The 113,734-nt window shown below is 51.2% G+C and carries 109 protein-coding genes and 2 riboswitches (1 of these 111 cut by a window edge); of the genes, 56 read left to right on the forward strand and 53 right to left on the reverse strand.

Annotated elements, in window-relative coordinates; genetic code table 11:
• Nucleotides 1–113: 113 nt before the first annotated feature.
• Both NV375_RS09315 and NV375_RS09320 read left to right on the forward strand, forming a co-directional pair.
• A complete protein-coding gene (locus tag NV375_RS09315) occupies nt 114–656 on the forward strand; it encodes a cytochrome b (protein ID WP_258807970.1) in 543 nt (180 codons plus the stop codon).
• Between the two features lie 15 nt (nt 657–671).
• Nucleotides 672–1,250, forward strand: coding sequence for a YceI family protein (locus NV375_RS09320; protein ID WP_258807971.1), 579 nt, complete (start codon nt 672–674; stop codon nt 1,248–1,250).
• A gap of 2 nt (nt 1,251–1,252) precedes the next feature.
• Here NV375_RS09320 and NV375_RS09325 read toward each other — a convergent pair whose 3' ends face one another.
• Genes NV375_RS09325 through cyaY form a run of 5 tightly spaced genes read right to left on the reverse strand, consistent with a single transcriptional unit; the run spans nt 1,253 to nt 5,615 of the window.
• The gene (locus tag NV375_RS09325) at nt 1,253–2,413 is read right to left on the reverse strand and encodes a heme biosynthesis HemY N-terminal domain-containing protein (protein ID WP_258807972.1); all 1,161 of its coding nucleotides are present in this window, start codon (nt 2,411–2,413) and stop codon (nt 1,253–1,255) included.
• Nucleotides 2,410–3,561: a uroporphyrinogen-III C-methyltransferase gene (locus NV375_RS09330; protein WP_258807973.1), complete on the reverse strand. Its 1,152-nt coding sequence runs from the start codon at nt 3,559–3,561 to the stop codon at nt 2,410–2,412. The genes NV375_RS09325 and NV375_RS09330 overlap by 4 nt, the downstream gene beginning before the upstream one ends.
• On the reverse strand, nt 3,558–4,340 hold the full coding sequence (locus NV375_RS09335; RefSeq protein ID WP_258807974.1) for a uroporphyrinogen-III synthase: 783 nt from the start codon (nt 4,338–4,340) through the stop codon (nt 3,558–3,560). Before NV375_RS09335 ends, NV375_RS09330 begins: the two co-directional genes overlap by 4 nt.
• Nucleotides 4,337–5,278, reverse strand: coding sequence for a hydroxymethylbilane synthase (gene hemC, locus NV375_RS09340; protein WP_258807975.1), 942 nt, complete (start codon nt 5,276–5,278; stop codon nt 4,337–4,339). The genes NV375_RS09335 and hemC overlap by 4 nt, the downstream gene beginning before the upstream one ends.
• Nucleotide 5,279: 1 nt before the next feature.
• Nucleotides 5,280–5,615 (reverse strand): iron donor protein CyaY, encoded by a 336-nt coding sequence (gene cyaY, locus NV375_RS09345; protein WP_126772896.1) that lies wholly within the window; start codon nt 5,613–5,615, stop codon nt 5,280–5,282.
• A 104-nt stretch (nt 5,616–5,719) separates the two neighbouring features.
• On the opposite strand from cyaY, the gene NV375_RS09350 reads away from it, so the two are divergent.
• From NV375_RS09350 to uvrD, 7 genes are all read left to right on the forward strand, one after another.
• On the forward strand, nt 5,720–5,866 hold the full coding sequence (locus NV375_RS09350; protein ID WP_258807976.1) for an LPS translocon maturation chaperone LptM: 147 nt from the start codon (nt 5,720–5,722) through the stop codon (nt 5,864–5,866).
• Nucleotides 5,863–7,116, forward strand: coding sequence for a diaminopimelate decarboxylase (gene lysA / locus NV375_RS09355; protein WP_126772901.1), 1,254 nt, complete (start codon nt 5,863–5,865; stop codon nt 7,114–7,116). The genes NV375_RS09350 and lysA overlap by 4 nt, the downstream gene beginning before the upstream one ends.
• Before the next feature lie 11 nt (nt 7,117–7,127).
• A complete protein-coding gene (gene dapF, locus NV375_RS09360) occupies nt 7,128–7,934 on the forward strand; it encodes a diaminopimelate epimerase (RefSeq protein WP_126773681.1) in 807 nt (268 codons plus the stop codon).
• Nucleotides 7,931–8,629 (forward strand): DUF484 family protein, encoded by a 699-nt coding sequence (locus tag NV375_RS09365; protein ID WP_126772903.1) that lies wholly within the window; start codon nt 7,931–7,933, stop codon nt 8,627–8,629. The genes dapF and NV375_RS09365 overlap by 4 nt, the downstream gene beginning before the upstream one ends.
• Nucleotides 8,616–9,515 carry a tyrosine recombinase XerC gene (locus NV375_RS09370; RefSeq protein ID WP_258807977.1) on the forward strand — a complete coding sequence of 300 codons (900 nt, stop codon included), beginning with the start codon at nt 8,616–8,618 and terminating at the stop codon, nt 9,513–9,515. Before NV375_RS09365 ends, NV375_RS09370 begins: the two co-directional genes overlap by 14 nt.
• A gap of 17 nt (nt 9,516–9,532) precedes the next feature.
• Nucleotides 9,533–10,249 carry an HAD-IA family hydrolase gene (locus NV375_RS09375; RefSeq protein ID WP_126772909.1) on the forward strand — a complete coding sequence of 239 codons (717 nt, stop codon included), beginning with the start codon at nt 9,533–9,535 and terminating at the stop codon, nt 10,247–10,249.
• Nucleotides 10,250–10,310: 61 nt separating this feature from the next.
• Nucleotides 10,311–12,524 carry a DNA helicase II gene (uvrD, locus tag NV375_RS09380; RefSeq protein ID WP_258807978.1) on the forward strand — a complete coding sequence of 738 codons (2,214 nt, stop codon included), beginning with the start codon at nt 10,311–10,313 and terminating at the stop codon, nt 12,522–12,524.
• Here uvrD and rarD read toward each other — a convergent pair.
• Nucleotides 12,500–13,399: an EamA family transporter RarD gene (gene rarD / locus NV375_RS09385; RefSeq protein WP_258807979.1), complete on the reverse strand. Its 900-nt coding sequence runs from the start codon at nt 13,397–13,399 to the stop codon at nt 12,500–12,502. The genes uvrD and rarD overlap by 25 nt on opposite strands.
• Before the next feature lie 159 nt (nt 13,400–13,558).
• On the opposite strand from rarD, the gene recQ reads away from it, so the two are divergent.
• Nucleotides 13,559–15,376, forward strand: a complete 1,818-nt coding sequence (recQ, locus tag NV375_RS09390; RefSeq protein WP_258807980.1) for a DNA helicase RecQ — start codon at nt 13,559–13,561, stop codon at nt 15,374–15,376.
• On the opposite strand, the gene NV375_RS09395 is transcribed toward recQ, so the two are convergent.
• Nucleotides 15,373–15,993 (reverse strand): LysE family translocator, encoded by a 621-nt coding sequence (locus NV375_RS09395; RefSeq protein WP_126772921.1) that lies wholly within the window; start codon nt 15,991–15,993, stop codon nt 15,373–15,375. The two genes, recQ and NV375_RS09395, sit on opposite strands and share 4 nt — an antisense overlap.
• 78 nt (nt 15,994–16,071) lie before the next feature.
• Here NV375_RS09395 and NV375_RS09400 point away from each other — a divergent pair, with 78 nt between their 5' ends.
• Together NV375_RS09400 and NV375_RS09405 are read left to right on the forward strand one after the other, a co-directional pair.
• Nucleotides 16,072–17,169, forward strand: coding sequence for a transporter substrate-binding domain-containing protein (locus tag NV375_RS09400; RefSeq protein ID WP_258807981.1), 1,098 nt, complete (start codon nt 16,072–16,074; stop codon nt 17,167–17,169).
• A 40-nt stretch (nt 17,170–17,209) separates the two neighbouring features.
• Nucleotides 17,210–18,175, forward strand: coding sequence for a lyase (locus NV375_RS09405; protein ID WP_258807982.1), 966 nt, complete (start codon nt 17,210–17,212; stop codon nt 18,173–18,175).
• Between the two features lie 5 nt (nt 18,176–18,180).
• Here the strand turns inward: NV375_RS09405 and NV375_RS09410 are convergent, their stop codons facing one another.
• Complete coding sequence (locus NV375_RS09410; RefSeq protein ID WP_258807983.1) at nt 18,181–18,552, reverse strand: diacylglycerol kinase; 372 nt, start codon at nt 18,550–18,552, stop codon at nt 18,181–18,183.
• A 72-nt stretch (nt 18,553–18,624) separates the two neighbouring features.
• Here NV375_RS09410 and NV375_RS09415 point away from each other — a divergent pair, with 72 nt between their 5' ends.
• On the forward strand, nt 18,625–19,605 hold the full coding sequence (locus NV375_RS09415) for a hypothetical protein (protein WP_258807984.1): 981 nt from the start codon (nt 18,625–18,627) through the stop codon (nt 19,603–19,605).
• 14 nt (nt 19,606–19,619) lie between these two features.
• Nucleotides 19,620–20,438, forward strand: coding sequence for a mechanosensitive ion channel family protein (locus NV375_RS09420; RefSeq protein ID WP_258807985.1), 819 nt, complete (start codon nt 19,620–19,622; stop codon nt 20,436–20,438).
• Here the strand turns inward: NV375_RS09420 and NV375_RS09425 are convergent.
• The 3 genes from NV375_RS09425 to NV375_RS09435 are packed head-to-tail and all read right to left on the reverse strand — an operon-like array spanning nt 20,386 to nt 24,857.
• Nucleotides 20,386–21,444 carry a malonyl CoA-ACP transacylase gene (locus tag NV375_RS09425; RefSeq protein ID WP_258807986.1) on the reverse strand — a complete coding sequence of 353 codons (1,059 nt, stop codon included), beginning with the start codon at nt 21,442–21,444 and terminating at the stop codon, nt 20,386–20,388. The genes NV375_RS09420 and NV375_RS09425 overlap by 53 nt on opposite strands.
• Nucleotides 21,441–23,645 carry a thiamine pyrophosphate-dependent enzyme gene (locus NV375_RS09430; protein WP_258807987.1) on the reverse strand — a complete coding sequence of 735 codons (2,205 nt, stop codon included), beginning with the start codon at nt 23,643–23,645 and terminating at the stop codon, nt 21,441–21,443. Before NV375_RS09430 ends, NV375_RS09425 begins: the two co-directional genes overlap by 4 nt.
• Before the next feature lie 36 nt (nt 23,646–23,681).
• Entirely contained in the window at nt 23,682–24,857 is a 1,176-nt protein-coding gene (locus tag NV375_RS09435) for an acyl-CoA dehydrogenase (protein WP_258807988.1), read from the reverse strand.
• Nucleotides 24,858–25,076: 219 nt separating this feature from the next.
• Between NV375_RS09435 and NV375_RS09440 the strand changes: the two genes are divergently transcribed.
• The gene (locus NV375_RS09440; RefSeq protein WP_258807989.1) at nt 25,077–25,925 is read left to right on the forward strand and encodes a LysR family transcriptional regulator; all 849 of its coding nucleotides are present in this window, start codon (nt 25,077–25,079) and stop codon (nt 25,923–25,925) included.
• On the opposite strand, the gene NV375_RS09445 is transcribed toward NV375_RS09440, so the two are convergent.
• Both NV375_RS09445 and yegQ read right to left on the reverse strand, forming a co-directional pair.
• Nucleotides 25,922–26,116, reverse strand: a complete 195-nt coding sequence (locus NV375_RS09445; protein ID WP_258807990.1) for a YfhL family 4Fe-4S dicluster ferredoxin — start codon at nt 26,114–26,116, stop codon at nt 25,922–25,924. The two genes, NV375_RS09440 and NV375_RS09445, sit on opposite strands and share 4 nt — an antisense overlap.
• Before the next feature lies 1 nt (nt 26,117).
• Nucleotides 26,118–27,428 carry a tRNA 5-hydroxyuridine modification protein YegQ gene (yegQ, locus tag NV375_RS09450; protein ID WP_258808298.1) on the reverse strand — a complete coding sequence of 437 codons (1,311 nt, stop codon included), beginning with the start codon at nt 27,426–27,428 and terminating at the stop codon, nt 26,118–26,120.
• Between the two features lie 186 nt (nt 27,429–27,614).
• A riboswitch (molybdenum cofactor riboswitch) is annotated at nt 27,615–27,757 on the forward strand.
• On the opposite strand from yegQ, the gene moaA reads away from it, so the two are divergent.
• The 9 genes from moaA (at nt 27,747) to NV375_RS09495 (ending at nt 33,372) form a co-directional block, all read left to right on the forward strand.
• Complete coding sequence (gene moaA / locus NV375_RS09455; protein ID WP_258807991.1) at nt 27,747–28,718, forward strand: GTP 3',8-cyclase MoaA; 972 nt, start codon at nt 27,747–27,749, stop codon at nt 28,716–28,718. Its footprint overlaps the riboswitch before it by 11 nt.
• A gap of 1 nt (nt 28,719) precedes the next feature.
• A complete protein-coding gene (locus NV375_RS09460) occupies nt 28,720–29,268 on the forward strand; it encodes a molybdenum cofactor guanylyltransferase (RefSeq protein ID WP_258807992.1) in 549 nt (182 codons plus the stop codon).
• Nucleotides 29,265–29,777, forward strand: coding sequence for a molybdenum cofactor synthesis domain-containing protein (locus NV375_RS09465; protein WP_258807993.1), 513 nt, complete (start codon nt 29,265–29,267; stop codon nt 29,775–29,777). The genes NV375_RS09460 and NV375_RS09465 overlap by 4 nt, the downstream gene beginning before the upstream one ends.
• Nucleotides 29,778–29,792: 15 nt before the next feature.
• Nucleotides 29,793–30,290 (forward strand): cyclic pyranopterin monophosphate synthase MoaC, encoded by a 498-nt coding sequence (moaC, locus tag NV375_RS09470; RefSeq protein WP_258807994.1) that lies wholly within the window; start codon nt 29,793–29,795, stop codon nt 30,288–30,290.
• Nucleotides 30,283–30,531, forward strand: coding sequence for a MoaD/ThiS family protein (locus NV375_RS09475; protein ID WP_258807995.1), 249 nt, complete (start codon nt 30,283–30,285; stop codon nt 30,529–30,531). The genes moaC and NV375_RS09475 overlap by 8 nt, the downstream gene beginning before the upstream one ends.
• Before the next feature lie 2 nt (nt 30,532–30,533).
• A complete protein-coding gene (moaE, locus tag NV375_RS09480) occupies nt 30,534–31,001 on the forward strand; it encodes a molybdopterin synthase catalytic subunit MoaE (RefSeq protein ID WP_258807996.1) in 468 nt (155 codons plus the stop codon).
• Nucleotides 31,002–31,032: 31 nt separating this feature from the next.
• Nucleotides 31,033–31,734, forward strand: a complete 702-nt coding sequence (gene modA, locus NV375_RS09485) for a molybdate ABC transporter substrate-binding protein (RefSeq protein ID WP_258807997.1) — start codon at nt 31,033–31,035, stop codon at nt 31,732–31,734.
• Nucleotides 31,712–32,383: a molybdate ABC transporter permease subunit gene (modB, locus tag NV375_RS09490; protein ID WP_258807998.1), complete on the forward strand. Its 672-nt coding sequence runs from the start codon at nt 31,712–31,714 to the stop codon at nt 32,381–32,383. The genes modA and modB overlap by 23 nt, the downstream gene beginning before the upstream one ends.
• Complete coding sequence (locus tag NV375_RS09495) at nt 32,380–33,372, forward strand: ATP-binding cassette domain-containing protein (RefSeq protein WP_258807999.1); 993 nt, start codon at nt 32,380–32,382, stop codon at nt 33,370–33,372. The genes modB and NV375_RS09495 overlap by 4 nt, the downstream gene beginning before the upstream one ends.
• Here the strand turns inward: NV375_RS09495 and NV375_RS09500 are convergent.
• The 3 genes from NV375_RS09500 to narL all read right to left on the reverse strand — a co-directional run bounded on the left by NV375_RS09500 (nt 33,360) and on the right by narL (nt 36,910).
• Nucleotides 33,360–34,973: a thiamine pyrophosphate-binding protein gene (locus tag NV375_RS09500; protein ID WP_258808000.1), complete on the reverse strand. Its 1,614-nt coding sequence runs from the start codon at nt 34,971–34,973 to the stop codon at nt 33,360–33,362. The genes NV375_RS09495 and NV375_RS09500 overlap by 13 nt on opposite strands.
• 73 nt (nt 34,974–35,046) lie before the next feature.
• Nucleotides 35,047–36,261, reverse strand: a complete 1,215-nt coding sequence (gene moeA / locus NV375_RS09505) for a molybdopterin molybdotransferase MoeA (RefSeq protein ID WP_258808001.1) — start codon at nt 36,259–36,261, stop codon at nt 35,047–35,049.
• Nucleotides 36,251–36,910, reverse strand: a complete 660-nt coding sequence (gene narL / locus NV375_RS09510) for a two-component system response regulator NarL (RefSeq protein WP_126772972.1) — start codon at nt 36,908–36,910, stop codon at nt 36,251–36,253. The genes moeA and narL overlap by 11 nt, the downstream gene beginning before the upstream one ends.
• Nucleotides 36,911–37,185: 275 nt before the next feature.
• Between narL and NV375_RS09515 the strand changes: the two genes are divergently transcribed.
• Entirely contained in the window at nt 37,186–38,529 is a 1,344-nt protein-coding gene (locus NV375_RS09515; RefSeq protein WP_258808002.1) for a nitrate/nitrite transporter, read from the forward strand.
• On the opposite strand, the gene NV375_RS09520 is transcribed toward NV375_RS09515, so the two are convergent.
• Nucleotides 38,526–40,331: an ATP-binding protein gene (locus NV375_RS09520; protein ID WP_258808003.1), complete on the reverse strand. Its 1,806-nt coding sequence runs from the start codon at nt 40,329–40,331 to the stop codon at nt 38,526–38,528. The two genes, NV375_RS09515 and NV375_RS09520, sit on opposite strands and share 4 nt — an antisense overlap.
• 296 nt (nt 40,332–40,627) lie before the next feature.
• Here NV375_RS09520 and NV375_RS09525 point away from each other — a divergent pair, with 296 nt between their 5' ends.
• The 8 genes from NV375_RS09525 to NV375_RS09560 all read left to right on the forward strand — a co-directional run bounded on the left by NV375_RS09525 (nt 40,628) and on the right by NV375_RS09560 (nt 50,541).
• Nucleotides 40,628–44,347, forward strand: coding sequence for a nitrate reductase subunit alpha (locus NV375_RS09525; protein ID WP_258808004.1), 3,720 nt, complete (start codon nt 40,628–40,630; stop codon nt 44,345–44,347).
• Between the two features lie 21 nt (nt 44,348–44,368).
• Entirely contained in the window at nt 44,369–45,904 is a 1,536-nt protein-coding gene (gene narH, locus NV375_RS09530) for a nitrate reductase subunit beta (RefSeq protein ID WP_258808005.1), read from the forward strand.
• 4 nt (nt 45,905–45,908) lie between these two features.
• A complete protein-coding gene (gene narJ / locus NV375_RS09535; RefSeq protein WP_258808006.1) occupies nt 45,909–46,637 on the forward strand; it encodes a nitrate reductase molybdenum cofactor assembly chaperone in 729 nt (242 codons plus the stop codon).
• A gap of 10 nt (nt 46,638–46,647) precedes the next feature.
• On the forward strand, nt 46,648–47,337 hold the full coding sequence (gene narI / locus NV375_RS09540; protein WP_258808007.1) for a respiratory nitrate reductase subunit gamma: 690 nt from the start codon (nt 46,648–46,650) through the stop codon (nt 47,335–47,337).
• 10 nt (nt 47,338–47,347) lie between these two features.
• Nucleotides 47,348–48,115 carry a peptidylprolyl isomerase gene (locus NV375_RS09545; protein ID WP_258808008.1) on the forward strand — a complete coding sequence of 256 codons (768 nt, stop codon included), beginning with the start codon at nt 47,348–47,350 and terminating at the stop codon, nt 48,113–48,115.
• Between the two features lie 72 nt (nt 48,116–48,187).
• Nucleotides 48,188–48,826 carry a thiopurine S-methyltransferase gene (locus NV375_RS09550; RefSeq protein ID WP_258808009.1) on the forward strand — a complete coding sequence of 213 codons (639 nt, stop codon included), beginning with the start codon at nt 48,188–48,190 and terminating at the stop codon, nt 48,824–48,826.
• Between the two features lie 109 nt (nt 48,827–48,935).
• Complete coding sequence (locus NV375_RS09555) at nt 48,936–50,267, forward strand: HipA domain-containing protein (RefSeq protein WP_258808010.1); 1,332 nt, start codon at nt 48,936–48,938, stop codon at nt 50,265–50,267.
• Nucleotides 50,260–50,541, forward strand: coding sequence for a helix-turn-helix domain-containing protein (locus NV375_RS09560; protein WP_258808011.1), 282 nt, complete (start codon nt 50,260–50,262; stop codon nt 50,539–50,541). Before NV375_RS09555 ends, NV375_RS09560 begins: the two co-directional genes overlap by 8 nt.
• Here NV375_RS09560 and NV375_RS09565 read toward each other — a convergent pair.
• Nucleotides 50,538–50,840, reverse strand: coding sequence for a hypothetical protein (locus NV375_RS09565; RefSeq protein WP_258808012.1), 303 nt, complete (start codon nt 50,838–50,840; stop codon nt 50,538–50,540). The two genes, NV375_RS09560 and NV375_RS09565, sit on opposite strands and share 4 nt — an antisense overlap.
• Before the next feature lie 65 nt (nt 50,841–50,905).
• Entirely contained in the window at nt 50,906–53,188 is a 2,283-nt protein-coding gene (locus NV375_RS09570) for a nitric-oxide reductase large subunit (RefSeq protein ID WP_258808013.1), read from the reverse strand.
• A gap of 244 nt (nt 53,189–53,432) precedes the next feature.
• On the opposite strand from NV375_RS09570, the gene nrdG reads away from it, so the two are divergent.
• The 3 genes from nrdG (at nt 53,433) to NV375_RS09585 (ending at nt 56,271) form a co-directional block, all read left to right on the forward strand.
• Nucleotides 53,433–53,933 carry an anaerobic ribonucleoside-triphosphate reductase activating protein gene (gene nrdG / locus NV375_RS09575; protein WP_258808014.1) on the forward strand — a complete coding sequence of 167 codons (501 nt, stop codon included), beginning with the start codon at nt 53,433–53,435 and terminating at the stop codon, nt 53,931–53,933.
• A complete protein-coding gene (gene nrdD, locus NV375_RS09580) occupies nt 53,914–55,749 on the forward strand; it encodes an anaerobic ribonucleoside-triphosphate reductase (RefSeq protein ID WP_258808015.1) in 1,836 nt (611 codons plus the stop codon). Before nrdG ends, nrdD begins: the two co-directional genes overlap by 20 nt.
• 114 nt (nt 55,750–55,863) lie before the next feature.
• Nucleotides 55,864–56,271 carry a ribonucleotide reductase subunit alpha gene (locus NV375_RS09585; protein ID WP_258808016.1) on the forward strand — a complete coding sequence of 136 codons (408 nt, stop codon included), beginning with the start codon at nt 55,864–55,866 and terminating at the stop codon, nt 56,269–56,271.
• A 4-nt stretch (nt 56,272–56,275) separates the two neighbouring features.
• Here the strand turns inward: NV375_RS09585 and hemN are convergent, their stop codons facing one another.
• Both hemN and NV375_RS09595 read right to left on the reverse strand, forming a co-directional pair.
• Nucleotides 56,276–57,643, reverse strand: a complete 1,368-nt coding sequence (gene hemN / locus NV375_RS09590; RefSeq protein ID WP_258808017.1) for an oxygen-independent coproporphyrinogen III oxidase — start codon at nt 57,641–57,643, stop codon at nt 56,276–56,278.
• An 89-nt stretch (nt 57,644–57,732) separates the two neighbouring features.
• Nucleotides 57,733–58,227 carry an SCP2 domain-containing protein gene (locus NV375_RS09595; protein WP_258808018.1) on the reverse strand — a complete coding sequence of 165 codons (495 nt, stop codon included), beginning with the start codon at nt 58,225–58,227 and terminating at the stop codon, nt 57,733–57,735.
• Nucleotides 58,228–58,348: 121 nt separating this feature from the next.
• Here NV375_RS09595 and NV375_RS09600 point away from each other — a divergent pair, with 121 nt between their 5' ends.
• The 3 genes from NV375_RS09600 to mog are packed head-to-tail and all read left to right on the forward strand — an operon-like array spanning nt 58,349 to nt 60,787.
• Nucleotides 58,349–59,344: a peptidase U32 family protein gene (locus tag NV375_RS09600; RefSeq protein WP_258808019.1), complete on the forward strand. Its 996-nt coding sequence runs from the start codon at nt 58,349–58,351 to the stop codon at nt 59,342–59,344.
• A 2-nt stretch (nt 59,345–59,346) separates the two neighbouring features.
• Nucleotides 59,347–60,258 carry a U32 family peptidase gene (locus tag NV375_RS09605; RefSeq protein WP_258808020.1) on the forward strand — a complete coding sequence of 304 codons (912 nt, stop codon included), beginning with the start codon at nt 59,347–59,349 and terminating at the stop codon, nt 60,256–60,258.
• Nucleotides 60,248–60,787 carry a molybdopterin adenylyltransferase gene (gene mog, locus NV375_RS09610; RefSeq protein WP_258808021.1) on the forward strand — a complete coding sequence of 180 codons (540 nt, stop codon included), beginning with the start codon at nt 60,248–60,250 and terminating at the stop codon, nt 60,785–60,787. Before NV375_RS09605 ends, mog begins: the two co-directional genes overlap by 11 nt.
• A gap of 57 nt (nt 60,788–60,844) precedes the next feature.
• On the opposite strand, the gene NV375_RS09615 is transcribed toward mog, so the two are convergent.
• On the reverse strand, nt 60,845–63,511 hold the full coding sequence (locus NV375_RS09615; RefSeq protein WP_258808022.1) for an MFS transporter: 2,667 nt from the start codon (nt 63,509–63,511) through the stop codon (nt 60,845–60,847).
• Nucleotides 63,512–63,813: 302 nt separating this feature from the next.
• Between NV375_RS09615 and NV375_RS09620 the strand changes: the two genes are divergently transcribed.
• Nucleotides 63,814–65,019 (forward strand): NnrS family protein, encoded by a 1,206-nt coding sequence (locus tag NV375_RS09620; RefSeq protein ID WP_258808023.1) that lies wholly within the window; start codon nt 63,814–63,816, stop codon nt 65,017–65,019.
• Here NV375_RS09620 and NV375_RS09625 read toward each other — a convergent pair whose 3' ends face one another.
• Genes NV375_RS09625 through norR form a run of 3 tightly spaced genes read right to left on the reverse strand, consistent with a single transcriptional unit; the run spans nt 65,020 to nt 67,708 of the window.
• The gene (locus tag NV375_RS09625) at nt 65,020–65,775 is read right to left on the reverse strand and encodes a molybdopterin-synthase adenylyltransferase MoeB (protein WP_258808024.1); all 756 of its coding nucleotides are present in this window, start codon (nt 65,773–65,775) and stop codon (nt 65,020–65,022) included. It abuts the gene before it with no gap.
• The gene (locus NV375_RS09630; protein ID WP_258808025.1) at nt 65,762–66,151 is read right to left on the reverse strand and encodes a YbaN family protein; all 390 of its coding nucleotides are present in this window, start codon (nt 66,149–66,151) and stop codon (nt 65,762–65,764) included. Before NV375_RS09630 ends, NV375_RS09625 begins: the two co-directional genes overlap by 14 nt.
• Before the next feature lie 21 nt (nt 66,152–66,172).
• Nucleotides 66,173–67,708, reverse strand: coding sequence for a nitric oxide reductase transcriptional regulator NorR (gene norR, locus NV375_RS09635; RefSeq protein WP_258808026.1), 1,536 nt, complete (start codon nt 67,706–67,708; stop codon nt 66,173–66,175).
• A gap of 157 nt (nt 67,709–67,865) precedes the next feature.
• Between norR and NV375_RS09640 the strand changes: the two genes are divergently transcribed.
• Nucleotides 67,866–68,384, forward strand: coding sequence for a hemerythrin domain-containing protein (locus NV375_RS09640; protein WP_258808027.1), 519 nt, complete (start codon nt 67,866–67,868; stop codon nt 68,382–68,384).
• Between the two features lie 2 nt (nt 68,385–68,386).
• On the opposite strand, the gene fnr is transcribed toward NV375_RS09640, so the two are convergent.
• Complete coding sequence (fnr, locus tag NV375_RS09645; RefSeq protein ID WP_258808028.1) at nt 68,387–69,085, reverse strand: fumarate/nitrate reduction transcriptional regulator Fnr; 699 nt, start codon at nt 69,083–69,085, stop codon at nt 68,387–68,389.
• A 189-nt stretch (nt 69,086–69,274) separates the two neighbouring features.
• On the opposite strand from fnr, the gene NV375_RS09650 reads away from it, so the two are divergent.
• Nucleotides 69,275–69,682 (forward strand): DUF1761 domain-containing protein, encoded by a 408-nt coding sequence (locus NV375_RS09650; RefSeq protein WP_258240813.1) that lies wholly within the window; start codon nt 69,275–69,277, stop codon nt 69,680–69,682.
• A 42-nt stretch (nt 69,683–69,724) separates the two neighbouring features.
• Here NV375_RS09650 and NV375_RS09655 read toward each other — a convergent pair whose 3' ends face one another.
• Together NV375_RS09655 and NV375_RS09660 are read right to left on the reverse strand one after the other, a co-directional pair.
• The gene (locus NV375_RS09655) at nt 69,725–70,246 is read right to left on the reverse strand and encodes a CC0125/CC1285 family lipoprotein (protein WP_258808029.1); all 522 of its coding nucleotides are present in this window, start codon (nt 70,244–70,246) and stop codon (nt 69,725–69,727) included.
• 71 nt (nt 70,247–70,317) lie between these two features.
• Complete coding sequence (locus NV375_RS09660; RefSeq protein ID WP_258808030.1) at nt 70,318–70,833, reverse strand: CC0125/CC1285 family lipoprotein; 516 nt, start codon at nt 70,831–70,833, stop codon at nt 70,318–70,320.
• Nucleotides 70,834–70,929: 96 nt separating this feature from the next.
• A riboswitch (yybP-ykoY riboswitch) is annotated at nt 70,930–71,122 on the forward strand.
• 5 nt (nt 71,123–71,127) lie between these two features.
• Between NV375_RS09660 and NV375_RS09665 the strand changes: the two genes are divergently transcribed.
• Genes NV375_RS09665 through yjjG form a run of 3 tightly spaced genes read left to right on the forward strand, consistent with a single transcriptional unit; the run spans nt 71,128 to nt 72,902 of the window.
• Complete coding sequence (locus NV375_RS09665; protein ID WP_258808031.1) at nt 71,128–71,688, forward strand: TMEM165/GDT1 family protein; 561 nt, start codon at nt 71,128–71,130, stop codon at nt 71,686–71,688.
• Nucleotides 71,689–72,216 carry a GNAT family N-acetyltransferase gene (locus NV375_RS09670; RefSeq protein ID WP_258808032.1) on the forward strand — a complete coding sequence of 176 codons (528 nt, stop codon included), beginning with the start codon at nt 71,689–71,691 and terminating at the stop codon, nt 72,214–72,216.
• Nucleotides 72,213–72,902, forward strand: coding sequence for a pyrimidine 5'-nucleotidase (gene yjjG / locus NV375_RS09675; protein WP_258808033.1), 690 nt, complete (start codon nt 72,213–72,215; stop codon nt 72,900–72,902). Before NV375_RS09670 ends, yjjG begins: the two co-directional genes overlap by 4 nt.
• Here yjjG and NV375_RS09680 read toward each other — a convergent pair.
• From NV375_RS09680 to NV375_RS09750, 15 genes are all read right to left on the reverse strand, one after another.
• Nucleotides 72,885–73,571: a gamma-glutamyl-gamma-aminobutyrate hydrolase family protein gene (locus NV375_RS09680; protein WP_258808034.1), complete on the reverse strand. Its 687-nt coding sequence runs from the start codon at nt 73,569–73,571 to the stop codon at nt 72,885–72,887. The genes yjjG and NV375_RS09680 overlap by 18 nt on opposite strands.
• Nucleotides 73,547–74,527, reverse strand: a complete 981-nt coding sequence (locus NV375_RS09685) for an amidoligase family protein (RefSeq protein ID WP_309491689.1) — start codon at nt 74,525–74,527, stop codon at nt 73,547–73,549. Before NV375_RS09685 ends, NV375_RS09680 begins: the two co-directional genes overlap by 25 nt.
• An 8-nt stretch (nt 74,528–74,535) precedes the next feature.
• A complete protein-coding gene (locus NV375_RS09690; protein WP_258808035.1) occupies nt 74,536–76,827 on the reverse strand; it encodes a PAS domain-containing protein in 2,292 nt (763 codons plus the stop codon).
• A gap of 7 nt (nt 76,828–76,834) precedes the next feature.
• On the reverse strand, nt 76,835–78,028 hold the full coding sequence (locus NV375_RS09695; protein ID WP_258808036.1) for an EAL domain-containing protein: 1,194 nt from the start codon (nt 78,026–78,028) through the stop codon (nt 76,835–76,837).
• Nucleotides 78,029–78,122: 94 nt separating this feature from the next.
• Nucleotides 78,123–79,322 carry an NAD(P)/FAD-dependent oxidoreductase gene (locus NV375_RS09700; protein WP_258808037.1) on the reverse strand — a complete coding sequence of 400 codons (1,200 nt, stop codon included), beginning with the start codon at nt 79,320–79,322 and terminating at the stop codon, nt 78,123–78,125.
• Nucleotides 79,319–80,008, reverse strand: coding sequence for a class I SAM-dependent methyltransferase (locus tag NV375_RS09705; RefSeq protein WP_258808038.1), 690 nt, complete (start codon nt 80,006–80,008; stop codon nt 79,319–79,321). Before NV375_RS09705 ends, NV375_RS09700 begins: the two co-directional genes overlap by 4 nt.
• Nucleotides 80,005–80,463 (reverse strand): GNAT family N-acetyltransferase, encoded by a 459-nt coding sequence (locus tag NV375_RS09710; RefSeq protein WP_258808039.1) that lies wholly within the window; start codon nt 80,461–80,463, stop codon nt 80,005–80,007. The genes NV375_RS09705 and NV375_RS09710 overlap by 4 nt, the downstream gene beginning before the upstream one ends.
• A complete protein-coding gene (locus NV375_RS09715; protein ID WP_258808040.1) occupies nt 80,460–81,335 on the reverse strand; it encodes a Dam family site-specific DNA-(adenine-N6)-methyltransferase in 876 nt (291 codons plus the stop codon). The genes NV375_RS09710 and NV375_RS09715 overlap by 4 nt, the downstream gene beginning before the upstream one ends.
• A gap of 15 nt (nt 81,336–81,350) precedes the next feature.
• Nucleotides 81,351–82,466 carry a 3-dehydroquinate synthase gene (gene aroB / locus NV375_RS09720; protein ID WP_258808041.1) on the reverse strand — a complete coding sequence of 372 codons (1,116 nt, stop codon included), beginning with the start codon at nt 82,464–82,466 and terminating at the stop codon, nt 81,351–81,353.
• A 14-nt stretch (nt 82,467–82,480) separates the two neighbouring features.
• Nucleotides 82,481–82,999 carry a shikimate kinase AroK gene (gene aroK / locus NV375_RS09725; RefSeq protein WP_126773067.1) on the reverse strand — a complete coding sequence of 173 codons (519 nt, stop codon included), beginning with the start codon at nt 82,997–82,999 and terminating at the stop codon, nt 82,481–82,483.
• Nucleotides 83,000–83,123: 124 nt separating this feature from the next.
• Entirely contained in the window at nt 83,124–85,220 is a 2,097-nt protein-coding gene (locus NV375_RS09730) for a type IV pilus secretin PilQ (protein ID WP_258808042.1), read from the reverse strand.
• The gene (locus NV375_RS09735; RefSeq protein WP_258808043.1) at nt 85,217–85,759 is read right to left on the reverse strand and encodes a pilus assembly protein PilP; all 543 of its coding nucleotides are present in this window, start codon (nt 85,757–85,759) and stop codon (nt 85,217–85,219) included. Before NV375_RS09735 ends, NV375_RS09730 begins: the two co-directional genes overlap by 4 nt.
• Nucleotides 85,756–86,349: a type 4a pilus biogenesis protein PilO gene (locus NV375_RS09740; RefSeq protein ID WP_126773073.1), complete on the reverse strand. Its 594-nt coding sequence runs from the start codon at nt 86,347–86,349 to the stop codon at nt 85,756–85,758. The genes NV375_RS09735 and NV375_RS09740 overlap by 4 nt, the downstream gene beginning before the upstream one ends.
• Nucleotides 86,346–86,933 carry a PilN domain-containing protein gene (locus NV375_RS09745; RefSeq protein WP_126773075.1) on the reverse strand — a complete coding sequence of 196 codons (588 nt, stop codon included), beginning with the start codon at nt 86,931–86,933 and terminating at the stop codon, nt 86,346–86,348. The genes NV375_RS09740 and NV375_RS09745 overlap by 4 nt, the downstream gene beginning before the upstream one ends.
• On the reverse strand, nt 86,921–87,991 hold the full coding sequence (locus NV375_RS09750) for a pilus assembly protein PilM (protein ID WP_258240826.1): 1,071 nt from the start codon (nt 87,989–87,991) through the stop codon (nt 86,921–86,923). Before NV375_RS09750 ends, NV375_RS09745 begins: the two co-directional genes overlap by 13 nt.
• Nucleotides 87,992–88,228: 237 nt before the next feature.
• On the opposite strand from NV375_RS09750, the gene NV375_RS09755 reads away from it, so the two are divergent.
• On the forward strand, nt 88,229–90,688 hold the full coding sequence (locus NV375_RS09755; protein WP_258808044.1) for a penicillin-binding protein 1A: 2,460 nt from the start codon (nt 88,229–88,231) through the stop codon (nt 90,686–90,688).
• Nucleotides 90,689–90,690: 2 nt separating this feature from the next.
• Here the strand turns inward: NV375_RS09755 and metL are convergent, their stop codons facing one another.
• On the reverse strand, nt 90,691–93,144 hold the full coding sequence (gene metL, locus NV375_RS09760) for a bifunctional aspartate kinase/homoserine dehydrogenase II (protein ID WP_258808045.1): 2,454 nt from the start codon (nt 93,142–93,144) through the stop codon (nt 90,691–90,693).
• Nucleotides 93,145–93,348: 204 nt separating this feature from the next.
• Between metL and metJ the strand changes: the two genes are divergently transcribed.
• Nucleotides 93,349–93,669: a met regulon transcriptional regulator MetJ gene (gene metJ / locus NV375_RS09765; protein WP_126773087.1), complete on the forward strand. Its 321-nt coding sequence runs from the start codon at nt 93,349–93,351 to the stop codon at nt 93,667–93,669.
• A gap of 30 nt (nt 93,670–93,699) precedes the next feature.
• Here the strand turns inward: metJ and argH are convergent, their stop codons facing one another.
• The 8 genes from argH to rpmE form a co-directional block, all read right to left on the reverse strand.
• The gene (gene argH, locus NV375_RS09770) at nt 93,700–95,541 is read right to left on the reverse strand and encodes an argininosuccinate lyase (RefSeq protein ID WP_258808046.1); all 1,842 of its coding nucleotides are present in this window, start codon (nt 95,539–95,541) and stop codon (nt 93,700–93,702) included.
• Complete coding sequence (locus NV375_RS09775; protein WP_258808047.1) at nt 95,538–96,758, reverse strand: argininosuccinate synthase; 1,221 nt, start codon at nt 96,756–96,758, stop codon at nt 95,538–95,540. The genes argH and NV375_RS09775 overlap by 4 nt, the downstream gene beginning before the upstream one ends.
• Nucleotides 96,755–97,669, reverse strand: coding sequence for an ornithine carbamoyltransferase (gene argF, locus NV375_RS09780; RefSeq protein WP_258808048.1), 915 nt, complete (start codon nt 97,667–97,669; stop codon nt 96,755–96,757). The genes NV375_RS09775 and argF overlap by 4 nt, the downstream gene beginning before the upstream one ends.
• 43 nt (nt 97,670–97,712) lie before the next feature.
• On the reverse strand, nt 97,713–98,495 hold the full coding sequence (gene argB, locus NV375_RS09785) for an acetylglutamate kinase (protein WP_258808049.1): 783 nt from the start codon (nt 98,493–98,495) through the stop codon (nt 97,713–97,715).
• On the reverse strand, nt 98,492–99,517 hold the full coding sequence (gene argC, locus NV375_RS09790) for an N-acetyl-gamma-glutamyl-phosphate reductase (protein ID WP_258808050.1): 1,026 nt from the start codon (nt 99,515–99,517) through the stop codon (nt 98,492–98,494). The genes argB and argC overlap by 4 nt, the downstream gene beginning before the upstream one ends.
• 70 nt (nt 99,518–99,587) lie before the next feature.
• Nucleotides 99,588–100,310, reverse strand: a complete 723-nt coding sequence (locus NV375_RS09795; protein ID WP_258808051.1) for a helix-turn-helix domain-containing protein — start codon at nt 100,308–100,310, stop codon at nt 99,588–99,590.
• Between the two features lie 141 nt (nt 100,311–100,451).
• Nucleotides 100,452–101,696, reverse strand: a complete 1,245-nt coding sequence (locus NV375_RS09800) for a malic enzyme-like NAD(P)-binding protein (RefSeq protein ID WP_258808052.1) — start codon at nt 101,694–101,696, stop codon at nt 100,452–100,454.
• 269 nt (nt 101,697–101,965) lie between these two features.
• The gene (rpmE, locus tag NV375_RS09805; protein ID WP_126773109.1) at nt 101,966–102,187 is read right to left on the reverse strand and encodes a 50S ribosomal protein L31; all 222 of its coding nucleotides are present in this window, start codon (nt 102,185–102,187) and stop codon (nt 101,966–101,968) included.
• A gap of 164 nt (nt 102,188–102,351) precedes the next feature.
• Here rpmE and priA point away from each other — a divergent pair, with 164 nt between their 5' ends.
• The 7 genes from priA (at nt 102,352) to NV375_RS09840 (ending at nt 110,479) form a co-directional block, all read left to right on the forward strand.
• Entirely contained in the window at nt 102,352–104,562 is a 2,211-nt protein-coding gene (priA, locus tag NV375_RS09810; protein ID WP_258808300.1) for a primosomal protein N', read from the forward strand.
• A gap of 76 nt (nt 104,563–104,638) precedes the next feature.
• Nucleotides 104,639–106,381, forward strand: coding sequence for an arginine--tRNA ligase (argS, locus tag NV375_RS09815; protein ID WP_258808053.1), 1,743 nt, complete (start codon nt 104,639–104,641; stop codon nt 106,379–106,381).
• A 2-nt stretch (nt 106,382–106,383) separates the two neighbouring features.
• Nucleotides 106,384–106,935, forward strand: a complete 552-nt coding sequence (locus NV375_RS09820) for an SPOR domain-containing protein (RefSeq protein ID WP_258808054.1) — start codon at nt 106,384–106,386, stop codon at nt 106,933–106,935.
• Between the two features lie 81 nt (nt 106,936–107,016).
• A complete protein-coding gene (gene hslV / locus NV375_RS09825) occupies nt 107,017–107,553 on the forward strand; it encodes an ATP-dependent protease subunit HslV (protein WP_258808055.1) in 537 nt (178 codons plus the stop codon).
• Nucleotides 107,546–108,877 (forward strand): HslU--HslV peptidase ATPase subunit, encoded by a 1,332-nt coding sequence (hslU, locus tag NV375_RS09830; RefSeq protein ID WP_258808056.1) that lies wholly within the window; start codon nt 107,546–107,548, stop codon nt 108,875–108,877. Before hslV ends, hslU begins: the two co-directional genes overlap by 8 nt.
• A gap of 66 nt (nt 108,878–108,943) precedes the next feature.
• A complete protein-coding gene (gene rraA, locus NV375_RS09835) occupies nt 108,944–109,429 on the forward strand; it encodes a ribonuclease E activity regulator RraA (protein WP_258808057.1) in 486 nt (161 codons plus the stop codon).
• 3 nt (nt 109,430–109,432) lie between these two features.
• On the forward strand, nt 109,433–110,479 hold the full coding sequence (locus tag NV375_RS09840) for a formimidoylglutamase (protein WP_258808058.1): 1,047 nt from the start codon (nt 109,433–109,435) through the stop codon (nt 110,477–110,479).
• Here the strand turns inward: NV375_RS09840 and hutI are convergent.
• Nucleotides 110,461–111,681, reverse strand: a complete 1,221-nt coding sequence (gene hutI / locus NV375_RS09845) for an imidazolonepropionase (RefSeq protein ID WP_258808059.1) — start codon at nt 111,679–111,681, stop codon at nt 110,461–110,463. The genes NV375_RS09840 and hutI overlap by 19 nt on opposite strands.
• A gap of 93 nt (nt 111,682–111,774) precedes the next feature.
• Between hutI and hutC the strand changes: the two genes are divergently transcribed.
• Entirely contained in the window at nt 111,775–112,470 is a 696-nt protein-coding gene (hutC, locus tag NV375_RS09850; RefSeq protein WP_258808060.1) for a histidine utilization repressor, read from the forward strand.
• A 16-nt stretch (nt 112,471–112,486) separates the two neighbouring features.
• Nucleotides 112,487–113,734 carry the 5' portion of a urocanate hydratase gene (gene hutU / locus NV375_RS09855; protein WP_258808061.1) on the forward strand. The gene runs 429 nt beyond the window's last position, so only the first 1,248 of its 1,677 coding nucleotides appear in the window; it begins with the start codon at nt 112,487–112,489; the stop codon falls past the right edge of the window.

The following is a 113,734-nucleotide window of genomic DNA, read 5'->3' on the forward strand; positions in this document are numbered from 1 at the left end:
AGAAAACATCGCTCTTTCTTTTCGATTTTACCGAATGTTAAGAGCTAATAAACGCACTATTCATTTCATTTCTCTGAACTAAAATGCACACAGTAACGTAAAAGGAAGCTGTGATGCTACGCAATACCTCTAACAGTTATGGCTGGATCGCCATCGCGATTCATTGGCTCTCGGCGCTGGCGGTCATCGGCCTGTTTGTCCTTGGCTATTGGATGCTGACGTTAAGTTATTACGACCCTTGGTATCGCTTGGGGCCCTGGTGGCATAAATCCGTTGGCCTCACGTTACTTGCAATAACTCTACTACGCACTGTTTGGACACTACTAAATCCAAAGCCCACGTTACGTGGCAGCACTTATGAGGTGAGCGCAGCTAAGCTCGGACATGTACTGCTTTATGGACTGTTATTAGTAACTATGATCAGTGGCTATTTGATCTCAACCGCAGATGGCAGTGGTATCTCGGTATTCGATTGGTTTGAGGTGCCAGCGCTAATCACGGGCATCCCGCAGCAAGAAGAGCTTGCCGGTGATGTGCATTGGTACACAGCTTTAAGTCTTGTGATTTTGGCCGGCGTTCACGGCATTGCCGCATTACGCCATCACTTTTGGGATAAGCATGACACGTTGAAACGCATGTTACGTCCACAGAAGTAACCTGAGGAGAAGAGTATGAAAAAGTTAGCTTTAGTTGCAGCAATGACTGCCGCCTTATCAGTATCGCTACAACCTGCGCAAGCAGAAGATTATGTGATTGATATTGAAGGCCAGCATGCGTTTGTTCAATTTAAAATCAGCCATCTTGGTTACAGCTGGCTGTTAGGCGAGTTTACCGACTTTGAAGGGTCGTTTAGCTATGACGAAGCCAAACCAAGTGAGGCTAGCGTGAACGTTACCATTGATACTGCGAGTATTGATAGTAACCATGCTGAACGCGATAAGCACTTGCGTAGTGATGACTTCTTGGCGGTCGATGACTATCCAGAAGCAACCTTTACATCAACCAGCTTCACGCCAAACGGCGACGGAACAGCTGTGTTAGCAGGCGATCTCACCTTGCGCGGTGTCACTAAACCAATTGAAATTGCAGTGACTGAAGTAGGCGCTGGCCCTGATCCTTGGGGTGGTTTCCGCCGCGGTTTTGAGGGCAAAGTAACCCTTACCCTCGCCGACTTTGGTATTGATTATGACTTAGGCCCGGCGGCAAAAACTGTCGACATGTATTTATCCATCGAAGGTATTCGTCAATAACGCTAGTTCGTGCCTAACTCGGCTTTTTCGTAGGCAGCTAAAGCTGCCTGCGAATTGCCTTGCGCGGTATAAACTTGCGCCAAATCCAGCCATACACGCCGTGATGGGACGAGCTCTGATGCACGACGAAGCGCCCGCTCCGCTAACGACCATTCGTTCGTCGCTATGGCGATTTGCCCCATAGCTTGCAATAACAAACCATCTTCCGGGTGTTGCTTCAACTGACCTTGTAAATAATCACGAAGCTCTACGCCTGGTACTAATAGCTGTTTATCTAGCAACTGAGCTAATTTTAAGTCACCGCGCTTTAATCCTCGTGCAGCCACTTTGTCTGCAGCATCGAGCAATTGATAGGTCTTCAGCACACCGATATAAGCTTGGCGGATACTGGCGGACCGGCGCTCGTCTCGCGCTAGGCTCTTCCAAAACGCCACTAAAGCTGGAGGACCTTCACGACCCACTGCTAAGAAGCGCTCACGATAAGCGCGCTCTTTTAATTCACTCAGTGCAGTCGCGCTTACAACGGCTAAGCGTTCCGCGTCGGGCAGGCTAGCGAGAACTTCGTCCCAACGATGAAGGTGCTCGTAAGCTTGTAATGCGAGCCGCAATAATTGTGGATGTTGTGGATGCTGACGACGCAATTCTTGCAACTCACCTAGGCGGCGCTCAGCTTGCTCTGGATGTTGCTGCAAGGTAAATAACGTTTCCGCGAGTTGTAGATCGTTAGGATTAGGAGCGTGTTGTAACCACTCACGTGCTTGTGCATAGTCTTCATTGGCAGCCGCCGCATAACTCGCGAAGAGTGCCACAGTGCCGTCATGACGTAATTGCCAACTACGGTTAAACGCGCTCGAAGCATGACGCAGATCGCCATGTACTAAGGCTGTTGCACCGTCGGTAACCGCTTGCTGAGCTTTACTGTCGCGGCGCTGGCCGAACCACTTCATGCCCCACGCAGTTCCTCGTAGTAAGCGCATCACAAATCCCCATACGACACGCAGCACAAGCACAGCTAGCACCAACAAAATCACAGCTGCGACTAGGCTGGTTTCAATCGTGTAGTTACCAACGGCAATGAGCACATAACCGGTGTTGCCGTCCCATAACGGGCCTATAAACAAACCGGCAATGAGTAGTAAAACGACAATCCATGCGTATTTCATTGGCTTACCCCAGCATTAACTGCCTGCGCATGGCGATTGATAAGCGCCAAGCTACGTAACTGTTCCGGTAGGTTAGGCTGCAAGGTTTGTGCGGCCAACTTCGTTAAGTCATCGCGCAGGGCTACTAACTCGAGGTCACTTTGTTGCTCTAGTTCAATCACTAGCGCTAAGGCTTCTTGCAGACTCCGTTGGTAAAGCGTATCCGTTTGACTCATTGCCGCTTGTTGCGCCAGTTGCAACTGTAACAACACTCGCTGTTTGGCTAGCTCGACAAAAGCTGCAGATAGCTGCGGCTCAATTGGCTTTTCACGGTGTTGTACACGAATAAGTTGTTGGAACAAGGTGCTTGCGCTGGCTTGAAGATGCTCGTACCAAGGCGCATCGGCGGGCGCCTCTTCATTAACTAGGGTGCGTGTCGGCGCATTGATTCGCCAGTCTTGCTGAAGTAAACGTGCCCTTAGACTGCTTAATTCCATCGCAACGGCTAGGTGGCGGTCAGCGTCAACACTGCGTAAGGTTACTTTATCGTCGTTAATTGCTTGGCGAGCCGCCTGATAAGCTGGGTTGTTCAACGCAGCTAAATGGGTATCGGCTAGCTCTAAAAGTTGTAAGGCTAATTCTGGGGCCTGATCGATATAGAGTTTATTACTTGCTTGCGCAACGAGCTGACGCGCTTCAAGAATACGCCAGGCGGTGGCTTGTGAAACATCCAGACTGGCTAATTCAGCTTGCACCGATTGCACGGCCCGAGTAAGGTCCGACTGCCGCTGCTCTTGCTCACTTACGCTGCGCATTAGGCTCTGTTCGCTTTGCTGTAGCTGCCGCTCTACCAAACCTGGAAGTTGTTGCTGTTGACGCTCTAATTCAGTCAATTTGCTATCAACCTCACGTTGCAGGCCATTTAGCTGCTGCTCTTGTGCGGTAACCTGCGCGTTGAGTTGCTGATTTGTCGCTAAGAGGTCCTGATAAACATAGCGATAAGCCGCCCAACCTGAACCGGCCAAAGCTGCCACTAAAACAATGACCAACAGCCACGGAAGAGCCGAGCCTCGTTTGGGAACCGAGTCGTTTTCTGAAGTTGCTTTGTGAACCTGTGCCTCGATCACTTCTTGTGGCTCTTCTTGCTTCGACGTGCTCTGTTCTGTCATAAGTTATCCTTTTCTACATGCATGGCGCGTTGCCATGCGTCTACCATAGCAAAACTTGCGGCACTATCGGCAATCATTACGTGCCTACCGATACCTGCTGGCAATAACTGTTGCAGTCGGTGGCTCGCGACAATCCACGTACACCGAGCTAACCACGCGATTGCGTCTTTGGGAACAGCGGCCAAAAACGCGCCTAACTGTTCTGCACTGCTGACCATGATGGTATCAATACTTTGTTGCCAAGCGCGCAGTTGCTGCTCACTTGGCGTTTTCGTAATGCGCTCATAAACCTCAAGGTAGTGCACCTCGGCACCGCGAGCACGCAAGGTGTCGGCGAAAAGCTCACGGCCGCTACGACCGCGGATGATGAGCCAGCGCTGACCATTTACCTGTTGTAGCTCGGGTAAGGCAAGCAACGCATCGCTATTATGTTCGCGCCATGGGCACACCACAGGCCGGTGCACGACACGCGCAATTGCTTCTGCTGAGACCGGGCCGACAGCGAACCAGCGACACCGCGGCATGTCCTGATCGGGCGCCCAGGCTTGTGCTTGCTGGGCAAAATAGTGTGCCGCATTGACACTCACCATCATTGCTCCGTCCCATGCGCTGCGCAAGGTGTCGGCAAGGCTTCGCGAAGGGTCGTCATAACCCTTTATTTCGAGCATGCTGGCACTGCTACTGCGTATGTCATAGCCTTGTTCGGCAGCGCGCTGCTGTAATAGCTGCTGCAGCTCTGCTGCTTGGGCTTCAGGACGAAGAATGAGAATGTGCTTCATGAGTGAAGTTCGTTCTCCGCATACACATCAGCTAAGATTTTTCCGGCGCCGCGGGCCAACAGATACTCAGCCAATTCGGTACCCAATGCTTCGGCATGGTCACGGTGACCTTTGATATCGCCTTCGATGATCTCGCTGCCGTCAGGACGACCGACGAGACCACGCAAATGCAATTGATCACCCTGTAATTCGGCGTACGCACCGATCGGTACTTGGCAACCGCCCTGCAAGCGTCGGTTCATGGCGCGCTCGGCAAGCACACAGCTGCGCGTATCGGCGCACGTCAATGGGGCTAACAAGGCCTTGGCTTGGGTGTCATCGGTACGGCATTCGATCCCCAGCACGCCCTGACCGTTTGCCGGCAAGCAAACCTCGGCAGGTAGGCGTTGACGAATGCGCTCCCCTAATTCCAAACGAATAAGTCCTGAGGCTGCAAGGATAATGGCATCGAATTGACCATCATCCAGTTTACCGAGACGGGTTTGCACGTTGCCGCGTAAATCTTTCACCACCAAGTGCGGGTAATGGGCAAGGATTTGGCACTTTCGGCGTAGGCTACAGGTACCAACCACTGCCCCTTCTGGTAATTCATCGAGGGTATGGTAGTGATTAGACACAAAGGCATCGCGCGGGTCTTCGCGTTCGCAAATACCGAACAATTCTAGTCCTGGCGGAAACTCAACGGGTAAGTCTTTCATCGAATGCACCGCTAAATCGGCGCGGCCTTCGAGCATAGCTACCTCGAGTTCCTTCACGAATAAGCCCTTGCCACCAATCTTTGCTAAAGGTGTATCGAGAATAATATCGCCCTTGGTACTCATTGGCACGAGTTCTACGGTTAAGCCTTCATGCAGAGCTTGTAGACGCGCTTGAATATGTTCTGCTTGCCACATGGCGAGCAGACTTTTGCGCGTAGCGATGCGTAGGGTTTGGCTCATGCTAGTCTCCGCCTTCAACTTGCGCTTTTAATTCTAGATCTTGCTCAGCTTGTTTACTGCCCGAGTCGGTCAATAATTCCCAGAGCTCAGCGCCAGTGCGATTGTCAATCCACTGACCGTCGCGGTATTCAAAATGATGGCCGTTGAACTTTGTCGCGACCCAAATTTGCTGCAAAGGTGGCTGTTTATTGATTACCATGACCGTGCGATTCGGAAAAGTAATTTCCAACATGTCACCGTCACACTCGCTATCGATGTCGATACCGGTGTTTTCGAAAGCTGCTTCAATCGCCCAAATCGTCGCTTCGGCGAGTTCATGATACTCATGGTCTTGCATGTCTACTCCTAGTAATGACATTTGTGCGCTGCAATGCGATGATAAGCACACGTTTCAATCGCGAATCACAAGGGTACAGTTTACCGATGTTTAAGCTGAAAGTAATGCGTCCAATCATTGTAGCAGCTAGCTTGGTCTTGGTCGCCTGTGGGCAAAAAGGCCCATTGGAAATGCCGCCCCCGGCTGAGCAGAATAAACCTGCGGAACCTGTAACCGATTCGCAAGTACAGGATAGCAACGTAACATCATGAGTTTTAATTACAAAAATACTGAATTGTTCGCAGAAGATTGTGCGGTGACGGACCTTGCTAAAACGCATGGAACGCCGCTGTTCGTCTATTCAAAAGCTGCGATCACAGCGAACTGGGAACAGTTTGCCAAACATTGGCCTGCGCCAAACAAACTTTGTTATGCGGTAAAGGCAAATTCCAACCTTGCGGTATTGAACCTGTTGGCGCGTTTAGGCGCCGGTTTTGACATTGTCTCTGGCGGTGAATTAGCCCGTGTTCTTGCCGCAGGCGGTAAAGCTAGCGATGTGGTTTTTTCCGGTGTTGGTAAAAGTCACGAAGAAATTTCCTACGCTCTTGAGCAAGGCATTGGCTGCTTTAATGTGGAATCGACCGCCGAACTTGAGCGCATTCAGGCGATTGCCGCTGAGAAAGGCGTGCAAGCGCCAGTGTCGTTGCGGGTGAACCCGGATGTTGATGCGCAAACGCATCCGTACATCGCTACCGGATTAAAAGCCAATAAGTTTGGGATTGCGATGTCTGAAGCACGCGATGTATTTCGCCGTGCGGCACAAATGCCCAACTTGAATGTGTGTGGTGCTGACTGCCACATCGGCTCGCAGATTTTGACACCGCAACCCTTTATGGACGCAGCTGAGCGCATGTTTAGCTTAGTCAAAGACTTGCGGGCTGAAGGTATTAACATCACCCATTTGGATATGGGGGGTGGCTTTGGTATCCCTTACCAGCATGAAGAAAAATTAGAGGTAAGTGGTTACTTACAGACGTTGCAGGACAAAGCATCTGAGCTGGGTAACCTGAAGCTCATGTTAGAGCCGGGCCGTTCAATCGTCGGTAACGCCGGCATTATGGTGACCAAGGTCGAATACTACAAACCGGGTAGTGAGAAAAACTTTTTGCTGGTCGACGCCGGCATGAACGACCTGCTACGGCCGTCACTTTACAATGCCTATCATGCGATTCAACCGGTGCTACGGCACGCCGGGGTTGATGAGCAATTGGTCGACGTTGTCGGCCCCGTTTGCGAAACCGGTGACTTTTTTGGCCATGCTCGGCACTTGGCTGCGCAAGAGGGAGATTTGCTGGCAGTAATGAATGCCGGCGCGTATGGTTTTACCATGGCATCGAATTACAACACCCGTCCGCGAGCGGCCGAGGTTATGGTGCACGGTGATCAGGCAACCTTGATTCGCGAGCGCGAGCCGCTGGAAAGTCTTTGGCAGGGTGAACACTTGCTCGGAGAGAATGTGTGAACTTTAGTAAAATGCACGGTCTCGGCAATGACTTTATGGTCATTGACAATGTGACGCAGAATATTTACTTAAACCCTGAACAGATCCGACGTTGGTCGGATCGCTATCGCGGAATTGGCTTCGATCAACTATTGTTGATTGAGCCGCCGTATGATCCTGAGCTGGATTTTCACTACCGCATTTTTAATTCGGATGGTAGCGAGGTATCGCAATGCGGCAATGGCGCGCGTTGTTTTGCGCTGTACGTTAAGTTAAAAGGCCTTAGCAACAAGCAAGAGCTTAAAGTCAGCACCAAGGCTGGCACCATGGTTATGCGCCATGAACGTGATGGGCGGGTGACAGTTGAAATGGGTGTTCCGACCTTTATTCCGTCGGAGGTACCTTTTAAAGCGAATAAAGAAGAGCAGACCTACGTGTTACGTGTGCAGGAGCAAACTGTCATGTGTGGCGTCATGGGTGTTGGCAATCCACACTGTGTGATTGAAGTGGATGATATCCACCATGCGCCGGTTGGTACCTTGGGTCGCGCTTTGGCCACCCACGAACGCTTTCCGGAAGGTGTGAACGTTGGCTTTATGCAAATTATTAATCGCGAGCACATTAAATTGCGTGTTTTCGAGCGCGGCACCGGAGAGACGCAGGCATGCGGCAGTGGCGCATGCGCAGCGGCGGTGATTGGTATGCGTCAAGGCAAACTGGATTCGCAAGTGCGAGTACATTTACCTGGTGGGCAGTTGATCATTCAATGGCAGCCAGGTGAACCGATCCGTATGACGGGACCGGCAGAACATGTTTATGATGGACATTTGAAACTATGAGCAACGAAGCAAAAAAACAAGCTCACGAGACAGTCGTTGATGACAGCCTAATTGCGGCTTATTTGGAAGAAAATCCAGACTTTTTCGAACGGCATCCAGAGTTACTTCAACGTCTGAGCGTAAAACATCAAAGCAAAGGAGCTGTATCGCTGGTTGAGCGTCAACAGCAAGTCTTGCGCCAACGTGTTCAGCAACTCGAAGAAGAAATTACTGAGTTGATGGTCACCGCGCGTCGCAATGAGGAGTTGTTTCGTTACTTTAGCCAGCTTTATGTGAAGTTGTTGCAAAGTGCGAGTATCGACGAGGTGATGGATAGTTTGCAGCAAACATTCTCTGAACAGTTACAAATGCCTGCGTTGAGCTTAAAGTTTTTTGATAGTCCATTAGAGCTCGAAGAGCAATTCACCTTTGCCGCTGATACCCACAAACAATTGCTCAGCAAACGTTTTCGTGACGACAGCATCTACTTGGGTCGCTTATCGGCTGACGAGCAGCGTTTATTGTTCCCCGATGAAAGTATCGCTTCGGTGGTGTTGCTGCTGCTTGGCGACAAAGGGGAGTTAGGGATGTTAGCCATTGGCAATCACGATGCGGGACATTTTGAGCCGGCCATGGACACATTGTTCGTGAAGCAGTTGCAAGTGTTGCTAACACAAGTTCTGCCGCCTCTTCTGCAGCATCATGCTTCTGCTTGACGCGCGACAGCGCTTTTTAAATCATTTGGCCGGTGAGCGCGGGCTCGCCGATCATACGCTCGCCAATTATGGGCGAGTGTTGAAAAACGATATCGTGCACTTGGCCGAGTTAGGTGCCGAGCAGGTGGCCGAGGTGACGCAGCCACTTTTTGAACGTTTGTTTATGGATTGGCGGCGTCAAGGCTTAGGCGACGCCTCGTTGGCCTTACGTTTAGCTGCATGGCGCTCCTGTTTTGATTATTGCATGCGGGAAGGTTGGCGCAACGATAACCCTGCCCGCCACACCAAAGCCCCAAAAGCAGCGAAACGCCTCCCCAAAAATCTCGATGTTGATAGCATCAGCCAGCTACTCCAACTACCTGATAACGATGAGCTTGCGTTACGTGACGCGGCGATGATGGAGTTGCTTTATGGTAGTGGTTTACGCTTGGCGGAATTAGTGGCACTGGATATTGATGCTATTAACCCACGCCACCAAGAGCTTCGTGTACTCGGTAAAGGCGGCAAGACGCGAATTGTGCCTTATGGCCGCTGCGCCGCCGAAGCGCTAAAGAAATGGTTGCCAATTCGTGCCAGCTGGCTTGGCGGCAACTTAACCGAAGTCGCGCTCTTTATTAGCCAACGTAATAAACGCATAAGTCCGCGTACGGTACAACAGCGCCTTAATCATTGGGGGCAACAACAAGGCTTGCACGGCAACTTGCACCCGCATAAACTGCGGCACTCGTTTGCCTCACATATGTTAGAATCGAGTGGTGATTTACGCGCCGTGCAGGAGCTGTTGGGCCACGCAAACCTGAGCACCACTCAAGTTTACACCCACCTCGACTTCCAGCACCTTGCGAAGGTCTATGACGCCGCACACCCACGAGCCCGAAAAAAGTAGCAAACAGCGAGTTCACAATGCAGTTTTACCGACGTCCGCAGCCTATTGGCGCTATCAGCTTTGACCTCGACGACACCTTGTATGACAACGTCCCTGTGATGCGTAAAGCCGAAGCTGAAGGTTATCGTGCCTTGTGCGAGCTATTTCCACAGGCACAGCAGTGGACTCAGCAGCAGTGGGCCGAGCGGCGTTGGCAACTGATGCGAAGCGAAGCCGATCTTGCCAGTGATATGACCTTGCTACGTTTAGCGACGCTTAAACGTGGGCTGATGGAGTTAGGTGTTGATGAAACCAATGCGAAAATTGGCGCTGAGCAGGGATTACAAGCGTTCTTGGCTGCCCGAAATCAAGTTGTGGTACCGGCGCAGACGCATGAAATGCTGAGCGCGCTCGGCCAGCATTATCCGCTTATCGCCATCAGCAATGGCAACGTCGATACCCGAGTCATCGGTCTGCATGACTACTTTCACCAGGTCATCCAACCGGGTGATGGACGTCGTGGTAAGCCTTATCCGGATATGTTTGCCGCCGCACAAACACAGTTGCCGCAGCTAAAGCCTGGGCAGTGGCTCCACGTAGGCGACAGCCCGCTGGCCGATGTGCTTGGCGCGCATCGTGTGGGTTGGCAGTCGGCTTGGTTCCGTGGCGGCTTGTATGACGAACAAGGTCTGATTGTGTTGCCGACCTTTGCCTATCACGACAATCAAACGCTGGCAGACTTTTTGCTCGACTAACTGGTTGCATATACAGTAGTTGCACTTTACACTGACCTGCAAAGCAAGAATGGATATTCCTATGACATCGCACCCACTCCTTGAGCAACTCAATGACAAACAACGCGCTGCTGTCAGTGCGCCTGAACGGCATATGCTGGTGCTCGCTGGTGCCGGTAGTGGTAAAACGCGTGTGCTCGTGCATCGTATTGCGTGGCTCATGCAGGAATACCATTTATCGCCCTACAGCATCATGGCGGTAACCTTCACCAACAAGGCTGCGGCTGAGATGCGTGGTCGCGTGGAAGAGCTTGTCGGTAGTTCCACGCGGGCGATGTGGATCGGTACTTTCCATGGCTTGGCACATCGTCTATTGCGTGCGCATTACATGGATGTCGACTTGCCGCAAAACTTCCAAATTCTCGATAGTGACGATCAACAGCGGATGCTCAAACGCATCATGCGCAGTATGAATTTAGATGAAAAGCGTTGGTCGCCAAAACAAGCGCAATGGTTCATCAATGCGAAAAAGGACGAAGGACTTCGTCCGCATCACTTAGATGGCCATGATTTTAACGAACGCACCTACAAAGAAATTTATGACGCTTATCAGGTGGCATGCGATCGTGCAGGTCTCGTCGACTTTGCCGAATTACTGTTGCGCGCGCATGAACTGTTACGCGACAACCGTATTGTGCGTGAGCACTATCAAAAGCGTTTCCGCCATATTTTGGTCGACGAGTTTCAAGATACCAACGCCATTCAGTACGCCTGGGTGAAGCTATTATCCGGTGGCGGTGTTGGCGCTGAACACGAAAATTACGTCACCATCGTTGGTGATGACGATCAATCGATTTACGGTTGGCGTGGCGCTAAAATAGAGAATATTCATCAGTTTACTCGTGACTATCCCAACGTTGACACGATTCGCCTTGAGCAAAACTACCGCTCCACCAATACCATTTTGAGCGCCGCGAATAGTGTTATCGCCAATAACAGTGACCGCCTCGGCAAAGAACTATGGACCGACGGCGGTAACGGTGAGCCGATCGATTTGTATGCAGCTTATAACGAGCTCGACGAAGCACGTTACATTGCGAGTCAAGTTGAAGCTTGGCATGAACAGGGTAACGCCTTGCAAGATGTTGCCTTACTTTATCGGAGTAACGCTCAGTCGCGAGTGCTGGAAGAAGCATTGCTTCACGCTCGTATTCCCTACCGCATTTATGGCGGCTTACGCTTCTTCGATCGCCAAGAAGTTAAAGATGCACTGGCATACTTGCGGTTACTTGCGAATCGTAATGACGACGCTGCACTAGAACGGGTGATCAATACGCCAACCCGAGGTATTGGTGCACGTACGCTTGAAATCGTGCGTGACGGTGCCCGCCAACGCGGTACGTCTTTATGGCATGCCGCCAAGCAATTAGCAACGGAAAAAGTACTTACGGGTCGAGCTGCAAATGCAGTGCTGACATTCATTGATCTCGTGCAAGAACTCGAGGACGAGACCGCTGAATATAGTCTGGGGCGGCAAGTCGATACTGTCATTAAAAGCAGTGGTTTGATGGCGATGTATCAAGCTGAAAAAGGTGAGAAAGCAGAAACTCGCGTAGAAAACTTAAAAGAGCTGGTGAACGCTTGTGATAATTTTGACCAGCTTGGTACTGAAGCGCCCGAGGATATGACGCCACTGAATGCTTTTTTAGCGCATGCCGCATTGGAATCAGGCGATGAGCAGGCCGATGATCATCAAGACGCCGTGCAACTGATGACGTTACACAGCGCGAAAGGACTCGAATTTCCTTTAGTATTTATGTGTGGTGTTGAAGAAGGTTTGTTCCCATCACAACAATCGCTGGATGAAGCAGGACGGCTCGCTGAAGAGCGTCGTCTTTGCTATGTGGGGATGACTCGAGCGATGCAGAAGTTGGTGATCACTTACGCTGAGCAGCGGCGTATTTATGGACAGGAGAAATTACACCGAGCCAGCCGTTTTATTGCCGAGATCCCGCCGGAAAATCTGCATCATGTACGCATGCAAACACGTTCGCGTATGAGTGACGACTTTGCTGCAAGTCAACAAAGCTACGGACGTTTTCACAGTGGCGCAAGCCATGAAACCTTTGCCGAAAGCGGCTTCCAGCTTGGGCAACGCGTGCGCCATGTAAAATTTGGCGAAGGCACAGTGCTCAACTACGAAGGCAGTGGAGCGCAAAGCCGCATCCAAGTTAATTTCGATGACCTTGGTAGTAAATGGCTAGTGGTAGCCTACGCACGTTTAGAGCGTTGCTGATGAACAAGTGTATCAAGGCTGTAAAGCGCTAATGCAGCCCAAATAATGGCAAAGGTCACCAATTTATCTGCAGCTAAGGGTTCACCATAAACCCATACCGCCAAGATAAACATGAGACTTGGGCCGATGTACTGAAAAAAGCCCAGCGTAGCGTAGCGTATCCGTTGCGCAGCTGCGGTGAAACACAGCAGCGGGGCCGTGGTGACGATACCTGCGGCAATAAGCAGTAGATTAAGTTGCCAGGTGTTTGCGGTCATATCGCTGGCGCCGGATGTCGCAAAGAAGAACACATACACCAACATAAACGGCAAAAGAATGGTCGTTTCGAGCCACAGTCCGGTCATGGAATCCACCGGCAAGCGCTTACGAATTGCGCCATAGGTCGCAAAGCTACAGGCCAGCGCAAGCGCCACCCATGGCACAGAACCGAACGAAATCACCTGAATCAAGACACCGATAACGGCTAACGCAATAGCAAGCAATTGCATGCGGCGCATACGCTCAGCGAATACCACCATGCCGATAGCAACGTTGAGTAGCGGGTTAATATAGTAGCCAAGGCTGGCATCAAGAATATGATCGTTGTTAATCGCCCAAATGAACAGGAACCAATTGCCGCCTAGTAAGAAGGTTGCAATGGTTAGACGTAGCATTTGTTTTTTGTTGGTGACCACGGGGCGGATGCGGTGCCAGCGGCGCAGACCAACGATCAGCACCAGCACCAAGACAAAAGACCAGATGATACGGTGCGCCAAAATTTCGAGCGCAGGCACTTGTTGCAACAATTTGAAGTATATCGGTGCAATGCCCCACATAGTGTAGGCAGCAATCGCAAATAAAACCCCTTGGCGACTGCGTTGAGCATCATCGGTCATGCGACAAACTCTCTTGGTTAGCTGGTATCTCAGATGTGTGCGAAATTTAATCAGTTACCACGCGGATTTGTCGGAAATAACCGTTCGGCTGTGGTGCTCAGCGCGTGGGATGCATACAATAGACCGTATTCAATTCTCGCGCAATCGGAGCCCGCAAATATGACCGCAGCCGCGCTGTCAAAAACCCTTGCCGATGTATTTGGTTATGCGTCGTTTCGGCAAGGCCAAGAACAGGTTATCGCGGCAGTGCAAGCTGGCCAAGATGCGCTGGTTTTGATGCCGACCGGTGGCGGAAAGTCTTTGTGCTACCAACTTCCGGCAGTTATGGGCGATGGCGTGACCTTAGTGGTCTCACCGCTGATCTCCTTGATGCAAGACCAAGTAGAAAGCTTGCAGACCATGGGAGTGGCCGCCGCTGCCCTGCATAATGGCCTTAACGCGGAACAACAGCAGCAGGTGATGCAAGATGCGGCACAGGGCGTACTTAAACTGCTGTATGTGAGTCCTGAGCGCGCGCTGCAGGGCTATTTTATGCGCCAACTGCAACAGTGGCCGATTACCTTAATCGCGATTGATGAAGCGCACTGTATTTCGCAGTGGGGGCACGATTTCCGTCCCGAGTACGGCCAACTTGGGCAACTTCGTGAGGCGCTACCGCGCATTCCATTTATGGCCTTAACGGCCACAGCGGATGCGGCCACTGAAGCCGATATTGTGCAGCGTTTGCACCTGCACGATCCCGAAATTTTTAAGAGCTCGTTTGATCGACCCAATATTCGCTACATCGTCGAAGAAAAATACAAACCACAAAAGCAACTTCGCGATTATATTGCCAAGCAAAAAGGCGCTTCTGGCATTGTTTATTGTGGTAGTCGCAAGAAAGTCGAAGATATTGCTGAGCGCCTACGCCAAGACGGTATTCGAGCGCGTGGCTACCATGCCCGCATGGAACATGACGAGCGCGAAGAGGTACTCCGCGGGTTTGTGCGCGACGACATCGATGTAGTGGTAGCGACCGTAGCCTTTGGGATGGGCATTAACAAACCGAACGTGCGTTTCGTGATTCACTTTGATGTGCCACGTAGTATCGAGGCGTACTATCAAGAAACAGGGCGTGCTGGGCGTGATGGCCTGCCCGCTGAAGCTGTGTTGCTTTACGATCCCAGTGATGCCGGTTGGATCCGCAGCATGATCAATGACCACCCGGACGAGCAACGCCGTCAGGTCGAATTGCATAAGTTCGGCGCGATGCAGGCTTTGGGTGAAGCGCAAACCTGCCGCCGCTTGGTGTTACTGAACTATTTTAATGAGTTTCGTGAACAAAGTTGCGGCAACTGCGATATCTGCCTTGATCCACCACGGCAATACGACGGCACTACTGATGCACAAAAGGTACTGAGCTGTATTTATCGCGTCGAGCAACGTTTTGGTGCCAATCATGTGATTGATGTACTCAGGGGGAGCCAATCTCAGCGGTTGACGGCGCTGGGCCATGAGCAACTCTCGACGTTCGGCATCGGCGCCGAACAAAGCCAAAGCTACTGGCTGAGTATTATTCGCCAGTTGATTCATCGCGGGCTGGTGCTACAAAACATTCAGCACTACGGCACGCTACAGTTGACCGCAGCTGCGCGGCCTGTGTTGCGTGGAGAAGTGGCGTTACAGTTGGCCGAGCCGCGCATTAACTTGGCGGTCAGCAAACCGAAAGTGACCGACCGCGCCGACTACGACAAATTGCTGTTTCGGCGCCTACGCGCATTGCGCAAAAGTATCGCGGAGGCTGAGGATAAGCCGCCGTTTGTGGTGTTTAACGATGCCACGCTGGTCGAGATGGCGGTACATTACCCGACCGATGAGCAAAGCATGTTGCTGATCACCGGCGTCGGGCAAACCAAGTTTGCCCGTTATGGCGAAGCCTTCATCGATGCGATTACGGCGTATCTTGACGCCGACGATGAACCGTTACTCAGCCTCTAGATGCTAGCGAAATAGTAACGCCACAATTCCTGCAATACCGGAATGATCGAAGCGACGAGGATGAGCCCCATGGTAATGTTGAACACGCGCTGAAAGACCGAGTTAGAGAGTACTTTGCGTAGAAGTGAGCCAAACAGCAACCATACGCCAACGCATGGAAATGCCATTAACAAGAATGCCAAAGTGATGGCGACAACCTCGACAACAGCATTGCCATGAACCGTGGTGTAAGCAGCGACGGCGCCTGACGCCATCATCCACGCCTTCGCATTGACCCATTGAAATAGCGCTGCTTGCCAAAACGTAAAAGGCTTTTTCTCGCCCTTTTGAATGGCTTTGGGTTCGGCGCTTGCGATATGCCATGCTAACCACAGTAAATACACCACGCCGATCACCTTAATCAGCTGGTGCAGGTTGGGAAACTTCTCAAAAATAACACCAAAGCCAAACCCCACCAGTAGCACCATCACCGGAAAACCTAAACAGATACCCAAAAAATGCGGCATGCTGGCACGCACCCCGTAATTGACGCCCGACGACATGATCATGACGTTGTTCGGGCCTGGGGTAATAGTGGTTGAGAAGGCGAAAAACAGCACGGCGATGAAAATTTCCATAATCCACCCATTTTGATTGAGGTCTGTATACTAGGCTTAAGTGTGCCCCTAGCAGCAAAAGAAAAACAAGGAGTTCGAATGCAGAAGCTCATTGCTTTGGCTATTGTTCTTGGCAGTTTACTCGGTTTCACTGCTAATGCCAGCGCGCAAACAAGTGCGACGGCAAGTTCTCCAGCGACAGCGCCTCTTAAAGTTGCCGTGCGCGTGAGTCCGCCCTTTGTTACCCAAGATGCTGAAGGTCGCTATCAGGGTTTGACCATTGCGTTGTGGGAGCATATTGCCGACGTCAATAATTACCAGTTTGACTACTATCCAGTTGGCCTTGACGAGCTGATCAGCGGTGTTGCCGAGCAGAGCTATGATGTGGGTCTTGGCGCTTTATCCGTGACTGCAGACCGAGAACGGCAGATTGATTTCACGTTGCCGTTTTATAATGCTGGCCTCGGAATAGCGGTGCCCGCAGTAGAAGAAGCCAGTTGGTGGACGCTGACGAAACGCTTTTTTAGCTTCGAATTTCTGACCGTAATGTTAGCCCTGTCGGGGATCTTATTGTTAGCCGGGTTCTTGGTTTGGTTGGCTGAGCGGCGTCACAATCCGGATGAGTTCAAACAAGAATCCCTGCGCGGAATAGGTGCCGGCTTTTGGTGGGCGGCGGTCACGATGACGACCGTGGGCTATGGTGATAAATCACCGCGCAGTAAAGCAGGGCGTGTGGTGGGGTTAATCTGGATGTTTACCAGCGTGATTATTATTTCCAGTTTTACCGCATCCATTACTTCGGCGTTGACGGTGAATAAGCTCTCAACCCGAGTGCAAGGTAAGGATGATTTGGCGCAAGTTCGGGTGGCAAGCGTACCGAATTCGTATAGCGCTTACTGGCTGGATCGCGAAAACATCGGCTATCAGCACTACCCGACCTTGACCGATGCTCTGCAGGCTGTGCAAGCAGGTAAAGCCGACGCTGTGGTCTATGACGCACCACTGTTGAAATATCAGTTGCGTAAAGGTTTTAGTGGTTTATCGGTACTTCCTGAGAATTTCGCGTCGCAAGATTATGCCATTGTGTTACCGCCCGCAGCTGTGCGACGTGAGCAAGTGAATCAGGCATTGTTGCGTTACGTGCGCGGCGCGGAGTGGCGGCAAGCGGTGAACCAATATTTAGGTGATTCGCTATAATAAAGAGTTTACCCATAACTACCTCGTAGGAGGCTTAATTATGTTGAGTTTAGCGACTGCAATCCTGCTGAGCGCAGCAAATGCGCCAGCCACCGTGACAATTGAAGAGTGGCAGGTGCCATGGCCCGACTCGCGCCCACGTGACCCTTATGTGCAAAGTGCCGACCGTGTATGGTTTGTCGGCCAACGATCGGATTATGCAGCGGTCCTTAATCCGCAAACCGGTGACTTTGAACGAATTGATTTACCCGAGGGTGCGGGTCCGCACAACATCATCGTGGATGAGCGAGGTGCTTGGTATGCGGGCAATAAAGCCGCACACATTGGCAAAATTGACCATGACAGCTACGCGATCACTCAGTACACACTACCAGGTGATGGGCGCCGCGATGTCCATACCCAACAATTTACCGCTGATGGCGACATTTGGTTTACCGCGCAAGGTGCGAATCAGCTCGGTTTTTACGACGCTGAAACGAATGCCATTGAGCTTTACGATGTCGCAACGAAACGCGCTCGTCCCTACGGCTTAATTATGGTGGATGGTCAGCCGTGGGCAACACTGTTTGGCTCGAACAAGTTAGTGACGTTCACTGACGGTGCGTTGCAAGAAGTCGAGTTACCGCGGCCAAGTGCCAATCGCCCACGCCGTATTGCTGAAGGTACCGATGGCGGCATCTATTATGTCGATTATGCAGGCGGGTACTTAGGTCGGTATGACCGTGAGAGTGGTGAAATTGAAGAGTGGGCACTGCCTGGTGGCACCAGTGCTTTGCCTTATGCCATGGCGGCGGACGATAAGGGCTATGTGTGGTTTGCAGAGACGGGCCCACAACCCAACCGTATTGTTGGTTTTCATATAGCCAACGAAGCCTTCACTGCGCCTGTTGAAGTGCCGAGTGGCGGCGGCACTGTGCGCCATATGGTCTACGACGAAGCAAGTCAGAGCTTATGGTTTGGTACCGATGCGAACACTATCGGTCAAGCCAAAATCACCTACGATTAGTGTTATTAGCCAAAAAATCTGGGCCACAGCACCGTGGCCCAGGTGATGCCAATCAAAATCAGACTGAACATGACAGCGGCAGAAGCGATATCTTTGGCTTTGCCGCTAAGCTCGTGCAGATCCGGACTGATTCGATCAACGGTGGCCTCTATTGCCGAGTTCAATAGTTCGACAATCAAAAGAATAAACACCGGGAGAATCAACAACGCACGCTCAGCAGTATCAGCTGTCAGCCAAAAGGCCAGCGGCACAAGCACCAGTGCTAACAGACAATCTTGTCTGACCGCAGCTTCGGATTTTAGCGCCGCACGAAAACCGCGTACGGAGTTAGCGGTAGCGTGCACAATGCGTATTAAGCCTTTTTGCGATGGTTTCATTGATTTACTTTTCGTTTCAGCTAGATGGTGTACAGTGTAATACATCAATGAACTTAAGGATGGCTTAAATTTATGGCCGAAAGCAATCATTGGCAGCTTATCCCGCTGGATGACTTCGAGCGTCCGTCCGCACCGGCGAGCACGTTGGTGCAAAAAGCTCTGATTCGTTTGCATAGCCTCATTGGCAGCGATGCCGATGAGGATGCCACCCCTGAAGATCAGGATTTTCCCCATTATCGTGAATTCGATCTGGCGCCGGCAGTCGCTGCGGTAGATGACGCATGGCAAGAGCTCAATAAGACGCCTTGTGTGCGCTTTGTCGTGAGTCCGCCGTTTAGCGGAACGGGTGCTATTTTACGCGAGTGGGCGGAGCAACAAGGCTACCAGCAGTTGCAAGTTCCTAACGTCGAGCAGCTTGAAAGTGCTGACACGGATGCTTGGTGGCAAGCCCAGAAGTGTGAACGTTGGTTGCTTGATGAATTTTCGTCGTTTTGGTTGCGTACCACCTCACACATGCAGTTCATGCGTTCACTCTTGCCTCGCTTGCTGCGTGGCGAGCTGGGCGAAGGCGTGGTGGTGGTCGACAGTTGGACCTTTGCCTTTTTGCAAAGGGCATGGCCGTTGAGTCTACCGCACTGTTACTGTTTTGCCGCTGCAACTCCTGAGTTATTGCGACAAGTTTGTATTGAAGGCAGTGACAAAAGACTGCGTAAGCTGGCTGCTAAAGCTCGCGGAAATGTGGGAGTAGCGCTAGCGTTGTGGGCGCTGGAGCGTGATAGTGAACGCCAAGCTCCGCAAATTCCCCGTGAGGCTGATGATGGCACTGCGTTTATTTTGTATGCCCTATTGCTTCACCATGGACTGCGTGGCGAGCATTTGCAGTGGGTACTGCCGATGTTGGCCCCCGATCAACTCGATGTGCAATTGCTACGGCTGCAACAAAATGCAGTTATCGAGCTTGATGATGAAGGTGTATGGCGTATCACCGTTTACGCCTATATTGATGTGCGTGACTTCTTGGCCGCACGTGGTTATTGGCTCGATGGTTTTTAACAACGAGGCGAGCAATGGATACTGAACAGTTTTTAGCCATTTTTAAAGAGATCAACAGTGCCGTGCTGATCGAAATTGGTGTGGTGATTGCGGCTGCGCTCCTGTTTATTTGGTGTAGTCAAAGGCTCTTGCCGATGCTCGCCAACCATCTCCATGGCAAGCAACGTCTATTTGTGCTGGCGCTAATTCCAACCGTGCGTGTGATTGTCTTTATTTTTGCCATTGTCTGGATCGTACCTTTAGTGATTGAGCCCACGGCCCGCAACATGGTAGCTATTTTAGGTGCGGCCGGTTTAGCAATTGGTTTCGCTTTAAAGGACTATGTCAGCAGTATTATCGCTGGCGTGGTTGCCGTATATGAAGTGCCTTATCGGCCAGGGGACTGGATTTCTGTCGATGGTACTTACGGTGAGGTGAAGCACATTGGTATGCGCGCAGTAGAAATTGTCACGCCTGACGACACAGTGGTGTTTATTCCGCACTTGAAGTTATGGTCAAACCTCATTCATAACGCCAATAACGGTGGCCCAAGTTTGATGTGTGTGGTGGATTTTTACTTACACCCTGAACATGATGCGAATCAGGTGAAACATCTGCTTGAGGACGTTGCCTTGACGAGTCCATACGTACAACTCGCGAAGCCGATTGTGGTCGTCGCGAATGAAGAGCCGTGGGGCACACATTATAAGCTAAAAGCTTATCCAATTGACCCACGGCAACAGTTCCAGTTTATGACCGACCTCACCGCCCGCGGCAAGTCGTGCCTACGCGAGCTGCCAGTTAACTTTGCCCAGCTGTCACCAGAGCACGCTGCTCAGGTAGGCCCATACTAAGTACAAAAGGTTGTGCTTGAGTTTGGCGTTTACTAAAACGAGCTTTGTCTGTCAGGCCTTGCCATTGTATTTCGATCAAAGCTTGGGCGACGGCACCGCCTAAGCCACTGCCCGGGCCAAGTAATATAATGTGATCCGGCGCGAGCTCTTTCACTGCCACCTGAATCGACTTGCTGAAGTCATAGGTTTCGGTGACTTGATGGCCTAAGGTGTACTGCTGTAACGCGCGCAGATCGGTCGCTGGTGTTAACCACTGCTGACCACGACCATCAATTAATGGTGTTTGCGGTGTCTGAAATGCCGCAACTGGCCACGTTTCTTGCGCGGTTGCCGCTGCATCGGCCATCAACGAGGTGTGGAAAGCCGCATGCCCAGGCAAGATCATCGGAAAGCGCTCATCAGCAGTGGGTAAGGCCTTCACTGCTGCATGGCAAGCTGCTTCAGTCCCAGCCAAGACAGCATAACCACCATAGTTAATTGAACGGAACAATTCGCCTTGGTGCTTCGCGAGCTGTGCTTCAACTAATGCAATACGCTGATGATCAGGGCGCCAGTCGGCATCGACAATCGGATAAATAAACTGTGCTCCAGCACCGCCAGCGGTTAACTGCGCCATACTCGTCACCAAACGCGTACTGGTACTGACGGACCACGCCTCGGCACAGGCCATAGCGGTATACCAACCCATAGAGTTGCCGGCCAGTGCCACTACGTCGTATTGCTCGCGGTCGATACTTAAAAAGTCTAAATACCCCGCCGTGTAGATTAAAGCGGCGGCGTGCTCAGGTTTTTGGTGTAAGGACGTCTTAAAGAGCTTGGCTTGATCCAGTTCGGAAACGGTGGCGAGACCAAGTTGCTCCCGTTCTTGATCAATGCGGGTTAAGACCTCTTGCAAATGTTCTTTGATTTTCGGCGAAGATGCTGCAATATTCGCGGAGATAGACCCAAGTTCTGGTTTGTTGTAGGTGCCACGTCCAGGGCAAATCACTAAGGCTGTCTTTTTCATGCTTGCTCCCCCTGCAACATTGCTTGCGCCTTCTCAACAATACCATCAGCTGACGGGAGCACTGTGTAGGCTGCTTTGCCAAGCGGAATAAAGCTATCTTCGGCGGTAATGCGCTGAATAGTGAAACGTCCCGCATAGTCTTCATGTAATGCTGTCATCAGTTCCTCACTTAATGAGCCGCGGCGCCGACATTCGTCGACAATCAGCACGTTCTTGCACGTGCCTAAGGCTTTCACGATCTTGTCGGTGTGCAATGGCACCAAACAGCGAATATCGAGTACCCGTACCTTGTGCCCAGCTTTGGCGAGCTTCGCTTCGGCTTGGCGGCTAAGATAATAACCATTGCCGTAAGAGATAATTGCGAGGTCTTCGCCGTCGCCATGTAACGCAGGTTCACCAAGCTCTGGTACCGCCTGATCAGGTTCTGGATACTCACAGAGCCAGCCGCCGTCGCCTTCGTCGTGCAAATCGCGCATCATGTACAAGGCAATTGGCTCGAGCATAATCACGACCCGTTGCTCCACTGCCGCTAGGCGCACGGCTTGCCGCATCAGCAAGGCACCATCATGGCCGTTCGATGGACACAAGACGATGACGCCGGGAATATCACGGAACACCGCGAAGGAGTTATCGTTGTGGAAGTGACCACCAAACCCGCGCTGGTAAGCTAAACCAGCGATTCGAATCACCATTGGATTGGTGTACTTACCGTTGGAGAAAAACGATAGGGTCGCTGCTTCACCGCGGATTTGGTCTTCGGCGTTGTGGACGTAAGCGAGAAACTGAATTTCTGGCATGGCAATAAAGCCCTGCTGCGCCATACCAATGGCAAGGCCAAGAATACTTTGTTCATCAAGCACGGTATTGAGTACGCGATTGGGTCCGAACGCTTCCATCAAGTGTTGGGTCACATGGTAGACGCCACCTTTTCTAGCGATGTCTTCACCGCACATCACGATGTTACCGTATTGCGCCATCAGGTCATGCAGCGACCAATTGAGTAATTTGGCTAAGTGCTGGCGCTTACCATAGTTGTGCTTGTCGAATTTAAACAACTGCTCACGCTGTGGTGCATTGAGCGCTGCGGGTACGCTACTTTCGTCACGTTTCGGCGGCACAATCGAGGCCATCACTTGCTCGGCCCGTTCGAGCTTTGGTTGTTGTGCGGCTTGCTGGGCAATACGCGCCACCCGTTCGTGCTGCTGGCGAATAAAACGCGCTAAACTTTCGTGCGTAAAGAGATCACGACTAATGAGCGCTGCGCAGGTATGCAGCAGCGGGTCACGTTCAGCATCACGGGCAATTTCTTGTTTGCTACGATACGCCACTTCCGCATCAGCACCGGCGTGACCGAACAAACGAATAGTGCGCACATGTAACATTGCCGGCTTACGTTTCTGGCGGACATAATCCGCAGCTTGTTTAGCAACTAAATAGGTTTCTGCCAGGTTACTGCCGTCCGCAAAGAAGTACTTTAATGCTGGGCGCTGGCTTAACTGCTGTTGGATCCAGCCCTGCGGCGTATGGGTGGAAATACCGAGCCCGTTATCTTCGCAAACCAATAGCAAAGGCATTGGGATCTGCTGATAAGCCGCCCAACTTGCCGAGTTAATTGCGCCAAGCGCTGTCGAGTGGTTCGCCGAGGCATCACCGAAACTGCACATGGCAATGGCGTCATGAGGCCACGTACCTTGGTGTTGTAAGCGTTTCGAAAGGCCGATGGCAAAAGCCGTACCCATCGCTTTGGGAACATGCGAAGCAATGGTACTGGTTTGTGGTGGAATATGAAGGTCAAGGCTGCCAAGCACCTTGTGACGCCCACCTGAAATAGGGTCATCACTCGAGGCGGCAAAGCTGAGCAGCATGTCATACAAGGGGGTAGAGCCAGGTTTTTGCTTCGCCCGCTGCAAGAAAAAAGCCCCGCTGCGATAATGCAAAAACGCTGGGTCGGTCACACGCAAAGCTTTTGCTACAGCAGCGTTAGCTTCGTGTCCTGAACTACCAATAGTGTAGAAACTTTGCCCGGCCGCTTGCATTAGCCGCGACTGCAAATCCAGTAACCGGCTGGCGAGTTGTGAATCGAACAACTCGACCAGTTCAGATTCGCTTAGAATGCCACCTGCAGCTTGTGCGTGTGGCAGTTCTTGTTGCTCAATACGCTGGATGAATTCGCCCAGCCATGGGTGCATTGCTGCAGCCATATACGCCTCCATAAGTTTGCGTTGCTAGGTGAAAACTCAGCTAAAAGCTTGTAGCCCAGTAATTGCGCGACCCAGAATGAGTGCGTGCACGTCATGGGTACCTTCATAGGTATTCACGGCCTCAAGGTTCATCACATGGCGAATCACATGGTATTCGTCGGCGATGCCATTACCGCCGTGCATGTCACGGGCCACACGCGCGATGTCGAGGGCTTTACCACATGAATTCCGCTTAATCAGCGAAATTGTTTCTGGTGGTAATTGACCAGCATCCATCAAGCGTCCAGCTTGCAAACAGCTCAATAAACCAATGCTGATCTCCGTTTGCATGTCGGCAAGTTTCTTTTGGATAAGCTGCGTATGGGCCAACGGGCGATCAAACTGTTTCCGGTCGAGCGTGTATTGGCGTGCGGCGTGCCAACAGAACTCAGCCGCACCAAGAGCGCCCCAAGCAATGCCGTAGCGGGCTTTGTTCAAGCAACCAAACGGACCTTTTAAGCCACTAACATTCGGTAGCAAGGCAGATTCTGGAACTTCAACGTTGTCCATTACAATCTCACCGGTGATTGACGCACGCAGTGAGAATTTGCCATCAATTTTCGGCGCTGAAAGACCTTTCATGCCTTTCTCGAGAATAAATCCGCGAATGTCACCGTCCAATTTTGCCCAAACGATAAACACATCAGCAATCGGCGAATTGGTAATCCACATCTTGCTGCCCTTCAGCACATAGCCGCCGTCGACCTTTTTCGCCGTAGTGCGCATACCCGCCGGATCTGAACCTGCATCCGGCTCAGTTAGGCCAAAGCAGCCAACCCATTCGCCACTGGCGAGTTTCGGCAGATATTTCTGGCGCTGTTCTTCAGTGCCGTATTCGTGAATCGGATGCATGACTAACGACGACTGCACGCTCATAGCGCTACGATAGCCACTATCAACACGCTCAACTTCGCGTGCCACCAAGCCATAACAGACATAATTTACTGCTGAACAACCGTACTTTTCGGGTAGCGTCGCCCCAAGCAAACCCAGTTCGCCTAACTCATTCATGATCTCGCGGTCAAACCGTTCTTCGCGATTCGCGGTAAGCACCCGCGGCATTAGCTTTTCTTGACAATACTGGTGTGCAGTATCGCGGATCATGCGTTCTTCTTCGGTCAGCATGTTGCTGAATTGGAACGGGTCTTGCCAATCAAAAGGGAAACGTGCCATATAAACCTCTAATTCGTGATTCGTTATTCGTACGCTTCGCTGTTCGTCCGTGCTTCGCACTGTTCGGAGAGCCTCGAATAGCGAACGCAGTGAGCGTACCAACAGTGAGGCGCAGCCGAACGGACGAACAACGAACAACGCATTTGTTTTTTTCCACTTTACGATGAAATAGCGTAGAGTTAAATAATATAAATACGAGAGTAGGTATAGCTTTTAACTATGGATTTACGTCAGCTTCAATATTTCGTTGCTGTTTATGAGCAAGGCAGTATTAGCGCTGCCGCCCGCGCTTGTCATGTCGCTCAGCCAAGTCTGTCGAAAGCGCTACAACAGCTTGAAGATGAACTGCAGGTTCAGCTTTTCCAGCGACAATCCAGAGGGGTTACCCCAACGGAGGATGGTGAGCGACTTTACGGGCATGCCGGACGGATGTTGAGTCAAATGCAATCGTTGCGCGCATCGTTTCGGCATAGTGTGACGCGGGTGCAATTTCGGCTGGGCTTGATTCGAGCGCTAGGGGTGGAGCGCATGAGCCAGTTGTTACGTGACTTCACCGCCGGTGTCGATGGTCTTGAACTCCATTTGGTAGAGCCAGAAGATGATGCTGATGCGCGGATCATTACGCCGCGGATGCTCAAAGCTGGGGAGCAGTTCTTACCTATTTGGCATGACCGCTTTGTCTTAGCATTGCCAGCGGGTCATCCACTGGCGCTGCAAGATCATGTAACGCTGGCACAGATGCAGGCTTTGGCGTTAATTAAACGTACCCCGTGCGAGGCCTGGTCGGTGTTTTATCCTGAGCTTATTCGGCAAGGCATTCAACCGGATATTCGCGCGGATATTCATACGATTGAATATGCTTTGGGGTTAGTCTCTGCAGGCGTTGGATGCGCGTTAGTGCCAGATCTGGAATCTTTACGTGAACGACAAGATGTGACGCTAAGACCCATCAGCGATTTAAGCTTAGAGCGGACAATTGGGATGGCGTACCCACGAAGCCAAGCAGAGAGTAGCCCGCTGCAGTGGTTACAGCAAGTTTGTCGGCAAACGGCGACGCAGGCGCGTTAGCTACTTACCAGCGTCATGCAGTCGACAGGGCACACGGGAATGCACGCAGGCTCGTCATAGAAACCTTCACATTCGGTGCACTTGTCGACGTTCACGACGTAGTGTGCGGAACCCATTTCGATCGCATCGTTTGGGCACTCCGGTACACACATATCACAATTGATACAGTCACTATCAATGACAACAGGCATGTTACACCTCCTTTACCGCAATGGGCTGGGGCGGATGGGGTAATTCTTTGAGCAGCATCGCGAAACCGTGATCCCGTTGTTCGAGTGGGCATGGCAGGCGTAATTCCACCTGATGACCGGAGCCGGGCGCGCGGGCGACTTCTTCGCCATCTTTATTGAACAATATTCCAGCAGTGAAACGTATGTTGCCCGAGGGTTTCATCAATATCAGTTGGTCGCCAGTAGCAAAAGCGTTTTTGGCGTCGATCCACGCATTAGCGCCATCATTCGAGAGCACTGCGCCAACCAACAACTGTTCACCATGACTATGACTGGTTTGATAGTTTTGCAATTCACTCGGCACATGACGGCGCAAGAAGCCCTCAGTAAAGCCGCGGTTAGCCATGCCCTCTAAGTCGCCGAGGAGTTGTGGGTTAAACGGACGGCCGGAAACGGCGTCATCAATGGCTTGGCGATACACTTGGGCGGTGCGCGCAACATAGTAATCAGATTTCGTACGGCCTTCGATTTTCAATGAGTGAATGCCCATTTGCGCCAAGGCTTCAACGTGTTGCACTCCGCGCAAGTCTTTGGAATTCATGATGTACGTGCCATGAATGTCTTCATCCATGAGCATTAATTCACCGGGCCGTTGCGGTTCCTCGAGCAAGACCGGACGGTCAATCGGACGAAATTGGCCGACTTCGTCTGCTTCGGCGTCGTGAACTTGATAAGGCCAGCGACAGGCATTAGTGCAAGCACCTTGATTCGGGTCGCGCTTGTTAATGTAACCGGACAGCAGACAGCGACCCGAGTAGGCCATGCATAATGCGCCATGGACGAATACTTCCAGTTCCATGTCAGGGCATTTTTCGCGAATTTCGGCGATTTCCTTCACTTCTAATTCACGCGACAGGATCACGCGGGTGATGCCTTGTTGCTGCCAGAATTTTACCGCTGCCCAATTGATAGTGTTGGCTTGTACGGACAAGTGCAGAGGTTGGTCCGGAAAGTTTTCGCGTAACAACATGACAATACCGGGGTCCGAGACAATCAGCGCATCGGGCTGCAGCGCGACCACTGGGCCGATGTCATCGATAAAGCTTTTGAGTTTGGCGTTGTGCGGTGCAATGTTGGCCACGACGTAGAACTTTTTGCCTTGCGCGTGGGCTTCTTCGATACCGATTTTTAGGTTGGCTAAGTCGAAGCTGTTATTGCGTACGCGCAGGCTATAACGCGGTTGGCCAGCGTAAACGGCATCAGCGCCGTAGGCGAAAGCCATACGCATAGCGTCAAGGCTTCCTGCCGGTGAAAGAAGTTCAGGGGCATTGATAAGATGTGTCATACAGCAAAATTGATCCAGCGCAAGAATACGCATTCAGTTTAACGAAAGGCATAGAAAAAACGCTGATCAGGATCAATAAACCACGCCTAAACCCAGGTGCTAACTATCCCTAAAGGGGTAGGGCTGCCCTCACTTCATGGCAATAACATTTCGTGCTTAAGCCCTCTACTATTAGCCTCACATTCACGCCGAGCGACAGACTCTAAGGCCATGTATCACATGAGCTATGACCTGTGTGCCGTGGCAGTTTGCCACCGGGTTGGTTTGGAAACGAGCTAACCTCCCGTACTTGGAAAGGTGTTGACCATGCTAATGGATCGTTTTGCGCGTCGTTTTACCTATTTGCGCTTGTCGGTAACGGAGAACTGTAACTTCCGTTGCGATTATTGTTTGCCAGATGGACCGGACTGTACCTCGCGTCAGGCCGAGCTGACTGTGCCTGAAATTCGGCGCTTGGTAACGGCGTTTGCGGCACTGGGGACTCGTAAAGTCCGGCTGACCGGTGGCGAGCCTTGTCTACGCAAAGATCTATTGGAAATTATTCAAACGGTCAAAGCTGTCCCCGGCATTGAAGAAGTCGCAATTACCACCAACGGCTATCGCTTAAAGCGCGATCTACCTGCATGGCGGGATGCCGGCGTTGATGCGATCAATGTCAGCGTTGATAGTCTTGACCCAAGCACCTTCCACCTCGTCACTGGGCAAAATCGCTTACCCGCAATTTTGGACGGAATTGATCAGGCCATCGACTTAGGCATTCCCAAGGTCAAAGTGAATAGTGTATTGCTAAAGGGCTATAACGGCGGCGCCTTACCAGATTTTCTGGACTATATTAAAACTCGCAAGGTGAGTTTGCGCTTTATTGAATTGATGCGGACCAACGACAATGTTGCTTACTACCAACGTCATCACATCAGTGGCCAGAGTATTAAAGAGCAGTTGTTGCGAGAGGGCTGGCAACAATGTGTGAAATCACGCACTGCTGGACCGGCACAAGAGTTCTGGCACTCCGAATATCAAGGCAAATTAGGTTTGATCATGCCCTACAGTCGTGACTTTTGTGATGACTGTAACCGTTTACGGGTTTCAAGTTTAGGGCAGCTCTTTTTGTGTTTATTTACCGAGCACCATCAAGATTTACGAACCTATTTGCAGACCGACGACACGGCACCGCTGCAAGCAGCGTTGCAAGAGTTGGTACTAAGTAAAAAAGCGACACACGGGCTGCACGAGCAGTTTAGCGGTGCGACGCGTCACCTAGCGATGATCGGAGGCTAGTATGCAACTGACCGGCGTAATTATCGCAGGAGGCAAATCTTCGCGCATGGGGCTTGATAAGGCATTGCTAGAAGTAGCTGGAATGACGCAACTTGAACGCTGCCAACGTCTGCTGCGTGAGGTCGGTTGTGCGCAAATAAGAGTGAGTCGCAACGCAGAGGGTTACATTCAGGATCTTTTGCCAAACGCTGGTCCGCTTGGTGGCCTGTTAAGCGTGATGCATCACTTGGATGCTGTGCCACAGCGTCTTGTGGTGGTCCCCATTGATATGCCGTTACTTACGGCCGCTGCACTGCAACAACTGTTGAACCAACCCGGTGCAGTCTACTTTAACGGATCGTCCTTGCCTTGCGTGGTGAATTACTCACAAGAGCTGGTGAACTACCTTACTCAACAACTTTGCGATGACGGTGGTGATCGGTCGGTGCGCTCAATGTTACAGGCCATGAATGCACAAGCGCTGGCGTGGCCGTATAGCTACCAATTACACAATACCAATACGCCGCAACAGTGGCGGCGCGCAATTGAAATGTTAGGAGTGTCTTTATGACGGCTAAACAGCACCGTCCACTACACATTGCCTTAGCTACGGTGTCGGACCGTCATACGCCGGCAACTGATGAAACCGGTGATTGGCTCGCCGATGCGATTACCGAGGCTGGGCATCACCGTTATCAGCGGCAAATTCTTGCGACCGATAAATATGTGTTGCGGGCGGTGGTGTCGCGCTGGATCGCTGAACCTCAGCTCGCAGTTGTGTTGCTTAACGGAGGAACTGGATTTGCTGGTCATAATTGCGTGCCTGAAGCCATTGAACCGTTGCTTGAGCAAAAAATTGATGGTTTTGGTGAGCTGTTCCGGCAGTTGAGCTTCCAACAGATCGGGAGCTCTGCGTTGCAATCGCGAGCAGTGGCGGGCTTAGCCAATAATACGCTGATAGTGGCGGTGCCAGGTTCGTTATCAGCGGCCCAGCTAGCTTGGCAAGAGCTGGTCCGGCCGCAATTAGACGGCTTGCAAGGCCCTTGCAACTTTAATGCGCGATTAGCGCGCAATGCTTAAACAGGAGGTGTAGGCATGGGCACAAAAACATTTACCCACCTTGATGCCAGTGGCGCTGCGCATATGGTGGATGTTGCTGAAAAAGCGGCGAGTATGCGGCAAGCAACTGCCGTGGCCACGGTACAAACCACTCCCGAGGTGGTGGCGCAAATCGCCAGTCAATCACTCCGCAAAGGTGACGTGTTAGCGGTAGCTCGGGTAGCCGGTATTATGGCGGCGAAACGCACGAGTGATTTGATTCCATTGTGTCATCCGCTAGCGTTAACCAAGGTCACCGTCGACTTTGCTTTGCAACCCGAGCAAGGTCGCGTGCAAATTACTGCAACCTGCGCCGTGCAAGGGGTTACAGGGGTCGAAATGGAAGCCTTAACAGCGGCAAGTGTGGCTGCTTTAACGATTCATGACATGTGCAAAGCTGTCGATCCTGCTTTACAGATCAATGGCATTCACTTACATGAAAAATTTGGTGGTAAGAGTGGGCATTGGCAAAGGGAGCATGTAAACCATGGTTAAAGTGAAATTCTTTGCGATGCTCAGGGAGCGCTTGAACTGTAATGAAATCGACGTTGACCTACCGGCCGGCGCAACGGTTCAACAATTACGCGAGAAGTTGGCGCTATTGCACCCCGACTGGACGCGAGAGCTTTACGACCAAGAGCTTCTTTGTGCGAAAAACTATACGTTTGTCGATTGGGATGAGCCATTAGTGGATGGCGACGAAGTCGCGCTTTTTCCACCCGTAACTGGAGGTTAGAGATGTCTATTGCGGTGCGTGTTCAACACGAAGACTTCTCGGTGGCTGACGAATATCAAGCACTCGTGGGCTCGAGTGATTGCGGTGCAGTGGTCACGTTCACCGGTTTAGTGCGCGAACTGGCCGAGGGCGACTTACAGGCCTTGCATATTGAACACTATTCGGGAATGACTGAGCAGGTGTTGAAGCAACTGGCGGAGCAGGCTCAGCAGCGCTGGCAGGTTGAACACATCACCATTATACATCGCGTTGGAACCTTAGCGCTCAATGAGCAAATCGTCTTTGTTGGAGTGGCGTCACCACATCGGCGCGCGGGCTTCGAGGCCTGCATGTTTGTCATGGATTTTTTGAAAACCCAAGCGCCGTTTTGGAAGCGTGAAGAAACCACGTCGGGTAGTGCGTGGGTTGGCGCTAAAACGACGGACCAAGTTGCTGCAGAACGTTGGCAGGTGAAAGATGTTTCGGCTTAGCGTGTTAGCGATGTGCTTTACGGTAGCTCTTATGGCTTTTCCTTATGGCGCCACTGCGCAGGAAAAAGTGCATATTGCCGTCGCATCGTCATTACGGGCTCCGGTCGATGCCATTATTGCCGAGTTCGAACAGCAGTTTCCCAACTATGACGTCACGGTCGCCTATGTCGCTAGCGGTAAGCTGGTAGCGCAAGTGGTTCACGGAGCGCCTTATGCGCTGCTGATTTCCGCCGAGCCGCATTATCTTGAAGCGTTATACCAACGACAATTAATTCAAGCAAAGCCGGTACTCTTGGGCTTCGGTGAACTGGTGTTGTGGCACCCACGCCAGCACGGTGATGTCGCGGCATTAATTGCAGCCGCTGACCATGTTGCCTTGGCGCAGCCCAGTCACGCTCCTTATGGTCAAGCTGCCATGGGTTATTTGCGGGAGCAGCTAGCGGCAGAACATTACGCAAGTAAACTCGTCTATGGCGAAAATGTCGCGCAAGCGGCCCATCGGGTTCACGTTGGTGCGGCAGAGATTGGTTTTGTCGCACTTAGTCAAATCATTGAAATGCAGGTGCCGCAAAGCGACTATACCCGCCTAGCGAGTGCGCCATTGCTACCACAAGCCATCGCCTTAACGGCGCATGCAGGGCAGCATCGAGGCGCGCAATTGCTTTACGATTTCATGCTTGCCGATGGCAGCCAGCAAACTCTTGTGGCCTATGGTTATGCTGCAACCAAGTGACTATCAAGCCATCAGCCTAACGTTGCAGTTGGCGGCAGTGACGACCGCCATCCTATTGGTGTTGGCGACGCCTCTTGCCTGGTGGCTTGCGTTTACGGGTTCGCGCTGGCGCGGCTGGGTGCAGGCGATTGTCGCCATGCCGCTGGTACTGCCACCGACAGTATTAGGCTTCTATTTATTGCTGGCGCTCGGACCTAACGGCTTTATTGGTGCAACACTTGAGTCCTTGGGTGGTCGCCACTTGGCATTTAGTTTCACTGGAATTGTGATAGGCAGTGTTATTTACTCGCTACCCTTTGCGGTGCAGCCGTTAACCGAAGCCTTTCGCGCAATGGGAAAACGACCATTATTGGTAGCCGAAAGCTTGGGTGCGACGCGTTGGCAAGCGCTGCGAACGATTGCGCTACCCTTGTGTCGTGGTGGCTTTGTAGTGGCCGCAACACTGGTATTTGCCCACACGTTAGGCGAGTTTGGTGTCATTCTGATGATCGGTGGGAGTATTCCAGGCGAGACGCAAGTGCTTTCGGTACTTATCTACGACCACACTGAGGCACTGAATTATTCGGCGGCACACGCTTTATCATTGGGCTTGATTGCTGTTGCGGTCGTGGTGTTGGCCGTGGTGTATGGTCGGAGGCAGCCCCAATGACTTTAACAGTCCAAGCTACTGTGCCCTTGCAGCATTTTGACCTTGCCGTTGACCTCACCCTGCCGACCACTGGTATCACTGCGCTGGTCGGCGCTTCAGGCTCAGGAAAAACCACATTATTGGAAGTCATCGCAGGCTTGCGCACACACACATCGGTCAACGTGCAGTTTGCCGGCAAGTGCTGGCAGTCGAAGCAAAAGTCGCTGCCGTTAGCCGAGCGACGCATCGGCTTAGTCTTACAGGAACCGAGTTTATTTCCGCACCTGACCGTCGCAGAAAACCTACGTTATGGTTGGCAGCGTGCGCAGCAGCACTTCTTACACTGGAATGACGTAGTGCAACAGTGTGGGCTGAGTGACTTGCTCGAGCAGAAGTCGCGGCAACTCTCTGGTGGTCAACAACAACGTGTGGCCTTCGCTCGAGCGTTGCTAGCTCAGCCGCAACTCTTGTTACTGGATGAACCTTTTTCGGCACTGGACGAGGGCACCAGACAACATTTCGTCGGCTACCTAAGGCAATTGTCTGAACAACATCGCCTACCGGTGTTGTGGGTCAGCCACCAACTCACCGACATTGCGGAAGTAAGCGATAACGTGGTGCTGTTGCAGCAAGGTCAAGTGCTCAATAGCGGACCTGTGCTAGCGCAGTTGCGACAAGAGCCATTGCGTTCAATGGTGGCCATGGCGGTAGTTCACACGCCTTTACCAGGGTTAGCTGAAGTGGCGGAACAGCGCTTACGTATTTATGCTCGCGATGTCAGTCTTAGTTTGCAGCCGGTGCCGCATTCAAGTGTTCGCAATCAGTTGTGGAGCACAATTCATGCGCGGCATGAGACCTCTTGCACAGGAGAGTTGCTGGTCGAACTTGAATGTCACGGTCAGTATTTTTTTGCTTTGATCAGCACCGCAGCATGGCAGCAGCTAGAGCTAGGTATTGGTCAAAAAGTAGTGGCCCACATCAAAGCGGCTGCCCTGCATCACCCATTATGAACAAACCGCTGGGTGAACGCACTGGCGAAGCGTGACAGGCGAGCACTGCGGTCACGGCCAAGATGCACTTCAATAACCTGTAACTTACTCTCATCTGCCCATGCTTTGGCGAGGACGTCGGCAAACGCCTCACTGTCATACACCCGATGTGCGTGCCCTCCTAATGCGCGCACTAGGGCACCAAAATCACAGTCAGGTAGGGTCGTACACTGGAGTTCAGGTGCAAAGGCTTCGATCATGTCCCAGCGTTGATTGTTGAACAGGATGATCAGCGGTCGCGCGCCGTAGCGCACCAACTGACAGAGCTCTAGCCCGGTCATCAAAAAGGCGCCATCGCCAACTAATACCACTGGCCGTAAACCGCTGGCGACATACACGCCTAAGGCCGCGGGTAAGCTGTAACCCATCGACGCATAGTAAGCTGGAGCCAGCACATGACTGGCATTGGCGTGCAGACTACCAAATAGACAATCACCAACGTCACTGATAATCGGCACCGTCTGCGTTTGCTGGGCAAGGTAGGCATCGATAAGGGCGACAACGGTACTGGTATTCCAAGCGGTATAAGGGTCATACGCCGCCACTGGCGTGGCTGCATACCAGGTCGAAAAGGGTGGTAAGTGGTGGGAGAGAAGATCTTGGCAAAGTTGCTGAAGATCTATTTCATAACATCGTTCATGGGCTAAAAATGTCGTCCCTTGATGTAGTCGGATGACTTTATCACTTTGCGTAAATTGCGGATAGGCTGCGAAATTGCTGTCATTCACAATCACACCAAAGTGCACGATAAGGTCACTTTCTTCGAGCAACTTGTAGGCATGCTTGTCACTCTCATCAATGAAAGTGCCATGGTAGCAGGGATGGTCATGCGCAACAGCGGCGCGGGCCAAAAAGCTAGTGACGACCGGAATATTCAGCTGGAGTGCCAGATTTTCTAGGGCTTCAGCAGCAGCGAAACGTTGCACCTCAATACCTGCTAAAAAGACAGGGCGTTTGGCGTGGCGCAAGCGCTCAAGCAAATAGCTTTCAAGTTTCTCTGCTTCAACTCGGGGCATGTCGCTAGGCGCGTACATGGGTAAAGGAACGCATTGAAAGTGAATGGCATCGCGTGGAATCTCAATGAGCACGGGTCGTGAGGTTTCGCGGCAGCATTGTAGTGCCGCCCGCAATTGTCCGCTGGCGGTCGCGGGATTATCGAGGCGAACTTGCAACTCGGTCACCTCGGTCAGAATACGACGCTGGGAATTGAGATCTTTAGCTTGGTGGTGAATTGCGACGTTACGGTCGATTTCGTGTTGGCTCGGAAACCCTGCAAGAATAACTAAGGGCACGCGTTCAGCGTACGCCTGCGCAATCGCATTAACGGCATTTAATGCGCCCGCTCCGTAGGTTAACAGCGCGGCTTGTGGCTGTTGGCTCACCCGAGCGGCCGCGTCAGCGGCATAGATGACACTTGGTTCGTGATTTAAGCTATAAAATGGCAGTTGTCCGTTAGCCTGAAGAGCACTAAGCAAGGGCAAAACAAAGTCACCAGGGATCCCGAAAATAGCTTTGCAGTCGAACTGTTTTAACTCATGAACTAAAAGATCAGCGAACTTCATTACAGGCTCCACACCAAGGCATCACGAATGGCAATACATCAGTGTGGAGTGATTTGAGTAAGCGTGCTTTGATCTAGGTCAGCAGGTGATCAAATGGCTGAATAGTAATCGACTCGCCAGCTTCAATGGCGCCGCGATCCTGTTCGAGTACTAAGAAACAATTGGCTTGTGCCACACTGGTAAGGACTGCGGAACTTTGACTACCAACGGGTTCAGCCCATAATTGGCCATCGCGTTGGGTAAAGCGACCACGTTGAAAGTCGGTGCGGCCAGGGCGCTTTTTGATCGCGGTAGCAGCTTTCGCTTCGAGTTGCATCGGAGCAGTGATGGTTTCGCCCGCCATGCGCCGCAGCATAGGCTGCACTAACTGATCGAGGGTGACCACAGCGGCGACGGGGTTACCTGGCAATCCACAGAACCAAGCATCACCAAGGCGGCCAAATGCAAACGGCTTACCCGGCTTAATGGCAATTTTCCAAAATTCGATACTGCCGAGCTTGGCGAGGGTATTTTTGGTGTGATCAGCATCGCCGACCGACACCCCTGCACTACTAATGACAATGTCGGCACTGCGCATGGCTTGTTTAAACGCACTTTCTAAAGCTTCTGGGTCATCAGCGATATGGCCAAGATCAATGATGTCGACATGCAGGCGCTGCAGCATCGCCGTTAAGGTGAAGCGATTGCTATCGTAGATTTGGCTGTTGTGCTGCAAGGGATCACCTGGCACCACCAGTTCATCGCCATTCGAGAATAACGCTACGCGCAGCTTACGTACGACTTTAACTTCGGCGATGCCAAGCGAAGCGAGCAAGCCCACGTGCACTGCATTTAGGCGCTGTCCCGCATTCAAGACCACCGAACCACTGGCAATATCACTGCCGCACAGGCGCACATTGTCGCCTGCTGTCACCGTTGTTTGTACTTCGATGTCAGCGTCGTCGCGAAGCACATTTTCTTGCATGACCACGGTGTCAGCACCGACTGGCATTTGCGCACCGGTCATGATCCGAACGCAGCTAGCGGCGGGTAGCTCTTCTTTGAATGGATGCCCGGCAAAGGCTTCGCCAACTACCTTTAGCGGCTGTGCGGCTTCGTCAGCTCTTAACGCATAACCATCCATTGCTGAATTATCATAGCCTGGCACATTCAAACTGGCGTACACAGGCTGTGCCAATACCCGATCAAGGGCGGCAGCTAAGGGGACTGTTTCGGTTTCGGTTAGCGCTTGCACTTGGCCTTGCATGGCGGCCAGTGCGTCGGCAACGGGTAACCAATTAGGACTCATGCTTACCGCCTTGCTGGTTGACCATCCACACGGCAGCTTCAACACGTGAGCGCAAACCGAGTTTCTTCAGCAAATGCTTCACGTGAACTTTGACGGTACCGTCAGAGATGTCGAGTTCGCGGGCAATGACCTTGTTGCTCATACCCTTGGCAATCAATTTCAGAATCTCGAGTTCGCGATTGGTCAGGCTTTCCAGCTTGCCACCACCTTGCGGCGCAGGGCGGCGCAGTGCGGTAGCGAGTACTTCGGTAATGACTTCACTTAATACCATTTTGCCTTCAATAGCGCGTTTGATTTGCTCGATGAGTTGCTCCGGCTCCATATCTTTGAGCAAGTAACCATCGGCGCCATTGGTGATAGCTGAGACCACGTCTTCATCAGCATCAGATACGGTGAGCATAATAATACGCGAAGTAACACCCTCGTCACGCATGTGCTTCAGCGTTTCGAGACCGTCCATCCCTTGCATATTGAGATCGAGGATAATCAGGTCGGGATCAAGCTCAACAGCTCTTGGAATCGCGTCGCTACCGTTACTAAATTCGGCAACCACTTCAAGATCGTCTTCCATTGATATCAATTGTTTGAGACCTTTGCGTAGTAGCGGATGATCGTCTACTAGCATGATGCTAGAGCGCAATTCAGTCATGGTATTCTCCTTCTAATCGTGGTCACCATTTTCGCACATTTCCTGCGCTGGCGCATGGTTGAAGAGCGCCATATCGGTTAGCGTACATTGCGTTAAAGTCGGCCGAACAATCTAAATAAAAATAACATTTTCAGTAGGTTAGTCACTACGTATATCACTTATTGAGTAGTTCGACTATCTCCAAATACCCTCTGCTTAACTCCTTCGAAGTCTTGCTCCAATGCCCGGTAATGTCTGATCCTTAAGCTTACTAGCCCAGTGACAAAAGGCCAATTGTGCAGCAAATGCTCCCAGCTGAGACCATCGACAAAGCGACCGCACTTCACGTGATCGCCAGCACTGCCGTGTGGATGTGTTGGAGCGTGTTAGTAGTGGTTCTGTATGCGCTGGATATGGGCTTCAGCTTTGCCGAGCTGTTTGGTTTGCTGGCGCTTACTGGCCTCGCTGCAGCGGGTTTTCAATTACTATGGTTCACACTTGGCAATCGCGCTTTAACGCAAAGCTTTATCCGCTCAACTACTGTGGTGCTTGCCGTCATTGCATTGGCTTTGGGATGGTCATTTTTGCAGCCGCCTTTTTCGCTTAGTCTCTTGCAGTTGATGGCGTTGCTATCAGGGTTAGGCGGCGCGCAACTTTATGTCAGTCAGCGCACCTTGGAATTAGAGCCAACCTCAATGGGCTGGGAGCTGGCAGTCACCGCTGGCGTCGGTGGCGTTGGTATTGTTTTGGCGCAAATCAGTGTGCCCTTGGTGGTTTCGTTACCTAGCCTGTTCGGCGACGCCAATACGGTGCGCACGGTCATCAGTACCGGCAATGTGCTCGGCAGTGTAAGGCCAGATCAAGTGGTGAGTTTAGCTAACGTTGGATGGTTTTTGGCGGGGGTCACTTTGATCGCCGTTGTACTTGGACGAAAGCGCGTTCGGGCACAGAGCTCGCCGTGGGCACCGGTACATCGCCGTCATTTACTTCGTAATCCGCATCTATGGGTGATGACGGTGCTTTATGTCATGGCCTTTGGTTCCTTTATCGGTTTTGCACTGTCTTTTCCGCTGGTGTTGCAGTTCTTATTTGGTCTAAGTCGTGACTGGCAAGGTGGTGAGATCGCTCGCATATTAAGCAATGACTATGCTCCACAAGCGTTAACCTACGCATGGCTGGGTCCGCTCGTCGGCGTCGTTGCGCGGCCATTGGGAGGTTGGTTTGCTGACCAATATGGCGGTGCTAAAGTTACCTTCGGTTGCGCTCTCTTGTTGGCGCTGGCAAGCTTAGCGGCGGCTTACTTAACCTATCAAGCGTTTCATAGTGGCGCCCCAGAACAGTATTTTCTTCTGTTTTTGTTGGTTTTTTTCGTGATTTTCACGGTTTCAGCGATCGCGAGCAGTGCAATCTATCGTTCGGCAAGTGTGCTATTTCCGCCAGCCCAGCTGCCAATTGCTCTGCGTTGGCTCGCGGCATGTGCGATGGCAGGTGCCGCGTATATTCCATTAATGTGGGGGGTGCAAAGCGTAACGGCGACACCAGCTTTGGCGCTCGTTGCCTTCGCACTATTCTACTTGCTGTGCGCGGGATTAGTAATGCTGGTGTATCTGCGTCGACACAGTGTGTATTTCAACCCTTAGGCTTCGGCGGTGGAGTGTTCTGCAAGGTAAGCCGGTTGGAAACTAAAATACACCCCAGTTCCCCCTTCTGAGCGGCGCCGTATTGTTAGCTCGCCACCTAGATGTTTGCTGCGCTCCTGCATGATGGCCAAGCCATAATGATTGAGCTTCTCGGCTTGTTCAGGAATGCCAACCCCATCGTCTTCGATGCTCAGGGTGATACCTTTATCGATGGCCTGTTGCAGACGAATAGTTACTTCAGCACCTTGGCTGTGGTGAATGGCGTTCTGGCACGCTTCGCGAATGATTTGCAGCAAGTGAATCTCTTCATGCGGTGCCAATGGTGCGTTGGCGAGCTGGTAATCCAAGCGGAATGCGAGGTCAGATTGATCTTCGAACTGCTTCACAGTGGTTTGCAATGCATTGATAAGACCTGCGCCATCGACCTTCAAGCGGAACGTGGTAAGCAACTCACGGAGCTGTCGGTAAGCTGAGTTCAACCCTTCGCGTAACTCATGGGACACGTCCTCAATGGTATCTTCATCACCTTTCTGTATAGCTTTATCCAATCGTGTGACCTGAATCTTCAAGTAAGACAGTGCTTGTGCCAAGGAGTCATGGAGCTCACGCGCAATGACCGTACGCTCTTGGATGAGCGCAAGACGGCGGACTTGTTCTTCTTCTTGCTTAAGGCTAAGCGCGATGGCGAGTTGGTCGGTCACTGATTGCAGTAACTGTTGTTGCCAGTCATCGAGTTGCTGGCCCAGTTCAACCCGCGCGACCAATACACCATAGTAATGATGGTCACGCTCCAATGGGTAACGATACACGCGTTTATCTTCCATCACGCTTACCCCACCACCCGCAGAAACGCATTCTGCGCAGTCGACACCAGCACAAGGGTCTTCTTCGGTTTCTACCGGCTGTACTTGCAAGTAAGGCTTATCACCTGCTGGTGTAATCAAACAAAGCTCTAAATCTTCGATTTGCGCAGCCTCTTTCAGGCCTTCGATGATGTGGCTGAAATCTTGGTAACTGGGTGAACGCTCGATAATGCTGCGCGCCATGTCATACAAGAATTGTAGTTTGATGTTGCTACGCTGAATGGCTTGCGTTTGTTCGTCGACACGTTTCTCAAGATTGCCGTACATGTAGCCCACGGCATTATTCATCTTGTTCAGGGTGTCGGCCAGTACGCCGAGTTCGTCGCCCATCGGATGATTGACGCGTGCAGTAAAGTCGCCTTGGCCAATTCGACGTGCGGTTTGGGTTAGGGTTTGCAAAGGTTTGCGCACGCGGCTGCGTAGCCAATAGGCAATGATGCCAGCCAACGTAATGGTGGCAAATAAGCTGAGGACCTGAATAAGGCGAATAGCGCGAATACGGGACTCTGCCTCTTGCTGCAAAGCACCAACTAAACTGTCCAATTGCTGAATATGTGGAGCTAAGAGCGCTTCAACTTGCGCAGCTTGGACGCCTTCAGTGGCCATCCGCTCATGCAGAGCCAGCCAGCTTCGACTGGTGGCTTGGAACTGTGTCGCAAGTTCGCTTTCGCCATGACTGAAACGGTTAAAAACCGGATGGCGCCAAGTCGCTTGTAATTGTTGAGCAAGTTCAGCGGTGACCGCTGCGTCGGGCAGATGCAAGCGATGCCAAGCATAACGATAGCTTTGCATGCGCAATGACCCCGCTTTATTGATCGCCAAGGCATCTTGGTCGGCGCGCTCCGAGAGCCAGTAAGACGCTAACAAGGTACCTACGGTAAGCGCGACCATAAGGCCGAGCGCAATACCCACGCGTGTGACGATTGAAAACTGGCGCATAACAAACCTGCTGAACGATAAACTTTGTCTAGTTTAAACGTATTTGGAACCGAGTGCATTAATGCAGCAATGACAAGCGTCTTTAATGGGCTACCTCTTTTGCGTTTGGTCGATGGGCTCATTATCAACGCTAAAACTAAATATCATTATAAACAGTTACTTAGCTTATTAAGTGCGTACTCCATTAGGGGTAGGAAAGGCGTATACCCCCTATTTGGCGGCTCTGGCGACCTATAGCAATACAACGATGACCGATTCAAACTTAGCGCGTAACGACATCTACTAGGAGTTTGAGGATGAGTCATCTACTCGACAAACTGCGGTTTTTCAAAACCCGCAAAGAACCTTTTGCCGATGGGCATGGGGTAACAACTGACCAAGATCGGACTTGGGAAAACGGCTATCGCCAGCGTTGGCAACACGACAAAGTTGTGCGCTCGACCCATGGCGTGAACTGTACCGGCTCATGTAGCTGGAAGATCTACGTCAAAGATGGCTTGGTGACGTGGGAAACCCAACAAACCGACTATCCACGGACGCGCCCGGACTTACCTAATCATGAACCGCGTGGCTGTCCGCGTGGGGCAAGTTACTCGTGGTACATCTACAGCGCCAACCGCTTGAAGTACCCGAAAATGCGTCAACAGTTAATGAAGCTATGGCGTGAAGCGAAAGAGCAGCACAAAGACCCGGTGCAAGCGTGGGAGTCTATTGTTACCGATCCAGTGAAAGCCAAGAGCTACAAAGAACGTCGTGGCTTAGGTGGTTTTGTGCGGGCAAGCTGGGAAGAAGTGAACGAGCTCATTGCAGCAAGTAACGTCTACACTGCGAAAACTTATGGACCTGACCGCATCAGTGGCTTCTCGCCGATCCCGGCCATGTCGATGGTGTCGTATGCTGCTGGTGCACGTTATTTATCACTGATTGGTGGTAACTGTCTGAGCTTCTATGACTGGTACTGTGATTTGCCGCCGGCGTCACCACAGATTTGGGGTGAGCAAACCGACGTACCTGAATCAGCTGATTGGTACAACTCAAACTACATCATCGTGTGGGGCTCCAACGTTCCACAAACACGTACGCCTGACGCGCACTTCTTAACCGAAGTACGTTACAAGGGTACGAAAACTTGCGTCATTACTTCGGACTATTCGGAAGCGTCGAAGTTTGGTGACACGTGGTTGGCGCCGCGTCAGGGTACTGACTCAGCCTTGGCGATGGCGTTCGGCCACGTTATTTTGAAAGAATACTATGTTAATCAGCAAAGTAGCTACTTCCAAGACTACGTGAAACGCTACACGGACATGCCGATGTTGGTGATGCTTGAGCCAGGTGAGAAGGTACTGAAGCAAGGCCGTTTCTTGCGTGCGGCTGATTTGGTCGACAATCTTGGCGAAGCAAACAATCCTGATTGGAAAACCATAGCCATCAATGCTGCGGATCAACGTCTGACTAGCCCGAACGGTGCGATTGGCTATCGCTGGGGCGAAAAAGGTAAGTGGAACCTTGAGCAAAAAGACCAAGGCGGTGACGTCGATTTACAAATCAGCTTGAAAGACGGCCATGATGAAGTGGTTGAAGTGGGCTTCCCCTATTTTGGCGCCGCACCGCACGAATACGACTACTTCCAGCACACGCACCATGACGAAGTGCAAGTACGCCGCATTCCGGCGAAACGTGTTGAACTTGCCAATGGTGAGACCGCTTTGGTTGCGACCGTTTACGACTTGATGTTGGCGCAATATGGCGTTGACGACGGCAGCAACGATCCAAACCGTGCGCAAAGCTACGAAGATGACGTGCCGTATACGCCGGCATGGCAAGAGCATATTACCGGTGTGAAACCAGCGGATGTGATCCGTGTGGCGACTGAGTTTGCGCGCAACGCTGACAAGACCAAAGGTCGTTCGATGATTATCGTTGGTGCTGCGTTGAACCACTGGTATCACATGGACATGAGCTACCGTGGTTTGATCAACATGCTGATGATGTGTGGCTGTATCGGTCAATCCGGCGGCGGTTGGGCGCACTATGTCGGCCAAGAAAAACTGCGTCCGCAAACCGGTTGGCAGCCGTTGGCATTTGGCCTTGACTGGCAGCGTCCACCACGTCACATGAACGGTACTTCGTTCTTCTACAACCACTCAAGTCAGTGGCGCTACGAGAAACTCGACATGAGCGAAGTCGTGTCGCCGTTAGCCGACAAGAACAAGTGGCAAAGTTCGATCATTGACTACAACACCCGCGCGGAACGCATGGGCTGGTTGCCGTCAGCACCACAGTTGGGCACCAACCCATTAGGCCTCGCGGCTGCAGCAGAAAAAGCCGGACTCGATGTAAAAAACTACATTGTTGAGCAACTGAAAGACGGCAAGCTGAAGTTTGCTTGTGAGCAGCCGGACGATCCGAAAAACTTCCCGCGCAACATGTTCATCTGGCGTTCAAACCTACTGGGTTCTTCAGGTAAAGGTCACGAGTACATGCTCAAGCACTTCTTGGGCACCAAACACGGCTTGCTTGGCAAAGACCTTGGTGACTTCGGTGGTAAGAAACCGGAAGACGTCGAGTGGGTCGACGACGGTGCAGAAGGCAAAGTGGACCTGTGGGTGACCCTCGACTTCCGTATGTCGACCACCTGCTTGTACTCCGACATCGTGTTGCCAACCGCAACCTGGTATGAAAAAGACGACATGAATACCTCGGATATGCATCCGTTTATTCACCCCTTAACCGCAGCCGTTGACCCAGTGTGGGAAGCGCGCAGCGACTGGGACATCTTTAAAGGTATTGCGAAAGAATTCTCGCGTGTGTGCCAAGGCCACCTAGGGGTCGAAACAGATGTAGCGACCACTCCTATCATGCACGACTCGCCGGGCGAGCTGGCACAACCGTATGGCGTGAAAGCGTGGTGGAAGGGCGAGTGTGAAGCTGTGCCTGGCGTCACCATGCCGAACATCAACGTGGTTGAACGTGATTACCCGAATACCTATCACCGTTTCACCTCGCTCGGTCCGCTGATGGACAAGCTTGGCAATGGTGGTAAAGGCATCAATTGGAATACCCAAGAAGAAGTCGATTTCTTAGGCAAGCTGAACCGTGTTCATCATGAAGAAGGCGCAAACAAAGGTCGCCCTGTGATCGACAGTGCCATTGACGCTTGTGAAGTAATTCTATCGCTGGCACCAGAAACCAATGGCCACGTAGCGGTGAAAGCTTGGGAAGCGCTTGGTGAATTTACCGGCCGTGACCACACGCATCTGGCTAAGCCAAAAGAAGAGGAAAAAATCCGCTTCCGCGACATCGTCGCACAACCGCGCAAGATCATTTCGTCACCGACGTGGTCTGGCTTGGAAGACGAGCATGTGTCGTACAACGCCGGTTACACCAACGTTCACGAACTGATCCCATGGCGCACCATCACCGGCCGTCAGCAGTTCTACCAAGATCATGAGTGGATGCGCGATTTCGGCGAAACCCTGTGTGCTTATAAGCCACCGATTAACCTGAAAACCGTTGAGCCAGTGCTGAACAAGAAGGGTAACGGCAATAAAGAGATCGTACTGAACTGGATCACCCCGCACCAAAAATGGGGTATTCACAGCACCTACTCTGACAACTTGCTGATGCTGACCTTGTCGCGCGGTGGCCCGATTGTGTGGCTGAGTGAAATTGACGCCAAAGCTGCCGGCATTGAAGACAACGACTGGATCGAAATCTTCAACGTGAACGGCTCGATTAGCGCCCGTGCGGTGGTCTCGCAACGTGTCCCTGAAGGCATGAGCATGATGTACCACGCACAAGAACGGATCGTCAACGTGCCAGGTTCGGAATTGACCGGCACCCGCGGCGGTATTCACAACTCAGTGACCCGTGCGGTCATGAAGCCGACCCACATGATTGGCGGCTACGCACAGCAAGCCTATGGCTTTAACTACTACGGCACCGTTGGCTGTAACCGCGATGAATTCGTGGTGGTCCGCAAGATGGACAAAGTCGACTGGTTGGACACTGAATAAGGTTGGAGTGAGGACGTTACCATGAAAGTAAGAGCTCAAATTGGCATGGTGCTAAATTTGGACAAGTGTATTGGTTGTCATACCTGCTCCATCACTTGTAAGAATGTTTGGACATCACGCGAAGGCGTTGAATACGCCTGGTTCAACAATGTTGAAACCAAGCCAGGCGTCGGCTTCCCGAAAGAATGGGAAAACCAAGACAAGTGGAATGGCGGCTGGATTCGTAATAAAAAAGGCAACTTGGAACTGAAAATCGGTGCCAAGCGTCGGGTGTTGGCGAATATTTTCGCCAACCCAGATTTGCCTGAGATTGACGACTACTACGAGCCGTTTGATTTCGATTATCAACACTTGCACACGGCAAAAGACAGCAAGCACCAACCGGTCGCGCGTCCACGCTCACTGATCTCAGGTCAGCGCATGGAGAAGATCGAGTGGGGTCCGAACTGGGAAGAAATTCTCGGTACTGAGTTTGCTAAACGTAAGAAAGACAAGAACTTCGACGAAGTGGTGCAAAAAGACATCTATGGTCAGTTTGAGAAGACCTTCATGATGTACTTGCCACGCTTGTGTGAGCACTGTCTGAACCCTGCGTGTGTGGCCGCTTGCCCGTCAGGTGCCATCTACAAGCGTGAAGAAGACGGTATCGTGTTGATCGACCAAGACAAGTGTCGTGGCTGGCGCATGTGCGTGTCGGGCTGCCCGTACAAAAAGATTTATTACAACTGGAAAACCGGTAAATCAGAAAAATGTACGTTCTGCTTCCCACGTATCGAAGCAGGTCAACCGACCACCTGTTCAGAAACCTGTGTAGGCCGTATCCGTTACTTGGGCGTGTTGCTGTACGATGCCGACCGCATCGAAGAAGCGGCCAATACGCCGAACGAGCAAGACCTCTATCAAGCCCAGCTCGATATCTTCTTGGATCCACACGATCCAGAAGTACAAGCGGCTGCGCGTAAAGAAGGCATTGCTGAGAACTGGATTCAAGCTGCCCAGCGTTCACCGGTGTACATGATGGCAATGCAATGGAAAGTTGCGCTGCCGTTGCACCCAGAATATCGCACCTTACCCATGGTTTGGTACGTGCCACCGCTATCACCGATCCAAAGTGCGGTCGAAGCTGGCCACGTGGGCATGAACGGTGAAATTCCGGATCTGAAATCGCTACGGATTCCGCTGCGTTACTTGGCGAATATGCTCACCGCTGGTGACGAATTCCCGATTGTTCGCGCGCTAGAACGCATGATTGCCATGCGTGCTTACAAACGCAGCCAAAACGTCGATGGCGTCGAAGATCTAGAAGTCTTGAAGCAAGTGGGCCTGACCCAGCATCAAGTTGAAGAGATGTACCGTTACATGGCGCTGGCGAATTACGAAGATCGTTTCGTGATTCCAACCAGTCACCGTGCCTACGCTGAAAATGCCTATGACCTGAAAGGTAGCTGTGGCTTTACCTTCGGCAACGGCTGTAGTGATGGCAATAACGACGTGAACTTGTTTGGCGCGAAGAAGCAAAGCGTCCGCCAAGTCATCCCGGTAACGGTGAAGGAGTAAGCCCATGCAAGTTTTACAAGTGATTTCACTGTTACTCGACTACCCGAAAGTAGCGCTGCTCGAAGTAGTGCCTGAGTTACGCACTTTGGTGCGTGCTTCGGCACTGAGCACAGCGCAACAAAAGGCCCTCGATGACTTTATTGTGCGCCGGACCAGCGGCGACCTCATGGATTGGCAGTCGGAATACGACGGCCTGTTTGAGCGTGGCCGTTCGCTGTCATTGTTGTTATTTGAACACGTGCATGGCGAATCACGCGATCGCGGCCAAGCCATGGTTGATTTGATGCAACAGTATCAACAAGCAGGCTTGGAAATCGGCGTCAAAGAATTGCCAGATTACATTCCGTTGTATCTCGAATTCTTGGCCACCCAAGGCGAGGACAATGCACGCGAAGGCTTGGCCGAAGTGGCGCATATCTTGGCGGTATTAGCGGCGCGGTTAGAACAACGCGAAAGTGATTATGCAGTGCTGTTTAAGAGCCTGTTAGAGCTGGCGCAGGTCGAGATTGATTTAAGCGATGTACGTGCGCAAGTCGAATCGGAAAAGCGTGACGACACGCCGAAAGAACTCGACAAAGTCTGGGAAGAGGAAATGGTGACCTTTACCGGTAATGACGCCACCAGCACCTGTCCGACTGTGCAACATCGCCCAGCGGAAGGTCAGCGTCGTGATCAGTATGTGCCATTGAATCTTGATCAACTCAGCAACGTGAAAAACGCCGCGGACGTCTAAGGAGCAAGTCATGAATTATTTAAACACGTTTTTCTTTGGCATCTACCCATACATTGCGTTGGCGGTCATGATCATAGGTACTTGGATGCGCTACGACCGTGAGCAATTTACTTGGAAAACCAGCTCCAGCCAGCTACTTGAAAAGAAGCAGCTGCGTCGCGGAAGCATTGCTTTTCATATTGGTATTTTGGCGATTTTTGCCGGGCATTTTGTCGGCTTGTTAACCCCAGGCGAAGTTTGGCACGTGTTAGGAATTAGTGCTGGCACCAAGCAGCTGATCGCCATTGTTGCCGGTGGCTTAGCAGGTATCGTTTGCTTCTATGGCATGACCATTTTAATTGTGCGCCGCCTGAAAAATCCGCGTATTCGTGCTAACAGCAGCACTATGGATATCACGATTTTGTTGTTGCTCTATGCGCAATTGATTCTAGGCCTCTTGTCGATCTTCGTATCACTCGGCCACATGGATGGCTCAACCATGCTGTTATTGATGTCTTGGGCACAAAATACCCTGACCTTTGACGCGACCACAGCAGTTGCCGCCATGACTGACGTGCACTGGATCTTCAAGCTGCATATCACCTTAGGTCTCACCATTTTCTTGGTGTTCCCATTCACTCGATTGGTGCATATGTTCAGCGTGCCGGTGCAGTACATTCGCCGTCAGCATCAAATCGTGCGGCAAAAAGCAGCGCGCTGAGGAGATTGCTATGATTCAGGTAAATGAAACCACCATCGATGAGCCGGCAATCCTCGCCGAGATGCAATACCATCCGGCGGATAGCCAGCAGCAAGCCATGGCCAAAGCCGCAGAGTCACTGGTGATTGGTGAATTGTTCCGTCAACGTGCAGCCGAACTCGGGCTGCACGTAAAAGACGAAAACAAAGACGCCAGTGATGACGACTTTCTCGCAGCATTACTCGAGCGCGAAGTCGACATCCCCGAAGCCGATGACCAAGCCTGTGAAACCTACTACCAGCGGAACCCGGAGCGTTTTACCACGTCACCGTTGCTGGAAGTACGCCATATTTTGTTGGCTGCGGCGCCAGATGACGAGCTCGACCGCGTCAATGCGAAAATGATGGCCGAGCAAATCATCAAGCAGCTCGGCGAAGGCGATGACTTTTCACGTTTAGCGCAGCAGCATTCAGCCTGTCCGTCTGCCGCGACCGCTGGCAGCTTAGGCCAAATCAGCCGCGGCCAAACCGTCGCTGAATTTGAACGCCAAGTCTTCACTGCCAACGAAGGACTGCTGCCGAACCCCGTGGAAACCCGCTACGGCTTTCACGTGGTCGCCGTCGATCGCAAAATCGAAGGCAAGCAGCTGCCTTACGAAGCCGTCAAAGACAAAATCGCCGCCTACTTGAACGAGAAAGTCGAACGTAAAGCCGTCGCGCAATATATTCACACACTCATTCAAGCCGCCGAAATCAAAGGCTTTGATTTTGCTGTTTCGGATTCGCCGTTGCTGCAGTAGCGGTAGCAGTAGTCACGCTTGCACAAAGCCATAGTTACAGTAAGCTAAAGCCTCCACCCACGGAGGCTTTTTATGGACCACAACTTTTGGCATCAACGCTGGCAGCAGCAACAAATTGGCTTTCATCGCGATGCTTTTCATGAGCTGTTGACGGAGCACTTCCCCAAAGCTTGCCCAAACGGGCGTATTTTGGTGCCGTTGTGCGGCAAGACGAAAGATATGTTGTGGTTGCTCGATCAAGGCTACAAAGTGTTTGGCATAGAGCTGAGCGAGCTAGCGGTGCAGGCGTTTTTCGCAGAAAACCAACTTAAGCCGCAAGTGACCAGTGTTGGTAAGTTCAAGCAGTATGCGGTTGATGAACTGGTGATTTGGGTGGGCGATGTATTTGATCTCAGTGCTAAAGATCTGGCCGATGTCGATGGTTGGTATGACCGCGCTGCACTCGTAGCTCTGCCGCCGGAAATGCGTACACGCTATGTAGAACTACTCCGAAAAACCTTACCGAGTGGCAGTCGAGGTCTGTTGGTGACTGTTGAATATCCTGACGGTTACCGCGAGGGCCCACCGTTTTCGGTGCCAGAAAACGAGGTCAAAAGTGCTTACGGGCAACGCTTCAAAGTGCAACGCAAGGCGCGTATCCAAGGTTTCGTGAACAACGAGCCCAGTGTTGACAGTCCAGTCACCGAACAAGCTTACGTTATTTATGACTAGTCGGAAGTTTGATTCCTAAAGGTAGGGTTTATTGATAGGTTTACGGTAGATTAATTCCGTAATTCGGTCTATAAGTAACCATAATAGGAATTAAACTACCGGTAACTGAATGCAAAAGCTCACTCTACAGCTTTTTAATCACGGGCGTTGGCATGACGCAGCGGAGCTCATTTTTCATGACAAGGTCGCGCATGGCCGCGTGACGCTTGCTTACACGCACGCCTACATCACAGAAGTTCTTCAGTATGAGGCTATTGATAGCAGCGCATGTACTGTCAATGCGCCGGTCGGTGTTCTTCCTGTGGACTACCCTTCATGGCCAGCGCTCTTAGATGATCTACTACCCGTGGGTAAATCGCGTGATTGGTGGCTGGCGCGTTTGGATTTAAAGCGCGAACCCGAGTTTGTGCAAAATATTGAGCTGCTCAAGCACGCGGTGATGGCCCCGATTGGTAACTTGCGTATCAAGGAGGCATTTACTAACCGGCATAATGACATCGAGCAACGCTTCCCCCTGCAAGCTGTGGTCGAGTTGCAACATGACTTTCTTGAGTATGCCAATGAGAACGGTGCGGCGGTTGGCGGTGCAACGGGTGCCGTAGGAGTGGCGCCGAAGCTGTTATTGATGGTTGAGGGCGAGCAAGTCTACATCGATGGTGACTTTGCCGGCAAGCCCTTGGCCGCGAAGCCCTATTTGACAAAGTTTGCACGGAACCGTCGAACGCGCCTCGACAATGACATTCTGGCTGCGGAGTGTTGCTATTATAAGGTCCTAGCGAAGCTTCTTGCAGGAAGTGGAATTGAAACCATCGATACCGAAAATATGATGCTGCACCAACATGAAGGCCAAGTCAGCTTATGGTTGCCGCGGTTTGACGTGGTTGAAGAGAATGGCTTAGCCAAACGCATAGGCGTCGAGAGTATCTATTCGATCATTAATGCGGGTCCGGGCAGTGCGCAAAACCACTTTGACGTGATGACCGAAGTATGGGCAAAAATTCGTCGTGGAACGCAAATGAACAAAGCCGAATTCGCCAAACAGTACCTCGTGCGCGACTTGCTCAATCTTGTCTTTGGTAATTCGGATAATCATGGGCGCAATATTTCGTTTTTGAAGCTTGATGGTGATATTCATTTTGCGCCTATTTATGATTTTGCGCCGATGAAAGCGGATCCAGAAATGGTCGTGCGTCTATTTAAGTGGCCGCGACAATTTGAAAGCGCCTCAATGGTGAAATTTGATCAGGTTGTTCAAGAGCTTGATGCTTTTGCTCCCGCGGACGAACTACTTGCCTTTCTTAAAACTACCGCGAAAAAGCTGATTCATTTGAAAGACGAACTTCGCTTAGCTGGGTGCTCGGAACGTATTCTTGATTTTCCGGCAATTGGTCTTGAACGAACACGAGAGAAGCTGACAGATATGGGGGTGCTCGATGACTGAGTTATCGGTTGAAGAACGCCTAGAAATCATCGCTGAACTGGAAAAAGCACTCGGAGATGACGCAATTACGTTGGGCGAGATGGTGCAAGCGATTCGCAAGCGGCTCTATGGCATGACACAACTGCAATATGCGACGTTTATCGGCATTTCGGATCGTACCCTGCGCGAAATCGAGAAAGGTACCACCGATGCACGGCTTTCCATCATGAATAAGGTGCTTGCACCAGGCGGGTTTCAGCTGAGTGCGCGGCGGCGCAAGCCTCCCAAACTTTAGATTAAGTTGTTGCGCTGCAACACCTTGTAGGTGCGGCGTGCAAGCTTTTCCATAAAGGCGAGATCAGCAAAGGTCGGCTCGGCGGTTTCGTTGTCGAGGTCGACTTGCCATTGGCTGACTTCGGCGTCGAGCATTTCCATCATTTTCTTTGAGCAGCCGCGACAGATGCCTTGGCACATGTCGGCGTCTTCGAGGCCGAAGGGAATGGTATTGCGAATGGTGTCCAATAACGCCCGCATGGCGTCAGTGGTGTTCGGTTTGCGCTGGCGTGGTTGTTGAGTAGACATCAGAGCAGACATCAGCACCTCCAATGAAAAAGGGAGGGCACCCTGGAGAACAGTGCACCTCCCACAACGAGAAATCGTTAGTTTTGTTCGACGGCAACACCTTGTTGCTTGGCTTGTTTACCCCCTTTCTTGCTCAAAAGCCCACTGACAACCTGCCAGCTAATCGCCAGGGCACCGATGATGAAGATCACATCCCCCACGGTGCGCACCCAACGTAAACCTTCGAGCAACGGTTGCTGCATAAAGGCTTCGCTACGCGCATACCAGAGACCTTCTGAAGCTGCGGCGTAGAACTGAATGAAACCAATTGGCAGCAAGCTGCTGAAGAGCATCAAGACTAAGCCGCCGTTCATCCACCAGAACGCAGTGGTCATCAGTTTGTCGTTGAAGGCCAAGTGCGGACGGATGTAGCGCAAGATGAGCAAGACGAAACCGAGCGCCAAGAAGCCATACACACCGAATAGTGCTGCGTGGGCGTGGGTTGGCGTGGTGTTCAAACCTTGCACATAGTAGAGCGAAATCGGTGGGTTGATCATGAAACCCAACACGCCAGCGCCCAACATGTTCCAGAACGCGACGGCAACGAAGCACATGAGTGGCCATTTGATGCGGGCCATCCACGGCGCTTTGTGTTGCATGCTCCAGTTTTCCCATGCTTCGTAGCCAAGCACGATGAGCGGTACCACTTCGAGTGCACTAAAGGTTGCACCGACCGCCATGACTGGAGTCGTGGTGCCTGAGAAGTACAAGTGGTGGAAAGTACCCGGTACGCCGCCAAGCATAAACAAAGATGCTGATGCTAGTGACGCAGTGGTCGCCATTTTGCGTGAGACCAAGCCCATGCTGTGGAAGATAAAGGCAATGGCAGTGGTCGCGAACACTTCGAAGAAGCCTTCAACCCAAAGGTGGACGATCCACCAGCGCCAGTATTCCATCACTGACAAGTGGGTGCGCTCGCCGTAGAAGAAGCCGGCACCGTAGAACAGGCCGATAGCAACGACTGAAGCAGTGAAGAGCGCCAGTAAGTTTTTGTCGCCTTTGACTTTAAAGGCACCAATCACGCCACGCATCATCAGGCCAAGCCAGAATACGATGCCAACAAACTTACCAATCTGCCATAAGCGGCCGAGGTCGACATATTCATAACCTTGGTGACCTAGCCAGAAGTTCAAGTGTTCAGGCAAAATTTGAGCGATGGCAAGGTAGCTACCAATAAAGGTACCAGCCACGACTGCAACCAGCGCCCAGAACAGAATATCGACACCGAGTTTTTGGTACTTAGGATCTTTGCCACCATTGATAATCGGTGCAAGAAACAAGCCCGCGGCAAGGAAGCCGGTGGCAATCCAGAACAATGCCGCTTGAATATGCCAGGTACGCACTAAGCTGTACGGGAACCATTCAGATACGTTAATGCCATAGAATTCTTGGCCTTCAACGGTATAGTGCGCGGTGAAGCCCCCTAACAACACTTGCAGGGTAAACAACGCCACCACAATAAACAGGTATTTGCCCAAGGCTTTTTGTGACGGGGTTAATTTCACCAAGCTGATCGGGTCTTGCTTCGGTGCCGCAGGTTCTTCTTCGTCATGTTTACGAATAAAGGCCCAGCCCCAAATCAAGCCACCGACACCGGCAATCAATAAAATCACACTGACGATAGACCAGATGATGTTTTCAGCGCTCGGCACGTTATCGATCAACGGCTCGTGGGGCCAGTTGTTGGTATAGGTAACATCGCTATCAGGGCGCTCAGTAGCTGCCGCCCATGCGGTCCAGAAGAAGAACTCGGCCATACGTTCACGACGTTCAAGACTTGGCAGGGTGTTCTCTTTCATCGCATAGCTTTCGCGTGTGCCACGCAGTGCAGCATCATCGCTAAATAGGCGAATATAGTAGTCCGCTGTTTCGGCAATGGCTTGGGCACGACGTTCGTCGATCACCACTTCGTTACTTGCAGCATCATAGGTGTTGGTGCGATACGCCTGCTTCAGCGCAAATTGCAGCTGATTCTGCTGCGCTGGCGTGAGTTTGTCGTACGCCGTCATAAACTCTTCTGCTGCGGCAATCTCTAACCACGCCAAGAGTTCACGATGCAACCAATCAGCAGTCCAGTCGGGCGCTTGGTAGGCACCATGCCCCCAAATCGAACCGAGCTGCATACCACCGACGGATTGCCATGCGGTTTGACCATCAAGAATCGACTCCTCGGTCATCAATGTTTGCCCATTCGTCGTTACGAATTTTGCCGGAATGGGCGGTGCCTCACGATAAACTTCGTGTCCGAAGTAACCTAGTATTCCGAACGTAATTGCGAGAATCGCAATGAGCGTCCACCAAAGTTTTTTATAACCTGCCATACATCACCTTCTTGTTATGAGGTTTATCTCCACAGGTTGTATTGCAATTGCCTTGCCAACTTTTATCTTATTGTTTTTATTGGTGTTTGATGCGTAATAGGGTTTTTTATACCCAGCCATTTCGCTAGTCAAATCGACACTGTGGGTTGTTTCTACCCACTCCGCACTTTTGTTGATCATGATCAACGCAAATCTAGTGTCATCATCTAATCTGAACCACAATATATAGTGTTTTGGTGACGAAATGATGCGTTTTAGTGCAGTAGACATTGTCTTTCAAGAGGTTCCGGGTGAGGTAGCATTGGCTTATACCATCACTGGCTGCCCTGTTGGCTGTAAAGGTTGCCATAGTGCGGATAGCTGGCCGGCAGACCGTGGCGTGGAATTGACCGATGAACATTTTGAGAAACAGCTGAATCGTTATCAAGGACTTATTACCGCAGTTCTGTTTCTTGGTGGTGAATGGTACCCGGCGCGACTCGAAATGCTGCTGCGTCGGGCCAAATTGTTAGGCTTGGAAACCTGCCTTTATACCGGCTATGAGCAGGTCTCCGATACTTTGACCCAGCACCTAACTTACTTAAAGACTGGGCCATGGCGCCCTGAGTGCGGCGGCCTTGACTCGCCCATCACCAACCAACGCTATTACGACTTACGCACCGGGGAAGTGCTGAATGCCTTGTTTTGCCCGGAATTTATCGACATAAAAAGAAAGGAAGAACAACATGTTGCGCTTACAACCTGAGCAAATTGACCACAAAATGCAGTTCATCCACGACTATTTGCAAGCCCAAAATGCCGCCGATGGTTCGAAGATGGATGCTAATGCCAATGTCACACAAAAGAACATTGCGACCCTTGAAGCTGAATTGATGAAAGATTTCTTTGTGCAAGTGAACCGCAAGCAGGTCAGCACAAAAATCGCGGAGCTCTTTGGTAATGACTTGGCGCAAGAATACGTTCGGCAAATCGAAGACCATGAGATCTATGTGCATGATGAAACCAGTCTGAAGCCCTATTGTGTCTCAGTTACCATGTACCCATTCTTACGCGATGGCTTAACTAAACTTGGTGGCGAATCACAAGCGCCGAAGCACCTCGAGAGCTTCTGTGGTTGCTTCGTCAATTTTGTTTTCGCCGTCAGTTCGCAGTTTGCTGGCGCCGTAGCTACCGTCGAGTTTCTGACCTATTTCGACTATTTTGCGCGCAAAGACTATGGTGACGATTACCTCAATACCCATCGCCATCAGATCGAAAACCACCTACAGCACGTGGTGTATGCGTTAAACCAACCAGCGGCAGCCCGCGGTTACCAAAGCGTGTTTTGGAATATTTCGGTGTATGACAAATTTTATTTCGAGAGCATGTTTGGCGACTTTGTATTCCCGGACTTTAGTAAACCCGAATGGAGTTCTGTCAGCGGACTACAAGATTTCTTTATGCAGTGGTTCAACAATGAACGTAAGAAAACCATTCTAACTTTCCCAGTGGTGACTGTAGCAATGCTGACGGAAGATGGGGCCTGCAAAGACCAGCAGTTTGCCGAAGGGATCGCTGCGGGACTTGCCGACGGCAACTCGTTTTTTGTGTACTTATCCGACAATGCCGACTCGTTAGCGTCCTGTTGTCGACTACGGAGCGAAATTAGCGACAATACCTTCTCGTATACGCTGGGTGCAGGCGGGGTCGCTACGGGCTCAATCAACGTGATCACCATCAATATGAACCGTTTAGTGCAAGATGGCCGCGACTTAGCTACCGAAATCGACAAGATCCAGAAATATCAGGTGGCTTATCGCAAGCTCATGGAGGAATACAAAGAAGCAGGTTTATTGACCGTCTATGACGCCGGTTTTATTAGTCTGGATAAACAATTTCTGACCATCGGCATTAACGGTATGGTCGAGGCTGCTGAATCACAGGGCATTGAAGCGAGTAATAACCCAGAATACGCCGCCTTTGTGCAAGAGCGCCTGAAGGTGATCTACGATGCCAACAAAGCGGCGCGTCAAGCATACGGTTACATGTTCAATACCGAGTTTGTACCCGCAGAAAACCTCGGCGTAAAAAATGCGAAATGGGACCGCGAGGATGGTTATTTTGTCCCACGCGATTGCTACAACTCGTATTTTTACGTGGTCGAAGATGAAAATTCGAATGCATTGGATAAGTTTGTGCTGCATGGCTCTGAACTCATTCAGTACCTTGACGGGGGGTCTGCATTACACCTAAACCTCGACGAAAAACTCAATCAGCCAGGCTATCTAGCGCTACTCAATACGGCCGCACGCACCGGCTGTAATTACTTCTGCATCAACGTCAAAATCACCATTTGCAATGATTGCGAGCACATCGATAAGCGCACCCTGCACGCTTGCTCGTCGTGCGGGTCGGCCGATATTGATTATGGTACGCGGGTGATTGGCTACTTGAAGCGGGTATCCGCTTTTAGTTCGGGGCGTCAAAAGGAACATAACAAGCGGCATTACCATCGTCAGCATCAAACCCAAGTTGACCACCCCGTTGGTGCGGCGCAAGAGGCGTGGCGCCAAGCGAGTTAGCGCGGCGAAAACTACTCACAAAGAGGGAGCTCAGCTCCCTTTTTTGTTGTATGGGGTGTGGCGCACGAAACAACTACAATAACAGGTCGAAAATCTTTGTAAGAGATACAACCTATGGTTATTGAAAGTTATAGCGACCTGATCGCCGCTGCCCAGCAGCAACCCGAGCCACAACGCTTGTTGTTTGTTTTGGCTAAAGCAGAGTTGCCACAAGATGCAACGGCAAGCCAGCAAGCGCGGTTTGCGGAGCAACAAGGTGGTGCGTTAGAGCCGGTGCTGTGTGTGGATAAGTTGCCGGAAGAAGTGGCCGACTTTGCCGTGTTGGTGGATGAGTCAAACCGCACTGGTATGAATTGGGATATCGCGTTTATCGCCAGCATGGAAGGCCGCGCAGGGCACCCGCCCAGCAGCGATGAAGCCGAGCAACCGCTAACGCTGATGGTCAATAAAATAAAAGCCGGCAGCATTGCCGACTTTGTCACCGTGAACAAGCAAGGCGAACTGCTGCAGCTGTTCGCTTAATCCCTTAAACGACTTTCGAGTAGCGAGGCATTCCTGCCTCGCTGTCGAGGTAGGCGTCAAAACACGCACAAATACTGCGCACCCACAAACGTCCCAGTTCAGTTACCTTGAGTTCGGTTGCCGACACCTCGACCAAGCCATCTTCGATAAACGGCTGTAGTTTGACTTTCGCATTTGCAAAGTAACCCCAAAAGTCGTCAATTTTCCATTGTTCGCTGAATGCTTTGAGGTCGAGGTTAAAGTGACAGATTACCTGCGAAATCAACGCGGCCCGTAAGCGGTCATCGGCGCTTAAGCTGAAGCCTTTCACCACTGGTAATTCGCCGTTTTCAATCGCTTTGTAGTAATCCGGTAGGTCCTTCGCGTTTTGCCAGAGTACACCATCGATTTGGCTAATCGACGAAGCGCCCAAGCCTAGAGTGCTGTCTTGGCCAGCCGTGGTATAGCCTTGAAAGTTACGTTGTAGGCGGCCTTGTTGTTGCGCTTGCGCGAGTTCATCGTCAACTTTAGCAAAGTGATCCATGCCAATGAATTGATAGCCCGCGGCACTGAAGCGGGTAATGCCAAGCTGCAACAGCTCAAGCTTTATCGGCGCAGATGGCAATGAGCTGTCAGGGATTTTGCGCTGCCCAGCGAAACGCTGCGGCAAATGCGCATAGCTAAACAACGACACACGGTCAGGCGCCAATTCAATCACTTGCTCAATCGATGCAGCAAAGCTCTGCGGCTGCTGATAAGGCAAGCCATAAATCAGATCCAAATTAATAGAGTCAAAGCCAAGCTCACGACTAAGTTGTACCTGATGCTTAATTAAATCGGTATCTTGCACGCGGTTAATGGCGATTTGCACCTTTTCATCGAAATCTTGCACACCATAACTCACCCGGTTGAAGCCGAGCTGACGCAAATGCCGCAGTTTGTCGTCACTGCAACTCCGCGGGTCGCTTTCAATGCTTAACTCGGCATCGTCGGTAATGGTGAAGTACTGATTCAGGAGTTCCCACAGGCGAGTGAGTTGCGTTTCGGTGAGAAACGTCGGAGTTCCGCCACCCAAATGAATCTGATTGACCACACGCTCACCCAGCAGCGGCTGATACATGGCCATTTCTTTAGCCAGCATATCCAGATAGCGGTCAGCTTTGTGCTGGTGCCGCGTAATCACTTTGTTGCAGCCGCAGTAATAGCAAAGCTTATGACAGAACGGTAGATGCAAATACAGACTCAGAGCTTTGGGCGCTGCAGTCAGGGTTTGTGCAACTTCAGCCACAGCAAAGTCGCTGGTGAGCGCTAACGCCGTAGGATACGACGTATAGCGTGGACCATTAATGTTGTATTTGTCGATCAAAGCTTGATCCCAAGTGACCGCAGGCATAACCAACTCCAATAAAGCGGCGAATTTGGGCTCTATTTTAAGTGATTCAGATCAAAAATTTGATACTCCTGAAGGGTTACTACTTTGATCTAGCTCAAGGATTTCTCCGCCAAAACTTGCAGCTTCTTATAAGCAAACGCCGGCATACGCTCCTTGATCTCAATGGTGTCGAGTAAGTTCTTCAGCTGCAAGCCAAGCTCGGTGTCGCCGGTCACGAGTAACTTGCGTCGAAAGAACAGCGTATCGGGGTCGACTTGTTGGGTTGCCAATTGCAGTAACACTGGCCAGGTGACGCGCATCGTTACATCGAGAGGGACGTCGATAGGGTTGGCGCTAGGACGAACGATGAGTCGGTGGTGATCGTCGTGCGCGCTACTGCTGACCGCAAATTTTAGGCCAAGGTCAGTGATCTCGATTCCTGCCCAGCGACCCTCAAGGAACGTAAAGGCACCCGCCTTGCTGTCGCTCGCAAACAGCCGCCGAAAAAGCTGCTCAATGAGCGTGCAAGTAAGCCCCGAAGGCGCAATCGCAACGCCTTTTGCCAGCACCCGAGGTGCCCATTCTACTACTTTGGTGATAACCATTCATTGCCTCGCATTTGCGCCACGTCAACGTCACGAAGCATTATAATTGCCATTATGAATGCATGTTCATGGTGAAGATCAATAAACACCTTACTTGAAGAAAAAAGTGAAGGCTTAAAACATGGAATTGCTCTGTCCTGCTGGCAGTATGCCTGCGTTAAAAGCTGCATTAGAGAACGGTGCTGATGCTGTTTATGTAGGGTTTAAAGGTGAAACCAACGCTCGGCATTTTGCTGGGCTGAATCTTGACGCAGCTAGCTTACGCGAAGCGGCACGCTTGGTGCATAGCTACGGTAAGAAAATACATGTTGCGATTAACACCTTTGCGCATGTAAAAACTTGGGACCATTGGCGGCAAGCCGTTGATGATGCTGCGGCCGCCGGCGTCGATGTGTTAATTGTGGCGGATATTGCGGTGCTGGCCTATGCGGCAGAGCGTTACCCAAAAATGGAACTGCACCTAAGTGTACAAGCCTCGGCGACGAATGCAGCGGCGATTGATTTCTACAAGCAATTCGGTGTGAAACGTGTAGTACTGCCGCGCGTGCTGTCGATGCAGCAAGTACGCTCGCTGGCGCGCACCACCGATGTTGAACTCGAAGTCTTTGCCTTTGGCAGCCTCTGCATTATGGCGGAGGGGCGCTGCTATTTGAGCTCCTACATGACCGGCGAGTCGCCCAACACCGCTGGGGCCTGTTCGCCAGCGCAGTATGTACGCTGGGATGAAACCGCCGACGGTGGCCTCGAGTCGCGCCTCAATGGCATCATGATCGACCGCTTTGCCGCCGACGAAACCGCCGGCTACCCAACCCTTTGCAAAGGTCGCTTCCAAGTTGGCGATGCGACCTACCATGCCTTGGAAGAGCCCACCAGTTTAAACACTTTAGACTTGCTCCCCGAACTCTATCGCGAAGGTATTGCTAGTCTCAAAATCGAGGGTCGCCAGCGCAGCCCAGCCTACGTGGCACAAATCACAAGGGTGTGGCGTCAAGCCATCGACCGTGTCATGCAGGACCCTGAGCATTTCACTGTGCAAAGTGATTGGAATGCCGTGCTCGCTAATTTATCTGAAGGCAGTCAAACCACATTGGGTGCCTATCATCGAAAATGGAAGTAACCATGAAATTCTCGTTTGGACCTATTTTATACTTTTGGCCAAAGGCGCAAGTTGAGCGCTTTTACGAGCAAGTTGCGAGTTCAGATGTGGATTGTGTCTATCTGGGCGAAACGGTGTGTAGCAAGCGCCGCGAACTTAAGTTCGAAGACTATTTTCGCATCGCGCAAATGCTCCGTGAAGCCGGTAAGCAAGTGTGCCTGTCGACCATGACGCTCTTGGAAGCACCATCAGAGCTGCGCGAATTACGCAAATACTGTGACAACGGCGAATTCATGGTCGAAGCCAACGATGTCGGTGCTATTAGCTTGCTGCATGAGAACAAATTGCCGTTTGTCGGCGGTTCTGCACTGCAGATCTATAATCAACATAGTCTGCGTAAACTTGTCGGCATGGGCATGAAGCGTTGGGTCATTCCCGTAGAATTATCTCGTGACTGGCTTAAGGAGCTGTTGGCCGAACCGTTAATTGAAAGTGTCCGTGACTGCTTTGAAACCGAGCTGTTCGCTTTCGGTCATTTGCCTTTAGCGTGGTCAGGGCGCTGCTTTACCGCACGTTCAGAAAACCGCGCGAAAGATCAGTGCGAGCTTTGTTGCATCAAGTACCCAGAGGGTCGCAAAGTCACGAGTCAAGACGGCACCGATGTGTTTGTGCTCAATGGTATACAGACGCAATCAGGCACCCGCTATAATTTGATCAACCAGCTTAAGGGCATGCACGGCTTAGTGGATATGGTACGCTTGAGTCCTGAAGCGCATGACACAATGAGCTGGCTACGGCGCTTTAAGATGAATCAAGATGGCCTGCAGCCGTACCCGTTAGCTAAAAACGAAAGTAATGGCTATTGGCTGAAATTGGCTGGCCTCGTGCAAGCGGATGAAAGTACGCAAACCAAGGTGGAGAAGTATGAAAGTTGAACAACCGGCGCGGATTGGTGTAGTGACCGTAAGCGACCGTGCCAGCGCGGGCGTTTATGACGATATTTCAGGAAAAGCGATTGAAGCGACCTTGGACGACTACCTGACCTCGCCATGGCAAGCCTTTTATCGGCTTATTCCAGACGAAAAGGAGGTCATTGAGGCAACCTTACGTGAGCTAGTGGACGATGAAAACTGCTGTTTAGTTGTCACCACCGGCGGTACAGGGCCAGCCGAACGCGATGTCACCCCAGAGGCAACGGAAGCGGTGTGTGATCGCATGATGCCAGGCTTTGGAGAATTGATGCGTGCGGAGTCGCTGAAATACGTACCTACCGCAATTTTGTCGCGACAAACTGCGGGTCTGCGTGGCTCCAGCCTTATCGTTAACTTGCCAGGCAAGCCAAAAGCCATTCGTCAGTGCCTCGATGCCGTGTTCCCCGCAATCCCTTATTGCATCGATCTAATGAATGGCCCCTATCTTGAATGCGACGAAAGCGTCATCCAACCTTTCCGGCCGAAAAAATAAATCTAAACAAACAAAAAGGGCGCATTGATTGCGCCCTTTGTTGTATCTGACATTCTCTTAGCAAGGGTCAGCAGCACCTTTGCGTGAGTAGAACCACCAGGTGATCACGGTGCACAGCGCATAGAAGCCGATGAAGGCATACAGCGCACCTGCCACGCTTCCAGTCATCGCAATTGAAGTACCGTAAGCCTTGGGAATAAAGAAGCCACCGTAAGCGGCGAAGGCTGAGATGAAGCCGATCACCGCTGCCGACTCTTTGTTACCTTCTTTGATGGCAACATCAGTGTCAGCGTGCACACGTTTGCGCTGGTTTAAGAAGATCACCGGCACCATGCGGAAGGTAGAACCGTTACCGATACCTGTGGCAATAAAGAGCACTAGGAACGAGACGAAGAAGCCCGTGAAGCTGCCGGCACTGTCACCGAGTGGTAGATAATAAAGTACTCCGATAACGCCCAGAATCATCAATAAGAAATTCCAGAAGGTTACCCGTGCGCCACCAAGTTTGTCGGCAATAATGCCGCCAGCTGGCCGTGCCAACGCGCCAACCAACGGCCCTAAGAAGGCGTATTTGGTCGGGTCAACTTCAGGGAATAACATACCCGATAGCAGCGGGAAGCCTGCGGCAAAGCCGATAAAGCTACCAAAAGTGCCTAAGTACAAAATACACATGATCCAGTTGTGAGAGCGTTTGAAAATAACCGCTTGGTCACTGAATGACGCCTTGGCAGACGAGATATCATTCATACCAAACCACGCTGCAATAGCCCCGATGGCAATCAGCGGAACCCACAAGAACGCGGCGTTCTGCAACCATAACTCGCTACCGGCATTAGCACCGCTGACCACAGCGAGTGGGTCGCCGCCAAATGGGCCAAACACGCTACTGGCAATAACCAATGGTGCAAGCAATTGCATCCCAGAAACCCCGAGGTTACCAAGGCCGGCATTCATGCCTAAGGCACTGCCTTTCTCTTTTTGCGGGTAGAAGAAGCTAATATTGGCCATTGAACTGGAGAAGTTACCGCCACCAAAGCCGCAAAGAAGCGCCAAAATCAACATAATGATGTACGGCGTATCAGGATTCTGAATGGCAAAACCTATCCACACGCACGGAATAAGCAACGACGCCGTAGAAATAGCGGTCCAGCGTCGGCCACCAAAGATCGGTACCATAAAGCTATAGAAGATTCGTAGTGTCGCACCAGATAATGCCGGTAATGCCGCAAGCCAGAATAGCTCGTTCGAGGAATAACCGAAGCCAAGCTGCGGCATTTTCACCACTAAGATACTCCAGATGGTCCAGACTGCGAACGCTAAGAACAGGTTCGGAATTGAAATCCACAAGTTACGAGTGGCAATTTTTTTACCTTTGGTTTCCCAAAAGTCTTTATCTTCCGGACGCCAGTCATCAAGGGTGTAATGGTCAGGGGTCGACAGTTCGGGTAAGTCGGTCTGCTCGGAACCACTGAGTAGCTCCATACGTTCGGCACGACGAATGGCGAAATGCATCCACCACAATGAACCGATGGTAATCGCGAACAGCAGCATGAAAACGCTTTGCCATACGCCAATCACGTCGTTCAACATACCGAAGGTGAGCGGTAAGAAGAAGCCACCGAGACCACCGATCATACCGACCACACCGCCGACAGCACCGACGCTTTTCGGGTAGTAGACAGGAATATGTTTGAAGACTGCAGCTTTACCTAGCGACATAAAAAAGCCAAGTACGAAGGTCAGTACCACAAACATCGCCAGCGTGATTTCAAACTGGAAGCGAATTTCGCCGTGGACGCCTTGTACGATGTACTCAGTCGATGGATAACTCAACAAGAAAGTACACACGGCAGAGGCAATAAAGGTCCAATACATGACCCGGCGCGCGCCGTATTTATCTGACATCCAACCGCCGAGAATACGAAACAACGAAGCCGGGATGGTATAGAGCGCGGCAATAATACCGGCTTCTTTGATGCTGAGGTCATACACTTCCATCAGGTAGTGCGGCAGCCACAAAGCGAGAGCAACGAAGGCACCAAAAACAAAGAAGTAGTACAAACTGAAGCGCCAAACTCGTAACTCCGCGAGCGGTGCCATTTGTTCCCAGAAGCTTTGCTTCGGTTGTTGGCGACGCTGCTGGGTGAGCGGGTCTTCTTTGGCTAAAACGATAAAGGCGATACCCATGATGCCGATGACGGTCGCATAGACCTGAGCAGCACCTTGCCACCCCAGTGCGACCAGTAAGAACGGTGCACCGAAGTTGGTGACTGCCGAACCGACGTTACCTGCGCCAAATATACCTAGCGCTGTACCTTGTTGCTTACTTTCAAACCAAGCAGAGGTGTAGGTGACACCGACAATAAAGGCACCACCAGCCAAACCAACACCTAATGCGCCAACAAGGAGCATATAGTAGCTAGTAGCGAAAGTGAGTAAGTAAACACACAGCGCCGTGGTTAGCATCAAGACGCCGAACACCCAGCGGCCACCAAGGCGGTCGGTCCATATGCCCAAAAACATACGGCTAATAGAGCCGGTGAGAATCGGCGTTGCCATGAGCAAGCCAAGCTGCGTGTCACTTAGATTAAAATCATCTTTAATCTGAATACCGATGATCGAGAAAATAGTCCACACAGCAAAACACAGTGTGAACGCAAAAGTGGAGAGCCCAAGCGCACGATAGCGATCAAACTTACTCACGTTTTGTTGCGGTGTTGTCATAGCCAAGCTCCTCAAGGTACGACGGTGAAGTTAACTCGCTTCAGTCTACTTATTTCTGGGGCTGCGGATAGCTATGAAACGGCGCTACAACAGTAGCTTAGCTTGGCTAGTACCGCTTTAGTGGGAACTGAAAATAGTGCTCAAATCACAGTGTTTTTAGGGCCGATTACCTCCTGTTAGGTAGCTCGCCTACACCTCATTTAAGGTTGAAGGTAATAAGAGGTACACCAAGGAAATCAGTGTCGATTGCGTAGCTTTTTGTGTTATAAACATAGATACAAAATGCATGTTAAGGGTGCGTCATGATACAAATCACTGATCTTCAGGTTGAACAAAAAATGTGGCCATTGCTGCGTCAAGCGTTTCGACCCATGTTCTTACTAGGAGCAACCTTCAGTGCGCTCGCCATGATGTTATGGTTGTGGGTACTTAGCGGTGCGGTGCAGTTGCCAGTGTTTGCTGATGTGATGTTTTGGCATAGTCACGAAATGCTGTTTGGTTTTGTTGCCGCTATTATTGTCGGCTTTTTGCTCACGGCGGTGCAAAATTGGACTGGCCTGCGGGCGACCCACGGTCGTGCGTTAGCTGTGCTAACTACGGTATGGCTGTTGGGACGAATAAGCTTGCTTTTTGGGGAGTTTTTGCCGACATATGTGCCGATCATCATCGATCTTGCCTTTTTACCGTTGGCCGCGATCTTGTTGGCGGTGCCGCTTGTTGCCGTACGTCAACAACGTAACCTGTTTTTCGTTCCGGTCTTACTGTTACTCGCTTTATGCAACGGTCTGATGTACTACGGTCGTCTCACTGGCCGTTTTGATTTGCAGCAAGTGGGTAGCCAAAATGCAGTTCTGCTAATCACGTTGTTGATGGCCATCGTTGGTGGACGAGTGATTCCAATGTTTACCGCCAATGGCACCATGACCCAGAAGGTACAGCCTATCGTTTGGTTGGATCGGCTTAGCTTAGGTAGTCTGTGGCTGATTTTTGCATTGCAAATAACCCAATTGAGTAGCTTTATTGGGACACCCTTGATGGCTGCTTTGTATGCCATCGCCGCAGTTTTACTGGCGATTCGTTGTGCCCGTTGGAAACTATGGATTACTTTAAAGGTGCCGTTGGTGTGGTCGTTACACATCGCCTACTGGTTTCTACCAATAGGCTTGGCGCTGTATGCAGTGCATTATCTCAACCCAAGCGTGACGATAAGCACTGCGACCCATGCGCTAACAGCTGGTGCTATGGGTAGTATGATTCTTGCCATGCTGGCGCGGGTTTCGTTAGGCCATAGCGGACGACCGTTACAACCGAAGAAAATAATGTCGTTAGCGTTTTTACTGGTGATTATTGCTGCCTTGCTGCGTGTGTTCGCGGCGTGGCTGTGGCCGGCCTACACAGTGGATTGGTATCTGTATGCGGGGGCAGCATGGATTATCGCTTATTTGATCTATGTTTTTGTTTACCTGCCGGTACTCACGACCCCACGTGCCGACGGTCGCCCAGGTTAATTACTCAGCGCACTGTGAACATTGCGGGTGGCGTGGCAGATTGAAGCTACGCCATTCGCCGTGTAAGCCGTCATAAAGCATGACTTTATGTGAGATTGGCGTACCGACCGTAGCTAACACTTTAAGGGTTTCGACTGCTTGTAGGGCGCCAACAACCCCTACCACAGGTGCGAGAATGCCCGCCTCCATACAGCTGAGTTGCTGCTCACCAAATAATTGGCTGAGACAGCCGTAACAAGGCCCCTCGCCTTGATTCATGAATACACTAAGCTGGCCTTCATAGCGAATTGCTGCACCCATAATGTGGGGCTTGCGTTGGCTCACGCAGGCCTGATTAATCAGATTACGCGTCGCCAGATTGTCACAGCAGTCCACCACAACGTCATGTTGCGCTATCCACTCGTATAGATTGTCATGTCCAGCTTGTGCTTGCTTTGTTTGCACGTTGCAGTCGGGGCTACGCTGATTTAAATAAGTCTGGGCCGCCAAGACCTTCGCTGTACCAACGTCATCAGCGGTATAAATGGTCTGTCGTGGGAGATTATGCTTATCCACCACATCGTGATCGACGATGGTAAGTTGCCCCACACCGCTTGCCGCAAGATAAGGTGCTACTGCACATCCCAACCCTCCCATGCCGATGAGCAATACTTTGCTGGAGAGCAGGCGTTCTTGGCCTTGCATATCAAAGCTGGGTAGCATGACATGGCGACTATAGTGCAGTAGTTGTTCACGGGTGAGCTCAGGAAGGGTCATCGTGTGGGATCTCCTCTGGACGGAGTACAAGCCAGATCGCAACGGTTGTCATAATAGCGATCACACCGAACTTTAACGCCAAGTGCACGGGGCTGAAACTCAGCATAGTGGCACTGCCGCTCATCATGACAATAGCAATAACCTTCGGGCGACGCTTGACCACGCCATATTGACGCCAAGCAATGATTTGTGGGCCGTATTTGGGATGAGCGAGAAGTCTCTCTTCGAGCACTGGCCAGCCCTTACCGCCGGCCCAAGCAGCGACTAACAAAAACGGCACGGTCGGCATAATAGGCAACAACAAGCCAATAACGCCTAACATGAGCGCAAAAATCGCGATCATGCGCCAAATCAAAATACGTAGTAAGACCGTCATAGTTCTCCGTCGCTTGGCCGTTTACTTCAACCCTAGCCTTTGCGCTAGTTTGTGCAGGTTGCTAGGGTCGATTTCTAGTATACGTGCGGCTTGGGTCCATTTATAGTCTGCTTGCTGTAGGGCTTGCTCTATCATCTGTTGTTGCAGCTTTTGCACCGCATCACGCAAGTTCATGCTGGTTTGTGTAAAGGCGGCACTATCGACTTCTTGCGCGGCATTCGGTGTGTTTGGTAAGTCCAATAGTTCCGGACCAATACTAACGATCGCTTGGCGATCGGCGCCTTGGCTCAGCGCTTTGATGGCAGCGCGGCTAACCGTGTGTTCGAGTTCGCGCACATTACCCGGCCAATCGTAGTCAGTCAACGCACGTTCTGCGGCGGAGCTCAAGCGCAATGCGCGCAGGCCTAACCGAGAACGGTTCAACTCGAGAAAGTGACCGACTAACAACGGAATATCGTCGCGGCGCTCTCGCAAGGGCGGTATCGGTAATGGATAGACGCTCAAGCGGTGATAGAGATCCGCACGAAAGTCACCGCTCTTCACTTGCTGTTGCAAATCACGGTTGGTGGCGGCGACTAAGCGTACGTTTACCTTATGCGACTTGTCGCTGCCCAAGCGCTGAATCTCGCCGTTTTGCAATACGCGCAAGAGCTTCGCCTGAATGGCGGCTGGTAGCTCGCCAACTTCATCGAGAAATAATGTGCCACCGTCGGCGCTATCAAATTTACCGGCACGCTCAGCTGTTGCGCCGGAGAATGCCCCCCGAGTGTGGCCAAACAGCTCGCTTTCGGCCAACGATTCAGGCAAGGCGGCGCAGTTCACATAAACCAAAGGCTTGTCACGGCGTGGTGACCAGCGATGCAGTTGCCGTGCAAAGAGCTCTTTACCAACTCCTGTTTCACCTAGAAGTAACACCGGTAAGTCAGCACTTGCTACCACTTCTAACTCTTGTAAAACCTGCTGTAAAGCTTGGCTGCGGCCAATAATCTCAGAGCTACTACCGGTGTTGGGCGCAAGCTCGGTTTCGCCATCACGGCGGCTGTTGCGTAGGGCACGAATACCTTGCTCGATCTGTCCCATACGAATCGCTGCTTCGACCAGCAAACTCGCGCGTTGCAGTTCACGCATCGTCTCCGCATCGAACGTGCCGGGCTCGAGCGCGTCGAGTGTCAAGGCACCCCAACACTTACCTTCCACAAATAACGCAATCCCCATGCAGTCATGCACCGCAAGATGACCGTCAGGACTATCTTCAATAAGACCATCATAAGGATCAGGCAGGGTGCTTTCCGGTTCAAAACGCACAGTTTCGCGTGATGCCAAGATGGCTGCCAAGCGAGGATGTTGCTCGGTGATAAAGCGGCGTCCAAGCGCTTCACGTACCAAGCCGGTACTCGCTATCGGGCGCAGCACTTGTTGATCTTGTTGCAGCAACACAACAGCGCCGCAAGCAAAGTGGCGGCGCAACGTACTGACCACTTTTTGCAAACGCACAACCGCGGGTAGCTCGGTCACTAAGTCGGCAATCAGTGTTTCAAGTAATGATGTTTCTTGCATGGTAAAAATCACCCAATTAAGCGGGAATAACCCGCATTTCGTTAGGTGAAATCTACCACGACGTCAATTAAATCTATATAAATCAAAGTAGGTAGATCTGGCATCTAAATTGCACATTTAAAAGGAACACAATTGACGAAACAGTAAGGATGTCACTATGTACCAAGCACTTATTGAGCAATGGCGTGATGCGTCAAGCCAAGAACTTATTCAACATATTCTGGCGAACTTTCATGAGAAACACCGCCAACAAGTACCCGAACTCATTCAGCTGGCACGCAAGATCGAGGACGTTCATAACGACCACGATGCTTGTCCGGCAGGTTTAGCCGACCTACTTACCGAAATGCTAAACGAACTTGAAAGTCACATGATGAAAGAGGAACAAATTTTGTTCCCGATGTTGGCTGGCGGTATTTACCCAAGCGGCCCTATTGCGGTGATGGAAGAAGAACACGGCGAACACGAACGCATGTTAGTGCGTTTGAACGAACTTACAAACGACGGTAAGGCCCCCCGCGGCGCCTGTGGTTCATGGATCATGTTGTACGAAGGTACTCAAGAGTTGATCAATGACTTGCAGCAACATATCGCTCTCGAAAATGAAGTACTGTTTCGTGAGCCACAGGCGATTCCGCAACATGGCAAAGATTTCTGTTGCGGCTCGTGCCAATAAGCTTATGCGGCCAGGGCGCGCAAGCGCTCTGGCTCAGTGATCTCGACAAGCTTGTTTTGAACCGCCAGCACACCTTCTTGCTGCAATTGCGTCAAGATTCGGCTCACGGTCTCTACTGATAAGCCTAAATAATTACCAATATCGGCACGGGTCATCGACAGACGAAATGAACGACTAGATAGGCCCCGTTGCTGAAAGCGAGACGATAATGTTACTAAAAAATTGGCTAAGCGCTGCTGCGCAGAGTGATGATTCAATGTGCCCAACAGGGTCTTGCTGGCGTGCAACTCGCCACTCATCAAGCGCAGCATTTGTTTGCGCAACCCCGGAAGTTCAGCAGAGAGCTGATCCAGTGACTGAATCGGAATTTCACACAGCATGGTGGTTTCCAGAGCTTGAGTGTAGCTGCGGTGATTGCCGTCGATAAGCCCATCAAAGCCAATCACATCACCTGGAAGGTGGAAGTCGATAATTTGCTCACTGCCTTGGCTATCAAGCGTGTACGACTTTAACGAGCCAGAACGAACGGCATAGAGAAACTTCAACGGCTCGCCATTGTGAATGAGCACATCGCGCTTTTGCAGCGGGCGATGACGCTGAATAATCGTATCCAGCTTCTCGGTCTGCTCAGGGCTGAGTTGATAAGGCAAGCATAAGGTTGCCATGCTGCAATTTTGACAATGGATGTGAGATGTCATCATTTTCACCACGAATCGTTGATTTAAGTCAAAGTGACTTCTGAGCTAAAAGTATACGCCTTCAAATCCAAAAAAGAATGACTTCCGACGGAGTAGACAAAAACTTCCTATTTGTGGGTAGATCACCTATAAATACTCCTGCAGTCTTTTCTTGAAACAAAAATAAAAACAACAAAAACAGGATGACACTCTATGGAAACCATGGCGATTAACTATTGGGCGGTGGCCGTGGCCACCTTAATGAATCTCGTGATTGGTGGTCTGTGGTATTCACCGATGCTGTTCGCTAAAGTTTGGCAGCGCAGTGCGGGCATTACCGATGAGCAACTCAAGGCTTTTAATCCAGCCAAAGTATTTACCATCACGCTCATCGTTTCGTGGGTTATTTGTATTAACCTTGCCTTCTTTTTGGCCTCACCTGGCACCGATTGGCAATGGGGTATGACCGCAGGCTTTCTTGCCGGCTTCGGTTGGGCCGCCATGATTTTTGTCGTGATCAGCTTATTTGAACAACGCTCACTGGCTTACATGCTGGTGCATGGTGGTTACATCACGGTTTATTTTACGTTGGCAGGGCTTGTTATTGGTGCGTGGCAGTGAGTTAGGTAACGACGCAGCAGACCGGCTGCTGCGTCATCATTACTACTCTTCGCTCTTCGGTTTTAAGTTTGCCACAACTTCACTGGCGTCGTAGCTGTGTTTGTCTTGTGGCTGAGAGCCACTTCCTAATTGAATGTCTAAAGTGACTTGGATATCACTGTCAGTGCGGCCGCCTACATGAATACCGGCGCTGAAGGCGCTACGTGGGTAATAACGTGTTTCGCAGCGGATCATGTTGCAGTAAGTCACCATATCACCACCAGCCATGCCATCGAAGCTATGATCGCGAATGGTTTCCTTGTCGATTTGTGTTTCACGGTGTGTAATCACGAACCAATCGTGATCATTTTCGAGAGTAACCTCAGCTGCACGTAACAACGCATAGTTCATGGCAGCGCCTTTATCACTGCCGCGTGCTTTAAATTCAACTTGATAGTCGGTGTCGGTAATTTTCGTTTCGGTGTAACCGTAACCACCATTTTCCGCGGCGCGATAGTCTGGTTCGCTGGCGCAAGCACCTACAACGAATGATACAACTAAAACAACGAATGTACGGATTAGCATAATCACTCCTTAGTTCGTGAAGTAACTAACTAAAAGATAGTACATTCTTCTTTACATTTCGAACGCTTTACTTAATCTTTAGAAGCTTGGTGAGCATCAATTACTTGTTGTGCGTCATAAACAAACTTCGGTTCAGGGCGTTCACCTCTGCCAAACAAAACGGTGAGTTCGACGGTAAAATCTGCGCGTTCAGCCTGCTCAATGTTGACGCCATCGCTACCATACTTGCGCGAAGCAGGCACACTTCCGCACAAGTCCGAAGTGCAATCAGCAATGGTATCGACGTCGACACTGGTTTCGGTGTTATGCGCCAAACGCTTGCCGGTGACGTCTTTCTCGCTGACGACAAACCACTCATAGCCTTGCGCTATTGTTAGCTCAGCGGCCCGCAACAAAGCATAATCTGTGGCTTGATTGGCATCGGTATCGCGAGATTTGTAGCGCACCCAATACATATCTGTCGCAAGTTGTTTATCGGCGTAACCGAATCCACGATCGTTAGCAGGCTGGTAGACGGAATGCGCGCTACAAGCTACCAAAGAACCGATGAGTAAAATTGAAAGAATGAGTGAAGCTAATTTATACATGCTGTACTCCAAAATGGTGTAACCGAAAATAGCTATAATCGAAAGTATAGGTGTTACGGTATTAACTTGTCTTTAGTTCATAAAATTGGTTAAAATGCGCCCGTCTTAGGGGAGTAGTCAACTCGCTGGTATCCATTTACGCGGCGAGAGAATACGTCAACATAATTGAGCCCTCATTGGCTCATGGTGTATTCGTTTCGGGCCACCGAAACTGGCAAGACCTGAGGTAAAGAGCAACCGCTACTTGGCGGGGGTTGCTGTTTGCCTTGGTATCAGGTCCCGCCGGAGTACATCATGGAAGCACTCATTACTTCAACTATAACCGTTGCACTGGCAGAAATCGGCGACAAAACGCAATTGCTGAGCCTGTTGTTGGTGGCGCGCTATCGTCAAAAATGGCCGATCATCGTCGGGATTGTAGCTGCCACGCTCATCAACCATTTCATCTCAGCTTGGTTTGGCCAATGGTTCGCCGGTTGGCTACCCGCGAACTATGCAAGCATGATCATAGCAATAAGCTTTGTTGTTATTGGTTTATGGGTATTGGTTCCTGACAAGCTTGATGATGAAGAAGCGAATTGCGGTTGCTACGGAGCACTCTGCGCTACCTTCATACTCTTCTTTTTAGCTGAAATCGGCGATAAAACGCAGGTAGCGACAGTCGTTCTTGGTGCTCAGTATGCTAGTGTGATTTGGGTTACGCTTGGCACTACGCTGGGCATGCTTATAGCTAATGTTCCGGTAGTGCTTATGGGTGATAAGTTGATGAAGTATGTGCCGTTGAACATCGTTCGATACATTGCCGCCTCAGTTTTTATTATCTTGGGTTTGCTCGGTATATGGTGGAGTAGTTAAATGACGATTATCTGTAGTGACAGTGGTATTGTACTGCGTGAAGTGAACACCGACGATGCAGATTTTATTTTCGAACTTTATACTGGCGACGATTTCCGCAAAAACATTGGTGATCGCGGCATTCATTCTCGGCAACAGGCGGCTGAGTATATTAAACACAAGCTGCAAGCGAGTTACGCTATGCATGGCTTTGGCTTATGGGTAATTGAGGCTGATGGAGAGACGGTCGGCGTGTGCGGCCTTGTGCTGCGTGATTATTTACCGCATCCAGACTTAGGTTTTGCGTTGTTACCTACACATTATGGTCACGGCCTCGCTAGGAGGGCGGCAAAGCTAACGCTAAAGTACGCAGCGGAAAACTTGCACCTACAAACGGTTTTGGCCATCACCCATCCTGCCAATAGTGCAAGTCAAAGGCTCTTGCAGGGTCTTGGCTTCGTCCAAGTCGAGGCAACCATTGAACCCGCAACTGGCGAACGGCTACAGACGTTGAGTTTGACTATGACCAAGATGAAGGCTTTCGAATGACCCTAACGAACTATGACTGGCTGTTATTTGACGCCGACGAGACACTCTTCTCTTTTGACGCTTATGCTGGGTTGCGCCATTTGTTTGGTGGGTATGGCGTCCACTTTACGCAAGCTGATTACACGGATTATCAGCAGCTCAACAAGCCCTTGTGGGATGCCTACCAAGCCGGAACAATTAATGCCAAGCAGCTGCAGCGACAACGGTTTGCCAAGTGGGCGGCAACACTTGAAGTCACCGCCGATGAGCTGAATACAGGTTTTATGGCGGCGATGGCCGAAATTTGCCAACCATTAGAGGGTGCACGTTCGCTGTTAGAAAGCGCGCGAGTATCGGCAAAAATAGGCATCGTGACCAACGGCTTCACCGAGCTACAAGAAGCACGATTACAGCAGACAGGGTTAAGCGATTTGATAGATTTAGTGGTCATTTCGGAACAGGTTGGGGTAGCAAAGCCAGCGCCCGAAATTTTTGCTCATGCATTACAGAAAATGCAACAAAGCGACCGTCAGCGTGTGCTTATGACCGGCGACAATCCACATTCGGATGTCATTGGCGCACAACGCAGTGGCCTGCATGCGTGTTGGCTAAATCATCATGGCGAGCCTTATCCGTTAAACCCGCCACCGCATTATGAAGTACGCTCATTACCAGAGCTTCAGCAACTCTTAACTGGCACCAATTAGCTTACCGGCTTGCTTGACGAGCCAACGAAACAGGCGTAACTGACTCGGCACGTAGAACAAATATTCTGGGTGCCACTGCACCCCTAGAAGCGGACGTTCATCGGTACTTTCAATCGCCTGTGGTATTTCGTCAAGGTCATGGGCGACAATCCGCAAGTGTTCGCCAACGTCATGCACTGCTTGGTGGTGTAAGCTATTTACCCGCAACTTGCGTTTATGGACGACTTTCGCTAAGTAGCTGTCGCCGCGAACAAAAACTTGCTTCGTTGGCAGTAAGCCTGGGCGATTGTAGGTATGTTCGCGTAGGTGGCGAATGTCATCATATAAATTACCACCATGCACCACGTTAATAAGTTGCGCACCACGACAAATGCCGAGCATTGGAAGGCCGTCCCTCAGCGCTTTCTTAATCCAGCGGATCTCGAGGTCATCGCGCTCTGGATCGTGCTTTACCTTTCCCTGTAGTGTACCGCCGTAGTGCTCCGGTGAAATATCGCTACCGCCACCAATAATGAGACCTTGTAGCGGAAGACCTGAGGGGCGGTGGTGTACACTGATGCGCTCGATTTCCGCACCGCAAAGCCAGAGTGCCAAACGGGTACTCCACCAGCTTGGTGACCATTTTTTTCCAGCGCCCGTGACGCCTATGCGAGGTTTTCTTTGAGCCATTTGGAGACGTGCTCTACCCATGGTTGACGTGCTACTCCCAGCATCGGGCGGTCAGCGGCGAGAAATGCAGCAGATAATTCAGCTAAGGCCTTTGGTCGCTGCACGAGTTTCTCAATGGTGCAATAAATACGCCACTCGTCTGCGAGCGACCAACGCGTGTCGTCAATGCGGCAATTGGGCAAACGATAGTGGAGCGTTGGTCGTGCGTTAACTTTGCCATCGGCAATAACGCTAGCGACGCGCTTCTCATCGAGGTGAGAAAACAACGGCAGCATGTCCAAGGCGCGATTGCGACTAGGATTAGCGCTTAAGTAATCGTCTATGAGCTGCGCCATTTCTACGTTGTCGTACTGTAAGATTTGGCGTACGTAGTGCTCCGGATATAAGTCAATATAGGGGCTGAGCTTGCGCGAGGTATTAACGTGATGTTGTTCGACTAACCACCATTGCAACACGGCATAGGCCTGCATATAGGCGAGGATGGTCGCAGCCTCTAGGTTTGGAAGTTCAGGATTAATATGGGTGCCATAAGCTGCGATGATGGACTCATCGGTGCCTTTTGCTCCCGCCTGGCGTAGCTCGCTGACCAGCGCATCGAGCGCGTCTAATGCATTGACTGCGATGGGCGGACAAATCACCTCAACGGGAACAACAATACTGGCGGCTTGGCTCAACGAGTCAAGCCAGGCTTCGTCATTGGCTTTTTCGCCTTGCTCGGCGGCAATGCGTTGTAAAAACTGCCAATCAATTTCAACTTTGAACTCGCCAAGCTCAGTATCAACCAACCACTTCGCCGCACTTTTCGCGTAAGCGGAACCATTCAATGCACGCGCGACAGCTTCCGCACTACTTGCGACATCAAGGCTAGAAAACTCAAGCTCAAAACCAACGCGCCGATAGCTGCCATTAGTGGTTTGCGGCTGTGGGGGCTGGCGAAAAGAAGTTATGTCGCTGATACGTCCTCCTAACTGTCGAGTGCCTCGCGAATTTTATCGGCGAGCTCTTGCCGTCGATAGGGTTTACTCAATAACTTAACGCCCGGATCAAGTCGGCCATGGTGGACAATGGCATTTTCAGTGTAGCCTGAAGTAAATAAAACTTTCATGTCAGGGTAGCGTTGTTGCGCAAGCGCTACAAGTTTCGGCCCGTTTAATTCACCCGGCATGACGACGTCAGAGAACAACAGGTCAAAGCTGTAACTTTCCAGCAGGCGCAATGCTTCATCACCCGAATGCGCAGGCTGCACCTGGTAGCCGAGTTCTTTGAGTTGGCTAATGACATGTTGTCGAACTAGATCGTCATCTTCAACCACCAATATGCTTTCGTTACCACCTTGTCGAATAGCAGTAGACGGATCGGTAGCCACGTTATCCGAGGAGCTGAAACAACGTGGCAAATAGATTTTAACTGTGGTGCCGTGACCGACTTCCGAGTAAATCTTGATATGGCCATGCGATTGTTTTACGAAGCCATAGACCATACTAAGACCAAGTCCGCTGCCTTTGCCGCGTTCTTTGGTGGTAAAGAACGGCTCGAAGGCTTGCCGAATGACCTCGGGTTTCATGCCGCTTCCGGTATCTGAAATCATAATTGCGGTATAGTCCCCAGCTTCGATTTCGCCATGAAGTTCGCTGTAGCTGTCGTCGAGCTGTGTATTGCGGGTTTCGATGGTGAGTTTGCCTTGACCATCCATGGCATCGCGCGCATTAATTGCGAGATTGAGCACTGCGGACTCGAGTTGCGGGGCGTCGACCTCGGTTAGCCACAAGTCCTGATTGGGCAAGTAATCAATTTTAATGCCCTCTGACAAAGTGCGTTGCAACAATGGCAGCATATTATCGAGTAATGCATTTACCTGTGTTGGCTTGGGCTCAAGCGGCTGGCGCCGCGCGAAGGCCAGTAAACGATTGGTAAGTTCGGAACCGCGTTCGGCGGCGTTGACGGTCATTTCCGCTAAGGCGCGAAGCCGATGTTCTTCAGGTAACTGCGCTGCAATCAACTCGGCGTTACCTAAAATAACCGTGAGTAAGTTATTAAAGTCATGTGCAACACCGCCGGTAAGCTGGCCTACGGCTTCCATTTTTTGTGCCTGGCGGAGCCGCTCGTCGACTTCTATTTGTGCCGTGACGTCACGAAAGTAAACTGCAAGACCATCTTTGGACGGGTACGCATTGACTTCGACCCAGTAATTTAAGGGCTCATAAAATTCGGTAAAGCGCGTGGTAACACCATCACTGATCGCGCGGCGATATTCCTGTTCGAACACAGTCCCTACCGCCTCTGGGAATCGCTCCCAAATCGTATGACCGATAAGGGTTTGCTCGGTAGTTTGTAGTAGGCGTTCAGCCTGATGATTGACAAAAACAAAGCGCCAGTCATGATCGAGCATGAAAAAAGCATCGCTAATGTGTTCGAGAGTTTCTTTAAGTTGCTGGTTTACTTGAGTGGCGAGGGTTCGGGCTTCGACTAAGTCGGTAATATCTTGGAATGCACCTCGCACAGCGACAATTTTTCCGGTTGCATCGCGCTCAGCTTCACCAATACTACGAACCCAAAGCTCCCGACCCTTGGCTGTAACGAGTTCGGTCACAAGATCAAACGGAATCCCTTGCTCAAGGCAGCAGGTGAAAGCTTCGGCAACTTTAGTGCGGTAATCGGGTTTGTAAAAGCTGATGGCATCAGCAACTTCGGGAGCAAAGCCGGGCTCTTCGTCATGAATGGCGGCAGTTTCATCACTCCAGAACAGTTGTGCCGGCGTTATTGTGTAGCGCCACCAGCCTAATTTGGCAAAGCGTCCGGCGAGGCGCGCCAAAGTTGATGCTTGCTCGGCGGTTTGCTCGGCGCGCACTTGCGCGGTGACATCGACGACTGCATGGAGTAGGTATTGTAGCTCGCCTTTTGGATTAAAGATGGGTGAATTGGTGACTTGCCAGAAGCGCTCTACAAACCCGCCACCCTGTTCTGGTGGCCGCGGTATCGGGTAGCGGACGATACCCATCGTGTGAGGCTTTCGAGTGGCAATCACACGTTCAATCGACTGCTTTAAACTGGTGGTTCCAGAAACATCTTGGTCGTCGGGATCGTCAGGGAAAGCATCAAAGAGGTATTTGCCGATAATGTCATCGGCGCTACGCATGGTGGTTTGTAAATACCCCGAACTGGCCGCGACAATTGTCAGCTGTTCGGGCTCAAGAATCATCACGGGCATGCCGAGGGCATTAAAAATCAGAGCAAAATCAACCGCAGAATCGGTCATAGCTGCCTCACATGGGCTGCGACTGGCGATACTCCTTGAGCCAATCAAGTAATTTTTCAGGCGCCATCGGGCGTCCAATATAGAAGCCCTGTGCGTAATCGCATCCGGCCTTGGCGAGAATCTCTAAACTACGTTCATCTTCTACGCCCTCAGCAGTGATGGTCAATTTAAGGGCTTGTGCCAAGGCAATCAGCGCATCAACAATCTTTGCTGCTTCTTCTGATTGGGCGAGCGGGATAATAAAGTTTTTATCAATTTTTAATTCTGAAAAGGGCTGCCGTACCAACTGTTCCAGTGATGAATACCCGACACCAAAGTCATCGATCGCCAAAGCAAAGCCTTTTACCCGCAATTGCGTCAACATCTCCAAGGCGCCCGATGGGTTTTCTGCGGTACTCGTTTCGGTAATCTCGAGCTTTACGCGGTGTGGCGCCAAACGATGCTTGATACAAAGTGTCGTTAATTCGCTTGGGAATGTGGTGTCGGCAAAGCTGCTGGCAGAAGTATTGAGTGACAACGTATAGTCGGTATTACCAAGGTGATCGGCAAACCAGCGAATGGCACTTTCAAACACTTGCTGCGTTAGCTCAGCGATGAGTCCGGAGCGCTCGGCCACTCCAACAAAGCGATCCGGCGTAATGATACTACCGTCTTTGTCATGCCAACGAACAAGTGCCTCAAAGCCCTTTACCGAACGATCTTGGCAGCTAATCTGTGGTTGTAGGTAAGCCACTAAACGGTGTTCGGCGAGGGCTTCTTTAAGTTGCGCTTCACTGACTTCTTGTGCCTTGCTGTTATTACTGGGTGCTTTTACTTCGGCATCACTGTACTGGTTCAATAATGCGCGCAGAGCGCTGATGCGGAAGGGCTTAGGCAATACACCAGCAACCCGCAAACCACTCTCGTCGGCTGCGGTTTTTGCCGCATTGAGCACTTTTTCACCAAGCCCACTGACGATGATGATGGTGGCGAAGCACTGCTGTGAGGCCAGCTGGCGCATCACTTCGACGCCGTCGAGACCTGGCATAGCGAGATCTAAAACAATATGTGTGGGCGCAAAAGAACTAACTTCACTAAAAAAGGTTTCAGCTTGAGTACAGGCTTTGGCTTGATAGCCTGCGGCTTGCGCCATTTCGCGGATGGTCATTCCGACTTGCTGGTCATCATCCAACACCAACAAGCGTCCTAGCGTTACGGGCATCCTGTATTCCTCAGACATGCATGTTGCGTCATCTGGTGACGCATAACTTTATACGCCTAAGATAGAATACTTTTAAATAAGAAAAAAGCGTTATTTACTGGTGGCCTAAGGCTTCCGCACAAGCATGCGCTGAAGCCCACGCCCATTGAAAGTTGTAGCCGCCTAACCAACCGGTAACGTCGACGACTTCACCAATGAAGTAAAGTCCAGTCTGCAGCTTACTCGCCATGGTTTTTGAACTCAGCTGATCGGTATCGACGCCGCCTAAGGTAACTTCGGCTGTGCGATAGCCTTCAGTCCCGTTGGGTTGTACGTGCCAGGCATGAAGTTGTTCAGCAACTTGCGCAAGGAGCTCGTTGCTACAGTCGGCGAGATTTTTTTCTGGCCAACCGTGTTGTGCAGCCAAGGTAAGTGCAAAACGCTTCGGGAACCAGCTCTGCAGCGCCGTTTTAAGGCCCTGTTTGGGCTTGTCGTGGCGTAACTGCTGAAGTTCATGTAACGCATCACTACCGGGCAACAAATCGACGGTAAAGGCTTCACCTGGCAGCCAGTAGGATGAAAGTTGCAGCATCGCGGGGCCGCTCAAGCCACGGTGAGTGAAGAGCATTGCTTCCTTGAAGCTGGCGCGCGCATTACTGGCGACAACATCAAGTGCCAAGCCAGAAAGCTCGCTGTAGGCTTGCTTGGTTTGCTCGTGCAAAGTAAATGGCACCAGCCCCGCGCGAACAGGGAGAATTCGATGACCAAACTGCTCGGCCAACTGATAGCCCAAGGGGGTTGCACCGAGCTTAGGCATCGACAAGCCGCCACAAGCGACGACTAGCTCAGGGGCATGTAAGCTACCCTGCGATGTGGTTACCGAATAGACATCAGCGTTATGACTGACGGCAGTAACTTCTGTGCGTAGCTGCACACGAGCTCCATACTGCGCGCACTCATCAAGCAACATGCGCACAATGTCCTTGGCAGAATGGTCACAAAACAATTGGCCCAGCGTTTTCTCATGGTAGGCAATGCCGTGCTTCTCGACCAACGCAATGAAATCCCATTGGGTATAACGGCTGAGCGCAGATTTACAAAAGTGTGGATTGTTGCTGAGGTAATTTTCTGGGCTGGCATACATATTGGTAAAGTTACAGCGGCCACCGCCGGAGATAAGAATTTTTTTGCCAGCCTGCTTGGCATGATCAATAACAATGACTTTCAGCCCGCGGGCGGCAGCTTGCCACGCACAATGCAGTCCTGCCGCACCGGCACCAATAATGATTACGTCAAACTTGGCAGCTTCACTCATGCGGTTGGGCCTGCTGCTACAGTGGCGGTGACGTAAATATCAAATCGATGCTTTTTACTGACAACTTGATGGCTTGGGGCTTGTTGCGCAAGGTAATCTGCGTGTTGCGGACGCTTGACGACAACACGTTTGCTGGCAATCCGTAGTGCCGGCGCAAGCAACGCATCGGCATCAAGGTCGCTACCTACCAGCTGTTGAAACATTTGCATGTCTTTTTTTACCGCAGCTTTTTGTTTGCGTTCGCCTTTGGGATACATGGGATCGAGGTAGACCACATCGAAACTATCGTCGCTAAAGGTTTCTAGGTCGGCAGTCGGCGCTAACTGCAGCCGCTGCTGGTAATTCGGTTGTGCTGTATAGAGTCGCTGAAGCGCATCGTTCAATAATTCATAAACCATTGGTTGCCGCTCATTAAGTGTCACCTGGGCACCTAATTGCACTAAAACCCAAGCATCTCTAGCCAAGCCGGCGGTGGCATCAAGAATGCTCGTTGGTTGCCCAGCGGTGGCTTTATTCAATAGGCACGCGCGAGCAATTGCTTCGTCTTTGCGGTTGGCCTGTTGCCCCCGAAAAGCCTGTTTACCGCTTAGAAAGTCGATCACTAATGGCGTCATTTCTGGGTGTTCATGCCAAATCAATCCAAGCCCTTGTGGTGTTTGTTGCAACTGAAAGGCTGTGGTGGTCACGAACCGCGCTCCATATCAACGTGCGGGATGTCGTCCTCAAGGTATTCGGCACTGATCTCACGGAAGCCAAAATCGTGATAAAAGCGTCGTAAATAAACTTGTGCGCCCAAGCGAATCGGCGCCTGCGGCGCTTCTTGCTCGCACCATGCGATGGCGCGTTGCATGAGTTCGCGGCCGAGACCTTGGCGGCGCACACTCCCCGCGCTAATAACCCGACCAATGCGGCTGTACGGGGTTTCGTCACTCGGTAAAAACAAGCGTGCGTAGGCCACTACAGCGCCACTCTGGTCGCGCGCAAACAAATGAAAAGCGTGAGTGTCGGCACCGTCGGCATCAAGATACGGACAGGTTTGTTCCACCACGAAAACCGCTTGTCGTAATTGTAGTAGTTCATAGAGCTCAGTCGTGGTTAGCTCGTCAAAGGACTTGTTAAACCAGGTTATACATGACTTCATGGTGCGACTTTCCGTTTAACCTGCGCAAGCGAAATAACATTGCTTGCTGCGATGTTAGGCGTATAGAGCGCTAACAACTCTGCGACTTTAGTGCGACCATCGGCTTTTGGGCTGATAAAGCGCGCAACTTGCAGACTTTGTAGATCAGCATCGGCATACAATAACCGCGTTAAATCCGTATCGTGGTTGCTGATGAGGACTGGGATTTGTCTGCGATGGGCGGCATGTGCGGCACGCCGAGCAAGTTCATGCTGCTGATCCAAACTAAAACCGGTGGTGGCATAACTGGTAAAATTTGCCGTCGCGCTGAGTGGCGCATAAGGTGGATCGCAATAGATGACATCACCTTTGCGAGCACGCCGGAAAACTTTTTCAAAACTCATGCAAGTAAAGGTCGCGCGCTGGGCTTTTTCGGCAAACACTTCAATTTCAGCTTGCGGGAAGTAGGGCTTACGATATTGGCCAAACGGCACGTTAAATTTTCCCGACTGATTGTAGCGACAGAGTCCGTTGTAACCATGACGATTAAGGTAGAGAAACAGCAACGCACGCTCATAGGCATCGCCACTGTGGTTGAACGATTTACGCAGAGCGTAATAGGCGTCGGCTGAATTTGTTTTTGCCACAAAGAGCTTACGCGCATCTTTAATAAAGGTTTGTGGGCGGCGCTTGATAAACTTAAAGAGGGCAATCAGATCTGGATTGACGTCATTCAATACATAGCTTGGATAATCTGTATTAAGAAATACTGAGCCAGCACCGACAAAAGGCTCGACGAGCTTATTGCCGTCAGGAAGGAGCGCCGTGATTGGCTCTACTAGATTATATTTGCCGCCCGCCCATTTAAGAAAGGCGCGATGTTTTTTCTTCACGGTCGTGGTCCAAGCTTATCGAGATGATTCGGTCATGGCAGCGATGGCCGACCACACTGACGGCCAATCGGTCACCGTACGGAGCTCAGCAGTGCCAATACTCGTAGGCAGTACTAGCCGTAGCTCACCTGCTTGCACCTTTTTATCACGATACATACGTTGTTGCCACTGTACTTCGGACAGACGAGGGGCGCGTGTGGGAAGCTCAAAAGCTTGCAGTAATGCTTCTATCCGTGCGACATCTGCGGCACTCAACTGATCTTGCTGACGCATGTACTCAGCGGCAATCATGGTGCCGGCAGCGACGGCTTCACCGTGTCGCCACGTGTCATAGTGTTCGGCCTCGATGGCGTGGCCAAAGGTATGTCCCAAGTTGAGCAGCGCCCGCAAGCCTTGTTCTCGTTCATCTTGGGCAACAATATCAGCCTTAATTTGACAAGAACGCTGAATGGCGTAGTTGAGTGCCTGCGCATCACGTGCATTAAGCTTCTGTTGGTTGTCTTCGAGCCAAGTAAAGAAGTCAGCATCATAAATGATGCCATATTTCACTACTTCGGCGAGGCCACAGGCGTAGTCACGCTGTTCAAGCGTGACCAGACAATCGGTACTAATGATAACGCTTTGTGGCTGATAAAATGCGCCAATAAGATTTTTTCCGCCTGGATGGTTGATGGCCGTTTTACCGCCAACGGATGAATCGACTTGCGCGAGCAAGGTCGTTGGCAGTTGGTAAAAGTCCACCCCGCGCTGGTAGGTCGCGGCCACAAAGCCAGCAATATCGCCAACGACGCCGCCGCCTAGGGCAATAATTGCGCAATCGCGATTGAAACTGTGGGCGATAAGTGAATCCATGATTTCGCCGTAAGTTGTCAGGCTTTTGGCGTGTTCACCGTCGGCAATCTCGTGCACTAAAACGTCGTGTTGAGGGCCGAGTTGGTCGCGTACTTTTGCCAAATAATGTGCAGCTACCACTGCGTTGGTAACGATGCAGAGTTGTTTGGGCAGGTTTGGAAGAAGTTGTGGCAACTGTTGGAACAGTTGCCGACCAACGTAAATTGGATAACTGCGGTCTGCAAGCCCAACACGAATGCGAGATAAATGCCCTTGGTGGGGCGCTTGCTTAACCGTCATGTGTAGCTCCGTCGTTAGAGGCCTACTTGCTCAATGATTTTGTCGACCACAAACTTAGCACTTTGCTCATCGGTGCGAACCACAACATCAGCGATCTCTTCGTAGAGCGGGTTGCGTTGCTCGGCCAGTCCTTCAAGTACTGCGCGTGGGTCATCAGCCTCAGCAATGAGTGGGCGACGTTTATCGCGTTGCGTACGTGCTAGCTGTTTTTCGATCGGCGTTTGTAGATACACAACAATACCGCGCGCCGATAAGCGATTGCGGCTTTCTTTGCTGAGAATTGAGCCACCACCTGTGGCGAGAACTATACCCGTGTTTTCGGTCAGTTCTTCGATAACTTTTTCTTCACGCGCACGAAAACCTTCTTCGCCTTCGAGCTCAAAGACCCAAGCGATATCGGCACCGGTGCGGCGTTCGATTTCTGCGTCGGAGTCGAAAAATTCGAGGTGAAGTTGTCGAGCTAACTGTCGACCGATGGTGCTTTTGCCGGCCCCCATAGGACCTACTAAGAAAATGTTACGTTTTTCAGCCATATCTTTGCTTTACATCACTCGTTTAATAGCTGTGACTCACGGAATCCGGAGTGTCTGTTTGACCTTCCTTAACCCAACCAAAAAGAGGCGGGATTATCGCAAGTCACAGCCATTTAAGCAAGGATTACGGCGTAGACATTACAATACGAGGCGTCACAAAGATAAGCAATTCACGCTTTTCATTGATTTGACTGTCGCTGCGGAACAGTACGCCAACGTATGGAATATCACCTAAAACAGGTACCTTGGTAATATCGTTGAGTATTTGCTGCTGGTAAATACCACCCAGAACGATGGTTTCACCATTCTCCACTAAAACCTGAGTACCAATTTCTTGCGTATCAATCGATACTGCTGGACCGGTTGGCGTGGATACGGTTTCACCACGGGTATTCTGCGTAATTACTAAATCCATAATAACGCGATTGTCAGGGGTGATTTGTGGCGTCACCTCAAGTCCAAGAACAGCCTTTTTGAACTGTACCGACGTTGCACCTGAAGAGGCACTTTCGACGTAAGGAATTTCGGTACCTTGCTCGATATAGGCTTTCTTCTGGTTCGCTGTGGTGATGCGCGGACTTGCGATAACTTCACCTTTGTTCTCACGCTCTAAAGCGGAGAGTTCAAGATCAAGAATTCGACCGTCAGCAAGCTTAGCAATCTGGAAGCCAATCGTCGCTGCAGGGTTTGATACCGGCAAATTGACATTCAAATCCGTCGCTGTATTGGTATCTGAACCCCACAGGTCAGGTCCGCCGGCATTGTCATTGCCGAGGCCCCAGTTGATACCAAGCTCGTCACTAATGTTGTCACGTACCGTCACCATTCGCGCTTCGATGACCACTTGCTTGACCGCGACATCCAAGGTTTTGACCATGGCTTCGACTTCTTCAATTTGGCGTGGTGTATCACGGACTAGCAAGGTGTTGGTCCGCTCGTCAACGGTAACTGCACCGCGTTCTGAAAGCAGATCTGAGCTCTCGGTGCGTAAAATGGCAGCGATGTCAGCCGCTTTTGCATAGTTGATTTGGATGTAGGTACTCTCCAAAGGTGCAAGCTGCGATAAACGTTGCTTCGCTTCTAACTCTTGTGCTTCACGCTCGGCAAGCTCATCGGCAGGCGCGACAATGAGAATATTACCGTCCATACGTTTGGACAGACCTTTAACGCGCAGAATGGTCGTGAGTGCACGTTCCCAAGGTACATTCTCGAGGCGCAAGGTGATGTTACCCGTCACTGACTCACTAGCGACCAAGTTGAGGTCGTTTTCGTTCGCCAAGATTTGTAATAATTGACGAACCGGCACGTTTTGGAAGTTTAGTGAAATAGGACGTTGTGAGCCATCATCTACGACAACTTCCATCGGCTCTTCAAATTTCAGGTTCAATGACCCGTCGATCTGCTCAAGTTGATGACGGAACGCCGATTTTCCAGTAATGGTTATAACCGCGTCGTTACCCTCACGGAAGGTTTCAATGTGGGCAATTGGCGTCGCGAATTGACTAACGTCCAACACGTACAGCAGATCATCATCGATGTCGGTGTCAAACAGCGTCACCTCAAGTCGATTACCGCGCACGCGGGCTTCATGATCAATGCCCTCGTCGCTCAATTTCACGCGTAATAATGCGACGTCTTCAGGTAAGCGCGTAAAATCAATATCAGTGATGCGCTGTCCAGCTTCACTCACCGAGTTAGTTTGCGCCGTTGAAGTGGTTACGACCGCTGGTTGTGGCTCTGCCTCGTACTGCTCAGGCGCTTCAGTCACTGGAGCTGGTTCAGGCTCGGTTACTTCGCTACTGGGTTCGGTGGTGGTGACAGCCGCAGTTTGTTGTGCGCTAGCCTCATCGCTTTCAACAAACACCAGCACCATCACGCCTTCATAGCGGCTCATTAAATGCTCAAGAGGTTGCGTCGTTTCAACGCGTAATAGGGTATCTTCTCTTTGTTGTTCAACGGAGACATTGCGCAGCAACGGGTGATCAGCAAGTTGTTGAATCCCATCACCCAGCTCGTTGGCTGTGCCCATGAGAAGAAACTCGTGAACTAAGGGGTTATCACTACGTCGAACAACCGGCGCCTTTACCGCCTCATTGAAATGAACTTCCAAGTTGAAGCGATCATTTGCCAATGGAATTTGTTCGATACGTACTAGCTCGTTAGCGCTAGCCAACATCGGCAGCAGCAGTGTGAGCATCAAGAAGCGAATAGCGTACGTCATAGATCTGAACTCCCTTGTGTACCCGGTAGGCGCAGTGCGGTATCTCGTTGTTGCCAACAGCCATCACCGGCTGGAACCCATTCAGTTATCATTATAAAGTCTGGGGTGATTTGTGTAATTTGGCCTAAATTAAGGCCCATATATGCGCCCGTCGCAACGCGATAAAGGCGCCCTTGGTTGGTGCTAACTAATGCGACCCGACCTTCGCTGTTGGTGTTCATGGTACCGACCAACGTGAATTGGTCGAGTCCCAGTGACTCGAGTTCTTCACGTTCGCGCTCGAGGTTAGGTTGCGGACACCCCGGCGTGTTTTGCCCCGGTTCTGGGGCATTTAGTGGTGCCGGCTCGAACGGATTACGGAAGTTGGTACCGGTGTATCCGACACGCTCCAGCTCAGGCATTTCTGGTAGTGGCGGGGCACTTGGCACTGAACTTGACTTAACTTGTTCAGTGAACGCGACCAAGTCCTGTTGGCCCGCTTGGCTGCAGGCTGTTAATAGCGTTGCTGTACAAAGCATGAGGGTCAATCGTTTCATCATTGTTCAGCCCTCAAGGTTTTTTGACGGTAGGTTTCGGCGGTAATATTTAAGCGAAGCGCTTCACCGAAATCACCGGCCTGTAGGGTGAAATCTTTAACATTGATAATGCGATGTAAGCCGGCAATTTGACCAATAAAGTCACCGATTTGATGGTATTGACCGCTCAGGTCGATACGAATTGGCAAGGCCGTATAAAATTCACGTGGTTGCGCTTGAAGCCATTCAATGCGATCAAACTCGAGGCCACTGCGCGTGCCAACCAAAGTAATATCATCAAGTAGTCGAGCCGTTTCGTCGTCTGACGGCAACATGTCGAGCAGAACCTCAAGATCTTTATTCAACTGCGCTAATTGCTCGCGGTAAACCGGTAAGTTAACAGCAGTTTGGTATTTGATTCGGTAATCATCTTTTAACTGTTGCTCTTTGGCTTGCTCGCGTTTGTAGGCGTCCCATTCATCTGAAAGTAAAAAGTGATACGCCAAGCCCAAGCAGACAAGAACAAGCAGGAGCAACGCGCCAAAGCGGAATGGCGCTGGCCAAAATGGCATTTCATTGATATCTAATTCGCGTAGGTTCATCGATTTACTCATGATGCACCCCCATCTGCAGGCGTTGCTTCAACACTAGGTTTACGAATCGATACACTTAGCGAGAACGCACTGTAACGTGTAGGACCTTCGGTCTCTCCGTCGTCTGACGAGATCTCTCGTAACACAGGGTTAGTGAAGGTATCTGATTCTGTCATGGCGCGTAAGAATTCGGACACGCGATTGTTAGACACTGAGCGACCGCGCATGCTGAGCTGATTCCCGCGTTTTTCGATCTGTAAAATATGCACGCCATCTGGGACTTTTTCAGATAACTCGTTAATGACTCGAATGGCAGTGTTACGATCTTGGTGCAACGATTGAATCAGTTTCATACGATTCACGATATCGTCTTTCTTTTTATTGATATCTTGAATCTCGGCAATTTGCGCGTCGAGAATCGTGATTTGTGACGACAAGAATTGATTACGCGCGCGCTGTTGTTGTTGATAGTCCTGAATAACTTTGTAGGCAATGAACACCAACAAAGCAGCGATCGCTAACGCGATAAACGCTTGGATACCAAACTTTTGCTTTGCGCGTTGGCGTGCAATATCACGCCATGGGAGTAGGTTTACGTGTGCCATTCTGTGAAGCTCCGTAACGCTAATCCCAAAGCCTCAACAAAGCGAGGTCCGTGGGCTTCTAAGTGTTGATATTTACTTGGTAGTGGAAAGTGCTCGAACGGATTCAAGCTAATGACGGGATACTCCACTTGTTCACCGAGCATAGTCGCGATCATGGGTAACATGGCGCCACTGTTGACCAAGACAATACCAGCGAAATCCTTCTTCGTTGCATTACTGCGATAGATTTGCATGCCACGACTTATTTGTGACCATAAATTGCCAAGAAAATCTTGCAACACTAAAGGAGAGAACTCTTCGGTTTCGTCAGCTCGTAATTTAGCGAACAACTCGCCATGGTCTAACTCGCCTTCGTTATCAAGTGCACCAAGTAATGCTCCAAGGCCACCACTTTGATAGCGCGTGTACATGACCTCGCCGCCACCGATAACAATCATTTGCACTGCAGCACCACTGATATCCAGAACTAATAAAGGCAATTTGTTGTCATACAAATCGGGATACAAATGCGGCATAACATGGTCACAAGCACGCAGAATAGCTTGATTGTCGACATCCATAATGCGTACTTTAAAGCCTGCTTCTTCAAGGGCTTGTACGCGGGAGTCGACACTCATGGTGCGCGTTGCGGTAACGAGAACACGCTGCTGACCAGGCATGGTCGGGTGTTCACCAAGGCTTTCGAAGTCATAGCGTACTTCCGCCAGCGGGTAGGGAATCAACGCTTCTGCTTCGGTTTCGATTTTCTCGGAAATGGCATCGTCATCGAGCTCAAGTGCTACCGCGATTTGTTTTGAAATCGCTTGGCTACCTGAAACCGAACTTACAACGTCGAGTGCACGCGTACCCAAAGCTTTTTTGGTTTGTTTCAGCGCCCGTGCAACTTTGTCGATGTCTGTAATTTCATCGTCGGTGATGAGATTTTTTGGCAGCTGAGATTCGGCGACCCGAATAATTTCATAGGTGTCACCTTGTGGTACAATCTCCACCGCTTTTATCGCATCAGTTCCGATATCGATGCCTAGACCAGGTTTTTTACCTAGACCAAACAGCCCCATAATGTTCTCCCAACGGGAATTGTAAATGGCTTGTAGTTTATTGTTTTTCTTGCCACTTGCTGCGCACGACAGAAAGGTAAGAGTTTCGTAAAGAGCATAGCAGTTTTTTCACTATGCATAGGAATCTTTACTTTCCTTTCTATAATAGGCAGCAAGAGATAGCAACTCGTTGCAACATCTATTGCAATGTAAATAACTCTTTATAAGATAGCACTAGATCCAAAAAAGGATAAATTTGTGAAATTTCTTAAGTGGTTATTGTATAGCCTAATTATTGCATTTGTACTAGGAACGTTAACGGTTGGCGGTTTATACCTGTATTACCAAGACGAAATGCCGACCGTGGCAGAAATCCGCGAAGTGCGTTTACAAACACCTATGCAAGTGTACTCTGCAGACGGTGAAGTCATTGCGCAATTCGGTGAGATTCGACGTATTCCGGTGGCTTTGGAGGACGTACCTCAACCTCTTATTGATGCTTTTCTAGCGACTGAAGATAACCGCTTCTATGACCATTTCGGTATTGACCCTATTGGGGTAGCGCGTGCTTTTTTCCAACTCGTAACGACCGGTGATATACAAAGTGGCGGTAGTACGATCACGCAACAGCTTGCGCGAAATGTTTACCTTACTTTAGAGCAAACCTGGACCCGAAAAATAAAAGAAGCCTTCATCGCTCTGCACATCGAGCGTCATCTTGAAAAAGATGAAATTCTTGAGCTTTATTTGAATAAGATCACGTTTGGTCATCGTGCGCATGGGGTGGGCGCGGCAGCGCAAGTCTATTATGGCAAAGAACTCCACGAGCTAACCCTAGCCGAGATGGCGATGATCGCGGGCCTACCCAAAGCGCCTTCGACGATGAACCCAATCTCGCGTCCAGATCGAGCGCGGGATCGACGTGCTGTGGTTCTTGGGCGTATGCTTGCAGAAGAAAAAATCACCCAAGCCGATTATCAAGCGGCATTGTCGGCACCCATTAAAACCAAAGTGCATGGCGCTGAAGTCACGATGTCAGCACCTTATTTAGCAGAAATGGTGCGTGCCGAGATAGTCAACCGTTATGGTGAAGACGTCGCTTACAACAGTGGCTTAAAGGTCTACACCACCGCAAGTGCAAAGCAGCAACGGGCGGCGCAACGGGCGGTTCAGCACAATTTACATGGTTATGACGAGCGTCACGGTTACCGTGGCGTTGAAGCACAATTTTGGCAAGCAGGTGATGAGCAACCTACCCGCGACGAGTTGCTGGAGCGTTTGGCCGCATTTGAAGCGATAGGTTTGACCCGCCCAGCGGTAGTGCTGACAACCACGGAACAGGAAGCTTCGTTGCTGTTTGCCGATGGTCAAGAAGTGGTCCTGCCTTGGTCTGGCATGGCATGGGCACGCCCCTTTATGAACCAAGAGCGGCAAGGGCAAACCCCCGAAACAGTGAGTGATATTTTTGATCCTGGGGCGGTCGTACGGGTACGTTTAACGCCACAAGGCTGGCGGCTCGCACAAATTCCTGAGCCCAGTGCCGCATTGGTAGCACTGCGTCCGAATGATGGTGGCATCGCTGCAGCGGTTGGCGGCTATAGCTTCGCGGTGAGCCAGTTCAATCGCGCGGTGCAAGCGGAACGTCAAGTCGGTTCAAATATTAAGCCGTTCATCTATTCCGCAGCGTTAGAAAATGGCTTCACCCTTTCAACGCTGGTCAATGACGCCCCGATCAACCAGTGGAATCCTGGCAGTGGTATTGCGTGGCGACCGCGTAATTCACCTGATGTGTATGAAGGACCCATTCGCGTTCGCGAAGCGTTGGCAAAATCAAAGAACGTTGTTTCGGTACGTCTGTTGCGTGCGATGGGTGTCGATACCGTTGTCAATTATCTGACCAAGTTTGGGTTCGATTACGATGAGTTACCGCGGAACGAATCGTTGTCGTTGGGTTCAGCGTCAATGACCCCGTTGGAAGTCGCGCGTGGCTATGCGGTCTTTGCAAATGGGGGGTACTTAGTTGAGCCTTACTTTATTGAGCGCATTGTTAATGCTGAAGAGCAAGTGATTTATCAAGCACGGCCGAAAGTGGCATGTGTTGAGTGTGAACCGGCTGAGCGCGACGTTTTAGCTGCGCCACAGGTCATCACTGAACAAAATGCTTTCTTGGTAACCCAAGCAATGAATTCCGCGGTGTGGGGTGGCGGCAGTTGGGCCCATAAAACGGGTTGGAATGGCACCGCGTGGCGTATTCAACGTTCTGAAGCCATCAACGATAAAGCGGGTCGCAATGTGGCGGGTAAAACCGGTACGACGAACGATGTCAAAGATACGTGGTTTTCTGGTTTTGTTAGCGGCTTAGTGGCGACCGGTTGGGTAGGCTTTGATAGCTTGGATCGTGCCCTTGGCAGCACCACCATGAACAGTAACCTTGATAGCAGTGAGCAGCCGATCTCCGGAACAGAAGCTGGCGCCAAGACCGCTTTGCCAATGTGGATTGATTTTATGGAGACTGCGGTAACGGAGGTTGCAGCTGAACCCTTTGATGTGCCACCTGGTCTGGTATCGGCGCGGATTGATCTGGCCACGGGTAAGTTAAGTCGTGCGAGTGATTATACGACTCGTTTTGAGTACTTTATTCCTGGGACGGCACCTACCGAGTACGCGGATTCCAAGTCGTCGCCAACAGTGTTTGGTGACGACGACTCGATCTTCTAGCTTTAGACCTTTTTGCTCAGGCGGCTAAGCAACTGATTGAGATCAGATTGTACGCCGCCTGCAGTAACTTCTTTACCGGCCCCTGGGCCACTAATGACAAGTGGCATTTCGTGGTACCAGTCGGTGTAGATCACGAAGATATTCTCGCCTGGGATCAAGTTGGCGAGCATGTCGCCTTCAGGAATGTATTCAATACCTACGCGTGCACGCACGGTGTCATTGTCCTGTACCGCAAAGCTGGCGAGTAAACGGGGTACCTTGCCGGTTTTCTGAGCGTCCTGATAAAGATCTTGCATGCCATCATCGAGCTCAGGCAAACGTTGCATAAACTCATCTAGGGGAATATCAGCAAGGTGCTCGGGCAGTAAGCTATCGACATCGATATCTTTCCAATCCAAGCGCAGGCCGATCTCGCGAGCCAAGATCAATAGTTTGCGAATAATATCTTGGCACGACAAGTCTTCACGCGGGTCAGGCTCGCTTAAACCGCGTTCTTTCGCTTCTCGCACTAAGTCACTGAACTTCACTTCGGCGTTAAAGTTTTCAAACAACCACGACATGGTGCCCGAGAAGATCCCTGAGATACTACGAATAGTATCGCCAGAGTTACGTAAATCATTCAGCGCATAGTTCAACGGCAAGCCAGCGCCTACCGTGGTGTTGTAATACCATTCACGTTCGTATTCTCGTTGAATGGTGCGAATTTCGTTGTACTGGCTCTCGGTCGATGCCCCAGCGCGTTTATTGGCACTGACAATGTGCAGACCATTGGCGAAGAAACTCGGATACAACTGTGCGACCGCAATGGCGTCGGTTAGATCGAGCATAACCAACTCGTCATAAGGCGCGTTGGGGAGCTCTGGAATGAGCTGACTCATTTCATAGGGGCGCGCTAAGCGGGCAAAGTTGTCCTGCCAATCGGTCAGATCTAAACCGTTATAGTCCAGCCACATTTGGGTTGAGTTCAGAATGCCGATAATCCGCACATCCATTTGTTCGTTAATGCGCTCCCGCAAACGGCGGTACAACGCTAACCAAGCACTACCAATGTTACCGCGGCCGACGACCAGCACACCAAGGCTGCGGCGATGGTTAAACAGCTGGCTGTGGATACGGTTGAGCAAACGGTTATCAAGCTTTTGTTCGAGAATAGCGACGACCGCATTGTTATCAGGGGTCAGTGCTAAGCGACGTAAAGCTTGCTCGCTGGTTTCTTGTTTGAACGTGGCAAATTGTTCGGTCTCTTGAATGCGGTTACCCACTAGGGCCAGCATCGAGTAGCCCGTGAGCTTGCTGGCACTGTTTTTGACGTCTTGCTGCTCGAGCCATGTTTCCATGAACTCAAGATGGTTCTGGTGGTACGCATAGTAAGCGTGGTGTTGCTCAACTTCATTCCAGCTGATCAGTGGCGTTAAATCTAAGTCCTCAAAAGCCTGCACCAGTTTGGCGTCGCGTAAATCCACGCGAAACAGCACCACTTCGGAGAGCGCGGTAAGGACTTTACCGGTCGGCTCGGTATCTTCGTACTGGCCAATCCGAGTCTGCTGATTCTCGACTTTTAAGCTGGAACGCACGGCAATCACCATACGCTCGCGATTCACCGGTTGGAAGGTACGAGGGTGCAACACGGGACTGCCCAAGCGAGCAAGTTCTTCCGCTTCACGCCAGTCTAAAATCGGTAGACTTACGACCCGTTCCACTTTGCGCGGGTCGGCAGAATAAACGCCAGCTACGTCCTTCCAAATGGTGACTTGCTTGGCATCGATAAGGCTGCCCACAAGGGTGGCCGAATAATCACTGCCGTTGCGTCCTAAAATGAGCGAGCGGCCATTAGGGTCGGCGCAAATAAAGCCCGTTACAATAAAGCGCGTGCCGGCATGCGGGGCAATGCGGTTAAGCAGCCCGTTGCGGGAAACTTCGGTGCGAATGAGTGGTTCTGGGGCGTGATCAGCGACCAAGAAGCTGCGCGCATCGATAGCCTCAGCTTGTGTACCTTGCTGCTGTAGCAGCGCAGCAAGCAGGCGTGCAGACCACAGTTCACCATAAGATAAAAGCTCTGGGCGATTGTTGATAACTTCGTTACCTGCAAGCCAATTCCACCAGCGGTTAAAATCCTGGCGTGATGCTTCAAGCATGCGCTCCTGCTGGGCACCGCTCAACAACTCAGTGATCAGACCCTGCTGATATTTTTCGAGCTGTTTTAGTAAAACTTCAGCCATTCCCAGATCGTCGGCGTCGGCAGCACTTTGTTTGGCATCAATGATCGCCAAAATGCGATTGGTGGTATCACCTGCCGCCGAAACCACGACGAGATCACTGGCGCCCGCATATTCGGTAACGATACGCGCGACGCGGCGATAGCAATAGGCATCAGCAAGGCTGCTGCCACCAAATTTATGTACTTGAACTTGTTCAGCAACCGCTTGAACTTGCGCGTCCGAAACCTCTAATTGCATGATGCGTCTGCGTTCTCCAGTAAAAGAGTGAAAAGTGGCGATTATACGACCGCACTTGCCTACGTTAAAGAGCTCTTAATGGTACTTTTACGTAAGGGTACCAGATCACAGCCGTATAGACAGCTAAGCGTATAAAGTTGACTGTACCGCAGACACTAGTACAATTCATCACATTATGTGGGGTTTTCAACAAGAAGGTGCAGTATGGAGTGGGATGGCGAGTACATTTACCCGTATGTAGAACATGGACAAAAAAGCGAGAAGGTGAAGAAAATTACGGTCTCCATTCCGACGCGTGTGTTGAAAGTCCTCACCGACGAACGCACTCGTCGGCAAGTGAAAAACTTGCGTCATGCCACCAATAGCGAATTACTGTGTGAGGCGTTTTTACATGCCTTTACAGGGCAGCCTTTGCCTGAAGATGACGATCTGCGCAAAGATAATCCACACAAGATCCCAGCGTCAGTGCGCGATGAATTGACCCGTCGTGGTTTACCGATTCCAGCCGAAGAAGACCTCGACTAAGCCGAGGTCTTCACGTTTACCACATAGCACCTACAATAGGTACTCGAGCGCCGTTTCATCGCAGTTGTCTTTGCGTGGGCACAGCTCGCAATCTTTCATTACCTTCTCTGGGAGCTTGTCTTTTACCGTCAGGCGAAAGTTTAAGCGGCCAAAGAATTCAGGTACACGGGTCAGCACAATGGTGCGACTAATCCCGAGCTCTCGCGCACGCCAAAGCAGAAAGGCCACCAATTCAGCACCGAGACCTTTGCCTTGCGCTTGCGGAAACAAGCCTAAACTACGAATCTCCGCTAAGCCGGTGCTGTACACATAAAGCGCTGCACAGCCTACCACTTCGTCATTAATTTCTGCCACAGCAAAGCTTTGAATGGCTTGCAAAATATCGGCTTTGTCGCGGGGCAGGTTTTCACCCTGCTCAGCCCAATAGGCAATCAGCTCACAGATTTTATCGGCGTCACTGAGACGCGCCTGACGCACGTGCTTGCTAGCGGCTTCGGCAGCATGCAACCAGTCGTTGGCGTGTTTTATCGCTGTACGCACCGCAGCGGGTGCAGTGCCACCAAGCGCATTGCGCTGACTAACACCATAATCCAGTTCAAGAACTGGGTAGACATCGTCGCCGATTTCCGGCGAAAATTCACCAAATTCAGCTAAAGTGAGCGCTTCAAGCGGTTTGCTCTGCTGCTGTGCGTAAAGCACTGCTGCGCCGGTAATATGATGCGCATCGCGAAACGGAATGCCTTTACTAACGAGGTAATCCGCCAATTCAGTGGCGTTGCTGTAGCCCATGGCCGCCTGCTGTTTGGCATGTGCTTCATTAACGCTTAACTCGGGCACTGCAAAGGTCAGCATTTGCAGACATTGTAAGTAGGTATGCAGAGCGTCGAATAGACCTTCTTTGTCTTCTTGCATGTCTTTGTTATAGGCCAATGGCAGACCTTTTAAGGTCGTTTGCAGTGCGTGCTGATGACCAAAAACGCGCCCGGTTTTACCGCGCAGTAGCTCAAACAAATCGGGGTTCTTTTTCTGTGGCATCAACGACGATCCGCTGCTAATGCGATCGCTCATGGCGAAACACCCTGATTCGCCAGAACAATAAAAAATAACGTCTTCAGCAATCCGCGATAAATGCACCATGCCAGTGCTGGCGCTATGCAATAAATCCAATGCGAAGTCACGATCCGAGACGCCGTCAAGGCTGTTCTCGCTGGCATAACGAAAGCCCAAGGAGTGGGCGAGTGCCTCACGATCAATGTTCGCTGTGGTGCCTGCTAATGCACCACTCCCTAACGGGCACACGTCGATGCGCTTCATCGTTTCTTTCAGACGGCTAACGTCGCGCTGTAGCATTTGCACGTACGCCAACGCCCAATGCCCAGCCATAATCGGTTGCGCGCGCTGTAAGTGCGTATAACCGGGTAATGGCGCCGCTTGATAGCGTTCGGCGAAAACCAGTAGAGCTTGAATTGCTGCGAGATTGGCACTGACTAACTCGGCGCCGACGGCTTTGCAAAACAAACGCAGATCGGTCGCCACCAAGTCATTGCGGCTGCGACCGGTGTGGAGCTTTTTCGCGGTCGCGCCGATTTTTTCAATCAGTTGCGCTTCAACCCAACTGTGAATGTCTTCTGCGTCGGTTTGCAACGGCAGCTGTGGGTCCTGCTCCACGGCGACTTGCAGCTCTTGCAGTGCTTGCTGTAATTGTTGATGCTCGTCGGCGGTCAACAGCTGAGCCTGCTGCAGCGCCTGCGCCCAAGCTTGCGAAGCTTGTAAGTCGTACGGTGCGAGCCGATAGTCGAAGCGAAGCGAGTCATTGAACTGTTTGAATTCAGCGGCGCTAGGCTCACTGAACCGTCCACCCCATAAACTCATGATGAGCCTCCGTCGTGTTCATGTAAGGCACGGATCCGGCTAGCTAAGCTATACAAACGGATAAAGCCTTCCGCATGTTTTTGATTATAGACTTCGTCTTCGTCAAAAGTGGCGAAAGCGTTTGAATAGAGGCTATTCGGCGAACGTTTTTGCGTGACCGTCACTTGACCTTTGTACAACTTCACCACGATGTCACCGGTCAACGGCTCGGCTAGCTTTGTTGCCGCGGCAAGCATCACTTCACGCAGTGGGGTGAACCAGCGCCCGTCATACAACAGCTGCGCGAATTCGTTACCCAAACGAATGCGATAGTCTTGCGTGGTGCGGTCGAGCACCAGACTTTCGAGGCCTTGCAAGGCAGCGTAGAGCACGGCACCTGCTGGCGTTTCATAGCAGCCCCGTGACTTCATACCCACCAAACGGTTTTCGACCATATCTAAACGACCAACACCATGTTTACCAGCTAACTTATTCAGTGCGTCGATCGCAGCAACGGGCTCAATCGCTTCGCCATTCAGGGCTTGCCATTCACCGTTGGCAAACGACAAAGTGAGGTAGTCAGCTTGCTCGGGTGCTTGCTCTGGTTCAGCGGTCCAAGTCCAAACCTGCTCCGATGGCGCATTCCAAGGATCTTCAAGCTCACCGCCTTCGGTTGAAATGTGCCATAAGTTAGCATCGCGGCTGTAGATCTTGGTCGCCGATGCTGCGCAGGGGATGTTGCGTTCAGCTAGATACGCCAGCAAATCAGGGCGGCTACGCATGGTCCATTCGCGCCACGGCGCAATCACCTGTAAATCCGGTGCCAATGCTGCAAAGCACGACTCAAAGCGTACTTGGTCGTTGCCCTTACCGGTACAGCCGTGGGCAAGTGCGTCAGCGCCTACTTTGCGGGCCACTTCAACTTGCGCTTGGGCGATGATCGGCCGTGCCAGCGCTGTCCCCAGTAGGTATTGGCCCTCGTAAATAGCACCGGTTTTCAGTGTTGGGAAGATGACTTCGTTAACGAATTTATCTTTCAAATCTACGACATAGCAGCTACTTGCACCCGAAGCGATGGCTTTTTCTTCCACGCCTGCCAGCTCATCTTCGCCTTGACCGACGTCAGCGACAAAGGCGACCACCTCGCAGTCATAGTTTTCTTTTAACCATGGCACGATGGCGGAAGTGTCAAGACCACCTGAATAGGCTAAAACAACTTTGTTTACGGACGTGCTCATGCTTGGGCTCCTGCAAATAATTCAACTAAAACGGCATTTTGGGCGTGTAGCCGGTTTTCGGCTTGATGCAAAATAAGAGACTGCGGTCCATCAATCACTTCGGCCGTGACTTCGCGACCACGGTACGCTGGCAAGCAGTGCATAAAGTACTTGGCGCCGAGTTGCTTCATCAGATCTTGGTTCACTTGATAAGGTGCAAAGTCGTGCATGACTTGATTACTATCGCGCTCTTGCCCCATCGAAAACCAAGTATCGGTATAAATAGCATCAGTTTGTTGCAGATTGTTGAAATCGTGATGCAGACTGATTTCGGCGCCGGTTGTTTGGCCAACTTTCTGCGCATCGGCTAAAAGTTCTGCATTCGGCGCATAACCAACCGGTGTTACGATTTGCAGATTCATGCCCGCTAAAGCAGCGCCGGCCATAAGGGCATGGCAGACATTGCAGCCGTCACCGACATAGGTCAGGGTTACCTTGGAAAGGTCACCTAATTGTTCCGTCAGCGTCAACAAATCGGCCAGCGCCTGACAAGGATGACACTCGTCACTGAGTGCGTTGATCACTGGTTTATCTGCCGCCGCCGCTAATTCATCAAGGGTCGCTTGCGAATAAACGCGCGCCACAATGGCATCGTGCCACAGCGCCAAGTTAGCGCCGACATCGCTCGCTGGTTCACGGCTGCCCATGAGGTTCTCGGCATCAAGGTAAATGCTATGGCCGCCTAAGCGGTTGATGCCAGCAGCAAAACTCGCGCGAGTGCGTAACGATGGCTTTTCAAAAACCAAAGCGATGCTTTTACCTTGCAGGTGGCTTTGCCACGCGCTTGGGCGTTGTTTAATGGTCTGCGCCAAATCCAAAATATGGCTCAATTGTGCGCTGCTTAAATCGCGCATTGCTAATAAATCTTGCATGTGAATTCCTAACTAAAATTACGTAATCGACGACGAAACTGCGTTAAAGCTGAACGCGGGTTCCAGCTGGCTCGCCGCGCGCTAATCGGGATAGCGCATTGGCATCGTGCCAGCCGGCCACCGCGATGGTTCGTCGCGAAGCCTTGTTGAGGACCACCTGCGCTGCCTGCAATGCGGCATTGAGCTTGACGATCATGCCGTCACGGATGGTGCCGTTGGCAATGAGTTCAGGCGCCTGGGCGGCGGTGATGGTTTCGATGAGTTGGCCGTCGTGGTCAAGTATGCCGACCACATCGGTAAGTAATATAAGATCGCCATGCAGCACTTGGGCGACGGTGGCCGCCGCCAAGTCGGCATTGACGTTCAAGCGTTCGCCTTGGTCGCTGATCCCGAGCGAACTGAGAATAGGTAAGTAGTCGTGCTCGATTAGCAACTGTAACAACGTGCCTGAACCTGCCTGTGGCATACCAACGGCGCCGCGACTGCTGTCGACTTCGCAACGCACTGTATTACCTGCCTGTAAGGTTAGGCCTACTGGCTGCAGACCATGTTGTTGTGCGAAAGCGCAGAGCTGGCTATTGACGTCACCGGCGAGAACGCCTGCAACAATTGGAATATGTGCCGCTGGGGTGACCCGCTGGCCGTCAATTTTTACGCTCTCGTGACCGAGTTGCTGCAGTAACTCTTGTACTTGGTCGCCGCCACCGTGCACCAGAACCAAGGGGCGTAATTCTGCGAGCCGCTTCACTGTGGTGAACAGTTGTTGCAGTGCGTCAACGTCGGTGAGTACTCGCCCACCGAGCTTAATGATGAGTGGCGTGCTCATACGACCGCTCCGGGGCTTGGGGTAAGGCCTGTAGTTGACGGTAGACCTACATACTGATTCGCAAGTTGTAGTGCTTGCGCGGCTGCGCCTTTGAGTAAATTATCAATCGCGACCGATAGAATGAGCTGGTTGCCATGCACTTTAAAATAGATATCACAGTATGGCGTGCCAACCACTTGTTGCAATTTTGGTGGGGTCGCGACTAACCGAACTAACGGCTGCTCAGCGTAGCAAGCCGCAAAAGCCTCGGCGACCATGTCGCTGTTCACCTGCTCGGCAAGCTGCGCATAAATGGTCGCTAAAATGCCCCGCTTAAAGTTACCTAGGTGCGGAACGAAAATGACATCACGACCAATAGTCTGCGCCATTTCTGGCTGATGGCGATGTTCAGCCACGCCATAGGCCTGCAAACTGACTTCGCAAAAACTAGTGTGTACTGCCGCTTTGCGACCTGCGCCAGAGACACCACTTACGGCATTTACGATCGGTGTGCTTGGTGTGGCTAGTAGTGACATGACAGGGCGCAACGCTAAGCTCGCGGCCGTTGGGTAACAACCAGGAACGGCAATCAGCGGCTCATCACCGCACAATTTCGTAAACTCAGCCAAGCCATAAGGCACCGGTTGCGCCAATGACGGCTGTTTAAAGCCATAAGCTTGTTGATGTTGTAAGGGGTCGCCAAGCCGAAAGGCACCAGAAAGATCAAACACCACCAACCCAGCAGCGATCAATTCGGGCGCCAGCTCAGCACTGGCTTCATGCGGGAGCGCTAAAAAAACCACTCGAACCTGCTGCGCTAGTTGCGGCAGCAGATCCGAGTGCCAAGGTTGCAGAATTTGCTCGCACCGCCCCGCTAACTGCGGATACAACGCGGAGATGGGCTCTGCTTTCTCACGTGCGCTTGAAGAAAATGCATGGGTCACGTCGAAAACTGGATGGTTATGCAACAACCACAGAAGTTCAACGCCGCTATAGCCGCTTGCTCCAAACACAGCGCATTGTATGGTTTCTTGCTTTGACATTCACAGTAAACTTATGACCAAAAGATGGCCTAAGTATATTGAATAAAAATGCACAAAACAAGAATAAGTATTATCTTTTTTGCGATCTCAACAAAATAATCAGAAGTACCAGCCCAAAGGTTCCTAAAAACAGTCCCAGCGCCTGCAGCAGGGTGTTCTGCCAACGCGGTTGTTGGTGTGTTTCTTCAAGGTAGTAAGTGCGCGTAAAGGAATCATTTACGGCCTCCGGAATCGGGCGATTAAACTGTTCGCCACGATAATCGCTAAGCAAAAGGATCTTAGGTTTTCGACGCTTCAGCATATCGAGGTGTTGTTCTTGTCGCTCTGCTAAACCGCCACTTTGCATCTGCGGGGCTAAATGATAGATGTCTTGCGGCTCACCGGGTAAAACGACACCTGGCGACTCATATTCGTAGACGGTTTCAGAGAAAAGTAATTGCGTGTAGCCGAGGTAAAACATAGGCACGGCTAGGGCTATACAGAGCACTGCCGCGTACATGCGTATCCGTTCTCGCACTAAGCTTTGCACTTTTTGCTGGCGCAGCCATGCATCAACACTTGGAATGCGGCTCAATTTAGCATGCACATAAGCGCGATCAAGCTGTGTAAGTACATCTTCCAACTTAAGTGACAAAGCACTCAGCCAAGCGGCAAGAATTTCAGCTGAAGGTAGCGAGCGCTCACCTTCAAGTTTCGATAGGTAGGATTGCTCCACACCCATTTTTTCGGCCAGCTCCGCTTGGCTAAGATCTTGCTCGGTTCGTTGTTGTTTTAAGTAATCACCTAACGTCATTGTTCTAGTCCTTGTTGATTGAAATCAACGCTGATTCTTAGCTATTCCTACAGGCATAAAAACATGAATATTAGCGAATAACTAGGAATAGTTAGGTTTAGACAAAAGTTAGGTTGTGCAGCGGAGGGGGCAGCGGAGTAATTACTCCGCCATATAGTTCTTTGGTAGGTCGATGCGCGACGCGCCCGAAGCGACAGCAGCTTCGGCAACGGCTTTGGCGACGCGGGTCTTCAAACGCGGATCGAGTGGTTTCGGAATAATGTAATCGACACCGAACTCAAGTTTGTCGACGCCAGAGGCTTTGAGAACTGCTTCAGGAACGGGTTCTTTGGCGAGCTGACGAATCGCTTCAACGGCGGCAATCTTCATTTCGTCGTTAATAGCGCGTGCGCGAACGTCGAGTGCGCCCCGGAAAATGAATGGGAAGCACAGTACGTTATTCACTTGGTTTGGATAATCAGAACGACCGGTGGCCATAATTAAATCATCGCGAACTTCGTGGGCAAGTTCCGGCTTAATTTCTGGATCAGGGTTTGAACAGGCAAAGATAATTGGTTTGTCGGCCATCAACTTTAACGCGTCGGGCGACAGCAGGTCAGGGCCAGAAACACCAACAAAGACGTCTGATTCGGTGATGACGTCTTCTAAGGTGCGTTTATCCGTGTTGTTGGCAAATAACGATTTGTAAGGGTTCAAGTCTTCGCGACGGGTGTGAATCACACCTTTAGAGTCGAGCATATAAATGTGCTCGCGCTGCGCTCCGCACTTTATCAGCAACTCCATGCAAGCGATGGCGGCGGCGCCGGCGCCTAAGCAGACGATTTGGGCTTTGCGTAATTCTTTGCCTTGAATTTCGAGTGCGTTCAAAAGGCCTGCAGCGGTCACAATGGCGGTGCCGTGTTGATCATCATGGAAAATCGGCACATCACAACGCTCTACCAGCGCCTCTTCGATCTCGAAACACTCTGGCGCTTTTATATCTTCGAGGTTCACGCCCCCAAAACTATCGGCGATATTGGCAACGGTGTTGATAAAATCTTGAGTGGTGCGGTGCGTGACTTCGATATCGATCGCATCAAGGCCTGCGAAGCGCTTGAACAATAGGGCTTTACCTTCCATGACGGGCTTGGAGGCCATTGGGCCAAGATTGCCGAGTCCCAAAATAGCGGTGCCGTTGGAGATGACCGCGACCATGTTGCCTTTGGCGGTATAGCGGTACACGTCATCTGGATTTTCAGCAATTGCCCGAACCGGTTCGGCAACACCAGGGCTATAGGCTAAGGCTAAATCCTTGCTGGTCTCGGCAGACTTGGTCAGTTCAATACTGATCTTTCCCGGTGTTGGATAAGCATGGTAATCGAGCGCTTGCTTGCGAAAATCAGACATGGACCTAGGTACCCTCTTTCATTGCGACGGCCGTTATAGCCAACATTCATTTAGTGAATAATCGCCATTGTAGAGGGTTAACTGCGAATAACAAATCTTACCTGATGGTCGAAGTGCTCGAAGCGCCTTCTAAAAACCGACGAAACTGTAGAGTTGTATAAAAATAAACCGTTGCTCGATCGAGCTCGAATGGGGGCTAAGCTCTCGTAGGGCATAAAAAAAGGCGCCTTTTGGCGCCTTTTTCTGAATCTGCTGCTAAACCATCGTTTTTACGATGATTTCTTACCACCCAACACGCTGAAACGCTTGTTGAATTTGTCGATACGACCACCGGTGTCCATAATACGCTGTTTACCAGTGTAGAACGGGTGGCACTCTGAACAAACGTCAAGGTGCAATTCGCCACCTTTGGTTGAACGGGTGGTGAAGGTGTTGCCACATGAACAAGTCACGTTCATGTCTTCGTACTTAGGATGAATACCTGCTTTCATAAGGGTTACCTCAATTGGGCCGCATCGCTATACGGACTCTCTCCGCACACCACGCGTGGTTAATAATGGAATAATTAGGGCGCGGATTCTACCCGAACGCACGCCAATGATCAAGCACAGGATCGCGCTTGCGCCTCGCCGCGCATGGTCGCACAATAGCGGCTATGACCAAGTCCGCCGCAGCCGAACTCTTTGCAAATGATAGCACCGTCGTTAACGTGGCGGTGCCAGTGCCCCTTGCCCGCCATTTTCATTACCACTGCGCAACGGTCCCCCCCTGTGGCACGCGACTGAAGGTGCCGTTTGGTAACCGCTCGTTAGTGGGCTTTAGCTTAGGCGCAGCGACCGCTGTTACCACTGAGTTTGAGCTAAAGCCAATTCATGCCGTGTTGGACGATGAACCCTTGTTGCCAACGGCAGTCTGGGATCTTTTACAGTGGGCCGCCGAGTATTACCAGCATCCGCTGGGTGAAGTACTCAATCATGGTTTACCCGTTTTACTCCGCCAAGGAGAACCCGCGAGCTACAAAACCACCGAGGGGTTTCGCGTGACCGAAGCGGGTCTTGCAATTGAGCTGAATGAGTTGCGTCGAGCACCACAGCAACAACGTTTATTGGCAGCTTTGCGTAACGGCCCCATGCTACGGCGTGATATTACGGCGCAAGAGTTTTCGAGTGCTGCCCTGAAAGCGCTGCAAGAGAAAGAATACATCGAGAGCTTTCAGCATGTTCCGCAGACCAATGCGGATTGGTCGTTTGTGATCGGTAGTGAACCTTTACAGCTGAATCCCGAACAGGCTTTAGCTGTTGCCGCCATTGGCGCTGCCAGCAAGCCGCAAACCTATTTGCTTGAGGGCGTTACCGGTAGTGGTAAAACGGAAGTGTACTTACAAGCCATGGCCGAGGTGCTGCGCAAGGGTAAACAAGTGTTGGTGTTGGTGCCTGAGATCGGTCTGACGCCGCAAACATTACGACGTTTTCAGAAGCGCTTCGCAGTGCCGATTGTCATGCTGCATTCCGCACTGACCGACCGTGAGCGTTTAGATGCCTGGCTCGATGCTAAAAACGGCGGAGCTGCGATCGTTATCGGTACACGTTCGGCGATTTTCACGCCATTTAAGCGGTTAGGCATGATTATTGTTGATGAAGAACACGACAACTCTTTGAAGCAACAAGAAGGTTTCCGTTACCACGCGCGCGACTTGGCGGTGGTGCGTGGCCAGAAAGAACAGGTGCCGGTGATTTTAGGTTCCGCCACGCCTTCGCTCGAGAGCATTAATAACGTCGCCCAACAGCGCTATGCACATTTACAACTGACGCAGCGCGCTGGTGGCGCCAAGTTGGCGCGGCAAACGGTGCTTGATATTAAGCAATTGCCGCTAAAAGGTGGGTTGTCGATGCCACTCATCGAGCAGATGCGTAAAGAGCTGGAACGCGGTCAGCAGGTGCTGGTGTTCTTGAATCGCCGCGGCTATGCACCGGCGTTGTTATGCCACGAGTGTGGCTGGCTCGCGCAATGTCGCCGCTGTGACGCCTACTACACTGTGCATCAACGACAACAAATGTTGCAGTGTCATCATTGTGGCGACCAACAACGCTTGCCCAAACAATGTTTCGACTGCGGCTCGACGCAGTTGGTGGGGCGCGGAACTGGGACTGAGCAACTTGAGCAAACGCTGGCTGATATTTTCCCTGAGTTTCCAGTCCTGCGTATCGACCGTGACAGCACGCGGCGCAAAGGGAGTTTAGCGAAGCACTTGACCGCTGCGACCGAGAACAAATACCCCATTTTAGTGGGCACACAAATGATCGCTAAGGGTCATCATTTTCCGCACGTGACACTGGTAGCTTTGCTTGACGTCGATGGCGCGCTGTATAGCTCTGATTTTCGGGCGGCCGAGCGGCTCGGTCAATTGATCACGCAAGTTGCCGGGCGAGCTGGCCGTGCTAGTGCGCCGGGTACCGTGGTGTTGCAGACCCATCATCCCGAGCACGATCTATTGCAGGACCTTATTCACAATGGTTACGCTGCTTTTGCGCGTTCACTACTGCGCGAGCGGCAGTTAACCCAATTACCGCCGTTTGCGCAACTTGCCCTGTTTCGGGCCGAAGCACATGAGGCCGAGCAGGCGCAATCTGCGCTACAAGTGATTGCCGCACAGTTACCTGAACACCCTGAGGTTTTCGTGCTGGGGCCGATGCCAGCAGTGATGGAGCGCCGAGCGGGTCGCTACCGCTATCAGTTGTTGGTACAGTGCCAGCAGCGTGGATTGCGGCAACAGCTCTTGCAGCATACCCTAGCAAAACTGGAAAATTTGCCGGAATTACGCCGCGTGCGCTGGTCGTTGGACGTAGACCCACAAGACTTTAGCTAGTAAAATGGCGCGGTTTCCCTGAATTGAAAGCGAACAAGCGTAAATGCGCATCGTAAATGACAAAGGTTGGATGTAAATGAAAGAGCAGTTGGAGCAGTTATTAGCGGCCGCAGTGGCCACCTTACAAGCGCAAGGCACTTTACCTGCGGAATTAAGCCCGCGTATCCAACTGGACCGTCCACGTGATAAAAGCCATGGTGATTTTGCGACCAACCTCGCGTTAATGTTGGCAAAGCCTGCTGGAACGAACCCGCGCGCATTGGCTGAAGCCCTCATCGCAGCGCTGCCCGAAAATACCCTCATCGCTGAAGCAAACATTGCCGGCCCTGGTTTTATTAATTTTGTCATTAGCCAAGACCAACTGGTACAGCAGCTCGAAGCCGCCTACCAAGATGCACACGTCGGAGTGGCCAGTGCCGAGCAAAGCCAGCGTGTGGTGATTGACTATTCTTCGCCAAACCTTGCCAAAGAAATGCACGTCGGTCATTTGCGTTCGGCCATTATTGGTGATGCGGTCGCACGCGTCTGTGAGTTTTTAGGCCATACGGTGATTCGGCAGAATCACGTGGGTGACTGGGGTACCCAGTTTGGGATGTTGCTGGCGCACATGGAAGAGCTTGAAGGCAATGAGCTCGCCATGGAGCTGAGCAACTTAGAGACCTTTTACAAAGCTGCGAAGAAACGCTTCGATGAAAGCCCTGAGTTTGCCAATCGTGCCCGTGAACTGGTGGTCGCATTGCAGTCGGGCGACAAAAAATGCCTCGACCTGTGGCAGCAGTTTATTGACGTATCGTTGAGTCATTGCCAAGAAGTTTACGACCGTTTGGGCGTGAAGCTTACGCGTGACGATGTGATGGCAGAAAGTGCTTATAACGCTGACTTACCACAAGTTGTCGAAGACCTACGTGAGCAAGGTTTGCTGGTAGAAGATCAAGGTGCGCAGTGTGTATTCCTTGAAGAGTTTAAGAACAAAGAAGGCGAAGCTTTACCGGTTATCGTGCAGAAATCGGGTGGTGGCTATTTGTATGCGACGACCGACTTAGCGGCCGTACGTTATCGCCAGAACGTCCTTAAAGGCGAGCATTTGATGTACTTTGTGGACCAGCGCCAAGGCCTGCACTTTCAGCAGATTTTTACTTTAGCGAAGAAAGCTGGTTTCGCCCGTGACGACTTGCAAATGGATCATTACGGCTTTGGTACGGTCATGGGTAAAGATGGCCGACCTTATAAAAGCCGCGACGGTGGTGTTACTAAGCTCGCCGACTTGCTGGACCAGGCAGAAGCGCGTGCGCTGGCGTTAGTGCAAGAAAAAAACACCGACTTGTCGGCGGAAGAACAGGCGCAGGTTGCCAAAGTAGTGGGTATTAGCTCAGTGAAATATGCCGACTTGTCGAAGAATCGTACCAGTGACTACATTTTTGACTGGGACACCATGCTTAGCTTTGAGGGTAACACGGCGCCTTACTTGCTTTACGCATACACTCGTGTGATGAGCGTGTTTAACAAAGCTGGCGTAAAGCCCGACGCATTAAGTGGCGCCTTTGTGTTACAAGATGATCGTGAATTAGCGCTTGCTAACCTGTTGGTACGTTTCAACGAAGTCGTGCATACTGTGGCGAAGAAAGCGATGCCGCATTTCTTATGCGGCTACTTATTTGACCTCGCTGGCGCCTTTTCGAGCTTTTATGAAGCTTGCCCAATCTTGCAAGCTGATGATGAAGCGCTGCAGCAAAGTCGTTTGAAGCTTGCTGCTTTAACAGCGAAGACACTGCGCCAAGGTCTCGACCTTCTTGGCATTGAAACACTGGACAAGATGTAAGCATGGATTACGCAAATCGCAAACGCCCGCCTCAACGCAAGCCACGCTCGACGAGTAAGGGTAAAAAGCAAGCTCCGCAACGCCAAGTGCCATGGGGCATTGTGGTGCTGGCGATCATTTTAGTGATCGCATTGATTGCTGGTTTACGGTTTATTGCGGGTGGCAATCCTGAAGCACCGTTGCAATCCACTCAAGAGGTCCCAGCAAGCACGCCTGAGATGCAAGCAGAGCCGATGCCGGAAAAGCCGGAAGAGCGCTGGCAATATATCGAGGAGCTGGAAAATCTTGAAGTTGAAGTTGATGTTCCTGAGCGTGAACTCGGGCCGCCGAAGCTGATGCAGTGCGGCTCGTTTCGCCAGCGTGCTGACGCCGAACGCCTTAAGGCTGCGATTGCGATGCAAGGTTTAGAGTCCGAGATCTACCCATCCAATGGTGGTACGTGGTATCGCGTGGTGCTCGGCCCTTATGAAACCAAGCGTGCGGCCGAGGCTGATCGCCATACCCTACAACGGGCCAGTATTCATGGCTGTCAAATCTGGAACTGGAATCTGTAAGTATTAGATTTCGGTAAAAGCATTGAATTTCGCAAATGCGCCCTCATTAAAGTTGGCATAGCAACTTAAGAGGACGCAATTGTGACAACGATAGTTTCTGTCCGCCGCGGTGACAAAGTCGTCATCGGCGGTGATGGCCAAGCCACACTTGGCAATACAGTCATGAAAGGCAATGTGCGCAAAGTGCGACGCCTTTACAACAACCAAGTCATCGCCGGATTTGCCGGTGGTACTGCGGACGCCTTTACCCTATTTGAGCGGTTTGAAGCCAAGCTGGAACAACACCAAGGTAACCTTGCCAAGGCGGCGGTTGAGCTTGCCAAAGATTGGCGGACCGATCGAGCGCTACGTCGCCTTGAAGCACTATTGGCGGTCGCCGACAAACACACCTCACTGATTATTTCTGGCAACGGCGACGTGATTCAGCCCGAAAATGATCTGATTGCCATTGGTTCTGGTGGCCCGTATGCCCAAGCCGCAGCCCGCGCGTTGTTGGAAAATACTGATCTTGGTGCACGCGATATCGTAGAGAAAGCACTCACTATTGCTGGTGAGATCTGCATTTACACGAATACCAACCAAACCATCGAAGAACAGGAGTCTGTGGCCGATGTCTGATATGACCCCACGTGAGATTGTCGATGAGCTGAACCGTCATATTATTGGCCAAGACAATGCAAAAAAAGCCGTTGCGGTAGCCTTGCGTAACCGTTGGCGTCGTATGCAATTACAAGACGAGCTACGTCAAGAAGTCACCCCAAAGAATATTTTGATGATTGGTCCAACGGGTGTCGGTAAAACTGAAATTGCGCGCCGCTTGGCGAAGCTGGCGAATGCACCTTTCATTAAGGTTGAAGCGACGAAGTTTACCGAAGTTGGTTATGTCGGTAAGGAAATTGAATCGATTGTTCGCGATCTTACCGATACTGCGGTGAAGCAAACGCGCGAACAAATGATGAAAAAAGTGCGTTTCCGTGCTGAAGAAGCCGCGGAAGAACGCATTCTCGACGCTTTACTACCGCCAGCAAAAGGCTGGGCTGACGAGGACAAAACGGAACGCGAACAGAGTAATACGCGACAGGTATTCCGTAAAAAGCTTCGTGAAGGGCAGCTCGACGATAAAGAAATCGAGATCGATATCGCAATGCCGCAAATGGGTGTAGAAATTATGGCACCGCCGGGCATGGAAGAAATGACCTCCCAGTTGCAGAATATGTTCCAGAATCTTGGGCAGGACAAAAGCAAGCCGCGTAAGCTGAAAATCAAAGATGCGTTCAAGCAGTTGGTAGAAGAAGAAGCGGCGAAAATGCTCAACCCAGAAGAGGTGAAGGAGCAAGCCCTGAATTCCGTAGAACAAAACGGCATCGTGTTTCTCGACGAGATTGACAAAATTTGTAAGCGTGGCGACACCAGCGGTTCCGACGTTTCGCGTGAAGGCGTACAACGTGACTTGCTGCCGTTAGTGGAAGGAACCACAGTGTCGACCAAGCACGGCATGGTGAAGACCGATCACATTCTGTTTATTGCCTCGGGCGCTTTCCAGATGTCGAAGCCGTCGGATTTGATTCCTGAGCTGCAAGGCCGCTTACCGATTCGTGTCGAGCTTGATGCGCTGACCAGTAATGACTTTGTGCGCATTTTAACCGAGCCGAATGCGTCACTGACGACCCAGTACATTGCCTTGATGGCTACTGAGGGCGTTGAGATCGCGTTTACCGAAGACGGTATTCAGCGGATTGCGGAAACGGCGTTCCAAGTGAACGAAACGACTGAGAACATTGGTGCACGGCGGTTGCACACGGTTTTAGAGCGCCTGATGGAAGATATTTCGTTCCGCGCAAGTGACTTACAAGGTCAGCAAATCAGTATTGATGGCGCGTACGTTGACGAGCACTTAGGCAAGTTAGCGCAAGATGAAGACTTGAGTCGCTTCATTTTATAACGTTATCAGCTATACTGTGCCTGAAACTATCCTTCTATCAATGATGTAACAGGCAGGGGAACGGCAATGGAATACAATACTTCGGAGCTTTGCGATCTCTACCCTGACATGGTCGACGTGGTCGAGCCCATGTTTGTTCACTACGGTGGGCGCGTATCGTTCGGTGGCCAGTTGGTCACTGTGAAGTGCTTCGAAGACAAAGGTGTCATCGAAGAGGTCGTGCAGCAGCCGGGCACCGGCAAAGTGCTGCTGATCGACGGTGGCGGCTCCAATCGCCGTGCCCTTATCGACATTGCGGTGGCGGAATTGGCACTGGATAATGACTGGGAAGGTATTGTCTGCTTCGGCGCTGTGCGCGACGTTGACGCACTTGATGAGCTGGATATTGGCATTTTGGCATTGGCGTCAATTCCAGTAGGTGCACCTGCTGAAGGTATTGGTGAAGTTGATGTTGCCGTGAATTTTGGTGGCGTGACCTTCTTACCTGAAGATCATTTGTATGCCGATACGACTGGCGTCATTCTCTCGCCCGAGCCGCTTGATATCGAATAAACTATGTACTTGATTCCTTGTGACCCCTTGGCGTGGTGTAAACCACGCCAAGGGGAAGTCCGTATCGGACAAACCTTACACGCACTCTCCTCATGCGACACTCCAGAAAGCTATCGCACGGCTTTACACAAAGCCCGCGAGCAGGGTGCTAGAGTGGCGTTAGTGGGCGTTCCTGAGAGTATCGGCCCGCGCGGCAACCTAGGCCGTGGTGGCGCTGAAACCGCTTGGCCTGCTGCGTTACAGGGACTGTGTAACCTGCAAGCGACGCCTTTTATTGCAAGCCATGAGCTACTTTTGGTTGGCCATGTTGATTGCGCTGACTTACAGGAACAGGCAGCGGCGCTGCGCACCACCAATGCTGCTGATGTACAAGGGTTGCGTGATCTTTGCCAACAACTTGATCAACGCGTGATGCAAACCTTGTTGCCACTGTTTAGCGAAGGCTTTGAGGTCATTTTGATCGGTGGCGGGCACAACAATGCTTATCCACTGCTGCGCAGTTTGAGTGAAGCGACAGAGCAGCAAGTGGCGGCGATGAACTTGGATCCCCATGCTGATTTTCGCGCGCGTGAAGGTCGCCATAGTGGTAACGGTTTTAGCTATGCACATACCGATGGATTTCTTACCAACTACCATGTTGTGGGTCTGCACGAAGGGAAAAATAATGCCGAAAGCTTGCGTCAGTTAAGCGAGGCAGGATTTACCTATACCAGCGTGCATGAACTCTACCAGGCGAATTGGACCGAACAGCTGGCGGCCTTGCGTGCGCAAGCACAGGCATGGCAACGGCCGTTAGGTATCGAAATCGATGTGGATGCGTTGCAAGGGGTGCCAGCCAGTGCCATTAATTTTAATGGCTTAGGTATACAACACGGCTATACCTTGATTGCTGAGCTCGCAGCACTGCCACAAACGCGTTATTTGCATTTGGCTGAAGCGGCACCGAGTTTGCACCCAGCCGGCCGTGAAGCCGGCGATATGGCTTGTGCTCAGGTGCTTAGTGAGTTAGTGCTTGCTTACTTGCATGGCCTTCAACGTAGAACACCTTGATGCCAGCAGTTGCGTAGGCGATCAGTGCCAAACTGATAGGTTAGTTCAGCTGCGTCGTCACAATCCCACAAACAAAGATCAGCACGTAACCCCGCCTTAATGCGCCCACGGTCGTTGAGGCCCAAGGCTTGCGCGGCGTGTGAGGTCACCCCTTGTAAACATTCCTCTGGCGTCATGCGAAATAGCGTGGCTCCCATTTGTAGCATCAGTTGCAAACTCAGAATGGGTGATGTACCTGGGTTAGCATCGGTGGCAAGTGCAATAGGCACGCGGTGTTGGCGGAGCAAATCCAGCGGCGGTAACTTGGTTTCGCGTAAGAAATAGAAAGCGCCGGGCAGGAGCACGGCGACTGTGCCGCTAGCGGCCATAGCTTTCACACCTTCCTCATCAAGGTACTCCAAATGATCGCAAGAAAGCGCTTGGTAACGTGCCGCGAGGGCGCTGCCATGTTGGTTGCTGAGTTGTTCGGCATGTAGTTTCACCGGCAAACCGCGCTGCTGAGCTGCTTGAAAGACACGTTCGGTTTGTGCTGGCGAAAAGCCGACACTTTCACAAAAAGCATCAACCGCATCGACCAAGCCTTCATCGGCTAAGCTTGGCAAAATTTGTTCAACAACGGTATCAATGTAGGCGTCCGCATTATCTTTGAACTCCGGCGGCAAAGCGTGCGCTGCAAGTAATGTGGTTTGCACGCTGACCGGATTGGTCGCAGCCAATTGCTTGGCGGCAAGTAATTGTTTACGTTCATGCTCGAGGGACAAGCCGTAACCTGATTTAATTTCAACCGTGGTGACACCTTCCCGCATGAGTGCGGTGAGGCGCGGGCTGCTCACGCTCACCAAGTCCTCTTGAGACGCGGCCCGAGTTGCCCGCACGGTAGCGGCAATACCACCGCCTTGCGCGGCAATCTCACTATAGCTAACGCCGTGCAAGCGCTGGGCAAATTCGTCAGCACGTGATCCGGCCCATACCAAGTGGGTATGACAGTCAATTAGTCCGGGCGTGAGTAACTTTCCACCAGCATCGATAACATCAGCGTCAGCTGCTGTCGCAGGAGCCTCGGCAGCAGGTCCCACGTAACTGATCGTACCAGCTTCGATACACACAACCGCATTTTTGAGAAGTCCATAGCCGTCGCCGTAGTTCGCATGATCCATGGTTGCAACCGTCACATTTTCAATACGCTGTTGTCGCTGAGTCATACAACTTTCTCCCTTTGAACACTTGTATATACAATTCGAGTTGCCTACACTTTAGCACATCTGAATCACGGACACCTATGGGTAAGCTGGCACATGGCTAAATTTTCCGCAATTAAACAGCATGTCTACAACAAAATTGCCTCGGGCGAGTGGCCGGAAAACCATCCGGTGAGCTCAGAAAATGCTTTGGCGTTGCAGTTTAAAGTCAGTCGTATGACCGCACGTCGTGCATTGCAAGAACTGGCCAATGAAGGCATTGTGATTCGCACCAAAGGCTCGGGTACGTTCGTAGCACCGATTAAATCGCAAACATCGTTCATGGCGATTCGTAATATCGCCGATGAAATTCGTGCGCGTCACCATCGGTATCATGCCCAAGTTCAGGTGTTACGCCGTGAACATGCCTCCGATTTAATTGCCGAAATGCTTAACTTGCAACCCGGTGATACGGTCTTTCACTCGGTCATTAGCCACTATGAAAATGACCTGCCAGTGCAAGTCGAAGAGCGTTATGTGAATCCAGCTCTCGCTGCCGACTACTTAAAGCAAAATTATAATGACATCACGCCGCACGAATACTTGTGCCAAGCCCAGCCATTGACTGAGGCAAGCCACGAGATCGAAGCGGTAACACCTTCGAATCAGCTCTGCCAATGGTTGTTGCTCACCAAACCAGAGCCCTGCTTACGCATTAACCGCCGCACGTGGAGTGCCGAAGGCGTGGTGACCTATGCGGTGCTTACGCACCCCGGCTCACGCTTTAGTCTTGGCGGACATCTGCAATTTTAATAAAGGACAAACGATAATGAGCTTTACTCGACTCGATACCAGCCGTACGATTCGTGCCCCGCGTGGCAGTGAACTCACCACTTGCAACTGGCAAGTGGAGGCAGCCAAGCGTATGTTAATGAACAATCTTGATGCCGAAGTTGCAGAGCACCCCCATGCATTGGTGGTGTACGGCGGCATTGGCCGCGCAGCCCGGAGCTGGGAAAGCTTCGACAAGATTGTTGAAGTACTTGAACGTTTAAAGCCAACTGAAACCTTACTGATTCAATCAGGTAAGCCAGTTGGTGTGTTCCCAACACATGAAGATGCACCGCGCGTGCTCATCGCTAACTCAAACTTAGTGCCAGAATGGGCCACTTGGGAACACTTCAACGAGCTCGATAAAAAAGGCCTAATGATGTACGGGCAAATGACCGCTGGCTCGTGGATCTATATTGGTTCGCAAGGCATCGTACAAGGCACCTACGAAACCTTTGTCGCCGTCGCCAAACAACATTTCAACGGTGAAACTAAGGGGCGCTGGGTGCTTACTGGCGGCCTTGGGGGTATGGGTGGTGCGCAGCCACTCGCGGCAACCATGGCTGGTTATTGCATGCTCGCGGTTGAAGTTGACGAGTCACGTATCGATTTCCGCTTGCGCACGCGCTACTTAGACCACAAAGCGACTTCGCTCGATGAAGCTTTGGAACTTATCAATGCAGCTAAAGCGGAAGGTCGTGCGATTTCAGTAGGTCTGTTAGGGAACGCTGCTGATGTCTATGATGAACTGGTTCAGCGCAACGTCACCCCCGATGTCGTGACCGACCAAACGTCCGCGCACGATCCATTACACGGTTATTTGCCGCAGGGCTGGACACTCGAAGACTATAAAGCGAAACAAGAAAGCGCACCTGAAGCGACTGTGCAAGCAGCGAAACAATCGATGGCGGTACAAGTACAGGCGATGTTGACCTTGCAGCAACGTGGTGCGGCGACGCTTGATTACGGTAATAACATTCGTCAAATGGCGAAAGACGTTGGTATTGAGCACGCTTTTGACTTCCCTGGTTTTGTGCCGGCTTATATTCGTCCGTTGTTTTGCCAAGGTATTGGACCCTTCCGTTGGGTAGCGCTGTCGGGCGATCCCGAAGACATCTACAAAACCGATGCCAAGGTCAAAGAGCTGATCCCTGATGATCCGCATTTGCATAATTGGCTTGATATGGCACGTGAACGCATTAGTTTCCAAGGCCTGCCAGCACGTATTTGTTGGATTGGCTTAAAG

Source organism: Pseudidiomarina sp. CB1, from assembly GCF_024752025.1.
In the GTDB taxonomy this organism is placed as follows: Bacteria; Pseudomonadota; Gammaproteobacteria; order Enterobacterales; family Alteromonadaceae; genus Pseudidiomarina.

What these genes read in the sequence shown, in the direction of transcription:
- NV375_RS09405 (WP_258807982.1), top strand. Translation starts at nt 17,210, where the DNA reads ATGTTGAGTTTAGCGACTGCAATCCTGCTGAGCGCAGCAAATGCGCCA.
- NV375_RS09820 (WP_258808054.1), top strand. Translation starts at nt 106,384, where the DNA reads ATGGATTACGCAAATCGCAAACGCCCGCCTCAACGCAAGCCACGCTCG.
- NV375_RS09840 (WP_258808058.1), top strand. Translation starts at nt 109,433, where the DNA reads ATGTACTTGATTCCTTGTGACCCCTTGGCGTGGTGTAAACCACGCCAA.
- NV375_RS09410 (WP_258807983.1), bottom strand. Translation starts at nt 18,552, where the DNA reads ATGAAACCATCGCAAAAAGGCTTAATACGCATTGTGCACGCTACCGCT.
- NV375_RS09325 (WP_258807972.1), bottom strand. Translation starts at nt 2,413, where the DNA reads ATGAAATACGCATGGATTGTCGTTTTACTACTCATTGCCGGTTTGTTT.
- nrdG (WP_258808014.1), top strand. Translation starts at nt 53,433, where the DNA reads ATGATGCGTTTTAGTGCAGTAGACATTGTCTTTCAAGAGGTTCCGGGT.
- rarD (WP_258807979.1), bottom strand. Translation starts at nt 13,399, where the DNA reads ATGACCGATGATGCTCAACGCAGTCGCCAAGGGGTTTTATTTGCGATT.
- cyaY (WP_126772896.1), bottom strand. Translation starts at nt 5,615, where the DNA reads ATGCAAGACCATGAGTATCATGAACTCGCCGAAGCGACGATTTGGGCG.
- NV375_RS09680 (WP_258808034.1), bottom strand. Translation starts at nt 73,571, where the DNA reads ATGGCTCAAAGAAAACCTCGCATAGGCGTCACGGGCGCTGGAAAAAAA.
- yjjG (WP_258808033.1), top strand. Translation starts at nt 72,213, where the DNA reads ATGACCCTAACGAACTATGACTGGCTGTTATTTGACGCCGACGAGACA.
- NV375_RS09420 (WP_258807985.1), top strand. Translation starts at nt 19,620, where the DNA reads ATGGATACTGAACAGTTTTTAGCCATTTTTAAAGAGATCAACAGTGCC.
- NV375_RS09670 (WP_258808032.1), top strand. Translation starts at nt 71,689, where the DNA reads ATGACGATTATCTGTAGTGACAGTGGTATTGTACTGCGTGAAGTGAAC.
- norR (WP_258808026.1), bottom strand. Translation starts at nt 67,708, where the DNA reads ATGCAAGAAACATCATTACTTGAAACACTGATTGCCGACTTAGTGACC.
- NV375_RS09520 (WP_258808003.1), bottom strand. Translation starts at nt 40,331, where the DNA reads ATGCGCCAGTTTTCAATCGTCACACGCGTGGGTATTGCGCTCGGCCTT.
- NV375_RS09500 (WP_258808000.1), bottom strand. Translation starts at nt 34,973, where the DNA reads ATGAAGTTCGCTGATCTTTTAGTTCATGAGTTAAAACAGTTCGACTGC.
- NV375_RS09585 (WP_258808016.1), top strand. Translation starts at nt 55,864, where the DNA reads ATGGTTATTGAAAGTTATAGCGACCTGATCGCCGCTGCCCAGCAGCAA.
- NV375_RS09560 (WP_258808011.1), top strand. Translation starts at nt 50,260, where the DNA reads ATGACTGAGTTATCGGTTGAAGAACGCCTAGAAATCATCGCTGAACTG.
- dapF (WP_126773681.1), top strand. Translation starts at nt 7,128, where the DNA reads ATGCACGGTCTCGGCAATGACTTTATGGTCATTGACAATGTGACGCAG.
- NV375_RS09440 (WP_258807989.1), top strand. Translation starts at nt 25,077, where the DNA reads ATGGATTTACGTCAGCTTCAATATTTCGTTGCTGTTTATGAGCAAGGC.
- moeA (WP_258808001.1), bottom strand. Translation starts at nt 36,261, where the DNA reads ATGAGTCCTAATTGGTTACCCGTTGCCGACGCACTGGCCGCCATGCAA.
- narH (WP_258808005.1), top strand. Translation starts at nt 44,369, where the DNA reads ATGAAAGTAAGAGCTCAAATTGGCATGGTGCTAAATTTGGACAAGTGT.
- NV375_RS09350 (WP_258807976.1), top strand. Translation starts at nt 5,720, where the DNA reads ATGCGTCCAATCATTGTAGCAGCTAGCTTGGTCTTGGTCGCCTGTGGG.
- mog (WP_258808021.1), top strand. Translation starts at nt 60,248, where the DNA reads ATGAAAGTTGAACAACCGGCGCGGATTGGTGTAGTGACCGTAAGCGAC.
- NV375_RS09570 (WP_258808013.1), bottom strand. Translation starts at nt 53,188, where the DNA reads ATGGCAGGTTATAAAAAACTTTGGTGGACGCTCATTGCGATTCTCGCA.
- moaE (WP_258807996.1), top strand. Translation starts at nt 30,534, where the DNA reads ATGTCTATTGCGGTGCGTGTTCAACACGAAGACTTCTCGGTGGCTGAC.
- argC (WP_258808050.1), bottom strand. Translation starts at nt 99,517, where the DNA reads ATGTCAAAGCAAGAAACCATACAATGCGCTGTGTTTGGAGCAAGCGGC.
- priA (WP_258808300.1), top strand. Translation starts at nt 102,352, where the DNA reads ATGACCAAGTCCGCCGCAGCCGAACTCTTTGCAAATGATAGCACCGTC.
- aroB (WP_258808041.1), bottom strand. Translation starts at nt 82,466, where the DNA reads ATGACGGTTAAGCAAGCGCCCCACCAAGGGCATTTATCTCGCATTCGT.
- NV375_RS09555 (WP_258808010.1), top strand. Translation starts at nt 48,936, where the DNA reads ATGCAAAAGCTCACTCTACAGCTTTTTAATCACGGGCGTTGGCATGAC.
- hutI (WP_258808059.1), bottom strand. Translation starts at nt 111,681, where the DNA reads ATGACTCAGCGACAACAGCGTATTGAAAATGTGACGGTTGCAACCATG.
- NV375_RS09475 (WP_258807995.1), top strand. Translation starts at nt 30,283, where the DNA reads ATGGTTAAAGTGAAATTCTTTGCGATGCTCAGGGAGCGCTTGAACTGT.
- hemC (WP_258807975.1), bottom strand. Translation starts at nt 5,278, where the DNA reads ATGAGCCAAACCCTACGCATCGCTACGCGCAAAAGTCTGCTCGCCATG.
- NV375_RS09605 (WP_258808020.1), top strand. Translation starts at nt 59,347, where the DNA reads ATGAAATTCTCGTTTGGACCTATTTTATACTTTTGGCCAAAGGCGCAA.
- NV375_RS09445 (WP_258807990.1), bottom strand. Translation starts at nt 26,116, where the DNA reads ATGCCTGTTGTCATTGATAGTGACTGTATCAATTGTGATATGTGTGTA.
- NV375_RS09700 (WP_258808037.1), bottom strand. Translation starts at nt 79,322, where the DNA reads ATGAGTGAAGCTGCCAAGTTTGACGTAATCATTATTGGTGCCGGTGCG.
- NV375_RS09650 (WP_258240813.1), top strand. Translation starts at nt 69,275, where the DNA reads ATGGAAACCATGGCGATTAACTATTGGGCGGTGGCCGTGGCCACCTTA.
- NV375_RS09545 (WP_258808008.1), top strand. Translation starts at nt 47,348, where the DNA reads ATGATTCAGGTAAATGAAACCACCATCGATGAGCCGGCAATCCTCGCC.
- NV375_RS09640 (WP_258808027.1), top strand. Translation starts at nt 67,866, where the DNA reads ATGTACCAAGCACTTATTGAGCAATGGCGTGATGCGTCAAGCCAAGAA.
- argH (WP_258808046.1), bottom strand. Translation starts at nt 95,541, where the DNA reads ATGAGTTTATGGGGTGGACGGTTCAGTGAGCCTAGCGCCGCTGAATTC.
- NV375_RS09365 (WP_126772903.1), top strand. Translation starts at nt 7,931, where the DNA reads ATGAGCAACGAAGCAAAAAAACAAGCTCACGAGACAGTCGTTGATGAC.
- NV375_RS09665 (WP_258808031.1), top strand. Translation starts at nt 71,128, where the DNA reads ATGGAAGCACTCATTACTTCAACTATAACCGTTGCACTGGCAGAAATC.
- NV375_RS09460 (WP_258807992.1), top strand. Translation starts at nt 28,720, where the DNA reads ATGCAACTGACCGGCGTAATTATCGCAGGAGGCAAATCTTCGCGCATG.
- NV375_RS09625 (WP_258808024.1), bottom strand. Translation starts at nt 65,775, where the DNA reads ATGACCCTTCCTGAGCTCACCCGTGAACAACTACTGCACTATAGTCGC.
- NV375_RS09735 (WP_258808043.1), bottom strand. Translation starts at nt 85,759, where the DNA reads ATGATGAAACGATTGACCCTCATGCTTTGTACAGCAACGCTATTAACA.
- argS (WP_258808053.1), top strand. Translation starts at nt 104,639, where the DNA reads ATGAAAGAGCAGTTGGAGCAGTTATTAGCGGCCGCAGTGGCCACCTTA.
- NV375_RS09495 (WP_258807999.1), top strand. Translation starts at nt 32,380, where the DNA reads ATGACTTTAACAGTCCAAGCTACTGTGCCCTTGCAGCATTTTGACCTT.
- NV375_RS09430 (WP_258807987.1), bottom strand. Translation starts at nt 23,645, where the DNA reads ATGGCTGCAGCAATGCACCCATGGCTGGGCGAATTCATCCAGCGTATT.
- modB (WP_258807998.1), top strand. Translation starts at nt 31,712, where the DNA reads ATGGTTATGCTGCAACCAAGTGACTATCAAGCCATCAGCCTAACGTTG.
- NV375_RS09330 (WP_258807973.1), bottom strand. Translation starts at nt 3,561, where the DNA reads ATGACAGAACAGAGCACGTCGAAGCAAGAAGAGCCACAAGAAGTGATC.
- NV375_RS09800 (WP_258808052.1), bottom strand. Translation starts at nt 101,696, where the DNA reads ATGTCTGATTTTCGCAAGCAAGCGCTCGATTACCATGCTTATCCAACA.
- NV375_RS09465 (WP_258807993.1), top strand. Translation starts at nt 29,265, where the DNA reads ATGACGGCTAAACAGCACCGTCCACTACACATTGCCTTAGCTACGGTG.
- NV375_RS09550 (WP_258808009.1), top strand. Translation starts at nt 48,188, where the DNA reads ATGGACCACAACTTTTGGCATCAACGCTGGCAGCAGCAACAAATTGGC.
- moaA (WP_258807991.1), top strand. Translation starts at nt 27,747, where the DNA reads ATGCTAATGGATCGTTTTGCGCGTCGTTTTACCTATTTGCGCTTGTCG.
- NV375_RS09690 (WP_258808035.1), bottom strand. Translation starts at nt 76,827, where the DNA reads ATGACCGATTCTGCGGTTGATTTTGCTCTGATTTTTAATGCCCTCGGC.
- NV375_RS09740 (WP_126773073.1), bottom strand. Translation starts at nt 86,349, where the DNA reads ATGAGTAAATCGATGAACCTACGCGAATTAGATATCAATGAAATGCCA.
- hutC (WP_258808060.1), top strand. Translation starts at nt 111,775, where the DNA reads ATGGCTAAATTTTCCGCAATTAAACAGCATGTCTACAACAAAATTGCC.
- hemN (WP_258808017.1), bottom strand. Translation starts at nt 57,643, where the DNA reads ATGCCTGCGGTCACTTGGGATCAAGCTTTGATCGACAAATACAACATT.
- recQ (WP_258807980.1), top strand. Translation starts at nt 13,559, where the DNA reads ATGACCGCAGCCGCGCTGTCAAAAACCCTTGCCGATGTATTTGGTTAT.
- NV375_RS09710 (WP_258808039.1), bottom strand. Translation starts at nt 80,463, where the DNA reads ATGAAGTCATGTATAACCTGGTTTAACAAGTCCTTTGACGAGCTAACC.
- NV375_RS09315 (WP_258807970.1), top strand. Translation starts at nt 114, where the DNA reads ATGCTACGCAATACCTCTAACAGTTATGGCTGGATCGCCATCGCGATT.
- rpmE (WP_126773109.1), bottom strand. Translation starts at nt 102,187, where the DNA reads ATGAAAGCAGGTATTCATCCTAAGTACGAAGACATGAACGTGACTTGT.
- NV375_RS09750 (WP_258240826.1), bottom strand. Translation starts at nt 87,991, where the DNA reads ATGGGGCTGTTTGGTCTAGGTAAAAAACCTGGTCTAGGCATCGATATC.
- NV375_RS09525 (WP_258808004.1), top strand. Translation starts at nt 40,628, where the DNA reads ATGAGTCATCTACTCGACAAACTGCGGTTTTTCAAAACCCGCAAAGAA.
- NV375_RS09415 (WP_258807984.1), top strand. Translation starts at nt 18,625, where the DNA reads ATGGCCGAAAGCAATCATTGGCAGCTTATCCCGCTGGATGACTTCGAG.
- NV375_RS09565 (WP_258808012.1), bottom strand. Translation starts at nt 50,840, where the DNA reads ATGTCTGCTCTGATGTCTACTCAACAACCACGCCAGCGCAAACCGAAC.
- NV375_RS09775 (WP_258808047.1), bottom strand. Translation starts at nt 96,758, where the DNA reads ATGAGCACGTCCGTAAACAAAGTTGTTTTAGCCTATTCAGGTGGTCTT.
- NV375_RS09730 (WP_258808042.1), bottom strand. Translation starts at nt 85,220, where the DNA reads ATGACGTACGCTATTCGCTTCTTGATGCTCACACTGCTGCTGCCGATG.
- NV375_RS09615 (WP_258808022.1), bottom strand. Translation starts at nt 63,511, where the DNA reads ATGACAACACCGCAACAAAACGTGAGTAAGTTTGATCGCTATCGTGCG.
- hslU (WP_258808056.1), top strand. Translation starts at nt 107,546, where the DNA reads ATGTCTGATATGACCCCACGTGAGATTGTCGATGAGCTGAACCGTCAT.
- narL (WP_126772972.1), bottom strand. Translation starts at nt 36,910, where the DNA reads ATGACTGAATTGCGCTCTAGCATCATGCTAGTAGACGATCATCCGCTA.
- metL (WP_258808045.1), bottom strand. Translation starts at nt 93,144, where the DNA reads ATGCAATTAGAGGTTTCGGACGCGCAAGTTCAAGCGGTTGCTGAACAA.
- modA (WP_258807997.1), top strand. Translation starts at nt 31,033, where the DNA reads ATGGCTTTTCCTTATGGCGCCACTGCGCAGGAAAAAGTGCATATTGCC.
- NV375_RS09370 (WP_258807977.1), top strand. Translation starts at nt 8,616, where the DNA reads ATGCTTCTGCTTGACGCGCGACAGCGCTTTTTAAATCATTTGGCCGGT.
- NV375_RS09425 (WP_258807986.1), bottom strand. Translation starts at nt 21,444, where the DNA reads ATGAAAAAGACAGCCTTAGTGATTTGCCCTGGACGTGGCACCTACAAC.
- NV375_RS09660 (WP_258808030.1), bottom strand. Translation starts at nt 70,833, where the DNA reads ATGTATAAATTAGCTTCACTCATTCTTTCAATTTTACTCATCGGTTCT.
- NV375_RS09335 (WP_258807974.1), bottom strand. Translation starts at nt 4,340, where the DNA reads ATGAAGCACATTCTCATTCTTCGTCCTGAAGCCCAAGCAGCAGAGCTG.
- moaC (WP_258807994.1), top strand. Translation starts at nt 29,793, where the DNA reads ATGGGCACAAAAACATTTACCCACCTTGATGCCAGTGGCGCTGCGCAT.
- NV375_RS09620 (WP_258808023.1), top strand. Translation starts at nt 63,814, where the DNA reads ATGATACAAATCACTGATCTTCAGGTTGAACAAAAAATGTGGCCATTG.
- NV375_RS09655 (WP_258808029.1), bottom strand. Translation starts at nt 70,246, where the DNA reads ATGCTAATCCGTACATTCGTTGTTTTAGTTGTATCATTCGTTGTAGGT.
- metJ (WP_126773087.1), top strand. Translation starts at nt 93,349, where the DNA reads ATGGAGTGGGATGGCGAGTACATTTACCCGTATGTAGAACATGGACAA.
- NV375_RS09695 (WP_258808036.1), bottom strand. Translation starts at nt 78,028, where the DNA reads ATGCCCGTAACGCTAGGACGCTTGTTGGTGTTGGATGATGACCAGCAA.
- lysA (WP_126772901.1), top strand. Translation starts at nt 5,863, where the DNA reads ATGAGTTTTAATTACAAAAATACTGAATTGTTCGCAGAAGATTGTGCG.
- narJ (WP_258808006.1), top strand. Translation starts at nt 45,909, where the DNA reads ATGCAAGTTTTACAAGTGATTTCACTGTTACTCGACTACCCGAAAGTA.
- NV375_RS09395 (WP_126772921.1), bottom strand. Translation starts at nt 15,993, where the DNA reads ATGGAAATTTTCATCGCCGTGCTGTTTTTCGCCTTCTCAACCACTATT.
- nrdD (WP_258808015.1), top strand. Translation starts at nt 53,914, where the DNA reads ATGTTGCGCTTACAACCTGAGCAAATTGACCACAAAATGCAGTTCATC.
- fnr (WP_258808028.1), bottom strand. Translation starts at nt 69,085, where the DNA reads ATGATGACATCTCACATCCATTGTCAAAATTGCAGCATGGCAACCTTA.
- NV375_RS09600 (WP_258808019.1), top strand. Translation starts at nt 58,349, where the DNA reads ATGGAATTGCTCTGTCCTGCTGGCAGTATGCCTGCGTTAAAAGCTGCA.
- NV375_RS09745 (WP_126773075.1), bottom strand. Translation starts at nt 86,933, where the DNA reads ATGGCACACGTAAACCTACTCCCATGGCGTGATATTGCACGCCAACGC.
- narI (WP_258808007.1), top strand. Translation starts at nt 46,648, where the DNA reads ATGAATTATTTAAACACGTTTTTCTTTGGCATCTACCCATACATTGCG.
- NV375_RS09595 (WP_258808018.1), bottom strand. Translation starts at nt 58,227, where the DNA reads ATGGTTATCACCAAAGTAGTAGAATGGGCACCTCGGGTGCTGGCAAAA.
- aroK (WP_126773067.1), bottom strand. Translation starts at nt 82,999, where the DNA reads ATGGCTGAAAAACGTAACATTTTCTTAGTAGGTCCTATGGGGGCCGGC.
- uvrD (WP_258807978.1), top strand. Translation starts at nt 10,311, where the DNA reads ATGACATCGCACCCACTCCTTGAGCAACTCAATGACAAACAACGCGCT.
- NV375_RS09375 (WP_126772909.1), top strand. Translation starts at nt 9,533, where the DNA reads ATGCAGTTTTACCGACGTCCGCAGCCTATTGGCGCTATCAGCTTTGAC.
- NV375_RS09795 (WP_258808051.1), bottom strand. Translation starts at nt 100,310, where the DNA reads ATGACGTTAGGTGATTACTTAAAACAACAACGAACCGAGCAAGATCTT.
- NV375_RS09630 (WP_258808025.1), bottom strand. Translation starts at nt 66,151, where the DNA reads ATGACGGTCTTACTACGTATTTTGATTTGGCGCATGATCGCGATTTTT.
- argF (WP_258808048.1), bottom strand. Translation starts at nt 97,669, where the DNA reads ATGCAAGATTTATTAGCAATGCGCGATTTAAGCAGCGCACAATTGAGC.
- NV375_RS09400 (WP_258807981.1), top strand. Translation starts at nt 16,072, where the DNA reads ATGCAGAAGCTCATTGCTTTGGCTATTGTTCTTGGCAGTTTACTCGGT.
- argB (WP_258808049.1), bottom strand. Translation starts at nt 98,495, where the DNA reads ATGAGCACGCCACTCATCATTAAGCTCGGTGGGCGAGTACTCACCGAC.
- NV375_RS09320 (WP_258807971.1), top strand. Translation starts at nt 672, where the DNA reads ATGAAAAAGTTAGCTTTAGTTGCAGCAATGACTGCCGCCTTATCAGTA.
- rraA (WP_258808057.1), top strand. Translation starts at nt 108,944, where the DNA reads ATGGAATACAATACTTCGGAGCTTTGCGATCTCTACCCTGACATGGTC.
- NV375_RS09435 (WP_258807988.1), bottom strand. Translation starts at nt 24,857, where the DNA reads ATGGCACGTTTCCCTTTTGATTGGCAAGACCCGTTCCAATTCAGCAAC.